The following is a 114,609-nucleotide window of genomic DNA, read 5'->3' on the forward strand; positions in this document are numbered from 1 at the left end:
TAAAAACTACGGTAATTTATACATTCCTCTAGATTATATAGTTGACCAAATTAATCAGATTATTTCCTCAGAGCAACGTGCTTCCTACTCAGCTTCTGGCTCTGAAAAATTTGCTAAATTCTTCCCCATTCTGCCTAAGACTATACAAACATGGGAAGAAAAGCAAGATGAACTCATTAGGGAACTTTTTGCTGGATTAAAGAAACACCCAGAAGATAGCTTACTTCAGGTAAACTCTTTTATTTTAAGTTATAAAAATATTGAAAAGCTTGTCTTAGACGATGAATTTATTCTGGATTGTATAGAAATCGAAAAAAGACTGACTGAATTAGGAAAAAAACCAGTTTCAAGAGGAATATGCCCTCTAGTGGCTTGTGCAGAATGGTGTCGGCGAAGATTTTCTAAACAGGATAACAAATTGAGGAGACTTGCTAAGACTATTAAAAATTGGCAACAGGAAGTTCTAAGATATCGAGAAGATGCAAACCTCTCTACAATCCAAGAATCTGTTAAAAAAGCTGATTTAAAATTTCAAGAACTGATTACGACAGAAAATCTGCGACTTCAAGTTGAGATTGAACCAGAGGTTGATAATGATAATGGTACAGGACAAGCCTCTGGTGCCTTACTTTTGAGTATGAATCTTTGGCTTGAAAGTCAGGATTTACCACTTGGTCGGTTTGCAGAAAAGATACGGTTAGAACCTTGCGACAGTGGAAAAAGTGTCTCTGAGCAAGAGAGTGAGAGTTTATACACTAATCTTGAAAAGATTTTGCCCAACTTAATTCGTAAGGCTCGTTATAGTTTACCGGAACGAGTTAATTTAACAATTGAGTATTTTCTTCCTTTCGACTATTTCAAAACAAAATTGGAGAAGATTAGGTTTAAGCGAGGGAGAAACCTAACACCCCTCGGTGAAGAGTACCCAATTTTTATCAACTCCTATGAACGATATTTTGATCCAGATTTTCTTGAGATTCGTGATGAGATTGAAGTCAAGAAGCAAGGGTTATGGAATGATGTAAATAATTCTGTGACTGAACCGAGTGTCCCTGGGGAATTTGAAGGGGATGATATCTATTATATGGGTACAGACCCATCAGATTCCGATCTAGAAAGAATTGAGGAAGCTTTACCCATTGCGGTCTGGAGTCGGGACGTGAACCAACCTCTGATTGAAGGAGAGCATCTAAACCTCTCAGAATGGCAAGATTGGCCTAACAAAATACGTGATTTACGAAAAAAGAAAAAGGGTTTGGAGGTAACCCTTCTCTGGGATGATTTATATCCGAAGCCTTCCCAACGCTGTAGACCCTTGAATACCAACGTGGTGGACTAAAATGCCAAAGAACCCAACATCTGACCAGCCGGATCGTCGCATCTACCGGGGCTTAACCCTCACTAGAGGAAGTTTACCAACCCCAGAAGACCAACAACAGCATCTGAGTCGTATGCCACCGCCACCCCCTTGGCGCACCTTTGGTCTGTCAGTTGAGCAATGGCGTGAAAAAGCAAAATCACAAAATACTCAAGACATCGTAAGAAAGATTAATCCAAAGGCATTGGGGTTTGTTCCGAGCCCGCAAGCTGTAGAATTGGTCAATGCTGCATTGTGTTTACGTCGCCCTTTACTGATGGAAGGAAATCCCGGTAGCGGCAAAACATCCTTAGCCTATGCAGTAGCAGCTGAATTGGGACTACCGGGGCCTTACCGCTGGTCAATTGTTTCTCGCACTACTTTGAAAGATGGTCTCTATGCCTACGATGCCATTGGGCGATTACAAGAAGTGTCTTTACTGAGGCAACAAGTTGGTAATACAGAGAGAATAAAAGAGCCTGACATTGGTAACTATTTAAGATTAAGACCAATGGGTATGGCATTTCATCAATCTCAACCCGGTAGACCGGCAGTGCTGTTAATTGACGAAATTGATAAGAGTGATATTGATATGCCCAATGATCTCTTACATATATTTGAGGAAGGATTTTTTGAGATTCCAGAACTGAGTCGCTTAAACAGGGACTTCCAAAAGGTACTTCCTTACCGCAGTCACAGCAATGATAGTGATGAAAAAATTTCGGTTGACAAAGGATTAATTCAATGTCAAGAGTTTCCCTTAGTCTTGATGACCAGTAATGAAGCACGGGAGTTTCCACCAGCCTTTCTACGCCGATGTTTACGGTTATCTCTTAAGCAACCTGATACAGAAGAGGGTTTTTATAAAATTTTAGAAAACCGCTTTGATGCCACCCATTTAAAGCAACTGGATGAGCCAGCTCGGAAATTAATCAAGGAATTTTTGGCACGGATTAAGGCAAGAGACACAAAGTTAGCAACGGATCAATTATTGAATGCCATTTATTTATTACTACAAGGAGATGACTTGACTGAAGAAACACGGAAAGAGGTATTGAATACTATCTTCAAATCACTGTGAGGTCAGGGGTAAATGGTGAGTGAAAAAAATCAATGGTGGCAAGATGATAGAGAAGTGGCAGAGCTGATCTGGTGCGCGGCTCACGTAGATCGTATTGTTGCTCCTCCATCCTCTCAAGACATCAAACCACCAGAGGATGTACACCATTGTGATCCAGAATCATCTACTGAAAATCTCTCAGACGATTATCCAAAGATTCCTCCTTCAGGAAGGGAAAAAGCAGAACAAAAGATACCCATTGCGGCTAATCTTAAACAGCCTGACCATGCCCCGACTTCCCCTCAAAAACCCGAATCATCCTCCAATAATTACAGCTCTCCTATTCGTGTTCCTGACCCCTTTCCCTTACCCAAACCTAGGGAAATCAGTAAGGCACTGTTGCCTTTATCTAAGCGTGTTTCTGGACTGCTAGCCAATGAACTGGATATTGATGCAACCGTTGAACAAACAGCCGAAGCCAATGGATTGCCAATGGTGGCATTTCGTTCTCCCCTAGAGCGATGGTTTGAGGTACATTTATTGATTGATTGCTCCCCTTCCATGGCATTTTGGGGAGATTTAGCGGAAGGAGTGGCAACGCTTTTTCGCTGGCAAGGGTTTTTCCGGGATGTCCGGATTTGGCACTTCGATACAACAGAACCTACGCCCCAATTGTTTTCAGGTGTTGACCGTATGGAACGGAATGTTCGTAGCCTGATTGCACCAGGAGGACATCGACTCTTTATTGCCTTAACAGATACTTTGGGAAAGGCTTGGTATTCCGGTCAAGCCTTTGAAGTTTTAGCACAATTAGGAGAACAGCATCCTGTTAGTATTGCCCATGTTTTTCCTCAAACCCTATGGCAGCGCACAGGTCTAGATCAGGCAATTCAACGACCATTAATTGCTCGCCAGGCAGAGTCCCCTAACTCCATGTTACAAGTAGGAGCTAGGCTTCGTACAACGGCTAGGTTATATAAATTTCCAATTTTCAATTTATCCGTTAACCACTTTAGCACTTGGGCGAATTTTATCACCGGGAGTGGCAGCAATTCGATTCAAGGGGTTTTAATTAGACAGGATAAGCCCGAAACAGAGACAACTAATTCCAAATCAGTGGCGGAAATTCCCGAAGGCGTTGCTGATTCTGGGTATGATTCCGCCCCCCTAGCCCCCCAATTCTGGGGGGAACAAAACTCTGAAAGTCCCCCAAAGTTGGGGGATTTAGGGGGCTTGACCAACCCCCTAGCCCCCCAGCGAGCAATCCCTCGCTGGGGGGAACAAAACTCTGAAAGTCCCCCAAAGTTGGGGGATTTAGGGGGCTTGACCAACCCCCTAGCCCCCCAGCGAGCAATCCCTCGCTGGGGGGAACAAAACTCTGAAAGTCCCCCAAAGTTGGGGGATTTAGGGGGCTTGACCAAAACCAGACGATCCCGCATTCATACTTCAATTCAGCAACGCCCTCCCGAACAGTTACTGAGAGAATTCTTGGCTAATGCTAGCCCCAAAGCCCGAAAACTTGCTGAAGTTCTGGCTGCTGTTCCCCTGATTCCTCCAGTGATGCGCTTGGCACAACAGTGGTTTTTACCCGATAGCGAACACTGGCATCTGGCAGAAGTTTTTTTTAGTGGTCTTATCCAAAAGTCTTCCTTGGGGCCAGACCAGGCAACTGTTGCCGAAACTTGGTATGAATTTCGTCCGGGAATTCGGGAGTTACTGCTAGGAAATAGTCCAGTTCAACGCACCACTGAGATTTGGCGGGAAATTGGAGATTTCATAGAGCACCGTTATGGTAGTCTGCGGGATTTTCCAGCACTGATTCCCAACCCAGCCGGTTCTGTTCCAGGTTTTGCTGCGGATCGAGACCTCTATTTTGCTGAAGTCAAAGCAGCAGTTCTGACCACTTGGGGAGGAGAATACGCCAATTTAGCACAAGAACTCAGGGCAAAAGTCGCAAAACGGAAACGGGAGAAACTTGAGCTCACTGACAACTTAGAACCTTTTGAATTTGAAGCAGAAGTTCCCACCATTGTTTTTGAAGAGGAGCTAGACCAGGATCAAGAGAAATTACAACAGTGGACATTTAAAACCCCGACTGTTAACCATCAGGGGGAAATTACCGAAACAACAACCTACACCGCCTCTTACTTCACCGAAACCCTAACCGGTAATGTCGAACTGGAAATGGTGGCTATCCCTGGAGGAACGTTTACAATGGGTTCCCCTGAAAGCGAAAAAAATAGCTATGACTATGAAAGACCTCAACATAATGTCACACTCCAAGCCTTCTTTATGGGGAAATACCCTGTAACCCAAGCCCAATGGAACGCGATCGCATTAATGACAGACTTGAAAGTCGAGAGAGACTTAGATCCAGACCCCTCAAGCTTTAAAGGGGATAACCGCCCCGTAGAAACAGTAAATTGGTATGAAGCAGTAGAGTTCTGTGACCGCCTTTCTCAGCTAACAGGAAGGGAGTATAGACTGCCTTCTGAAGCGGAATGGGAATATGCCTGTCGAGGTGTTAGAGAACCCCTAAAGCTTGATACTGGAAAATCCTATCCCCCATTCTACTTTGGAGAGACGATTACCGGAAAGTTAGCCAATTACGACGTCTCAAGACCTTATCGGGATGAACCACCAGGAGAAAGAAGCAAGGGAACCACCCCTGTGGGTGAATTTCCTCCGAATCCCTTTGGGTTATATGATATGCACGGGAATGTTTGGGAATGGTGTTTAGATGATTGGCATCATAACTACGAAGGTGCCCCCACAGATGGCAGTGCTTGGATTGATGATAATGAACCGGAAAATGTCAAGACTGAAAATCAGTCATATTCAGCTAAAAATGAGTATAAAAGCCCTTATTCCAGGCTGCGGGGCGGCTCCTGGATTGACTATCCTGATTACTGCCGTTCTGCGATTCGCGGCAACAACTTTAGGCGCGAGGACCGCAACGACGTTGTTGGTTTTCGTATAGTGTGCGTGTCCGGGAGAACTGGATGAAGTCAGAAGTTTGAAGTTTGAAGTCAGAAGTTTGAAGTTTGAAGAAATAATTTGAGTTATCAACAAGTTTCAATTCAGGACAGAACCAAAAAGTTTGCGGTTAGAATAGTCAAAGCTTGCATTTGGTTAGAAGAATCTAAAGTTCCTAGAATGTTAGGGAATCAGTTATTAAGATCAGGAACGTCTATCGGAGCGAATTGTAGTGAAGCTCAGTCAGCCCAATCCCGCAGAGACTTTATCAGTAAATATGAAATTGCTCTGAAGGAAGCAAGAGAAACAAAATACTGGCTAGATGTTTTAATAGAAGCCGAACTGGTATCATTAGAAAAGTTCAAAGGACTAATCCAAGAAACCGAAGAAATTATTAAAATCTTAGTCACCACCGTCAAAAAACTCAAAGAATAGACTTCTGACTTCAAGCTTCTGACTTCAAACTTCTGACTTCTGACTTCATTAAAGCTGTTTGACCTAGTGGTGCGTTACGGGGCGCACTCTCCTAACCCTGGCTACGAGGCAGAAAATGAGGGCACCCCTAACGCACCCTACGCAACTTCAAACTTCTGACTTCAAACTTCTGACTTCTGACTTCAAATCCCGATTTACTCCTGTTCATCATCATCCGGTAATTTTTCCATCTCCTGAGCAATTAGCGTCTGAAATTCTTCTCCACAATGAACATTTAGATGAATTGCAGCAGCCAGCAATTCTGCCAGAATCTCAGCTTGTTGTCTAGCACTGAGGTGAGGTGACTGAAGCTGATAGATTAATCCGGTAACGGTTTGGCATTCTGAGCCTAACTCTGTAATTAATGTTTTCAGAGTATTGCTAGTAATAGGAAGGGAGCGATCGCGAATCTGCATAATTATTTCCCCAATCGTTTTAGTGCTTGCTGAATGCCCTTATCAAAGGCACGAATCTCAGTTTCCCAATGTCTTATTAAACCTTGATCGGGAAAGTCCTTTTCATACTCTAATTTAATCTTTTCTTGGTGTTCAGCAATGCGCTGATTCAAGCTACGAATTGCATTTTTGTGGTTTTTCTTTCCCATAAAATAGATGCACCCACAGACTTGCACCAGTATCTTATGGGGCTGGTGTCCTCACCTTTATATTTTACCTACCCATACTTTTTATATTGTAGGGTGAATGAATAGGTAGATCTCATTTTTGCTGTTTGACCTAGTGGTGCGTTACGGGGCGCACTCTCCTAACCCTGACTACGAGGCAGAAAATGAGCCCGCCCCTAACGCACCCTACGCAACTGTTCTTTGTTCCCGATTTCCGATTCTCGATTCTAAATTCTAAATTATAAATTCTAAATTATAAATTCTGACTTCAAACTTCTGACTTCAAACTTCTAACTTCCAAACAAAAAAGCGCCCCCCAAACGGAGAGCGCTCTATTTGAATTTAACCAATTAAGTCAAATTTATATTAGCCGTTGATAACTGGAGCAGTTAAAGCAACAGGAGTAGCTTCACCAGCAGCTAAGTCTAGAGGGAAGTTGTGAGCGTTACGCTCGTGCATTACCTCGAAACCTAGGTTAGCGCGGTTTAGTACATCAGCCCAAGTGTTGATTACATGACCTTGAGAGTCAATAACACTCTGGTTGAAGTTGAAGCCATTGAGGTTGAACGCCATGGTGCTGATGCCCAAAGCGGTAAACCAGATGCCTACTACAGGCCAAGCACCCAAGAAGAAGTGCAAGGAACGGCTGTTGTTGAAGGACGCATATTGGAAGATCAAACGACCGAAGTAGCCGTGAGCTGCAACGATGTTGTAAGTTTCTTCCTCTTGTCCGAACTTGTAACCATAGTTCTGAGACTCGGTTTCGGTGGTCTCACGCACTAAGGAGGAGGTCACCAAAGAACCGTGCATAGCACTAAACAGTGAACCGCCGAATACGCCAGCTACACCCAGCATGTGGAAGGGGTGCATAAGAATGTTGTGCTCAGCTTGGAACACGAACATGAAGTTGAAGGTACCGCTGATTCCCAAAGGCATACCATCGGAGAAGGAACCTTGTCCAATGGGGTAGATTAGGAACACGGAGGTAGCAGCAGCCAAGGGAGCGCTGTAAGCAACGCAGATCCAAGGACGCATGCCTAGACGGTAGCTCAGCTCCCACTGACGACCCATGTAGGTGAAGATACCAACAAGGAAGTGGAAGATGATTAGCTGGTAAGGACCACCATTGTAGAGCCACTCATCTAAGGAAGCTGCTTCCCAGATTGGGTAGAAGTGTAAGCCAATGGCATTAGAAGAAGGAACAACAGCACCAGAGATGATGTTGTTGCCATAGATCAAGGAGCCAGCAACAGGCTCACGGATGCCATCGATGTCCACAGGGGGAGCAGCGATGAAGGCGATGATGAAGCAGATGGTAGCGGTTAGCAATGTGGGGATCATCAGTACACCGAACCAGCCTACATAAAGGCGGTTGTTGGTGGAAGTGATCCAATCGCAGAACCGATCCCACACGTTAGCGTTACGCTGGTTTAATGTGGTAGTCATGTTCGGATGATTGCGTTTATTTGATTATCTAGGTTCAGCAGGCTTGTTTCGCCTGTCTGTATTTATCCTAATACAATGCTGAAGATAAATACATTTTCGGGGTTTAATCGTAACTTTATTTAAAACTACTTAACTCTACTTAAGAAAAACTATGCGATCGCTTTCGTTAATGATTACTGAAAGCTGGCACCATTTTGCTTAATCCGAGGGATGAATCAAAGGGATTAATCCTATACTGGGCAAGACTTAGGCCAGTATATTGCCAGCTTGGTGAATCCGTTTGATCCAGTGCTATATTAGCTTAACATTGCTTAACAAAAATAGCAGTGATTGCTTTAGTCAATGATTGCTCAGAGCTGGGAAAATTTTGATTAATCCTAGGGATTAATCCTAGGGTGGGCACTGCCTACCAACGCTATGACAAGCTTCTGAATCTGTCTGATTGACTGCTATAACAACTTAACATTACTTAATAAAAAAGGTGCGATCGCTTTCGTGACCATATATTAGGTTTGTTAGACCTGTGGGCAGGAAACTGGCAAGATGCCCGTTCCACAACGGGCAAGATGCCCGTTCCACAACGGGCAAGATGCCCGTTCCACAACGGGCAAGATGCCCGTTCCACAACGGGCAAGATGCCCGTTCCACGCCTGATGCCGATTCCACAGGATTAATCTTGGGGTGGGCAGTGCCGACCAAGGCTCTTTGCAAGCTTGATTATCTGTCTGATCCACTGCCCACCCTACTACTGTCGGCAGAGAACAGGCAAGCAAGAAGAATCCTAGGGTGGGCAGTGCTTACCAAAGTGCTTTGCAAGCTTGATTATCTGTCTGATCCACTGCCCACCCTACTACTGTCGGCAGAGTATAGACGTAGTAGTATGAGTACAGGCTGAAAAACCGCAGGCTGAGCCGGGAGAGAGACCCGTAACTTATCGACCTGAAAGTAGTAATGCTCCCAGGGCAGGGAAAATCCTCCTTAAAAACCCAATCATTGGCCGTAGGCCACGCTACGCGAACGACTACCAATCGGTGTGTGAACCCAGGAAAATCACAACTTGAGAGGCGCCCGGGCCCCACACTTCCGATCTTTTTTACAAATATGAGATGCACCCCGGTCCCTTCACCCGGCTGCCCTTGATTGCAAACAAATGCAACGAATTTGAGAAATCTGTAGCTTGCTCATTGTAGCTACAGGAGTTCGCCTATAACAATGACTGTATCAGTAAGCCAGAACGAGTTACTCAATTCAGCCATCTCTGTATAGAGTTCTTGGGTAATTCGCATGCGTTATGGGTATTGAAGGAGATTCAACATGTATAGCTTAGAGTCCCAGATTAACCAGCAAGTCAAAGGTTTCGATCGCGTAGCGTGGCCTTCCGCCAATCGCTTAGCGTGGCCTTCCGCCAATCCCGTAGCTTGGCCTTCCGCCAATCGCGTAGCGTGGCCTTCCGCCAATCAGCTCAGTCATTCAGAAAATAAGTATCAGGTTACTAGTTTACAATCGAAGAACCCTCAATTTCTTCTAGAAGAAATTCTTGAAGGGTTTGTTGACGGTGTCTTGATTCTGACGTCTCAAGGAAAGTGGGTTCATGCTAATGAACGTGGGCGTCGCATTTGTCGTCAACTCTGTCAATATCAGTCACAGATGAGTTCTATCCCTGAGTCAATTTGGCGAGTGTGCGAAGCGTTAATTGATAGTTGCGATTGGTTTTCTGGGCAAAAAATGATTCTTGAGTCGGAAATCCAAACGGATAATTCCTTAAAGTTTCGAGTTAGGGTCAGATGGTTAGTCTTGGATAATCAAGCACAGCATTATCTGTTAGTCACTCTAGAGAATCGCCATAGTTCTGGCTATAATGCTGCTATTACTGATGCTAAAAAATATGGATTGACTAACCGGGAAGCTGAAGTTTGGTTGCTTAAGAAAGCTAAACTGTCTTACAAAGAAATTGCGGCTCGGCTTTATATTACTACCAATACTGTTAAGAAGCATATGAAAAATATTTATGCTAAACAACAGGCATTAGTTAGTAGCTAATAGGGAGTAGGGAGTAGGGAGTAGGGAGTAGGGAGTAGGGAGTAGGGAGTAGGGAGTAGGGAATAGGGAACAGGGAACAGGGAACAGGGAACAGGGAACATTGATATAGCACTACGCATTAAGATGTTTGACATTCCTAAACTCCGAAACTTAGTCATAGCTTACTTTTGACTTCTGACTTCTGACTTCTAACTTGCGCGGGTGTTTTTTCCTATGAACGTTTCTGATTGCCAATCTGATTCCCAAATCATTACCTACAGCCCTGCCTACACTTTGGTTCCCACTTATGAATGCTTTAATCGCTGTAGCTACTGCAATTTTCGTGCTGAACCGGGTAGCAGTCCTTGGTTGACTCTGGAGGATGCTGAAAATCAGTTAAGGTTGCTTCAGTCTCAGGGTGTTTGTGAAATTCTGATTCTCAGTGGTGAGGTTCATCCTAGGTCTTCACGGCGCAAAGCTTGGTTTCAACGAATTTATGATTTGTGTGACCTGGCTTTGTCTCTGGGATTTTTGCCCCATACTAATGTTGGACCCTTGAGTTGGGAGGAGATGGCGGCACTCAAGCAGGTGAATGTGTCTATGGGGTTGATGTTGGAACAATTGACACCGGAGTTGCTCAAAACCGTTCATTGCTATGCTCCCAGTAAGATACCAGAAGTTAGACTACAACAGTTGCAATGGGCGGGAGAATTGGGGATTCCCTTTACGACCGGTTTGTTGTTGGGGATTGGTGAGAGTGAGGAGGATTGGTGGGAAAGTTTAAATGCGATCGCACAAATTCATCGTGAGTATGGTCATATCCAAGAGGTGATCCTGCAACCTTATAGTCAGGGCACTACAGAAATGTTTCATAGTCAGTCTTTCGGGATTAATCAGCTGCCAAAGGTGATTCGGAAGGCGCGTCAGATTTTGCCCTTGGATATTACTATCCAAATTCCTCCCAATTTAGTTGATACTGTTGGGGAATTGCCTCAACGGTCTTCTGCTCTATTAGCGTGTTTGGAGGCTGGCGCACGGGATTTAGGAGGAATTAGTCCCAAGGATGAGGTGAATCCCGATTATCCTCATCCCCATAGTTATCGATTGCGGGAAGTGATTGAACCAGCTGGGTGGAAGTTAGTAGCGCGTTTGCCTGTTTATCCTAAGTATGACAGTTGGTTACCTGCGCGATTGCGACAAGTGGTTAAGAGATGGCGGATTGGTGATAGGTAATTGGTTATGGGTAATTGGTAATTGGTAGACGTGTTGAACACGGAAATGTCGGAACTGTGAGCAGATGGGAAGATGGGGAGTTAAATTGGCAACTGGTGTGGTTTCCAAGGGAGCAATTAGGTTGGCATGCCAGGCATATGCCTAGACTTTATTTTATTTAACCTTGTCGATAGATGATATATTAGAATGTATAACGATTTGGCAGTGACCATAAAACTCAAGTTCAGTTTTGAGCAATCAGAGCTAAGTTTTGATAAGTTTACCATATATTAGAACGCAAAATAGTCTAAAATATGGCAACAATCAATAACGTCTATCCCCAAAAGTAAATTACAGATTGTAGTTATCGGAGACTTGAATTTAAATGCAGGTTACTGTACAAATAACAAAAGTAAAAGATTTTGCTGAAATCCGCGAGTGTCCCACAACTGGGAGCAAATCCCTACATGCCACCGCCGAGTTTATGCCCGGACAGTTCATCCATAATTTTGGGCCTAAAGAAGTCCTCGATCGCCCCAACTATTTAAGCGTCCAAATTAGCGATCACCAACATATTATGCTCGACCCCGAGTTTTTGCAATACATAAATCATAGTTGCGATCCCAATGTTTGCTTCGATACTAAAAATATGGTGGTTAGGGCACTCCGAAAAATAGAAATAGGAGAAGAATTCACATTCTTTTATCCATCAACGGAATGGTCTATGGATCGGGGATTTGATTGTATGTGTGGAAGTGAAAATTGCCTGGAATACATTCAAGGTGCTGCCCACTTACCCCTAGAGGTTTTGAAAAACTATCAACTTTCGGAGTACATAGAGCAAAAGCTAGCAATTTCGCCTAGGCATATATAGCAATTCTATTTCCCATGAGGTACAAAGGGATCCCCCTAAATCCCCCTTAAAAAGGGGGACTTTGAGGTTGATAATTTTACCTCATAAATCCAATAATCGCTATAAGCCATAAATCCTTAGTGTTAAGGGCGATTGAGCCTTCAACAGAAAAAAATGCTAAAGCTCTTGGTGCAGATGCTACCAAGGCGATAGTCACTCATCTGTTATCCATTCCGATTCAAGATGGCCACTAAAAATTTATCTCTGAGTCAGTTAAGTGGAGGAAAAACCTATACCGAAATCGTTTTTAACCAAGTTTGGGGTAAGGTTGAAGCCTATCGAGCAAGCCATCCACAACAACAACTATTTATGATGGCTTTTGGTGACACTACTCAGCCTTTGCCACCTACAGTGGTGCGGGCTTTAGTAGAGGCAGCAAATCGCTTGGGCGATCGCCAAACTTATACGGGTTATGAAGATATTACCGGAAATCCAGCCCTGAGATCGGCAGTTTGTGCCGACTATTACCAGAAAAAAATGGACATCGATCCGTCCGAAGTTTTTATCAGCGATGGCGCTCAATCGGTTTCGGTCAATATTCAAGAACTGTTTGCTCCAGATAATACAGTAGCAGTACAAAACCCCACTTACCCCTCTTTTGTGGAAGGAACCTTAGTGGCAGGTCGTCCATTGGTAAACTTGCCCTGTCGCGAGGACAATAATTTTGTGCCCAAGCTTCCGGATGAAAAAGTAGATCTGATTTATCTGTGCTTTCCCAATAACCCCACGGGAGCGGTTGCTACTCCCGAACAGCTCCAAGCTTTTGTGGACTATGCCAGAAGTCACCAAGCTGTAATTATTTTCGATGCTGTTTACAGCCCATTTATTACGACCCCAAACATACCCCAGAGTATTTATGAAATCGAAGGGGCCAAAGAATGCGCCATTGAAATTGGCAGTTTTTCCAAATGGGCAAATTTCACCGGTTTGAGGGTGGGGTGGTGCGTTATTCCTCAAGGGCTAACCATTAAAAATACAGTGCCAGGAGAATTAAATGATTTGTGGCGGCTCCGCCATGCTGTTAAGTTTTGGGGTACGGCTAATGTTGCCCAGCACGGAGCGATCGCTGCTTTATCCCCAGCAGGGCAACAGGAATGTCAAGAAGTGGTACAGTATTACCTGAAAAATGCTCGCTTGCTCCGACAGGGTTTGGCAGCAACGGGGCTAACGTGCTTTGGTGGCATTGATAGTCCTTTTGTTTGGGTCAAGGCACCCCAAGGCTTGTCATCCTGGCAGTTTTTTCAAAAAATGTTGCAATCGACCGGGATTGTGGGCGTCCCTGGTTCCGTGTTTGGGGATTGTGGAGAAGGATACTTGCGTTTGGTGGCATTAGGACCGAGAGAGGAGATTGAAGCGGCTGTCAAAAATTTGTGATGGATCAGCAACCGCGCCTTTTCGATCTGGAAAATAACAAAAATAAGGAGTTGAATTATGACTGTTATTGAACTCGAGCGATATCCGATAATTGATGAATTGGATGGAACAGAAGCAAATCTCATCGATAAAGTAAGAGATTACTTGAATAAGTTTGGTTTTTTTTATGTTAAGGATGCCATTGAAGCCAGAGTCAAAATAGATCAAGATCTAGAAAATATCCAAGATTCAGTTGATGTCTATTACGGAGAAGATGCCTACACCGGTGAAGGCTCTGTTTTTCATGGGACTTATAGCCGATTTGAAGTGGGAGAAAGTACAACGACAGAGCAATACTTTGATTTTTTTAACCAGCTACTGGACATCATCTCTCGTGCTTTGGGATACCCGGAAGAATTTTTAAAAGAATTTTCGCAACAAGAAAACTATGGGTTGTATATTTACGATCGAGAAGAAGAGTATATGAAATACATCAAAAAGGTCGATTCCGAAGAGATTTCGATTGCACCTCATAAGGATAGATCCTTAATTACGATTATAATTTCGATTGCAGGGTTTGAAGGCTACAAACAAGAGTATGGCTGGTTTTCTATTCCAGATCGGGAAGGTTACCTGATGGTTCAGGCAGGCACGCTTTTGCAGGATTTAACTAAGGAAGCAATTAAAGCAAACATTCATCGGGTTCGAGGATATGATTCCTCGAAAGCATTATTTTGGAGTAATTTAATCCCGGTCTAGTCAAAACAGCGATCAGCATGTAGGGTGGGCAAAAACATTTTGTTTTTTTTTGTTTTATAGATAAAAGAACTTTGCCCACCCTGCTTTAATTGGTATTTTGTTTACGGAATTCCCTAATGCTGCGAGGTATGTTGAGATCAAATCTGTAGCCCAAGGGTATCTTAGAGGAAGATAGGGACAAAAACTAGAAACCTCATGGCATCTATTCCTAATCCAACTCTGGCAGCTGGTCTAGAAGCTCTCAAACAGGGCAATTACCAGGATGCGATCGCACACTTAGAAGGTGTCTGTGAGATGGAGTTGGATGACTCCATTGTGACGGAAGCCTCTCAATCCCTAGTGCAGGCATATCCTAAGCATGGTCAACCGGAAAAAGCGATCGCACTTTGCCAACACCTGAGGGAACACCCTGACCCCCAGATACAGGAATGGGCAGCTAAAATCGAGGCTGAGCTGAATTGAACAAAATGTCTCGCGCAGTGCGTTCAAGATTGTAGGGTGGGCAAAAACATTTTGGTTATTTTGACTATTCCCCATCAGCGACGGCATTAGAAAAGTACCAAAGATGGGCATTCCAATTAGTATCGAAATCGTTGGGTAATCGCTCCTGAAGACTAGAAGATTGTAGGTGAAGTAGCTCTGGTTTTTTGAGGGGAATTGGGATTACAGTCCAATTTTTCCTGTTCTTGAACTGGCTATGGAGTTTCTCAGTATATGGTAGCACTGCCGCACTATACTTTTGACTACTTACCACCTCTGTGACTGCATCAAGCTGCCCTAGGACAGAAATCACAATACGATCCAATCGTGGCGCACCTTTTACATAGTTGGGAAAGGCATTCAGTACAATTTCTTTGCCTGAGTCAAATGTCTCAACCTGGAAAGGTCCACTGCCAATGGGCTTCAGCTGAAAGCTTTTTTGATTGTAAGCGTGGCGCGGTACTATACCGATAGTCATCACAGAGGCAATGTAGCGTGGTAGTTGAGACTCAACAATGTCAATGGGGCGGGGGCGTGATTGGTCAACGATTTCGATAGACTCAATCTGATCAGACTCAATCTGATCAATGTTCTGCCTAGACTGAATCTGATCCCGGTCAATGGGCGTAATGGTATCATCCTTATCAATATCAACTTGATCAGAATTATCGTCTTTGCGTTCCTCTTCTTTGAGAAAAGGCCACAGTACTTCAAAGCTGATTATCCGATCATTAACGACATTGATACCTCTGATTATGTTTATTACCCGCGTATTTGGGCTTGAGTTAAGTTTTTTAATATATACCTGATAGGTAAACTCCACATCAGCTGTAGTAAGCTGTTTTCCGTCATGGAAACTCACATTTTCAGACAGCTGGAAAGAAATTAGTCGAGTATTCTTGTCCCTATTTTCACTCCACCACCAACGAGTGGCAATATCCGGCACGAAAGCCCCTCTTTTTGGATCAAGACGACCCAAACCACGGAAGACTAGGCTCAACACATCCCCTGGACCGTAGTTTATATCCGCTGAAGGGTAGTTGATGTTCACTAATGGGTCAAGGGTATTGATCTCACGAAAATCAGCAATGGTTAGTTGGTTTAGACCTTTAACCTCAATCTGTCTGGTAAAGGTGCTGTTAGCTCGGTTGAGGTCTAAATGCTTGTGGTTGGGATCAGCAGTGAAGCGGATGGTGTGGGAACCAGCTTCGAGTCTGAGCTGGCGACGGATACTGCTGTCTTGCGATCGCTGATTGGGCTGCAAGGGACCATGGGATTGGATTGGCTGCGGCTTGTTATCCACTGTCCACTGTACCTCGAAGGCATCAGAAGAACTATTCCCTTGATTGATTAGATCAGCTTCAATGGTAATCAGCTCTCCTGCTGATGGTTGATCTGGTATGATAGTAATATTGCGCACTCGTAAATCAACGCTGATTGCTTCCCAAGACAGCAGATTAGTGGTTTGACCATCGATAACCACAAACAAGACACCAGAGCCAGTTACTTCGGGCATGGTAACTATTAAACGGGACTTGCTCCACTCCAGAATCTGTGCTGGTTGACCTTGGAACAAAACTGCGGCATTAGGGTCGCGATCGCCAAAATTATCTCCCTCAATCACAACCTGACTTCCCGGTAGTCCTTTTGCTGGCTTGACCTCACTCAAGAACGGTAGCTGTCGCCATATCCGAATCCGTGAATCAGCAATTCCAGTTTTGCGGCTGAGTTCAGCTACCATTGCTGCTGTTTGGGTGTAGCCTTCAAGGTCATTAACTGAGTAAATCCCAATCCCATTTAATTGTTTTATCTCAGCCTCGGTAATACCAGGTAGGGTAGCCAGGGGCCTAGTGCTGATGGGTTGATCAAGTTGCTTACGCACTCCTTGTAACTGGCTTTCTAGGACTTGGGCAAAATCCAGTTTGATAATAGTAGCGCTATTTTCTCCAGGGTCTGTAGTCCGAAATAATATTTTCCCGTCAGAGGTACGGCGCAGCTTAACTTCTATATCCAGTTTAAGCTGTTTAATCGCCATCGACTTGCCACGGGCATAAGATTTCAAAGAAAGGGTATCTTCAGCACGGTCAATTTCAGCAGCGATCGCATCAACCATCTCCGCTAGCTGCCATTCCGTGTTTTCGTCTTTATTGCTGTTTGTATTGTTTTTTGTATTACTTTTTGTATTATCGTTGCTGGCTGTTAATGATTCCTCATTAGTCATAGTAGTTTACAAGCAAAAATGTTGAACTTCGGATGGGGTAGTCTTATCTAGCGGTTTTTAAGCTAGTAAGGTACAAGTTTTTGGGTTTATAGGGAGAGGGAACAGGGAGCAGGGAGCAGGGAGGAGGGAGCAGGGAGCAGGGAGCAGGGAGCAGGGAGCAGGGAGCAGGGAGCAGGGAGCAGGGAGCAGTAAAGTCATAATAAAGAAAAGGTAAACAATCATGTGTACCTCATTAGGCTAAAAACCGCTAGAGTTATTTTTCAGGAGCGATAGTCATGCGGATCCGACCTAGTTTACCGACAGGGGGAGTTTCTAGGGTTGAAGGTAAACTAATCATTACTCGTGATGTGGTTTCCTCTTGATTTAAAAATTGCCCATCGGTTTGTAGGTATAAATGGGCTGGAATATCAAAATAAACATCCGTAACCTGTAAATTCGTTTCTGTAGTGCTGTCAGAATTTGTCTGGTCGAGGGTGTCAGATACTTCTTGAAGGAGCAGGGCAATTAAGTTGCCTAGTGTGATGTCAGCCATAGGTAATGATAGATAGGGGATGATTGAGGTTACTTAATAAGGGAGCAGGGAATCGGGAGTCGGGAATCGGGAATCGGGAATTAGGAATCGGGAATCGGGAATCGGGAATCGGGAATCGGGAATTGGAACAAAATCTTGTGTACCTTATTACTATTAGAACAGTAATGTGAGCACTGCTAGATATAATTTACGGATAATTACCCTTAATAAAAATCCTAAGCACTCAGCCGTCAGCTGTCAGCCGTCAGCCTTTGGCTGATAGGACTTAAAGTGGCGTTGCTTAATAATGGAATGATTTTAAGAGTGAGGTGGAATGGGCATCTTGCCGTGGAATGGGCATCAGGCGTGGAACTGGCATCTTGCCAGTTTCATGCTTATTTTCGGGCGGGCATCCTGCCCACTCTACGAATATTAATTCTTGTGGAGCGGGCATCCTGCCCACTCTACGAATATTCATTCTTGTGGGGCGGGCAGGATGCCCACTCTAGGAATATTCATTCGAAGATTCAGCAACGCCCTTAAAGTAGCGTGCCCGTAGCGTATTAGCTGATAGCTGATCGCTGATCGCTGATTGCTGAATGCTTACAGATGATCAAGTTATCCGTTCGATTCTACTATTGGGAAGGTCTCGGTGCGGAAGCGAATTTTAACCTGACCAATGATTTCAGTACTCATGGTGACGTTATCAAATGAACTTTCATTGGTTGCTTTGACTTTTAGTTTGTTGAAGTTCGCTCCAACAGAAGCGCGACCCCATCCCCACCTAGCACTGGCTCGGAGATAAGCGCCAGCTTGTAAACGGTCGTACTCGCTTTTTCGTCTAGTTTCTGTTTCGGTAGCAGTAACGTTAAAGGTAAGTTTAGAAAAGATTTCACCATCGGTGATCACAATCCGTGCCATACCCTGCCTTGCCATCTCCCGGAGATGATCAATCAAGCTTTGTGCCAGTGACTCAGAGAGTTTCCGACGAATTAGTTGGACTTGAGCAACTGTGAAAGAATTCTTCTGCTCTGGTGTGATAGTGAGTTTAAGGGGTTGTTCCAGGTTGGCCGTTTCTGCTTCTAATGCTCTTGCTACCTCCTTTAATTTAGTAACACCAGCCTTGCCAGGATTGCCGGTGTTTTGGTCTGTAGGTGTGTTTGGAAATATATAGTTCGCCCGTACAACAGTGCCGCCATTTCCATCCGGGTAGTTTTCATTAAGGTGTGCGTTAATCTCCGCATCAGAGACATTCTCAGCCTCGAACTGCTTGAGGGTTTTAGCTAGGTTAGCAACCAGCTCAGCATAGGCTTCGATCTGTCTGATTGTCGCAGCGATAATAGCATCGAAAGTGCCGTTAATTAAGCCAGCAGTAAACTCCACAAAGCCTAGGTCTTGTACTTGCTTGGCGGCATTAATACCGGTATTAACAGCATCACCGATAGCCATGCCTCCAACCATGGATATCTGAGACTGCTGCTGATTCAGTTTTTCTTCAACTAACTCCTGGAGTGTGTTACCGAGGATATCAGCAATACCATGGCGCACTAGTTGCCGCTCTTGCTGGTCGCTAATCCGTGCTAGCGCTGAATCAACAATCTCGGTGACGATACGGTTAACACCTTCTTGCACTAGTGCTTCACTAGACGGATTTTTATCCGTGGACTGAATTTCTGGGTTTGGCATATCACCTAACTGTGGCGGGATTGGATTTTCTGAAGTCATGGCATGATGTCCTTAAAATTAAATGGGATCAATCGGGGTAACTTATCTAGCCCTTGGATTAGGAATGTAACGTTATGCATTCGCTTCATCACAACTTTCAAATGAGTAGATCACACTGAATTGGAGCAATTAAGGTAACTTATTTACCCCTTGACTTACGAATGAATAACGTTGTTGTCCCAACCTAACAACTTGAAAATGAGTTGTCCACCCTGAATAAACCGTTGGTTACAGCAACAGCTCATTCTCAGGCGTTGCTTAATGATGGTATAATTAAGCTCTTCTAGAACCCCACGTTTTTTTGGAAAAAAACTATCAAAGTTCCCCAGAATTGGGGAAGCACCGGGGTGAATGTAGAGGCTGATGTAGAGGCTGATGTAGAGGCTGATGTAGAGGCTGATGCTTTCAATCATTAATCCCTGATTTCAGCAGCACCAATTCTTAGGATACACCCTAATCAATGGGGCTATTAGGGTTTTTAAATGAGATGTAAACAAAAGATGATGGCTCAAGGAAACTTCGGATCAAGGACCAGCTAAGACTAGGAAAGAGATTCGAGGATTTTTTGATGTAAGCTAAATGAGCCTAAGTTTTTATGACCTATTTATAAACCCTATATTATTTATTACTGAATTCTGGCTCGTGCCTCCTCCTCAACACCCGTGAATTCATTACATCGAACTGAGGCGAGATCAAATCCGTAGCCCAAGGGTATCTTAGAGGAAGATAGGGACAAACTACTAGAAACCTCATGGCATCTATTCCTAATCCAACTCTGGCAGCTGGTCTAGAAGCTCTGAAACAGGGCAATTACCAGGATGCGATCGCACACTTAGAAGGTGTCTGTGAGATGGAGTTGGATGACTCCATTGTGACGGAAGCCTCTCAATCCCTAGTGCAGGCTTATCCTAAGCATGGTCAGCCAGAAAAAGCGATCGCACTTTGCCAACACCTGAGGGAACACCCTGACCCCCAGATACAGGAATGGGCAGCTAAAACTGAGACTGAGTTAATTACCAAGTATCCTATTGCTGCTAAATCCCCTGCTGATGCCACAGGGTTTACTCCCCTAGAGGATAAGGCTTCTAGCCCAGTGAATAGCCCACTGAAACTGAGCCGTAAACCAAACCATACTGCTTCATCCTCTTCCCTATTACCAGTTCCCTACTCTCCCCCGGATATTCCCACCCTCTACACTCCTCGTCCTCGATGGCGCAACTGTGGACGAGCACAGCATTGGCATTCCCTGAAATCTCCGAAGATGGAACGGTTGTGGTTAGTAGCAATCACGGTTGCGATCGCATTTTTCTGGCTACTGCGGGTTCTAGTGGAATTCGCCATGGAAACCATCAATTCCATCTTGGTAGAGTTACCGTGGTTCCAACCCTTCCAATTGTTATACCGTGACCCAACTTTAGCCCTAGGAATTACCATAGCCATCCTATTTATCCTATCGCCCTGGTTAATGGATGGATTGCTAAAACAGTTTCATGGTCTTGAACCCCTATCCCTAACTCAACTAGCTTCCCGCCATCCAGAATCCGCTAAAGTCATCCAAAAGGTTTGCCGCAAACGACGTCTGCCCTTACCGAGCTTAAAAATATTACCCACAGACGCCACCGTAGCCCTGACCTATGGTAACTTACCTCGCACTGCTCGCATTGTAGTTAGTCAGGGATTATTAGACCAGCTCAAAGATGATGAAATTGCCAACATCTACGCTGGTCAGCTAGGACATATTATCAATCGGGATTTCATGTTGATGTCCCTAGGGGTACTAATTATTCAAATCCCTTACACTATCTATTGGCAAATCCCTCAGTGGGCAGAGAAGCTAAAGGAATTACTGCTGGTTAAATTACCTGGTGCTAGCGGATGGTTAAGCGCAATCGTTTTAGGAATCACCGGTACCCTTGCTTCCCTCAGTTACAGCATTTACTGGGTATTGAGCTTACCCCTGCTATGGTTATCTAGAGCTAGAGTTTACTATAGCGATCGCATCGCCATCTCAATCACTGGTAATCCCAATGGCTTGACCCGCGCTTTACTAAAAATTGCCCTAGGGATAAGCGAAGACATCCAAATTTCCGGCCAAACCAGTGGGCTATTAGAAAGTTTTGATGTCTTACTCCCCGTCGGTTATCAGCAAGCCATGGTTATCGGCAGTTTTTCCCCCACCACCCCCTTTGAAGACATCTTAAAATGGGACTGTACTAATCCCTACCGCTACTGGTTAATCATTAACTCTGCCCATCCCCTACTGGGAGAACGCTTACATTTACCTAAGCGCTACGCCCACTTTCTCAAGCTTCATGCCGAACTAGATTTACCCGCTTTAATTCCTGCTAGTCGCAATCGAGCTGAATTTTTCTCTAAACTCAGCAACAGTTACAAAGCCTTGCCCCTGCTACAAAGTACCCTAATTTTTGGTGTAATAATGGGGGCAGCCCTAAGAGGGATACTTTGGATAATTGGTAAACTATCTGACCTGCTCGACATTTGGCAGCTAATTTGGCTACATAATGCCAATTCCTTTATCGATGCTTGTATCTTAATTGCCTTTAGTATCAGTGTCTTTCTCTGGATTAATAATTATTTTCCCGACCTTAAACCTACCAATATCGGTACTGACCCAGACTTAGGAGATTATTTCGCCACTAACGCTACTCTACCTCCCGATAGTCGTCCTGTTCTCTTAAGCGGAAAACTATTAGGACGTTCGGGATTACGCAATTGGCTCGGACAAGATTTAATATTACAAACCCCGACAGGTTTAGTCAGACTAAATTACTGTTCCTATCTCGGACCACTAGGTAATATCCTACCTCAACCCACCCGTGTTAGTAATTTAGTTAACCAGACCGTGATTGTCACCGGTTGGTTTCGCCGGGGTGTTAATCCCTGGATTGATATTGAAACCATCAGTATTGAAGGAGATAAAGTAATTCGCAGCTACTATCCCATTTGGATTACCATCCTCGCCACAGTAGCAGCCCTATCCGGCGCTTATCTGATTTCCCAAGTGGGAGCCTGAAATTATTGGGAGGGAATTGGGAATCGGGAATCGGGAATCGGGAATCGGGAATCGGGAATCGGGAATCGGGAATCGGGAATCGGGAAGTTGAGATCAGCTCCCTGTTCCCTGTTCCCTGTTCCCTGTTCCCTTTTTAGTTCAATTCTATATTCACAACCCAAATCCAAACACTATAGTATGAAAAAACTGTTTCTGATTTTACCATTAGCTATTTTAACTTTTGGATGTATAGTTGTTAACAGCAAAGAAACCTCCTCACCCAATAGTTACACTCAATCTGTTGCCAGTGAAGTGTTAGGTAGTGGTTATCCGACTCAAGAAAAAAAGGAAATTATTGAACTTATTCGCCATACCATCAAACCCAGAACAAAACTGCCTCATCATACTCATACCGGCATGCAAATTGCACTAGTAGAGGCTGGCACGTTAACGTTTACTGTTGTGAAAGGAGAGGCTAAAGTAAGGAAAGCTAATGGCACAGAATTAATTATGCAAGCAGGGCAGACTACACAACTAACGGTTGGAGATTCTCTAGTTGAATCTAGCGGAATGGTTCATTATGGTGAAAACAAAACAAACAAACCAGTTATTCTTCTGTCCGCTTCTCTATTTGATGTTGACCAACCAAAAACTATTTTACTCGATCCAGAAAAATGAAGAATAAAGTGTAAGCGGTCAGCTGTCAGTGGTCAGCGGTCAGCCGTTGGCCTTGCTCGGAAGCTCCCGACTCCCGACTCCCGACTCCCGACTCCCGACTCCCGACTCCCGACTCCCGACTCCCGACTCCCGACTCCCCACTCCCGACTCCCGACTCCCGACCCCCGACTCCCTGCTCCCTACTCCCGACTCCCGACTCCCGACTAACGACACACGACTGCACCACCGACTCACCCCAAACCACNTGTCAGATTTTAATGACTAAATTGGCGGATTTTTCGGGAAATTTTAGTTGATTTCCCTATCCCCCTATCCCCCTATCCCCCTATCTCCAATAATCGTTAACTTATTAAAGTTTGAAACAGCCCTGCCTTATTAAGGGGGGTTAGGAGGGATCCCTTTTCTGACTTCCCGACTCCCGACTCCCGACTCCCGACTCCCATTAACCCTGCAACTGTCTACCTGACCGATTTGAGAAATGCTAGATCATACCGGTGGTCGGCACACTACTCCCAGACAAAACCCATGCCAATCATCTAGTCCAATGGCATGAGCTGCTTCTTGATTGACCTTTGTAGGTTTCTGCTGAACACTTAACTTTCTAAACTTGATATAAGCCAACAATTAACAGCCGACAACCAAAGAGAGGTCTTCTGTCTGATGGAGTTATACAAACCTGGGCTTGTCCCTGACGATCCCTTGACAAAAAGAAAACGGTTTAACCAAGCCTCCCTAGGTTTAGTCTCTACTCTAAGTTTTCCAGTAATTGTTAGTACTGCTGACGCCATGCTCAAGTCAGCAGAAGTTACCCTTGTGGGTTATGAAAAAACTGGTAGTGGTCACTGCACTGCCATTGTGCGGGGAGCGATCGCTGAGGTCAGAATTGCTGTCGAATCGGGTAAGGATTATGCTCAACGAGAGGGTGAGTTGCTGTCCTCGACCATCATTGCGCGACCACTTCCCAACCTGGAAGTGATATTTCCCATCGGTGTTCACCTACTCGATCAAGTTAACCAAAATCATCGTAGCCGGGTCAGTAATCATGCCCTAGGTCTTTTAGAGACGAGGGGATTGCCAGCAATGGTTGGGGCCTCGGATGCCATGCTCAAAGCTGCCAATGTACAGCTTACTGCCTACGAAACCATTGGGGCGGGTTTATGTACTGCCATTATTCGGGGTCGTGTGGCAGATGTAGCAGTTGCTTTACAAGTTGGAATGGCTGAAGCCCAGCGTATTGGTGAACTAACCGCTGTGACAGTGATTCCTAGACCTCTTGAAGATTTAGAGAAAAGCTTGCCAGTAGCGAGTTGCCTGATCGAGGAGCAACCACAACCGTTGAGAATACCAGTTAAGGTAAAGGAAGCAGAAAAAGAGCTAGTAGAACTACCAGATTTAAGAAACTTACCCATACGTACCAAAGATTCATAATAGCTACCATGGAAAAAAGTCCACCATGAACACCATGAAATTCCCTTTTCCCCATTTCCCACTCCCTACTCCTGACTTTCAAGACTGTCAAAGACTAAGATCTATATCCTCATAGGAGTAATATCATTGAAGCAAGCCACATTGCATCAGTTAAGGGTCTTTGAAGCAGTCGCTCGGCACCACAGCTTTACACGAGCTGCAGAAGAACTGTTTCTCACCCAACCCACTGTCTCTATGCAGGTGAAGCAGCTAACCAAAGTTGTTGGTATGCCTCTGTTTGACCAGGTAGGTAAGCGAATCTACCTGACCCAGGTTGGTGAGGCACTAGTTAAAACCTGCCGCGATATCTTTGAGAATTTAGACCAGTTTGAGATGAAAGTGGCAGATCTCAAAGGTTTAAAACAGGGGCGTCTGCGCTTAGCAGTGATTACAACTGCGAAATATTTTATTCCTCGTTTACTAGGTCCGTTTTGCCAGCGTTATCCAGGCATTGATATTTCTCTCCAAGTCACCAACCACGAATACATCCTTGGTCGTCTCAGTGAGAATCTAGATGACTTATACATTATGAGTCAGCTTCCGGAAAACCAGGAGACCTGCTATAAACCAGTGCAAGAAAACCCCCTGGTTGTGATCGCACGGGTCGATCATCCTCTAGCTCAGGAAAAAAATATCCCCCTTAAACGTCTAGCTCAAGAAACCTTTATTATGAGGGAGCCTGGTTCGGGAACACGCAAAGCTGTACAAAAACTGTTCGATCACCACCAGATTTCCCCAAAGGTGCGGCTGGATTTGGGGAGTAATGAGGCAATTAAGCAAGCGATCGCAGGGGGTTTAGGAATTTCTGTATTATCTCGTCATACCTTAGTTATGGAAGGGGTTAACTCTGAGCTGGTGGTTTTGGATGTAGAACACTTTCCGATCGAGCGTTACTGGTATGCTGTCTATCCGCGTAGCAAACAACTATCGATTGTTGCTGGTACTTTTCTAGATTATCTATTGACTTCAGAGCCACTGATTTGCCAAAAATAAGATTGGTCAATAGCTCAAGCAAACCAGCTGTATCCTCCTTTTGACGGAACAGCTGGCTATTGTGCTTTTGTGCAAAGCTACTATTGCTCAATTCGTTGACGCGCGATTTATTAAGATTTATTCAAATAATTTTGAGCTTGCTTGATAGCGATCGCACCAATATTGTAAGCTACCCAGCCTAGTGCTAGGAGTAAAGGCAATAAGACTATTAATAGACGTAAATCCATGGTTCTAGTATCCTCCCTATAATGCTTGAAGTATTTTTACCCTCCCACCCCTAGAAGAAGTGGGGTTATTGGTTGAACAAGTTGCCGTGACTCAGTAATCAAATAACTCTTACCAAGCTAGATGGGTAACCTCCCTCAGCTTGATATGCCTTGTACCGGACGGTACTTAGTTGTTTATATATATAGTCGCACCTAATGGGTCAATTTTTTTTAGTTAATTTTTCAGTAAGCTGATCACCCATTTGTTCAAGACGTTGCACGCTTCTTGGGAAAAACTTAATCAAAGTCAATCAAAGTTACCCACAGTTTACTAATTGGGAAGGAATCGGTAAAACGCGATGCAGCGCTGTTCTGATGGTGTTTTTCTCAATTATTGTCCACTGTTCCCTGATCGGAAGTTCCCTGTTCCGGGTTCCGGGCAACGGCAGCGAAGTATTATGTTAGACTAAACCCTAAATCTGTGCCTTTACCTGCATGAACTAGAGCCAACTTTTCATAGTGCCGTGCATGTTCAATCAGTTCAGCGGCTTGAGCCTCCGAAACATCCCGTAATTTTTTGGCAGGGACACCGACTACCAGGGACAGGGGAGGAACGTCTTTACTAACCACAGCTCCAGCGCCCACGATACTACCATGACCGACACGAACCCCATCGAGTACCACTGCTCCAATACCAATCAAGCTACCCTGTTCAATATATGCTGAATGAATGACAGCGCGATGACCAACAGTGACATGGTCTTCTAAAACTGTTGGCTTGCCGGGATCTCCGTGTAAAATTGCGCCATCTTGAATATTAGTGCGATCGCCAATCTCGATGCGCTCCACATCACCTCTGACTACAGCACCATACCAAATGCTAACTCCTGCAGCTACGGACACCTGACCCATAACTACAGCATTAGGGGCGACAAAGGCAGCAAGAGAAAGATCTGGGGGAGGCCAAAAAGATGTCAGTATTGGGGTTTGAGGTAAGGGATAATCCACAATTAATCACAATAGGGAGATAATGGTAATTAATACCTTAGGTTTTACATAGGTTTTACAGTGGGGTCACTGAGACCAACACCACTAAATACCCAGTTATAATGATGGAGCCATTAGGTAATAGCATATACCTCTAAGGCACTCCCTAGCATTTAATGATTGATTCTAGCTTGCAGTACCCGATATTCGGTTCAGAAATTAAATGTCCTCACTGCCGTCAGATAATTCCGGCATTGACGTTGACTGACACTTACTTGTGTCCACGTCATGGTGCGTTTGAAGCCAACCCAAAAACTGGGGAACTGATTCATTTACAATCTGGGCGTCACTGGCGTCTATGGCAAGATAAATGGTACCGACAGCACACTCATCCTGATGGAATTCGCTTTGAGATTCACGAAGCCCTAGACAAGCTATACACTGAAGGATATCGGGCAACACGGGTGATTATTGCCAGTCGTTATCGGGATTTAGTGAGTGCCTACCTAGAGCGCAGTACCCCCTGGCGAGGGAACTCAGAGTCAGGCAAACCCAGGTTGTATGGCTTGCCGGTAGAATTTAGCCCAGAACCTGAGGAAGAACCTTGTTGGGCAGTGATCAATTTTGATTTGGAAAAAGAACCTGGAGTACCTGTGCGCTACCCTTATTTCCGATTGTTTTAGTTATTGGTGATTGGTGATTAGTGATTGGTGATTGGTGATTGGTGATTTCACTACACCTGTTGTTGGTTAGAAAGGAAAAAGGGTAAAGGAAAAAGGCCAAAGGACAAAACCCATGCATCATGCTTCGATTCGCACAGCCAATATTCATCGCGCGATCGCATTTTATGAGAAGTTGGGATTCACGGTATCTGAACGCTTCACTACTGGCATGACTCTAGCGTGTTGGATGAAGGGACTGGGTGGACGCTTGGAACTAATCCAAATTCCTGAACCATTACCAGCACCGGATGCCTTTGGGGATGAGCATTATGTGGGGTATTACCACGTGTCTTTTGACCTAACTGATAGCGCTACTGATTTGCCCAGTTGGTTAGAGTCCTTGAAAGAAAGTTTTAAAGAGGCTTCTGAGCAGAACCCAGAGCAGTTTCAACCGTTGAAGGTTCTATTGGAACCTACCCAACAGATGATCGGTAATCGTGTTTATGAGGTAGCGTTTATCGCTGATACTGATGGTTTACCGTTGGAGTTTTTGTATCTCCTAAAAACCTAGACATAGCTAGACACCGGTTTTAGGGAGTCGGGAGCGGTGCGACCCGAAGGTGCGACCCAAGGGCGCGAGCAATCCCTCGCGCCCTTGGAGGCGCGCACCTTGAGCGAATTTAATTACGGGTCAAGCGCACCGAGGGAGTCGGAATGCCCTGAAAAAAAAATTACTGGTCTGTATAGCGGTTTTTCCCCTAATGAGGTAGACAGAATTTTTGCCCTGTTCCCTGTTCCCTGTTCCCTGTTCCCTGTTCCCTGTTCCCTGTTCCCTGTTCCCTGTTCCCTGTTCCCTGTTCCCTGTTCCCTGTTCCCTAAAACCAGAAACTCTGTATCTCACCAAATTGAAAACCGCTATATTGCTCACTTTTACCTTTTAGCTTTTACCTTGTGCCTTCTTTGCCGTCGTTCTGCTATATACTGGCGGCGACTTTGTATAGACACAACTTTCGCCTCACTACTCTCTCGTGCCACCCGAATCAACAACCCAGCGGAACACAAACTGGAAATCATCGAACTTCCCCCATAACTAAAGAATGGGAAGGGTAAACCAGTAGTGGGAAGAGCCCCAGAAGCAACACCAATATTTAACAGAGACTGTCCGACAATAAACAGCATTGCCCCAATCGCGATTAACTGATAGACTCGGTTTCTGGCCTTAATAGCTACAATCACCGCTAGGGTCATGTATGTCATCAACAATAACATTAGCGCTATACTACCAGCAAAGCCAAATTCCTCAGCAAAGACAGAAAAGATAAAATCAGTGTGTTGAATGGGTAAATAGAATAACTTTTGTTGGGATAACCCAAAGCCAGAGCCCCAAGTCCCACCCGAACCAATAGCCAGAAGACTTTGAACCAATTGGTATCCATCTCGCATCGGATCAGCCCAAGGATTTAGGAATGACATCACCCGACGCCGTTGGTAATCCTTGATGCTGATACTGAGTACTGCCAGCAGGACACCACCAAATGCTGTACCTCCCAAGTAAGAAAACGGTAACCCTGCTGCTAGAGCAACTAGCCACAAGGTCATCCCACAAAGTGCTGTTGTACTCAGATTAGGCTGTAACAAAATTCCCACCAACACCACCATAAAAATCCCCAGCCACGTGAAACGGGTCCGCCACCTAAGCCGGTCCCACTGCCCAAATACCCGAGCTGCTTGTAACACTAGAAACGGCTTCATTAACTCTGAAGGTTGCAGGGGAACCGAACCGAAAGATAACCAGCGAGTTGCCCCATTAACCGTTGTTCCCACACCAGGAATTAACGTCAATAAGAGCAGCACCAAGAGCACCAAGACCAACCAATGGCTGATTTTTAGCAAATAACGCAACGGTGATCGCACCAATAGGTTAAATCCCACTAAACCCAAGACTACCCACATCAGCTGTCGCTTGACGTAGTATGTTCCATCCCCTAACTCGACATCTGCGATCGCATAAGAAGCTGAGAACAGAATTACTATTCCGATCAACAGCCATAGAAACGTTAACCACTTCAGTAACCGAGCAGTTACTGCCCAGTCTGTAGTGGAGGGATTAAATAATAGAATCAGGTTACGTAGAGCCACGTTTCATCAGGTTGGTTAAAGGTTATGTGGTTGAACGCGATCCCGTGGCCAAACGCGCCCCGCGTGGCCAATAGGCCAAGGCCAAGGTTATGTGGTTGAAGGTTATGTGGTTGAAGGTTATGTGGTTGAAGGTTATGTGGTTGAAGGTTATGTGGTTGAAGGTTATGTGGTTGAAGGTTATGTGGTTGAAGGTTATGTGGTTGAAGGTTATGTGGTTGAAAGTTATGTGGTTGAAGGTTATGTGGTTGAACGCGATGGACGAAGTCCCGCTTTCAGCGATCGCGTGGCCTTTTGGCCAAGGTTATTTGGTTATGTAGTTGTTGGCCCTCTCTTGCTTCTGTTTCCATCCCCCCATTTTGAACCAAAAATCACAAAGGGGTCCTAGTAGACCCCCTGAAATTTTTTTTTTGATAAACAGCTATTATCGAAAAATCCTTACAAACCGGTGTTTGTACCTTGCTTACCAGTTGCCAGCTTAACTTTAATAATTTTGCCACCCATTTTCTGGATGCGCTGCTGCTCACGGAACCAGTTGTCGTAGGAAACGAGCTTGGTAAAAAAAGTATTCTGTAACTCCCGTTGTGTCCTAATTCTGCTTTGGCTTGGCACACAAGCAGTTATTTCAAACGTCCGCATGAGCTTATTTCTCCTAGTAAAATTCAAGAAAATTTTAATTCTGGTTTGATTCCAAGATGGCTAAAAAACTGCCTATCGCCTAAAGCGAGGGAATAAATTGGTTAATCAAATATCTCAAGTATTCCAAAGTCTGGGAGTTAATTGTCAATACTAGACTGTCAAAACTCCTCTGCTTGACTTACGTGAGCCAGATTCGCCTTTAACAAGCTAGCACTCACAATCAACTTCCCAGACCTTAATTACACAGACAACTACAGGCTGGCGAATTCCATCAACACTAGCTAACTTAGCTTAAGCCAGAGCAGATGTAGTCAAAGTATACACCCATTTCCTTACCAGCATCAGGACCAACTAAGCTAGCGGTAACTTCCTTCATGCCTTGGATGGAATTGGTGGTATTGCCAATGGGAACACCAAGGGAGTTGTAGGTTTCCTTCAAGCCATTGAGTACGCGCTCATCAAGGATAGATGGGTCACCGGCCAACATCGCATAGGTAGCATAACGCAAGAAGTAATCCATGTCACGGATACAAGCTGCGTAGCGGCGAGTGGTGTACATATTGCCACCAGGACGAGTGCTGTCGGAATACAACAGGGTTTTAGCAACTGCTTCCTTAACGATGGTAGCAGCATTAGCACTAATGGCAGTTGCTGCACGTACCCGCAGCTCACCAGTTTGGAAATAGCCCTTGAGCTTTTCCATAGCGGAGTCGTCTAGATATTTACCTTGGACGTCCGCAGAGTTGATAACAGCAGTAATTGCGTCTTGCATGATTCTATTTCCTTATTTAAGTCAAGTTGTGATTATCGGTTCTACAGACAGACTTGCCTCAGAACACTAGGCCAAGGGGTATTTATTGCCCTACAACAATCCACCAATCACATAGTCGAAGTAAGAGCCAGCTTCAGCAGCATCGTCTCCAGACATCATGCCAGTAGCGATACCCTTCATGCAACGGACGCTTTCGGCAACAGCATCAATGGAGGTACCTAAAGACTTGTACATTTCCTTAGCACCTACTAGACCAATTTCTTCAATTGGTGTGGTATCACCAGCCACAATACCGTAGGTAATCAAGCGTAGGTAGTAATCCATGTCCCGCAGGCAAGTAGCGGTCATTTCCGGACCGTAGGCGTTACCACCAGGAGAGACAACATCTGGACGCTTTTGGAATAGTTGGTCTCCAGCTTGCTTAACAATTGTCTCACGGGAGCCTGTTAAGGTTTGAGCGATACGTAAGCGCTGCTCACCAGAAGTAACAAAGCTTTTGATACCGTCTAATTCACTAGGGCTCAGATAGCGAGCCTCAGCATCTGCATTCACGATGGATTTCGTGACAATACTCATAGATGGATTCCTCCAGAAAAAAATATCACCAGGTTTGTGTAAACCGGCATTTCCAAAAATGAACGCTCTCTAACTAACCTTGCGGTGTAATTAGAGCTTCTGTCCCATTGCAGTTACTCGCAATGTGCCGGGTAAATCGCCGTTCTCGATACGCCGTCAGCACAGAGCGCCGACGCACGTCCCAGCAAAACTTGGTTTGGCTAACCCTGCCTAAATTAAAGGCCTAAATCAAAGCCTAAATCAAAGCAGGTTAATCATAAACCTAGCTTCCGGGAATATTTTGCTACAGATTGTTGACATTTTTCCCAGCTTCGCAACACATCGTAACATTTTCCCTAATCAAGTATGAAGTATTAAGTATTAAGTATGAAGGGTGAGTTACAGGTTAGTGGCCTTAGTTAAGGGAGTAGGGAGTAGGGAGTAGGGAGTAGGGAGTAGGGGTTGCGAAAATTGACTGTACCTCAGTGATGGCAAAGTAATTTTAGTTTGGGGTTGCTATTCCGGCTTGATCAGGTTTGGGGGTTGAAAGTTGAACCTTTAAGGCTAGTCCAACCTACGGACAGCCTTTAAACCTCCAAACCTCCAAACCTTTAATTTTAAACCTTCAACCTTCAACCTTCAACCTTCAACCTTTAATTTTAAACCTTCAACCTTCAACCTTCAACCTTCAACCTTCAACCTCCCAACCTTGGCCAATAGGCCACGCGATCGCGTTCAACTTCCAACCTTCATAATTCAGACTTTTTGCTAACTAACCCGCTGATAGGGGACTAAGTCTTCACCAAAGAAGCGGGAGTATTCTGAACTATCAACCATAGCGGTTACTGCAGCTTCTAGACCCTGTCCCGCCAACAGCTGCTGGTAGGTTTGAACCTCACCGTGAGTGTTAGGGGTACGTCCGAGTAAGTGCCGGAACAATAACTCAACTACTTTCGCAGGGGGATAAGCCTGGTAAAACCGCTGACTATAGGTGTTACTACTCGCCAAGGCTTTAACAAACTGCCGCACGGAAATTTCCCCATTGCGCAGTTGACTGTCTAGATGCTGTTGCCGGTATTTTGGTGGTACTGGTTCACCGAATAAATCCAGGACCTGGTCATAAATGGAATCAATCACCACTGCGCTTTCGACCTGAGAAATGTTTGGGGTGATGCGGAAAATCCGTGTTGGCTTAGCAGATTTAGGATTCAAGGTTGGTTGGTTCCGATTAGAGGAACGACCTACCTTGGCCAGCTCGGAGGGGTTGGTAGCCATCTCCCACTTTTGGGCAGCCATATCTGCGATCGCTTTTCCGGTCAGAGGTAGCTTAGACGAATCCATGCGAGGCTCGACTGGATCAAAGCTTGGTACCACCACATCACTATTCTGCTTGGTCTGCTGATTATACAGCTTCTCGGTGTTCGGGAAATTAGCAGCTGGTAAGGTGGGGAAGCGGCGGTAAGGGACAGTATCTTCTCCAAATGCCTGAGCATATTCCATGCCATTGACCATTGCGCCAATAAAGCTCCGAATCCCTTCAGAGGCTAGAATTGCGTTGTAGGTCTGGATTTCCTTTTGAGTTAAGGGGGCACGTCCTAGGAAGTGCTTGGTACCCAGCTCAATCACCTTGGTGTTGGGGTAGGGGGTGTAGAACTCTTTGATGTAGAGATCAGAACAACCTAAGGCTTCAATAAACTCCTTGAGATTAATTTCGCCATTACTCAGTCGGCTTTCCAGGGAGGTGAATGCTGCTCTGATCACATAGGGTTCAAGATCCCGCTCAAATATCTGCCGATAAGCTGCTCCAATTAGGACTTTCAAGGCTGGCTTATCATTAAGGTCAATCAGCTTAAAGATCTTGGTTTGTTCACGCTGTACACTGACCCCCTGATTAATCCGGAATTCAACTTCCGGTTCGGTGAGCATGTCTTTGCCCATACCCAGCTCAACAAAGCGAGGTACTTTCTCCTCACCCATGATTGCCATTGCTGATGTCACGCTACCAGACACTCCGGTGCGCATTTTTAAACCAGCTGCCGTCACATAGCGCTCATAGGGAACCGTATCTTCCCCAAATGCCTCAGAGTACTCTTTTGTGTTGACAATTGCCTCTACTACACCGTAGAAACCTTTTTTATAGGCAACATCATAGTAACTGTTCATCTCGGAGCGCCCATAGCTAGGACGACCGAGCAAACGTCGGTGGATATATTCTATTGCCTTGACGACATACAATGGTGTCCAGTAACGTTTGCGGAAACCATCAGACTTCGCCAGCATTAGGATAAACTCGCGGACGGTAATTTCACCGTTTTCCAGCCGAGCTTCTGCTGAAGTCAGCCGTTCACCTTCATAGGGCATAAAGCCAAACACTTGAAGGTAACAGGCACGAATTACCCTTTGAGTAGAGCTTTCGGCAAATTTGATACTCTTGTCTTGTGTACTAGGGATCTGGTCAAGGCGGATCACCTTAGAGCCAAGGGAACCGGGGGACATACCCCTTGCCCCTGGATTACTATTTTGGTTATTGATCCCTGGGCCTTGGTGGATCAGCAGGCGTTTAGTATCTTTGCCAAAGAGAGCGGGGGTGGTAGTAGGATTCCGGGTTTCTTTCGGGAAAATTGCCCCAAACTGAATTTCCAAGGAGTCATTACCAGAACCATAGACATGTTGGTCAGGTAGGGGTTGCTCGTATTTGGCAAAGGTATTGAGAAACTGGGCATCCTTACGGAAGGGAGCACTATAGCGCAATAAATCTTGCTGCATCCCCCAGTTGCGGCATTCTTGAGCCTCTTGACCATAACCCCTCAGATAGGGAACCGTTTCTTCGGCAAAGTAATCCGAGTATTCCTCAGAATCCACCAGGGCATCTACTAGAGCGGGTAGACCACCATCGGAAACAATGGAGAAGTAGCTTTGCACTTCTTCCCTTGAAGATGGACCCCTACCTAGGAAATGGCGGAAAGCCAGTTCTAAGGCCCGACTATTGATAAAAGGTTCAAAGAATTGCTTCCGGTATAGTTCAGATTTGCCCAAACGGCGAACAAACTCCTTCATGGAAATGTTCCCGTTTTTCACTAGAGATTCTAGATAAGAAATCGACAAACCGTAGGCGCGGGTAATGTCACGCTCAAATATTTGCCGGTAGGCAGCTTTAACTACCTCAGTTTTTTCTGAGGATGACAGACCGGGCTTCATCACAAACTTAGGACGCCGCTCGGCTGCATTAAAGTAACTTTGGGGCAATTGCAGCCCTTGTTGGTCTATCGAAGGGCGTTGCCGCAGTTTATCGGAGGGTGTAGCAGCTTTAAATTCGTTCAGGGTAATGTCAAAGTACTGGGCAACAATCTCCTGTGCCGACTGATCACCTTTGAAATAATCTAGTGAAGCCGCCCGCATTCCCTGGATTGCCACGATTGTGGCATCAGCTGAACAAGCATTTTCAATGACTTCCCGCAAACCTCGAACATTAACCACTAGGATGTTGGGATCACCAGCAACAATGGCGTAAGTGATATAGCGCAACGTCCAAGATAGGTCCCGCAAGGACTTTTGCATATTCCTCGGGCCATAGCGGTTGATGTCGATGGGACGGAAACTCGCTGGGGTTGGTCCAGTCGGAGAACTAAACAGAGCGCGGAAGCCCGAAAATAATCCACCTCCACTCTCGACAAAGGTACTAGTTCCCAAGGTTTTGGTGTCGGGAACCCCTGCAGCCCCAGCCCCTACTAGGGCAGGTTCTTCCTTAGGCTTTTCCAGGAAAGCCATTGGGGAACCACCCACAAAAATCCGGTTAGCCGCCTTGGATACGATTAGGTCTGAGTTTTTGGTGATCAGATCAGCAATTGCTAAACGCTTTTCTCCAGAACGGAAGTAATCCAGTAGCTCGTTGATCTCTCCATTTCCTAAGAAGCGGTCTTGCTGTTCTGCTTGGATAATGGTTGCAGATGGGACAGTTTGATAGAGTTGCACAGGGGCAACTGAGCTTCCACCACTTGCCTTGACACTCATTGGTTTGTTAAAGCTCCTAAATTTTTATGCTGTCATTGCGGACTTATGCCGCAGTTAATAAACACGTTTTAGACACCCATTTGGTGGGTAGGCATTTGATGTTAGTCCTATCCAATCTCACGAAGAAAGACGGGAGTAGAACAAGCCCCACGTCTAATGACCGGGGAGGAAAAACGACACGAGCGGTTTTAACCGTCGTCAAACCACCCTTTTCAGGGTGAGGGATTAAAAAATCCCTCAAAACTCCCATTTCTGGGGTTAAGTTTGCCTCGCCAATGTTATCGATCGGTACTCTCCAGATGGCACTGTCTTACCCCTCGTACAACTGTTTAACCATCCGGTTCTAGAGCTTGAGACTGGCACGCATCCCAAGGTAGGAACTTTAACTCTTATCGATAACGTAGTCCTCGTAAGACTTAGGCTGGTCAGCTATCTAAATAAAGAGGCTCGTTCGTGTAAGCGTGTGCTTCGCACAAAGCCCCGTCTTTTCAGAGCGGGGTGCTGACTGCTAAACTCGACTAGCTTTTAGATTAAAACTTTTCTGATCTCTACGGTTTATTTATTAAGAATTGTATAGAATTTAGGGGATCCAGTTCAGGATTGATGGCCATTGATCCCAGTAAACCCTCGAAATTATACTTTATTTTCGTAAAAAATTTCTCCGAATAATTAACTTTTGTAAAGTTTTGTGATGAAAACCTCTCAAGAAACCGCTGCTGCCGTTGAGCGCCTCTACGATACCTACCCTTTTCCCCCAGAACCCTTACTCGATGAGCCACCTCCTGGATACAACTGGCGCTGGAATTGGCGAGCTGCTTATAGTTTTTGTACTGGGCAAACACCCCAAAGAGAGGAGATTCGGATTCTAGATGCTGGTTGTGGAACAGGGGTAGGCACAGAGTATCTGGTTCACCTCAATCCCCAAGCCTCAGTAGTGGGGATTGATATTAGTGCTGGGGCCTTGAAGGTAGCCCAGGAACGCTGTCGCCGCTCAGGTGCTGATCGGGTCGAGTTTCATCACTTGAGCTTGTATGATGTTGACCAAATCGAGGGTCAGTTCGATCTAATTAACTGTGTAGGAGTGTTACATCACTTGCCAGACCCGATCCGTGGGATTCAATCGATAGCTAAGAAACTAGCACCGGGAGGCTTATTTCATATCTTTGTCTATGCTGAATTAGGACGCTGGGAAATCCAGTTGATGCAGCAAGCGATCGCACTTTTGCAGGGTCAAAACCAGGGAGACTACCAGGATGGGGTCAAGGTAGGTCGTCAATTATTTGAAGCATTACCAGAAAAGAACCGAATTGTCAAGCGAGACCGGGAACGCTGGGCTTTGGAAAACCATCAGGATGAATGCTTCGCGGATATGTACGTTCATCCCCAAGAGATTGACTATAACATTGAAACCCTATTTGAACTAATCGATGCTGCTGGCTTAGAGTTTCTTGGGTTTTCCAATCCCCGCTACTGGCAGAAAGAGCGCTTATTTGGCAAGAATCCAGAGTTAATGGCACGCTCAGAAGGTCTGAGTGAACGGGAGCTATATCGGTTAATTGAATTATTAGATCCCGAACTGACTCATTATGAGTTTTTCCTGACCCGTCCTCCCTTAGAGCGGGTAGATTGGTCAGAAGATAACGACATGTTAGCAGCAATTCCAGAACGGCACCCTTGTATGACTGGTTGGCCAAGTAAGTCCCTATTTGACTATGATTACCAGCTGGTTAAGCTATCAGACGAAGAATTTAAGTTTCTCGAAGCCTGTGACCAGAATGGTAACTCAGCCGACAACTCATCCCAATCCCAAACTGTAGCAGAAATTATCAAGCATGTTAACTTCGATTTAGATGGAGTGCGATCGCTACTTCAACGCCAGTTGATTATGCTCAACATTGATAATTGATAATTCAAGCAGTCAGCTATCAGCAGTCAGCAGTCAGCGGTCAGCGGTCAGCGGTCAGCGGTCAGCGGTCAGCGGTCAGCGGTCAGCGGTCAGCCTTGGCCAAAGGCCACCCTAAGCGAACAGCTTTGTGGCACAGGCTTCAAGCCTGTGACTTCACTCAGATTAAACCAATGCTTACCTGTTTTATTCAAAAGCTGATAGCTGATAACTGATAGCTGATACCTCTATCCCGATTCCCGATTCCCGATTCCCGATTCCCAATTCCCGATTCCCGATTCCCGATTCCCGATTCCCGATTCCCTGTTCAACACTTCTGCCATTAGCCATTACCCGATGACAAATGACAAATGTTTGCCCAAGGTTTCAGTAGTTGTACCAATCTACAACGGTGAAGCAGATTTACCAGACTTAGTCCGTTGTTTACAGGCACAGACCTATCCCACTGACCAAGTAGAGTATCTGTTAGTGGATAATAATAGCCGCGATCGCACAGCCTCACTCATCGAAACTGCTGTTACTGAGGGAGCATCTGAGGGCATAACCTTCCACTACATCCTAGAAGACCAGATTCAAAGCTCCTATGCCGCCCGTAACAAAGGAATTCGAGCTGCTAAGGGGGAAATAATTGCTTTTACTGATGCAGACTGTCGTCCCCAACCCCATTGGTTAGCAGACCTGGTCTCACCCTTTGCTAAGGTTAGTATTGGTATTGTTGCTGGTCAAATCATCGGGTTGCCCGGTAAAACCTGGCTAGAAAAACACGCTGAGTACCATAATGTTCTATCTCAGGAACATACCTTAAACCATTCCTATTGTCCCTACGGTCAAACCGCTAACCTAGCAATCCGACGGCAAGCATTAGAGGAAGTGGGATTGTTCCGTCCTTACCTGACCACTGGTGGTGATGCTGATATCTGCTGGCGTATTCAAAAGCAAAGCAAGTGGCAATTACACCTTGCCCCAACTGCCATAGTTGAGCACCGACACCGTTCCACCTTTCGGGAGTATCACAGTCAATGGCATCGCTATGGTCGCTCTAACCGTTACTTACATCAGCTCCATGGTGTGCCCTTGATGCGGGATATTCCACCAAGGGAATATCTGTATCGGATCAGTCGTTGGTTGCTGAAAGAACTACCGCGCAATAGTATTAAGGCGATCGCAGGCAAAACCGATCCGATTGAGTTAATCAGCACACCGATTGGTCTATTTGGAACTTGGGCAAGGGCAAAGGGACAACAGGAAGCCCGGCTGCCAGACAAAGCCGATCAGATAGAGTGGTTTTCCCATGGAAGCTGATAGCTGCATCCCGATTCTCGATTCCCGATTCCCGATTCCCGATTCCCGATTCCCGATTCCCGATTAATCACAAATCACTTATTAGGTTCATGTAGGGTGGGCAGTGCACCAGACAGATAATGAAGCTTGCAAAGCCCGTTGGTAGGCACTGCCCACCCTACGATTAATGACAATGGTGCAAGATCTCAGTCTAAATTGCGCTACACTAAGGCTAGTAGGGGTTAAGGAATTATCATGTCAGCAAAACTCTTATTGGTAGACGACGAACCAGGAGTAAGGGAAGCAGTCAAAGAGTATTTGGCAGAATTTGGTTTTACCGTAGATGTTGCCAGCAATGCTAATGATGCTTGGCAGATGTTACAGCAGAGCACACCCGAACTAGTAATTTCTGACATCATGATGCCTAAAGTGGATGGGTATCAATTCCTACAGCAGCTTCGAGATGACCCCCGTTTTAAAGCACTGCCAGTGGTGTTTCTGACCGCCCGTGGCATGACCTCAGATCGAATTCAGGGTTATCAGGCCGGTTGTGATGCGTACCTACCGAAGCCCTTTGATCCAGATGAATTAGTCGCTATTGTTCAAAACCTCTTGGAGCGTCGCGCTGCTAACTCGGAAGATAGTGTAGGGAGTACAGAGCTTGAAAAGATAGCCAAGCAAGTGGCTGAAATTCGCGCAATGTTAGACCAAAAGAATGGAATTGTCCAAACTCCACCACCCTTGCGCATTGATTTTACAGCTAGAGAGCAGAGTGTTTTAGATTTGGTTGCCCAAGGGCTAATGAATAAAGAAATTGCCAGACGTTTAGAGACTAGTGTTCGTAATGTTGAAAAATACGTTAGTCGTTTGTTTAGCAAAACGGGAACCAATAGTCGTACCGAGTTAGTTCGCTATGCTTTGGAACATGGTTTAACGAAATAGAGGATAAAGCATTTATAGCAATTCTCATAATCATGAGGTACAAAGTTCTGGCTTTTAGGGAGCAGGGAGCAGGGAGCAGGGAAGAGGGAAGTCGGAAGTCGGAAGTGGAGAAACAATGTGTACCTAACAGTTATGCAAACCGCCGTAAGCAACGCCATTAGCAATGCCGAAAATTTAGATGTACCTGACTAGACTAGGAAACGCTATCCTATCCGTCAGGTTTTGTAAATTTATGTTACAAAAAACCGCTCCCTGCATAAAAAGTACCAATCACTCAGAGTAATAATTAAACCCACAAATATTTAGCCAATATCGCAGGAAACGATGGTTAATAGGATTTATGCCTTGCTAGTGGGGATCGATCACTACCCACCGGATTCAGTTCTTAAAGTGGATCCATTACAAGGCTCTGCTAACGACATTACAGCAATATAAGAGTATCTTAACGAACGCGATGAGTTATTGCATAAACTAACCTACTGAAGTTGGTTGACAAAATTTAGGTGCAGCGATCGCAATTTTGATGTGATATTTCCCAGAGTAACTGGATAACACTCGGTAGCTAAACTTGGACTGTAATTAATTGGATATATAACCTATGGACAGAACTGCTAAAATTGCCTATATTCTTGAAAAGCGCCAACCTTTGGCTAATAGAATTGAAGAGGTCGGAGTAAATTTAAACTCTCTTTATTCTAAACTTAGCTACCTCGACAATTATCGCCAACAGCTACTGGAAAAGGTTGATGAACCAAGCATAAATGGACGCTTGAAGGAAATCGATTTTTCCAAGATTCAGCAGGATATTGTATCTGAGTTACAAGCACTGGCTAAACTCAAAACTCGTTTCTCGCGAGATACTCTTAACATCGGTGTGATTGGACGAGCAAGACAGGGTAAGAGTCGTTTATTACAAAGTTTAACTGGATTGACCGCAGCAGAAATTCCTGATGGCAGCGGTCAACACTGCACCGGGGTTCGCAGCAAGATTCACCATAACCCAAATGTTGAAACATATGGTGAGGTCTTGTTCTATACAGACCGTACTTTTATGGATGAGGTTATTGCTCCTTACTATGAGCAGTTAAAATTGGGAACTAAACCAATTGATATCGATGATTTTGCCAGAAAAGACTTGCCTTCGCTACCGAAGGACCTTCAGGGTGCAGAGGTTAATGCCAAATATGAACATCTACGCCAATATCATGAGAATGTAGATAAATATCGTCTCCTGTTGCAAGCCCCTTCCCCACGCCAGATCAAGAAAGAAGAGATTCGAGAATATGTAGCCCAAGACAACCTCCAAGGGGAGCGTATTTATTTCAACTATCTGGCAGTTCGAGAGGTCAGAATTATTTGCAACTTTCCCAAGGATGATCTTGGAAAGATTGCTTTAGTTGATATGCCGGGATTAGGAGATACAGGAATTGGTGATGAAAAGAGGATGGTAAAAACCATTGGTGAGGATATTGATGCGGTGCTATTTGTCCGGATGCCAAAGAGTACAGGGGACTTTTGGGGGGACGTTGATGTGCAACTGTACGACACAGCCTATAGAGCTTTGAATGATCTGCCCCTCCCACTATGGTCTTTTATGGTTCTCAACAAACTGAGTGATGAGAGTAACTTACAACTCTGCCAACAACTGAAAACCGACATTACCAACAAACACATCAATGTTGCAGACTGTGTCATAGCTAACTGCGCTGAAGCTCAAGAGGCTAACGATCAGGTTTTAGATCCCATTCTTAACTACTTAGCTAAAACAATTACTGACCTAGATCAGCAATATGCCTCTGCTTGTCAGGATCGAATCAAGCAAATCCAAACATCAGTGGTGGCTGAGTTAGATAAAGCCCGTCAAGCATTAGGACAAGGAAAAATTTCAGGAGAGATGGTTGAATTCATCCCATTGTTTAATGGGCTTTGGGACGATTTGACCAGCGGTCTTGAAAAACTCCTTAAACAACTTAGTAACCAAATTAATGAGCAAGACCGAGACTTTAAACAATCTGTAGAAGAAGCTATCCAAAATTGCTATAACGATACCAAAATTCCCTCATCTTTGGAAGAAATTGAAAGAAGGCGTGATAGTAAAGGGGGTTACCCAAGTGCCTATAGCGATTACCTCAATGAAATTCGCGCTCACCTATCACAACATTTTCTATCTCTAGATACTGGTTTAAAAAAATCTTTGGATAGGGTAAAATATCTAGTAGTAGAGGTATTAATTGGAAAGGCACATTTAGGAGGAATCACAGAAGCACAAGGGTCTGATTTTCTTGGAGAGCTCGCTAACCTACTGCCTGATCAAATTTTAGACGGGCAACCCAGTAGACTAAAATTTGGATTCCAAATGCTCTCTGAATTTCAGCTTTCTTATCGAGGTACTATCCAACACCGAATTCGCCAGTGTCTTAATGGATTAACTCCTGATAGGACTGATCTGCATCTGTCTGGGAAGTCTCCCAATGCAGAGCAAATCAAGAGCAATCTCGAATCACTTCATGCAGCAGCTGTTTTTCAATGCGAAACAGCCTTAGAAGATTTTCTTTGTGAACCTTCCCAAGCTGCTTTTGCCATAGTAGAAGAATTTCTTGACCGTGTACTCCGTGCTGAAGCAGTCAAGGATGAATGGCAAATTTTTCTTTACCAGGAACGCGCTTCTATCTGGCCTAAGGAATTTGAGTTATTGGGTGAACGCTCGAGGGTACGCCAAGAGTGGCTAGAGGCAGTAGAACAGGCAACAAACCTAAATCAGCAAGAGTTGATGTCATTATTCAAGTAACACAACAAGGAGAATCAAATGCCCAAAGAACTTAAAGTCACAATGCTAGGACATAGAGGTGTAGGCAAGACAAGTGTTTTAACTGCCATGTATGAGCAGTTCTCTGATACGTTTAAGGAAGCCGATTTGCAACTGACTCCCGATCCTGAAAGTTCCGCACTTCTCCAACAGCGTTTAGGAGAGCTAAAAGGTCTGCTGGATGATTTTGAAGCGACGGGAGGATTGGAAGGAGATCAGAATCCCCAATCTTTTAAGTTTGGTCTAGGGAAGATTGGTGACAAACCATCTTTACAACTGACTTTTCAAGATTTTCCCGGTGGCTACCTGGATGATAAGGATGGGGAATTTGTCAAAAAGATAATGCATGAATGTGTTGCAGTTCTGATTGCTATTGACGCTCCTGCACTCATGGAAGCCAACGGCAAATGGCATCATTTGATGAACAGACCCAAGCAGATTTGCGATATTTTTAGCAGAAGCTATGGAGATTTAAAAGAACCTAGGCTCGTTATCCTTGTTCCTGTTCGTTGTGAAAAATATTTGCAAAATGAAGAAGATGCCACAAAGTTACTACACTGCATCAAAGATAAATATGCTGAATTATTGAGGTTATTCAAGAGCGAAAATTTGCTGACTAAGATTGCGTGCGTAATTACACCTATTCAAACTGTAGGAACTGTGATATTCAATAATATTAGAGTAGTGAATCAAAGACCGCGTTTTTACTTTCGCAAAATTAGTCATGATGCTGGATATAGTCCCAAAGATAGCGATCAGCCGTTACGGTATCTTTTGAGTTTCCTACTCAAACTTCATTACGATACGAAATGGGGCTGGTTTAATCCTATTCGTCATTGGCTAGGTTGGGATAAATTTCTTTTAAAAGCTGCGAAAAAGTCTGCTGATAAATGTAAATCAGCTCATGGTTTTGCTATTATACAAGGTAAAGATAAATTTTATATTAATAAATAGGAGTTAGCCATGAAACTTTATGTTCAAAGTGCTGGTTTGTCTCAAGATCAGGATTACTTTTGGCAAGAAATTACAAAGCATGAACAAAAGCCAATAGATGAACCAGATTTGGTTAAAAAATATAAACTATTGCTTGAAACCCAAGCGTATTCGATTTTTATAGGGCGTGAGAGTGGTAACTTAATTTTGCTTGTCACAGGCATGAAAGCAAGCAAACGCAAAGATTATCGAGGTCGCACTATACGCAACTCTATAGCGTTGATTGCTCAAGATAATGAACAGAATGAGCAACAAATACGAGGAATCGCTGTGCTTGCATTAGAGGGAAAATTACAAAATGACATTGACAGTGCTATTAAGGAAGGAGGGGAATACGGATTTGAAGTTTCTTATGAACAAATCGAGCATGCCATCAAAGCATCGCTTCAAACCAAGAACTCCACTGGAACGAAGCATCTGATGATAGGGAAAAACTCAGACGATAATAGAAAAATTATTGCTGATGAACTTAAAGAATACCGTCTACCTCAGAAAAGCAATGCTTCGGATTCAGAAGCATTAGTAGTTGTCACTGGAATTAAGAAACAAGACGATATCAAAAAAGCAGGAGTTTGGCGGGGATTATCGAATCTTGGAGATAACGAAGACCTTTCTCCCTATGAGCCACCGAATTCAGATCAAAATTTTTTTCCAAGCTTTAACGAAACTACAAAATCAAATCAGCAATTGGGAATTAGATTGATAATCTCCCTTGGCGTGATTGGGCTAATTGCTCTATGGTTTTTGGGGTTTTTTGGGCATCCTCCTATAGGACAAAAGCCAACCACTGTTGTTTTAGCTGATATTAGCCGAGGTGGTGAGTATTTTGTAACTGCTGATCCTCATGGTAAAGTGCTAGTGCAGGATACCCAAGACAAAACTAATAATACCATTAAAAATAAGGCTGCGGTCAAATCAGTTGCCCTTAGCTCTGATGGAAGTTATGTCGTTACTGGCGATGAGACTGGAAAGGTGCAATTGTGGGATGTAACTAACAAAAAAAACATTGAGCTAAGACGTAATGCCAATTTAAAACATGAAAAAGCAGTTTTGTCACTGGCGATCAATTCTAATTCTTCTAGGGATAAAGTAAAAATAGTTAGTGGTGGTGCTGATGGGCAAGTGCTGTTGTGGAACGTAAATGTTAATGTTAACCAAGGTAAGGGCGAAGCTAACATCGAACGTTATATTCCATGATTAAGTAATCAGGTTGGGTCCCACCGTCACAAATGGGCAAGATGCCCATTCCACAGGTGCGACCCAAGGGCGGAACGGGCAAGATGCCCATTCCACAGGTGCGACCCAAGGGCGGAACGGGCAAGATGCCCATTCCACAGGTGCGACCCAAGGGCGGAACGGGCAAGATGCCCATTCCACAAAACTTTTAAAATCATTCCATTATTAGGCAACGCCCATTACTAAGGCCGAAACATAAATGTCGATATTGTGAATTGATGTCTATGCCAGGTCAGGCCATATGGGCAGGTCGTGCATACCAAAATATCTAGGGGTCGTATGGGGTAAAAATCCTAGGTACGGTATGACACCAGAGGTGCCCCAGATAATACTCGGTATCGACTCTAACTCTATTAAATCATGTTCCCTTAGGCTAAAGAGCAAGCTAGATCACACTTTAGTCAGTATTAACTTATGTAAAGTTACGTTAAGATACGTTGCAGTTTCTTATCAAGCTTGTCAAAAGTTTGTTATCGTTCATTATCGGCATACATAAATTTAACAAAGAAAAAGAGATATGAAGACTTCTCAAACTCCCAACCATTTGGGTCAATCAGTGGCTCTAGGTCTGGTTTTAGTGGTAGCCAGTGTTGGTATTTTCATCCTGATGATGGTCCAAAGTGGTGCTTTGCAATCCTAGTTATCGTTGTGAATATGGATCAGGTTTGCTATACCTGGTTCAACTTTTCGTGAAACTCAAGAAGCCCACCTATAGCGCTATAGGTGGGTCTTGACACTCCCCGGTCTAAAGACGCGGGGATTCTTCGCTCAACGACTCGGCTTGCTGATCCTGGCCGGAACCAAGAACAGTAGAGGCCAAATCTCCCGAAGCGTTTGGATCGAGGATCCAGGTTCCGGTGTGCCCCACCGTACCCAAGGCTCGTTTTAGGATGTTGATTGCAGCGTTGTGATCACGATCTAATTTACAGCCACATTTACAGACGTGAGTCCTAGTGGATAGTGACTTCTTGACCACTTCACCGCATTCAGAACAGTTTTGGCTTGTATAGGCAGGATTAACCGCAATTGTGACCCGACCAAACTTAGTGCCAAAATGCTCCAACCATTTCCTGAATTGATACCAACCTGCATCATTAATAGACTTAGCCAGACAGTGATTTTTAACTAAATTTTTTACTCTTAAATCTTCATAGGCGACCAGGTCGTTAGACCGGATTACGCAGCGCGCCAGTCTCTTGGCGTGCTCTTCACGTTGCCTACTTATTTTAAGGTGCTGTCTACCTAATCTATTGATCGCTTTCTTGCGGTTAGCAGAGCCTTTCTTTCTCCGGGAAACCCGGCGTTGATAAAACTTTAATCGCTTTTCCCCAACTCTATAAAACCTGGGGTTGGGTTCAGACTTACCATCAGAATCAGTGTAGAACTCTTTTAGTCCTACATCTAGTCCAACAGTGTTTTTAGATGGTTCTAATTCTTCAGTCACATCAACTGAGACGCAGAATTGAACGTAGTAACCATCTGCTCTTTTGACTATACGGACTCGTTTTATCTGCTTCTTATCAAAGCGCCACAAGTCCCAGGTTCCCTTGAGCTTTAGCTTTCCGATTCCTTTTTTATCACTGAATGTGATTGACTTCTTATCAGGGGACAACTTCCATCCCGACTGTTTGTACTCAACCGATCTACAGTGCTTTTGAAAGCGTGGGAAACCTTTCTTTCCAGGTACTTTTTTCTTGCAGTTGTCAAAGAACCGAATAATTGATGACCAGGCTCTTTCAGCGCTAGACTGACGAGCGGTAGAGTTTAATTCACTAGCGAAAGGGAACTTTTTAGCCAGCACTGCACTATACTTGTTGAGGTCAAACTTGTTAACCCCTTTATTGTCCATCCAATACCTAAGACAGCTATTCCGGATGAATTTAACCGTCCGAATGGCTTCATCAATAGCCGAGTACTGGTTCTTTTTTCCTTTAACTTTAAACTCTAAAACAATCATCACTTTCGACCCTCTCTGTGACTATTTTAGTCTAGCATCTCCAGACTAAAATAGTAAACTCTAACCTGTTTTTTTTGTAGGCGGCTTTAGCCGCTATTCGCTTTCATCCCCGCTCTAAAGAGACGGGGTTTTCAGCGTTTCGATCTTTATAAATAAAGACATCTAAAAGACATCTACTACATACATCTAAAAGAGGATTGTTAAGTTATATAAATTTAACCTTCACATCCTCCAACAACACTAACCCTTCCGGTCTAGGCCGGAAGGGTTATTATCATAAGTTGACCCCAAACAATCCTGTAGCTTAACAAAACTTAACCAAAATTTATCCCGGCTAACCCTTCCCGATTAGCGGGTGTTCATGGTAAAACTCATCAGTAAGTGAACCTCCCAAAGTACACGAGCCTGATGACTATGAAAACATTGACCTTGCTACAGCAAACTTTGTTCCTCCTTGTTAGCTTATTTTTTTCCGTAGTGGCAACCCCCCTGCCAGAAATTGCTGAAGCAATGCCAACTCTGGTATCTAGCCGACAGCAGTATAATCAACAGCTCAATGACCTTCTCCATCAAGCACGAGAGTTGGTAGATGCGGGGGACTATGAGGGAGCTGTTGCGGTTTATAAAGAAGCAGCTAAGCTGGAGCAGAGAAACCCTAAGATTTTTTCGGGCATTGGCTATTTAAAGGCAAGTTTGGGCAAATTCCAAGACGCTGCCGCCGCTTACAAAAAAGCGATCGCACTAGAGCCAGAAAATGCTAATTTCCATTACGCACTGGGTTACAGTCTCGCCAATGCTGGGGACAATGCTGGTGCTGCTACGGCCTATCGTCGTGCCACTAGACTGAACCGAGAGAATATTAACGCCTATTTTGGTTTGGCCATTACCCTGCTACGTCAAAAGGACTATCAAGGGGCAATAGAAACCTATGAAAAAATCCTGGAAATTGAGCCAGACAACCTAACAGTATACCAGTTAATCGGTGCAGCCTGGTTAGAGCAGGAAAATTCCGAAGAAGCCATTAAAGTGTTCCAAAAAGCAGCGGAAATTGCTCCGAACGAAACCCGTATCCAACTAAGTTTGGGCACAGCTTGGTTGATACATGGAGATGAGATGGCTGGACTGGCGGCTTTTGAAAAAGCGGTGAAATTAGCCCCTCGTAATCCTGAAATTCACCTCCAAATCGGTCAAATTCTGGAATCGAGAGGGAATTTATCCAGGGCCCTCAAAGCATTTCGGCGAGCAGCTTCTGCCCAACCTGATTTAGTAGAAGCACAGGAGTACATCGGGAAAATTCTTCTCACCCAAGAACAATATGTACCAGCAGTAGTGACCTATAGACGTTTGATTGAACTGGCTCCAGAAAATGCCCAAGCTCACTATAACCTAGGAGTAGCCTTAAAAAAACGTTCTCGCGTCACCGAAGCCCTCACTGCTGTGGAAAAAGCCCTAGAACTTTACCAGACTCAACGGGATAACGAAGGGATTGAGCAGACCGAGTCTCTGCTTAAGCAACTGCAAGAGTTTCTTTAAGGATCAGCACAGATCCAAATCTTTTGGATCTATCCCTTTAGCTTTTAATTGCGACCGCAATGCTTTCATACGACTTCTTTCTTGGGCCAAGGTTTTTTGAGCTTGGTTTAAAGCTTCCTGTGCTTCTTCTAAAGCTTCCTCTGCTTGCTCTGCCCGTTGACGTTCTTGTTCTGCCTGTTGTTGAGCCCTATCTTTGAGCTCACTAATTTCCAAATAGCTAGCAAACCGCTGTCCATTTGGAGAATAAAGCACTAATTCCGACTCTACTAACTCAAAGGTAATTGCTAAACGGGGACTAACCCAACCTACCATCTGAGGGATGGGTTCTAAGGTTTCTCCTGAACGCAACCAGCCTTTTAGTTTTATCCGATTTGGGTCAAAAAGATAGTACTCTTCTACTTCATGGCTCTGATAAAACTTGAGTTTATCCTCTTCTAATTCTTTGATAGTGTTAGTTTCTGATGCAATTTCAAACACCACCTGGGGATTAAGATTATCTTCAACCCAGGTCTTGTAGGAACGCCGATGCCCTTTGGGTCTACCGACAACCACCATCACATCCGGTGCTTGGTTAATTTTTGGTTTTCCTTGTACTGGATACCACAACAAATCTCCAGCGACGAACACATTGGGGTCATCCTTGAATAGGACTTCTAGGCCATACTTAATGGTGGTAATTAGTTCAAATTGAAGGGTATTGTCCACCAAAGGTTTGCCGTCACTTTCCGGATATAAGATGTCATCGGTGGTCGGCTCGAGCTGCTGAACCATTGGAAAAACTGTTACCTGAGCTGATAAGCCTATTTTATCTTATCTAGGGTTTGTATATGGGTTGTAAACACAGGAATTGCCATAAAAGGCAAAAGGCAAAAGGCAAAAAGCAAGAGGGGCAAGAGCTCCGGAGTTTTCTTGGATAATAAAAAAAAACCTGATAAGTTTACATCTCATTTATAATGCCTATACCAACGGTTTCAGATATCAAAAACCGAAACTATCAATCCGTACCACTTGGGGAAATTTTTGTTAAAGATAACCTAAAAATTCCGTAAACTGCCTGGCTTTCCCAGGAAAATAATAATAATATATAGGTCAAGTTACTTGACTGCTATCGGTACTCCAGACAACTAGCTAGTTGTGCAGTGGCAAAACATGACTAATCGGCAAAGTAAGTCCTCAACCAGAGGGCTAGGGATATTGCCCTTAACTGAGGGAGCCATAACCCTAATCGGATGGGTGGTTATTGCTTTTTCTGGGAACTATGCCCTAGCCCAGATTACCCCTGATCAAACCTTGGGTAATGAATCTTCAGTGGTAACACCAAATCTAACTATCACCGGAGAGCCCGGGGACTTGATTGAAGGGGGAGCAGCGCGAGGTAGTAACCTGTTCCACAGCTTTCAAGATTTTAATGTTGGTCAGCTACAGCGGGTTTACTTTGCCAATCCAGTCGGAATCGATAACATTCTCTCTCGGGTGACCGGGAGTAATATCTCCAACATTCTAGGAACTCTTGGTGTCGATGGTGGAGCGAATCTGTTTTTACTCAATCCCAATGGCATCGTGTTTGGCCAGAATGCCAGGTTAGATGTGGCAGGTTCCTTTGTCGCCAGTACAGCCAATAGTTTAGTGTTCAACAACGGTACAGAATTCAGTGCCACCAATCCACAAGCCCCCCCTTTATTGAGTATTAATATTACTCCCGGATTGCAGTATGGCTTGAATCACCCCAAACCCAGCCAAATCACGAACGCTGGTTATTTAGTAGTCGGGCAAGACCTCACCCTAGCTGCTGGTCAGCTTGACTTACAAGGTCAACTAATTGCTGGGGGAGATGTGACACTCCATGGAGAAGATACAGTTCAAATACGCGATAGTATCGGGCGACCATTTATTGCCGCTGCTGGCGGTAAGTTATTGATTCAGGGCAATCAAGGGGTGGATATATTTGCCTTGAACCATCCAGACAGTGGTCTGTTTTCCGGTGGGGATCTGGTTTTGCGATCGCAAAATACTGTCGCAGGTGATGCCCACTATTGGACTGGTGGCAGTTTCCGGATTGAACAGCTCGATGGCAGTCTCGGAGATTTATTTAGTCCCGATGACCCGATTATTCGCTCAGTTGGGGATGTTAGTTTCAACAGCTATCTAGGCACCTCCCTACATATTGTGGCAGGGGGAGCGGTAGAGATCGGCTCTGTGATCATTACAGGCTCAGAAACAGGTACAGAAGGAATAGACTTTATTTCCGAAGCCATTACCTTATCTAATGGCACAGTAGTGAATATTAACGGTCAGACTGAACCGACTCTTGATATTCGTGCTGGAGTAGATCCGAATCAAGTTGATCCCCGTGGACTTACAGGCAAGCAATTCCGTGACATTTTCAATGGGAATATCTTTTTTGGCAGACCCACTATTACAGATAGTGCTACGAGTGCAGATATTAAAATCGGCACTATCGCTTTTACTAATCTCAATGATCTGTTGGCAGGAACCGTTTTACTAACCAATCAGTACAAGCCTAATCCCTTACTAGCAGGAGATATTGAAGTTTCAGCTACTCTAGATTTTTTAGCGCCAAATCTAGCCATTCAGAACGGCGAAGTATCCAAGGGAGGATCAGTTACTATCGATTCTCGCGGTAGCATTACTCTCAACGGTATAGTAAATACCATTGCTATTCCAAATAATGATGCGTCTAACCCTTTCTCTGGCAATGGCGGTGATGTTACGTTTTTGGCCAATGAGAACATCACCCTTAATCCAGGTTCTTTCATTGCTTCTGCTGGAATAGAGGGAGGTAAGATCACCCTCAACAGCGGTAGCAACTTTTTGCTGGATGACGCTGGTGTTGTTACTGTTACAACTGGGGCAGGTGTAGGAGGAAATTTAATTGTCAATGCCCCTGAGTCAGTGACATTAATTAATAGAGAAGGGTCAGGCTTCAAAAATTTAGGGAATTTGGTCAACGAGTTTACCAATTCAGACTTGGTAGAACAGCTCCTAGGTTTCGAGGGGTCTGGCTTGGCAACGGTTACAATTGGACCAGGGAATTCTGGGGACTTAACTATTGACACCAGAACTTTGAGTATCCAAAACCAAGCATCACAGAATCAAGAATCACCTAGTTATGCTGGAGCTACTACTATCGCTTTAGGTGGTAGTCGTGGCAAGAGTGGAAATTTAACTGTTAACGCTGAGTCGGTAGAAATTGTTGGCAACGAAACGGGTCCATTTACCCCTACTCCTAACGAACGGTTAGCCTTGGCTATCAGAGATATTCCCACGGGGTTGACGACTGCTACTGTAGGTAGTGGTCAGGGAGGGGACTTAACCATTAATACCCAACGTTTAACAATTCAGAATGGAGCTGGAGTAACCACAGGAACTGTTGCCAGAAGCCTAGAAAACCCAGGGGATGGGGGAAATTTAACCATAAATGCTACTGAGTCAGTGACATTGTCTGGTAAGGCGGCTTTGGCTACCGGTACCTTGAACTCATCTCAGGCAGGTAAGTTGGAGGTCAAAACACCCACATTGACTCTCGGGGATGGAGCGGTGATTGCTTCTGATACCATTGGTTCAGGGAATGCTGGGGACTTAACGATTAACACCGAGCAACTGTTAGTACGTGATGGCTCCAGAATTGGCGCAGCAACAGGAAATAGTGGTACGGGAGCCAATATAACCATTGCTTCGGACTTAGTCGAGTTAGTTGGTACTGCTGTCGATGATCAGAATACTGTAGTTCCTAGTGGTATATTCGCTAACTCTCAATTCATTGACATTGAAAATTTTACAAATGAACTTGGCGATGCTGGGAATATTAACATTGATACAGAAAATTTGATTGTTGGGGATGGGGCAGTTGTATTGAGTTCTACCGAAGGTCAAGGCATCGGTGGAACGATAACTATTGATGTTAATACTCTCGAAATTACTACTGGTGGACAACTTCGCACCACTGCCTTTGGGGAAGGTGGGGCTGGTGACATTACCCTGAATATCGATAACAGGGTGCTGATCGCAAATCTCAATAGCGGACTGTTAGCAGAGACTGAAGGCGCTGGGGCTGGTGGAACGATCACGATTAATACTCCAGAGCTGACACTCCAGGATCAAGGACAGATTTCTGCATTTACCTCTGGTACAGGAACTTCTGGAAGCATTGTTGTTGAGAATGCTGACTCTGTCGAGCTTGCCGACAACAGCTCAATTTCAACGGAGGTAAGGGCTGGTGCAAAGGTAAACCCTAGCCCAGGGGAGGAAGTGGGTAAGATTGATATTAAAACGCGATCGCTTACTTTAAACAATGACTCTCAAATAACTGCCAGCACATCTGGGCTTGGGAATGCAGGTAGTATCTTTATAAAAGATGCTCAACAGGTTAACCTTGATCTCAATAGTTCGATATCCACAGCAGTAAACCCTGGTGCAGTTGGCAATGGTGGGGATGTCGATATTGAAACCAAGTCTCTATCTCTAGATAACACCTCGGAAATTGAAGCAAGTACTGCCGGTACCGGAGATGCAGGTAGTATCACAATCCCAGATGCCCAGGAGGTTAACCTTGATCGGAATAGTTCGATATCCACAGCAGTAAATACTGGTGCAGTTGCCCAAAAAGACAGCAATATTGCGATTAAAACGCGATCGCTTACTTTAAACAATGACTCTGACATAACTGCCAGCACCTCTGGGATAGGGAATGCCGGTAGTATCACCATACAAGAGGCTCAACAGGTTGACCTGAATCGGAATAGTTCCATATCGACAGCAGTAAACTTTGGTGCAGAGGGCAATGGTGGGAATGTCGAGATTGAAACCAAGTCTCTATCCCTGGACAATCAGTCGCAAATTGAAGCGAGTACTGCCGGTAACGGAAATGCCGGTAGTATCAAAATCCCAGACGCAGAGGAAGTTTCCCTTAATCGGAATAGTTCGATCTCTACAGAGGTGAAGAAAGGTGCAATTGTCCAAAAAGACAACAATATTGATATTGACAGCAATATTGATATTAAAACGCGATCGCTTACTTTAAACAATGACTCTGACATAACTGCCAGCACCTCTGGGATAGGGAATGCCGGTAGTATCACCATACAAGAGGCTCAACAGGTTGACCTGAATCGGAATAGTTCCATATCCACAGCAGTAAATACTGGAGCAGAGGGCAATGGTGGGAATGTCGAGATTGAAACCAAGTCTCTATCCCTGGACAATCAGTCGCAAATTGAAGCGAGTACTGCCGGTAACGGAAATGCAGGTAGTATCACCATCCCAGATGCCGAGGAGGTTAACCTTAATCGGAATAGTTCGATATCTACAGAGATTAAGGAAGGTGCAGTTGCCGAAAAAGCTAGCAATATTGATCTAAAAACGCGATCGCTTACTTTAACCAATGACTCTGACATAACTGCCAGCACCTCTGGGATAGGGAATGCCGGTAGTATCACCATACAAGAGGCTCAACAGGTTAACCTTGATCGGAACAGTTCCATATCCACAGCAGTCAATACTGGAGCAGTTGGCAATGGTGGGAATGTCGAGATTGAAACCAAGTCTTTATCCCTGGACAATCAGTCGCAAATTGAAGCGAGTACTGCCGGTACCGGAGATGCCGGTAGTATCACCATCCCAGACGCAGAGGAGGTTAACCTTAATCGGAAGAGTTCGATATCCACAGCAGTAAACCCTGGTGCAGTTGGCGATGGTGGGAATATTGATCTAAAAACGCGGACGCTAAAATTAAATCAATCTCAAATAACTGCTGCTAGTACTGATGCTCAGGGCGATGCCGGTCAAGTCCAAGTGCGGGATGCTCAACAGGTTGACCTTAATCGGAATAGTTCGATATCTACAGAGATTAAGGAAGGTGCAGTTGCCGAAAAAGCTAGCAATATTGATCTAAAAACGCGATCGCTTACCTTAAACAATGACTCTAACATAACTGCCAGCACCTCTGGGATAGGGGATGCCGGTAGTATCACAATACAAGAGGCTGAACAGGTTAACCTTGATCGGAAGAGTTCGATATCCACAGCAGTAAACCCTGGTGCAGTTGGTAATGGTGGGGATATTGATCTAAAAACGCGGACGCTAAAATTAAATCAATCTCAAATAACTGCTAGTACTGATGCTCAGGGCGATGCTGGTAGTATCTTCATACAAGAGGCTCAACAGGTTAACCTTAATCGGAATAGTTCCATATCCACAGCAGTAAACTCTGGAGCAGATGCTGAAAAAGCCGGTAATATTGATCTAAAAACGCGATCGCTTACCTTAACTAATGACTCTCAAATAACTGCCAGCACTTCTGGGAAAGGGGATGCCGGTCAAATCAAAATACAAGAGGCTCAACAGGTTGACCTTAATCGGAATAGTTCCATATCCACAGCAGTAAACCCTGGTGCAGTTGGTAATGGTGGGGATATTGATCTAAAAACGCGATCGCTTACCTTAACCAATGAATCTGAAATAACTTCCAGCACTGCTGGTGATGGAGATGCCGGTAACATCACCCTTCAGGCTAAGCAAGTGACCATCCAGGGAGACTCACAGGTGTCAGCCACTACAACTTCTGGTGGTAAGGGTGGCAACATTGAAATAATTGAGGCCAATCGGTTTGAGGCTACCGACGGTGGCAACGTCAGAACCACCACCGAAGGTACTAACCAGGCTGGTGATATTACTCTGGAAGTACGAGATGATATTACTTTAGCTGGAACTGGAAGTGGGCTGTTTGCCAACACCACGTCCGGTTCTAGCGGCGATGGTGGCAATATTTTCGTTGACCCCAGAACTGTCACCATTCGGGATGGAGCCAAGATAGCTGTAGATAGCCAAGGCACCGGAAAAGGGGGCAATATTGAGCTTCAGGCAGGCACACTCACCCTTAATAATCAAGCAGAGCTATCCGCAGAAACGGCTAGCAACCAAGGGGGCAATATTACCTTAACCATTGACGAGTTGTTGTTCTTGCGACGGGAGAGTAAAATATCCACTACCGCAGGTACTGCTCAAGCTGGTGGAAACGGCGGCAATATTACGATTAATGCTCCCTTTATCATAGGCATTCGTCAAGAAAATAGCGACATTACTGCTAATGCTTTTGAAGGCAATGGCGGCAATATCAACATCACCACCCAAGGTATCATTGGGCTAGAGTTCCGAGAAAACCTCACTCCCCTCAGTGACATTACCGCTAGCTCTGAGTTTGGTGTAGATGGTACCGTCAACATCAATGCACCTCAAATTGACCCCAGCCGAGGGTTGTCGGAATTGCCAAGCGATGTCATTGATGTCTCTCAACTAATTGAAAAAAACCTCTGTGCTGCCGGTGAGGGCAGTGAATTTATTGCCACAGGTCGTGGTGGCTTACCGATTTCTCCTAACGAAACCCTGAACCCCAATGCTACATGGGACGATTGGCGTATCACTGAGCAACCTCAAACTAGGATCAGAAAACGTCGGTCAAGGTCAAGGCAGCATCAACTACAGATTAATCAACCACAGACCAATAACCCTAAACCTAAACAAATTGTAGAAGCCCAAGGCTGGGTTATCGGTGCCAACGGGGAGGTAATTCTCACCGCCCATCCAGTCATAGTGACTCCGAAGGGTACGTGGTTACATCAAGTAGATTGTCCGATGCTTCACCAAACCTTTAAGTAGCTGCGGTGAGTTTTCTGGGGAAGCCAGAGGATAGATCCTCCTCCCGTCCCCCTTAACAAGGGGGAAGCCAGAGGATAGATCCTCCTCCCGTCCCTCTTAACAAGATAGATCCCCCTCCCGTCCCCCTTAACAAGGGGGAAGCCAGAGGATAGATCCTCCTCCCGTCCCTCTTAACAAGATAGATCCCCCTCCCGTCCCCCTTAACAAGATAGATCCCCCTCCCGTCCCCCTTAACAAGGGGGAAGCTGTGCGATCGCTTTTCCCTGCTCCCTGCTCCCTGCTCCCTGCTCCCTGTTCCCTGTTCCCTGTTCCCTGTTCCCTAAAAACCCGGGACTGTGTACCTAACCGAATTGAGAACTGCCATAAATGAAGCGCCTAATTCAGTTTATTTTAATGACCTTGTTGGGGCTAATCTTAAGCCGTGGTGTACACGCACTACCCTTCTATGCTGCCCATCAGCACTCAGTCATCAGCACTCAGCCATCAGCAGTCAGCCATCAGCACTCAACTATCAGCACTGACCTATTAGCACTCAATAACAGTGAGCAGAACGCAACAGTAAGCAAGACACAACAGCAAGCAGGAAGCACGAAGCACTACCTGCTGCTGGAAAAAGGCAAACAATATTACGATGCTGGACAATATTCTGATGCTGCACGAGTATTGCAGCAGGCGGCACAAGCTTATCAAGCCACAGGAGATATCCTCAACCAAGCCCAAGCCCTGTGTTTGCTGTCCTTAGTCACTCAGCAACTTGGGGAATGGGATAAAGCCCAAGCAGCCATTGACTCCAGTTTGTCGTTGCTAGAAACTGTATCCAGGGGCGGTGAGGGAGTATTGGCTAAAGTGTTGAACACTCAAGGGCGTTTGCAATTGGTACAGGGAAATGCTGAAGCTGCCCTGAACACCTGGCAAAATGCTGAAGCACTGTATGCTAAAGCCAATGATCGGGTTGGTGTGCTTGGTAGCCAGATTAATCAAGCCCAAGCGATGCAGTCTTTGGGACTTTACCGTCGAGCCAAGAAGCTATTGACTCAGGTAAGACAAACCCTGCTGGCACAACCGGATTCTCCTCTAAAAGCTATTGGCTTACACAATCTTGGTAATGTGTTTCGACAAGCAGGGGATTTAAAGCAATCTAAACAGACCTTAACCAAAAGTTGGACAGTCGCACAACGAATAAAATCTCCAGAATCCCAGAGTCAAGTGTTACTGAGTTTAGGTAATACTGAGCGAGCCTTAGCCACAAGAGCAAAAGACTTGAATAATAACAAAGCATTCCAGCAGCATATCCAAGAGGCGATAACTCACTATCAACAAGCAGCAGCAACCACCACCTCACCTATCACCCAAATTCAAGCACAATTGAATCAGCTAAGTTTACTCATCGAAACAGACCAGGAGAAATCTGTTCAAGCGTTGTTGCCACAAATCCAGACATTGCTAACTAAATTACCATCCAGTAGAGCATCAGTTTACGCCCACGTAAATTTCGCTCAAAGTCTGATCAAGATCAGAAATCGAAAATTGCGTACGCAAATTACCAAACCAATTCCCACACCAATTCCCAATTCCCAAGACATTGCTCAACTACTCAACACAGCCATTGAGCAAGCTAAAACCCTAGAAGACAAACGAGCAGAATCCTATGCCCTGGGCACCCTTGGTAACTGGTTTGAACAAACTAAAGATTCGTCAAATGCCATAACCTTTACCAAGTCAGCGCTTCTGATTGCCCAAGGGATTAATGCACCAGATATTGCTTATCAGTGGCAGTGGCAAATGGGACGTATACTTAAGGCTGAAGCCGAACAAGCCACTAAAACCAGAAATGGTGATAGTGAAACAGTAAGCGACCTGATCCAGAATGCGATCGCTTATTATACCCAAGCCTCTAATACCTTAACGAATTTACGGAGTGATTTAGTTACTCTCAATCCTGACATCCAGTTTTCCTTCCGAGAACAAGTAGAACCGGTTTATCGACAGTTAGTTGATTTACTATTGCGTTCTCCTCAACCAAGTAACGATAATCTCAAACAAGCCCGTGATGCTATTGAAGCACTCCAGCTTGCTGAAATCGACAACTTCTTTCGAGACGCCTGCGCCAAGCCAGAAAAGGTCAACATTGATAATTTAGACCCTACAGCAGCGGTCATTTACCCGATTATCTTAAAAGACGGCTTAGCGGTAATCCTCAAATTGCCTGAACCAGATAACTTGCGTTACTATATCCATCATAACATATCAGAAGCTCAAGTAGACGAAGCGGTCAAAAAGTTCAGGAATTTCCTAAGAAGACGTAGCACTAGTATTAGCAAAGTCAAAAAAGAATCCCAACAAATTTATGACTGGCTAATCAGACCCTTTGAAGAAGAACTAGAGAGTAACCCTGAGGCAGACCAAAGCCCAATAAAAACCCTAGTATTTGTTCTAGATGGGTCATTACGAAATGTTCCTGTAGCAGCCCTTTATGATGGCAAACAGTATTTAATAGAACGGTATGCTGTAGCTGTGACCCCTGGCTTACAGTTAGTGGACCCCAAACCATTGCCACGGCAACAGCTAACAGCCCTAATTGCTGGAGCTACTAACGCTCCCAGCTTTAAAAAAGAAGCAGGGTAATCGCATTGAATTTGGTATAAATTGTACTTGACAAAAGAAATAAAGAGGATAATCAAACTCGGCCTTGGCAACAATCGAAGCAGTTTTGGAGGATCTTATCAAGTTATCATCAGAGAAATNAGCAATTCTAGACTTAACGGTTCCGAGAGAAGCGCCAGTAATTTCGGCAATTTCTTCATAAGCCATACCTTCGATTTCCCTAAGGATGATGGTAGTACGAAACACTTCTGGCAACTCTGATATTGCCTTGTGCAGTTGCTCATAAAACTCTCTGGTCGTCATATCTTCTTCTGGACCAGGCTCTGCTGAAGCAATTTCCCAATCCATATCGCCATCATCCATATGACGTGGTGCATCCAGAGACAGGGGGTGGGCTACCCGCTTGCGTTTGCGGAGCTCATCATAGAAAAGATTGGTGGCAATACGGCTTAACCAACCTTTGAACTTGACTGGTTCATTAAGTCGTTTAATATTACGGTAAACCCTAATCCAGACCTCTTGGGCTAAATCGGAGCGATCTTGCCAGTCTGGTGCTAAGTGATACAAAATCTTATCCACGTGGGACTGATACCGACGTAGTAGCTCAGCAAAGGCTGTGCGGTCAGGATTCATACCTTCCTGACAGCGTAAAACCAAATCATAGTTAGAGAGTTTCTCAGGTTGCACCGGCACTTGAGGAAGTGTTACCTCTGTTGACCAGGATAGAGAAATTGGTTGACTCATGATTGGAATAGCTTCTAAAACTTTCTTCCTCTCATTGACTCCCAACTTCTGCGATTGGTTCCCGCTCATCGAGCACTAGTCTATCTTACATTTTCACGCTTGTAGTGGACTGAGCCAGCAAACAGCCAATTAACTATTAAATTAACTAGTCATTTCCAATTAATTAACTATTAAATAAATTAATTATGGCCATAAGCAACTCAATTAACACTAGCTTAATGATATTTTGCTTTGGGTCAGCAGGATTGTTAATCTCAGCTACACTACCACAGCTTAAGCTGAAGCAACTTACACCTGAGATTAGCCAGGTCTTGCCAGCAACCTCTCGGTTGACCATAGCACGACTCGGTACACTAGAGACGTTGACAAAAACTTCTTCAGTATACCCGGAACTGGCACCGTTGTCATCCGAAAAGACAGCCTCAGATCTGGTAAAACCTCAGGTAACGCCAAAGAGACTGAAATCAAAAATTCCCAAGGTTTTACCAGCCACCTCTTATTTTACTGACGCAATTGCTGCTATTACTTACCAGGTAGTTGTGGATTTGAGTGATACTACGGTCTACTTGTACTGGGGAGAACAATTGCTCCAGAGCCACCCAGTTGCCATTGGTAAACCCGGTTGGGATACACCCACTGGCAGTTTCAAAATTATTCGCAAACAACCCAACCCTATTTGGAAAGAACCGATTACTGGTGAACTCATACCTCCTGGACCTGATAATCCTTTAGGAGAAAGGTGGATTGGTTTTTGGTCTGACGGGCACCATCAAATCGGGCTTCATGGCACTGATGAAGAAGAGCTAATCGGCACAGCGGTTTCCCACGGCTGCTTACGGATGCTCAACCAGGATATTAAACAGTTGTATGAGCAGGTAAGTCTAGGAACACCAGTCATTGTGAGAGATTAAACATCTCAACCGAAAAATTGCCATTGAAAAGGGATTTTTAACCATCACCTGTTAACACTGACTCAACGTAATCCATTTGAGCCCTGAGGCTTTGGCTCAAAGTGTGGTGCAAACTCCTCTAACATATTACTAATCTGTTCCATCAGATCGCTGTTTTTTTTGCCGATTGCTTGGCGATCAGCGCCAAAATCAGGTCGCTCTAGATATTTGGCTATGGCATCCTTGACTTGATGGTTAATTAAATCCATTAGGTCTTGCTTTGCTCTTTTACGCTGGTATTGAGCACCTTTTTCGGTAGTGGCATAGAGAGGGGGCAGTCTATTGAGGGCATAGGCAGCAATATCTCCTAGCTCCAGAAAGTGATCGCTCTTGTCTTCTATCTTGGTAAATTGATCAATTGCTTCGCTTAATACCAACTCTTCCATGACATTGATAAACTGCTTGCGAGCAGCTGTAACCACCTCACCACATAGAAGCGCCCCCATCAGTCTGTCTAATGCCATATATTCTTCAATGGAGAGTTCCGAAGCTGTGTCACAAAGGCGACCGACCTCACTCTCCATCAGGGGAGTTAAGTAGCCATCTTTCAACGCTTTTTCTACAATTTGCTCAATTCTCATGAGTAGATTTAATAGCTATTGATTTAATGGTCAAAATAATTAATAGTATAATCTAGGAATTTAGCTTCGTCTTTATCTGATTAAGCTGATCCCGATGGGTGAATCTGGGGGATTTCGTGAAGCGGAGTCAGTGGTTAGTGGGATTTCCTAGTAAAATCAAAAAAAGAGTAGGAGTAAGTTAGCCATAGGGCTTTAGCCTATGACTAGCTACAAACACGAGGAATTTATGGAGTAGTGGTCAATAACCACTAAATCCTAAGGGAAGGACAAGTTAACAGCTAACCAATAGGGAAAGGGCAAGAGTAAAGAAAATTTTTCCCTCTTGCCGGTTACGTTTACCGATACTTTTTAGCTACCAAAATCTACTTTGCCGATTTTAGCCCACTAATGCAAGCTGCTTAAGCAGCCAGGGGGTATCTCCCAAGGCCAAGATAGGTTTTGTTCCGCTCAAGGCGCATAAATCTGTGTTTAATAGAAAACGCAACCACTATCATGGTTTGCTTTGGTTTTCGGCTTCAATTCAAGGAACCAGAATGTTTTCAATGACACTATAAAACTAATCAAAGTCTAACATATTTTTGGAGATACTGCAAGATATTTGGAGAAAATCGTCAACAGTGGCTAGCCCTTTACCCTTGATGTTTAGATTTATCTATGATAGCAAATGTGCTGGCTTAGTTATAGTATAGGTGATCCAGGTGACATACTCCCGACGCTGACAAGCGCGGTACAGCGTGGGCTTCTTACCAACACCATCCAACGATATCGGCTTTCGCCGACGCTGCGCGAACGGTTACACGGGTTACTTTATTAACGACACGGTCAGAAGTTACCGTAAGGATAGGGTCGCCTTTATGGTTGTCGGCTATGGGTAAAAAGGTTAAATCTTATTGATTAAGGCGACCCTATCTATCGGTTTCGTCTCCGGGATGCCCCTCCGCGCCGGAACAATACAACTCGTTCTATGTTTAGCTAGTAGGTGGCGGTTAGCTCTTAATTTGTTTCCCCTACTGTCCCTAGTATAGCCCATTGGCATTTCGACGTTCCGACCCTTGCCCCGCGCTTCCCATACGACACTTACCCAATGAAGGTAAAGTGCGGGGCTTCTCGCGGTTTAGCTAAGTGATGGGCTAGGGTCAGGTCAATTGATACCTTCCCATCTCCAGGGTACTGGGTCAACCGACTTACCGTGAACATAGAGACCCCAATGTAGATGAGGACCAGTGGAAGCACCTGTAGAACCAATGGTACCAATGACCTGGCCAGCTTGAACAAAATCCCCCTCTTTAACTTTAATTTCGCTCAAGTGCAGCATGATACTGAGTACCCCTTGACCATGGTTAATCCCTACGGTGTTCCCATGAACCCGGAAACCTTCAGACTCTCGTCCCACTAGTGCTATCCTTCCTGCTGCTGGTGCTACTACTGGTGAACCGAAGCGACCGGCATAGTCAACACCACGATGGTAGTAGTTTTTAGCATAGACACCGTTGTAGTAGCGACGAACACCGAAAACACTGGAGACACGAGCATTGTTGGGTCTATAGAATTTACCATTCCAGAATTTTTCTGGGGTCAATAATTTTTTAAACTGGGCAACCCGATTTAATTCAAATTGGGTTGCTGGGGCAGAGGCTTTGCCAGACAGCCAGATGCGTTGGACAGGGAAAGACCGATTCTGAAGTGGTACAGCTATGTTGTTAACTTTACCATCACCAGCCACTCGTAAAACCAATTTTCCTGGTTTATCTAATGGGGTAGTGGGTACTAAAGCGCGATAACGATTTGTCCCTGTCGCAAAGGTAGGATAGGTCTTTTGACCCATAGAAACGGTTGGTGGTGAACCAACTGTTTCGGTTTGAATTACCACTGACAAAGTATCGCCTAACTGGGGATTTTCTGGTTGAACTTGTACCTGTAAAGCTTGCACTGGTTGGCACAGGGCTACAAAACCCGATGCCAGGGCTATTGCTGTCGTTGTAATCAGGCGTTTGGCAAGGTGCTTTGCACTCAGAAGTGGGGTGGGACTAGAAGGAGAATAGTGCTCTAGCCCTGATAGTGAGCCATGAGAGGATAGTGATTTCACTGACTTATACAAAGCGCGACTATAGATTTTTATTCTTTAGCTACTGGGGCATAGACTATCATTTAGCCCAGTGTGTTTCCAATTCCATCTAGTTTGCAGATGAACGGGACCAAAGAAGATTGAGTCAGGTGCCATCATAAAAGGACATCTAACTAAGGTGGATAGTCTATCACACTAACGGTTAGGCTAACTCGGTGGATGGATTCTCTATATCAATCAATCCCAAACTATGAAATAGTTTTTTTTAAGGGTAACTCACGATTGCCAAACTAAGTCGAGGTTTAAATTAATGGACAGTTGGATCATCAAGCTCCATGACTTCATTGGTGAAATCCCATTCCTGGTGATTTCTTTAATTACAGCCGTAACATTTTGCTTTTGGTTAATTCCCTACACCACTGACTTGATGGTCAGCTGTGCAGCGGGTCTTGCTGGTGACTATTTAGGGCGCGAGCAACGCACCTTGGTGATTAACTCAAGTACCAACAATCCTGAGTTACTTTTAATGCTTGTCTCACTGGGATTAGGTAGGCTAGGAGGGATAGCTACCCCACTAGGCTCAAATTTTGCAAACATTTATATTATGTTTTTTGTTGCTCCATTATTTGTTTTAGTTAAGTGGTTTTTTAAGAGGGATTTCAATAAGATATTAAATCTCATGACTCTAATCAATCGTGAAAAAAAGTTGGTAATTTGGCATTCAATTATGTCCTTAAGTATGTTTGGATTTGCCAGTATAGCCTATTGGTGCCTAACCGGAGGCTTTCAGTTTAATTATTTATCAGAAGACATCCCATTAAGAACATGGCACTGGTTATTAATCGGAGTGTTGATCTGTATAATTGGGATTGGGATATTTGTGTATTTTGAAAATAACTTGAAAAAGAAGCGCCCAGGATTATTTGAAGATATCACTGAGGAAGATTTTGAGTCAAACTGGTGGAAGTTTTTTTTAGGGACTATATCCCTGACGGTATTATGTTATGTTTTAAATGCCTTATTCTTGGCCTATACTGAACTATATAGTTCAGTATTAAGTCAGTGGTTGGGCTCAGCAGTTTTTGTGGGATTACATTATTTTATCGGTAGTCTGATATCTTCTTTACCAGAAGCGAATGTGGCAATAAAAAACTATGAACGTCTAACTTCACCGGATCTAAATACAGCCCTAGCATCAGCAAGTCAATCAAATATGACTAATCTTGCCCTGGGATGCTTGGGCTGTATTATCGCAACTATCTTGTTACTGACTGGACTAAGCTATAAGTTGTAAATCAAAAATGAAGAATTCAGAATGAAGAATTCAGAATGCAGAATTCAGAATGCAGAATGCATTCAAAGAACAGTCTTGAGCCTTGAGCCTTAAAGCTTTAGCCTTGAGCTGCTTGTGGCTTTAGATAAGCGATCGCATGATGAGGGATCATGATGGTCTGCTGATCTTGAGTGATCAGACACAGGCAGTTTTGATCTTGCCAGCACAACTTCCCCCTGAAGGAATCCCCGGTAAGAAGTTTTAGCTCTAGGAGTTGTTGGTCTTTGATATAGCCTTGAATTTGACTAATACTGGGCAAGCCGGTATCGAATTGGGCCATAATCACAAAAAATCGTGGAATGCGTGGGAACCCTACCAATCATAACCAATCATACTTGGCCAGGAGGGTTTTTGGCGTTTTGGGCAGCATAATCAGAAAAAGTATTTTAATCAGTCGGTAGCTAAATCGAGGAAAATTCGCGAAACTTAAACAAAAGGCTGCAAAAGAATTACCATAGCACCAGAGCCGATTAATAGGGAGTTTACTATGGAGTTTACAAAGTACCATGGACTTGGGAATGACTTTATTCTGATTGATAATCGGGATGACCTGGAACCCAGAATAACCTCAGAGCAAGCACTGCAGCTATGCGATCGCAATTTTGGAATCGGTGCAGATGGTGTTATTTTTGCCCTGCCAGGACAAGACGGTACTGACTATACGATGCGGATTTTCAACTCTGATGGTTCTGAACCAGAGATGTGTGGTAATGGGATTCGCTGTTTAGGAAAGTTTCTGGCTGATTTAGAGGGGGATAATCACAAAACCCACTATCGGATCCATACCCTGGCTGGGGTGATCATTCCTGAACTCAAGGGCGATGGTAAAGTCAGGGTGGATATGGGGATGCCCCAGCTTAGTGCAGCTCAAATTCCCACTGTTTTGGCAGAGGCTGACCAAAAGGTGATCAATACCCCCATGGAAATAGCAGACAAATTATGGGAGGTTACCTGTGTCAGTATGGGGAATCCTCACTGTATTACCTTTGTGGAGGATGCCGATGCCATACCTCTGGAAACCATTGGTCCACTGTTTGAGCATCACTCAGTTTTCCCCCAACGAACCAATACAGAATTTATCCAAGTGGTGCGTCCCGATTATCTCAAGATGCGGGTTTGGGAGCGGGGTGCTGGGGCAACTCTCGCCTGTGGCACGGGGGCTTGTGCGTCTGTGGTGGCTGGTGTGTTAACTGAGAAAAGCGATCGCATTTGTACCGTGGAGCTTCCTGGTGGTTGTCTCGACATTGAATGGTCCGAAACCGATCAGCGAGTTTACATGACTGGGCCAGCTGAGCAAGTTTTCACGGGTAAACTATCACAAATCTGGGGATAAGCCCAGATTTGTTGGCTTGAGATCAATCTTCCTTGGAAAATCCGGCTTTAAACTGCTTGACTACTTGATCGAGACCCACGGAATGGGAGGCTTTAAACAATAGACGATCCCCAGGTTGGACAAACCCCAGTAGATGTTCCACTAGAGGATTAGAGTCACAGAAACACTCAACTGGCACCGAAGTAACACCGGTTGCGATCGCTTCCGCTTCTGGCTCACTTTCATCCACCAAAATCCGCAAGCCATCTAGATTGAGTTGCTCAACCTTTTGACCCACTTGCTGATGAAGTTCACCGGATTTGGTTCCCAATTCCTTCATCGCCCCAAGTACTGCTATATGGCGTTTGCCAGGAGTCTGAGCCAGCATTTCTAGGGCAGCTACCATAGATTCAACTCCAGCATTGTAGGTTTCATCAAGAATCACTACATCGTTAGGTAACTCATAACGCTGGGATCGCCCTGCCGGTAGCTCAACCTCTAAACCATTCCTGAGGGTTTCCCAATCCACCCCCAATAATTTCCCAATGGCTAGGGCCCCTACATAGTTCAGGGCATTGTGGCGACCTGGGAGGGGGATAGGAAACTCCATGCCCTCTACTTTCAGGATTTCCGGTGCAATCAACTCTCCTTGGACATCACCACCCTCTAAACCATAGGTTATGGTTTGCCCTTGCCAAACCTCAGCTGCGGTATCAATTAGGCGTTGATTGTCGTGATTGAGAACCGCTACACCCTTGTTGGACATATGTGCTAATAACTCACACTTGGCTTTTGCGATCGCTTCAGTAGAACCCAACAGACCAATATGAGCTGTACCCACATTAGTAATCACCCCCGCCGTGGGGTTGGCTATCTCGGTCAATTCAGCAATCTGTCCTGAACCACGCATTGCCATCTCGATTACAGCATAGTCATGGTCTGGTGCCAACTCCAGCAAGGTTTTGGGTACACCAATTTCATTGTTGTAATTGGCCTGGGTTTTGAGTACAGTTCCTTTAGTAGACAAAACTGCTGCGATTAGCTCCTTAGTGGTAGTTTTGCCTACAGAACCAGTGACAGCAATCACCGGAATCTCAAACTGGTCACGCCACCACCGAGCAATTTGCTGGTAGGCTTTGAGAGTATTTTCTACCTGAATCAGCGGCAAACCTTCGAGTTGGGTAACTTTAGTCGCCTCAGCAATGACCGTTAATGCCCCCTTCTCTACAGCCAGAGCTGCATAATCATGACCATCAAACTTTTCACCCCGCAGCGCTAAAAATAGTTGACCCGGCTCAAGGTGACGGGTATCAGTGGTAATGCCAGTGAATGACTTTTCCAGGATTTTTTCTGGAATGTCTACGGTCTTGGCGGCGAGAATGTCAACTAATTTTCCTACAAGAAGCCGACACACCATAAATTTCTTGTTCCCCCAGTGTCCTAATTGTGCTGTTTTCTCTAAACGCTCTATTTTCCTGGTCAGCCAATAACTTTCACATGGTTTTTACTTAATTTTCACAATTTCCACTCATTGGCACAATTAGGTAAAGAGTAAATGAAGATATACTAATACTAGAAGAGGTCACCTAAAGTTTAGGTGATCATTAGAATATATCTACCACCGTAGATATATTGTGATACACCGAACTCTCTTTGTGTTAGCTAAGCCGCTCAAAGTTGAATTTTCATCTTCTGAAGCCAACCACCATTGATGAGCCCTAGCTTTAGCACCTAGGAGAGCTACCTAAAGTGACCACCTGGAGAGACTCTAAAGAAGATGAAGATATACTAATACTAGAAGAGGTCACCTAAAGTTTAGGTGATCATTAGAATATATCTACCACCGTAGATATATTGTGATACACCGAACTCTCTTTGTGTTAGCTAAGCCACTCAAAGTTGAATTTTCATCTTCTCAAGCCAACCACCATTGATGAGCCCTAGCTTTAGCACCTAGGAGAGCTACCTAAAGTGACCACCTGGAGAGACTCTAAAGAATCGGAAATTCGACATATTAGCTTGCCAGAGCAGCAAGTCTACAATCACTTACTCCAGTGGGTAAGGGTAGAATCACCAAAGCAATCAATTGAACGCTTCCAAAGGCTCTTCCTGGATGGAGTGGGATACGAAGATTTTGAAATCTGGTTGGCCTTGGAAAAGATAGTAATGGATAAGCGGGCTCCGACAGAGTTCCGATTTGTGGTCAATCGCTGCTGCCATATTCTGATCAATCACTGGCATCTGAAACCAAACACCAGAAGAGCAGTCCAAGAATTGGTAGCTCTGTTTGATCATGTGCCGTCTCCTTTGAGGGTTCACTCTCGGGCTCCTAGACGCCTGCGGCAACTAATGCAGATGTTCAAAAGAACAGAGCAATATCTAACCTTGCAACGTCTGTCTATAGTAATGAATGATACACCTCAATACTCTAATGGTTCTAAGCCAGTGGCAAACTTGATTCAGCGGTACCCCTACTTATATGAACATTGCTTACTCAGTGAAGACAGCTCTCAGGAATATCAGCAAACTGTCCGGCAAGTTCAAGCTATGGTTCAACGGCGCTTTGATTGTGATTTATCTAAGTACGTAACCTATCAGGTGCGATGCGCCAATCTCAGGCGAAATCGGGCTATCACGAGTCCAAGACGAATTATTCAACCAGTGTCAAATCCCACATTGCTGACCGAACGAGAGTTGGCGAGTGCTCTCAAGCAGTTTTTTGGCAAAGTGCAAGGGTCTTACACTTACCAAGATGTTGCTCGTAGCTTCCATACCCACAGTCAGCACACAGCCTGTTTCAAAGACTTCAAGGAAGATTTATATGAATATTTGATTGCCTCGATTGACCCAGCCTATGGGAAGCAACAGTTTAACAAGCGATTGTATACTCATTTGCAAAACACCTTGCCTGAATGGGATTACCAAACGCCCAATGAATTTATGGTGGTGCGCACCTGTACTCAATTGTTAAACTTTTTGGTGGTGGAAAGCCCTAAACGCCCCAATCACTATACATTTGTTGATTTGATTACCAATCTAGGAACCACCATTACCACTGGACTATTGATCAAGATAGTATTGATCTGCCGTAAAGTCAAGCCCTATTTAGAAAAGCGATTTTCGATTTTGTTTAACCACTACGAGTCCGAAACCAGAAACAGCGTACCCTGGTTAGTCCCGTCTCTGGAAAACTTGAATATTGCCTTGAGTGTACACTTTGGCTCAGCTGATATCTCCTGCCTTAATCAGATTATGTGAGTTATTGCGTAGCGCTATAACTAGAGCTTGTAACTATAGCGTTTATCATACCTATGAGGTACACAGGATTTTTTTCCACTTCCGACTTCCCTACTCCCTACTCCCTACTCCCTACTCCCTACTCCCTGTTCCCTTTGCTATAGTTGCTAGATTCCGATTATTGTAGAGACTCATTGCTTTTTCCACACCTTGCTTAAGAGACAGTTCAACCGCCTCAACTGCTAGTTGGACTACCTCAGACATTAACTGGGCTTCCTGGGGTGAAAATTTTCCTAGGACGTGGGAGATCGTGTCTGGCTTCTGACTGGATTTGCCGATGCCAATCCGCAGGCGAGGGAAGTTTTGCGTACCGAGATGGGCAATTGCGGATTTCATGCCATTGTGTCCTCCCGCTGAACCGGAAAGGCGTAGACGCAAACGCCCTACTGGTAAGTCCATATCATCATAAATGATCAGGACTGACTCAGGTTTTAGCTTGTACCAATCAGTCACCGCCCGAATTGCTTGTCCAGAGCGATTCATGTATGTAAGAGGCTTAAGCAAGCTGAGCTTATTTCCTTTTAGTCCAATTCCTTGACCAAACCATCCCTGAAAGCGGCGATGTTCGTTTCCTACAATCTGTAATCGACGTGCGATCGCATCGACCACTTCAAAACCGATATTGTGCCGGGTGTTATCGTACTTGGGTTCGGGATTACCTAAACCCACAATCAGTTTAGGAATTATACTCTGTCCGGTTGTTTCGATAGTGCTCATACTCAAAAATCGTTTTGGTCATGGGTAATGGGTAATGGGTAACCCATTACCTACGGTTTATGATCTAGATGTTTCCGGACATGATAACAGGGGAGTGGGGAATAGGGCGAAGGCGTGCAGGTATGGGTGCTGAACTTGACACGTCATACTTTACACGTTATATTTCACACGTTATATTTCACACGTTATACCTTTCCCCATCCCGGATTAACTACGCAGGATATTGAAATAACGATTCCAGATAGACACGAGCACAAGCCCGATAACTCTGGGATGTTTCTGGGGTCTTACCAATACCATTTTGGAGCAAAAACAGAGAAAGTGCTGCTGCGAAGACCCGGTCTTGGTCCCAGCTAGGATGGGTTTCTAGGTAGCGCTTGAGAGACTCGTGCAGGTCTTCGGGGATTTCTGCCAGGATACTTACAGTTGCGTTCATATTCACCTCTTCATATAAAGGTATTTTTGGAAAAAGCCACCTGATTTCAAGAACTTCAGATAACTGCCTTGGCCAAAAGAAAGCCAAGACAAGCTAGCACCGAAGCACTGAATTTTGATGCCACCCTTGCTTTAGTTCAGAACTATCCCCAAATAGGGTAGGGTAGTCCGTGCTAACCCCTGCTAGTGGGCGTAGGTTAGCTTAGAGCAAATTTTTTTATAGGTTGGTCGCACCATTTTCATCTGAAATGGGGTGGGTTTGTCAATGCTGCGAAATATTACAACTCTTGTTTAAATTCCGAAAGGTATACGAACTAATGAGGGTTTGAGGCGCTTTTTGGTTACATAACTTTACATAAACTGCGGTCTTAACTGCTGCGGAATACTAAGTCGGGAAAATCCCCAGTAAAACTGGAATACCTAATGCCACCGTTGAGGCTTGTGGAAAACTATGGGAAAACTGTGGAAAAGGTTGAAGCTCTGTGTGGAAACAGTGGGGAATCTGTGGGGGAAAGTTGGGACAAACGATAAGAATTCTTACAGTTTCGCGCTTCGGTGGAAAACTGGTGACAACAGATGGGGCAACTGTGGATTGTGACCCCTGATATATTAGTTAACTAAAACTAGTTAACTAAATTTAGCTAACTATTTAATTGACTCCTTAAGGAAGAAAGAGCAATGAAAAAAAATATAACCACTGACTAATTGCTTATAACATAATTATGTGGTATGTTCGGGTATATTGTCGCTACGCCACCTTAGAACCTCTTCACGAATTTGTTGTATGTCTTGATCAGAGATTCTGTCGATGTGAGACAAGACTAAACTCATGCGGCCTTGAGCCTTGAGTTGGTCACGGTGGCGGCAGAGAAAATCCCAGTACAAAAAATTAAAGGGACAGGCTCCCTCCCCAGTACGTTTCCGAGGATTGTAAGCACAACTGCTGCAGTAGTCGCTCATTTTATTGATGTAATTAGCTGATGCAGCGTAAGGTTTGGATGCTAGGATGCCGCCATCGGCAAATTGACCCATGCCAATGACATTGGTTTGCATCACCCAATCATAGGCATCAATAAAGGCTCCATGAAACCATTCTTCTATTGATTGAGGGGAAACTCCAACAATTAGAGCAAAATTGCTCAACACCATCAGTCGCTGAATGTGATGGGCGTAACCGGTTCGTTCAACCTGACTCAAAATTTGGAGTAAACAGTTCATGTCTGTTTTCTCGGCATGCCAGTAAAAGTCAGGTAGGGGCTGGGTGTGGTTGAACCAATTGCTTTGGGAGTAGTCAGGGTTCATATAGATATAAATGCCGTGCATATATTCCCGCCAACCCAGGACTTGACGAATAAATCCTTCTGTGCTGCTTAAGTCGAGTTGGTTTTGGTGATAAGCGTTCTCTACTGCTTTAATTACTTCTTCAGGTTGGAGTAAGCCGATATTGAGGTAAGGGGAAATTAGGGAGTGCCACATGGTATCTTCGTTGGTGACCATGGCATCTTGATAGGGACCAAAATTGGGTAGGCGATGGTGAATGAAAAAGTCTAATACTTGAAGAGCTTGATGGCGATTGACTGCCCAACGGAATGGTTCGGTTTTTCCGTAGGTGGGAAAGTTTTGAGCGTTAACGGAGTTGATCACTTCTTGGGTGATTGGGTCGGGTTCAAACCAAAGGGCGTCTGGTGGATTTAGATTACGTTTTGGGGGTTTACGATTTTGTTTATCGAAATTCCATTTCCCACCAATTGGCTTATTTCCTGCCATCAAACTATTAAATCGCTTGCGCCCGACCCGATAGAAGTTTTCCATAATCAGACGTTTTTGAGATTTCGCCCAGGTTTGAAAATCAGACTCGCTCCACAGAAAATGATTGTTGGGATTGACATCCTCCCGCCGCTAAATCATAGATTATAGCGGGGGATTCCTAAGACTCACGACTTAGGTTTCTGTTTCCTTCTCCCCTTTGGGGAGTTTTTCGCACCAGCCTTTCGAGATTTACTCTCTTTCGCCGTAGGCGACGCTACGCGAACGGGTCTTACGGTCGCTCCGCAGACTGAAACGGCAAGCCCTGCCGCCAAAATATTAGTTGATGCGTTAATATCACGATGCTCCGTAGGAGCCGCTACGCGAACGTGATGAGCGTTACAGAATGGGCAATCCCATTCCCGAATATTTAAAGGCAAAGAATCAACACGATTTAGACATACAGAACACAGCTTGCTACTAGGGAACCATCTGTCAATGGAAATAGCTTCACGATTATACCAGTCTGATTTGTATTTAATCTGACGAATTATTTCCGCCCAATTGGCATCATTGATAACTTGAGATAATTTGTGATTCTTAACCATGTTTTTAACAGCTAAATCCTCAAACACAATCAATTGGTTTTCTCGGACTAGTTGAGTAGTTAGCTTGTGAGTAAAATCTTTTCTAGTATTCTTAATTTTTGCGTGTATCCTGGCAACTTTTAACTTTGCCTTGTAACGATTGTTAGATCCTTTTTGTTTTCGCGACAAAGCTTTTTGGTACTTAGCTAATCTTTTCCTAAGTTTCTTAAAGTGTTTGGGATTAGCGATTTTGTCTCCGTCACTAGTTGTAATTAAACTAGAAATTCCTAGGTCAAAGCCAACTTGTTTATCCGTTGGTGGTAGACTCAAATCTCTGTAGTCATTAAACCTTATAGAGATATGCCAACGGCCAGATGGATCCAAAGTAACCGTAACAGTACTTGGGTTGCAGTTTTCAGGTAATTGACGACTCCAACGAATAGGTAAAGGTTCTTTACATTTGGCAAGATAGATTTTACCATCTTTCCATTTGAAAGCTGACTTAGTGAACTCTGCACTACCACCATTACGCTTTTTCTTGAAGTTAGGATACTTAGCACGACCTGCAAAGAAATTAGTGAAAGCAGTTTGGAGGTGTCTTAACCCTTGTTGAAGGGGCACAGAACTGACATCGCCCAAAAAAAACAAGTCATCTTGTTTTTTCCATCCTGTCAACATCAAAGAAGTTTCCTTGTAGCTTACACGTCGGGAGCGTTCATACCAACCTTTTGTCCTAGCATCTAAAGCTTTATTGTAAACAAGTCTTACACAGCCTAGAGTTCTCCTCAACAGAGTTTCCTGTTCAGGGGTTGGGTAAAAACGGTAACGGTAAGCTTTTTCGACCATATTTACTCCTTGAAGTACACTTACATTTTAAACTCTTATATGTAAGATGTCAAGTGGACGCAATTCATGAGGGGCTGTGTGCGGAACCTGCGTCCGCACTTTATACGCCCCGTCTCCCGCTAACCCTACGGGTATAACGTGAGTCTTCTTGCTCTTTTAGATAAAGGTAATTTGGCAAGTTAGTTTTAGGTTGCCAATTATTTCGGCCTGAAGGAGTGACAAACAGGCTTAAAAGCCTTACTGGGTGTGGGGTGTAGGGTGAGGGCGAACGGGGAATATCAGGAGCTGGTTACGTTGCGACGGGACGGTTTAATCAGGTTTCGGACCCAAGAAAATCCCTGGGCTCACTCCAAATTCCCTTCTATTTTCCCCACACCCCACACCCCACACCCCACACCCTGTCTAGTTTAATGCCTTGTTGTCACCCCCTCAGATTTCTGCAAAGGGTCGGTCATTGGGCGTCATTACCCGTAGTTCGGTAATCGTATTTTTGGTGACCCAGGCTTGGAGAGGCGTTTCAAAGTCGTCCGCTGTTTCATAGCTGACTAGCCAACCTTGCTGGCGTAATTCCTCAGCAAAGTGGCGCATGGCTGACCAAATGAATACCAGTTTTTGGCGGTGGTAGCGTCTTTGTTGGACGTAGCTTAGGGATTCAATCAGAATTACTGGCGTATTTTGATGGTTTTTTTGACAACTGTTTAGGGCTGATTGTTCATTCCAAAGTTGATCCCCTAGTACCCAAATCCCGATAGTCATTCTGGCTAATGCTTTTTACTGTATTGAGATCATACAATAACTTCAGGGATTTTTGTGTTGAGTTTTAGGAATTAGGGAATAGGGAGTAGGGATTAGGGAGTAGGGAGTAGGGAATAGGGAACAGGGAACAGGGAACAGGGAACATAAAAAAAAGGATTAATTATATTAATAATTAACTATTATTAAAGTATATTTATGTGGACATTGATCAGATATTAATAAAATTTACAGGCTCTAATTTTAGAGCCTAATTTAGCATAAATAATAATTGTTTTTTATAGGTTTTTTTAAAATTAATCAAATAATAGTTATAGCAATTATGTTTCCCATGAGGTAAAGGGCTCCCCCTAAATACCCCTTAAAAAGGGGGACTTTGAGGTTGTTCACTGTACCTCATACATGCAATAAACGCTATATATAGAGCAGCTATAAATTGGTTTATAACTACTCTATATAACTATTGTTTAGTTTTTGTAACCTAATGAGGTACACAGTTTTTTTCCCTATTCCCTGTTCCCTATTCCCTACTCCCTACTCCCTACTCCCTAATCCCTACTCCCTACTCCCTCACATCCAGAACGAAAGTACCTCACCAAATTACAAACCGCTATAAAAACTGCTAAATACTACATATCTCAAGGCGAGAGAAGAGAGATACGCCACCCATAAAAAAGGCGAAGTATGCCCAACCGGAAAAGAATCCGACATAGCTGACTGGTAGATGCCCCTGGGGAGCATTGAGGGTGAAGGGCAGGTCAACGTAATCTAGCCACTTTTCGTTGGTGTGCCATCCGAGTTGATCGCCAAAGCGACAGTAAGTTTCATAGTCATAATCGGCACCAGGAGTTACCTGCACACTCTCGGTCACTAAGCTCTGCCAGATTTGTTTCTGTACACTAAAGCCAAAGCGCCCATTGCTGTACTTTACCCAGAGGGTGTTGAGAGTATAGAGGTCTTTACAAGGAAACTTGTTGATATCTGGGATGTCAAGCCAGCCTTCTTCTTCTCGTCCTGCTGCTTTGAGCATAAGAGCGAGAGTTTCTTGATCTGCCTCTTGCCACTTTCTATGGATTAGTAAATCCTGTAATGGGCGGTAATCTACTCCTACATCAGAACTAAGGTCATCAACTTCACTCAAACAGATGAAATAATCGTCTTCAGTCAAGGGCTGTAACCATTCCTGCACTGACTGAGGACGGTCTTTTGGCTCTAAGGCCATGGCTTGAAGAATTACTTGATTTAAGCGATCGCTAATACTAGGAACCAGTTGGTTTGGTGGCACCAGGTCTTCACCGTCATACTTGCGGTAAATTGACTCGGTAGGATTTAGCCCAGTTACGGCATGGTAAAGTGAAGCGGCTAGAGAGTAGACATCCACCGTGGCGTGACGACTGCCTTGGTAGTATAGCTCGTAGGGTCGAAATGGTTTATTGTCAATATGGCTGGACACATTACTATCTCGGAGTATATCCCCAGGAATGCCAAAGTCAATCAATACCGGTTTGCCACTGTTCCTGACCACGATATTATGAGGGCTGATATCTAAATGCACTAGCCCTACTCCATGAATTAGATTCAAGGCTGACCCAATTTGAGTGATGTACTCTACTGCATCAGTTTCAGGTAATGGTCCTGTGCGTTGTACCAAATTCCACAAACTTTCCCCGGAAATAAAATCCATCACGAGGCAGTAGGTATCTCCTTCTTGAAACAAGTCTCTAACCGGCACCAGGGAATCCAGGTCAGCAGACAGTTGAGCCAGCAGTTGTCCTTGCTTGATAAATTCTTCGCCATAGTTGGGGTAGTCTGGAGCCAATCTCAGGCTTTCGTGTGGTGTTTTAATTACAACATCTTGATTAAGTAACTGATGGACTGCTTTGTAGGTAATTCCAAAAGCTCCACGTCCAAGAATTTTCTCGATCTTGTATTTACCACCATGTAACAGCTGTTGCTCTGACCAGACCATATAGATTAGTTGTTATTTATTTATAAGTCGTGTTTAGGTTTAGTAGATTTCCTCTGGCTCCTAGGGATATTATCAACTAGTTTAAGACACCCTCAATTCAAATAATATTGATAATACAATTACTTCTATAGCATTATTGAGTGAGTATTCAGCGAACAGCGATTAGCGCTACGCGCACGCTACTTGAGGTGCTATCAGCTTTTGAATAAAACAGGTAACCATTGGTTTAATCTGAGTTACGTTAGCTGAAGGCTGTTCGCGTAGCGTTAGCTAAAAGCTCACGGCTGAATGCTGACGGCTGAAGGCTTACATTATTTACATGCTATTAAATCTGATAATTAATTTTTTGAGGATTAATTTTCAGTACTCATATACTTTAGTATAATTTCTTCAGGTTTGCCATTTGCTACGCCATCAGGTGTTAGTCGTTAATTACTCTGTTAAGAGAAAAAAACCAGATATAGGAAGTAGGGAGTAGGGAGTAGGGAGTAGGGAGTAGGGAGTAGGGAACAGGCAAGAGGCAAGAGGCAAGAGGCAATAGGCAATAGGCAAGAGGCAATAGGCAATAGGCCATAGGCAATAGGCAATAGGCAATAGGCAATAGGCAAGAGGCAAGAGGCAATAGGCAATAGGCAATAGGCAATAGGCAAGAGGGAAAAAATCCTGTGTACCTGATTAGGGTAGAAAGCGCTATACCGCACCTGTAGAATGGGCATCTTGGTGGAACTGGCATCTTGGTGGAACTGGCATCTTGGTGGAACTGGCATCTTGGTGGAACTGGCATCTTGGTGGAACTGGCATCTTGCCAGTTATCAATATTTTCGAGCGGGCAGGATGCCCACTCTACTCCTATTAATTAGTTAATTCAGGAACGCCAAAGCTACTGACAAATGTGTTCGCGTAGCTTAACCTACGGTCAATCGCGTTTAGCTCAAGTCCGCAGAATTTTCCCCATTTACCGCTTTTCCCAACTCCCGATTGCCGACTCCCGACTCCCGACTCCCGACTCCCGATTCCCGAATCCCGACTCCTGATTCCCGACTCCCGAGCCATCTGTCTAGCCCTTCGCCATTAAGATAGGATTATCCAGACTAAAGATAACCACTTACATTAGCTATGGCGGAAGAAACCCAACCCTTACCTAACCCTGAGGAAGCCAATACTCCTTCTGATACATCAGCAGAGAAACCGGCGGCTAAGGCCCCTGCGGCCAAAAAGCCTGCTGAAAAATCAGAAGAGAAACCAGCGGCTAAGGCTCCTGCGGCCAAAAAGCCTGCGGCTACAGAGGCAAAAGCTAAAAAAGCCAAACCACCAGCAATTGAAAAGAAACCCTTTACTGAATTTGTGGAACAACATTATGTACCAGCCCTTAAGACTGCTTTTGCCAAACAAGGTATTGATGATGTAGATGTGACTTTTGCTAAACAGAAAATCCCGATTCCGAGTTTGAGTCAAATGGATGACTGTTGGCAAGTAATGGGTAGTTGGCAAAATGGTCAACGTAAATTTAACGTTTATTTCCTAGACGAAGATATTAAAAAACAAAAGGCTTTTTCGGCCTCAGCTAATGGTGTTCAACCTAGTACGATCGAATCTTTTATGATTGATGAACGGAGAGTTACTCTTGATCTAATGGTTCATTACACTATACAACGGCTAAATGCTCAGAAGTGGCTAATGTGGAATTAGTAAGTCTTGGCTAATGTTTAGGTAGATTTTAAGCTATCAGCTATCAGCTATCAGCTATCAGCTATCAACTATCAGCTATCAGCTGATCCGGGTAGCGTGGCCAACAGCCAAGGGATTTTCTCCAGACTTTCAAGTCTGTAAAATATGAAACTATTAAATTCGGCTTTGCTTAACAATGGAATGATTTGAAGAGTTTTGTGGAACGGGCATCTTGCCCGTTACAATTCCCGGGCAGGCAAGATGCCCACCCCACTCATATTCATTCCTTGATTCAGCAATGCCATTTTTTAGTAGTGCTGACTTAAGTGATGCCAACCTGAAGGGTGCAGACCTCACTGATGCCAACCTGAGTCGTGCTATTGTGGACAATACCCAATTCGGAGATAACTCAGGCATTGATGAATCCATCAAGCTTGACCTAATTGAACGAGGGGCAATGTTTGAGGATGTGCCAGGGGATAGCTCGGAAAGTGTTACCCCTAGTGAAATCCCGCAAACAAATGGGATCAATTGAAAGAATGCGATAGCATCAACCAAAAAACGCGATCGCTTAAAGCAAATAATGCGATCGCATTTTTTTTGTTTATGCGATCGCTTAAACCAGAAAATGGGCATTGCTAAATCTTGGGATCAATATCAGTGGGGTGGGCATCCTGCCTGCCTGGGAATATTGATCACCGGCAAGATGCCGGTTCCACGGTGAAATATTGATCACCGGCAAGATGCCGGTTCCACCAAGATGCCGGTTCCACAAAACTCTTCAAATCATTCCATTATTAAGCAATGCCAACGAATTAGTGTAGAGCGATCGCATAATCCAGCTATAGCAGTTCTCAATTAGGTGAGGTACACAAGTTGTGGATTTTAGGGAACAGGGAAAAAATCCTGTTCCCTATACTAGCGCTATAGTTTTATTTACCTTGAGACTTAGGTAGTGACAGTCCCAGATAGCCTCCAAGACCTATTTTTGCCATATCCATAAACGTGGGGCGGTATTGTTCATCAATTACCGCTAGGGTAAGTGACCCCCCAAGTAATATGGAGATAATAGTAGCTTGAACCATCTCTTTGATTGTCAGAGTTTTATGAGCCATAGGTTTTTGTTGTAACTGGTACGCTTGACTGCTACTTTTAATGGTTACCCACAAAAACCGAACCCTTGACTGTCCAATGGATTAGTTGCTAACATGTTTTGGGTTTTGTTTGATTGTTTTGTGACTGAGTTGTGATTGCGCTAAAGGTTATGGCGCTGGCAGCAGGGAATAGGAAACTTTGGCTCAGGGAATTATTGAGTTTGGTCATTTAGGGCTGCATCGCTTACTATCTTGAATTTTTAAACACTATTCAAGCTATTACTATAGTTATAAAAAATTCGCCAGACTATGAAAGAAGCTAGCCAAGTAAAAAAAAAACTAACTATTACTGCCTCGTCAAAAGGTATAGAGAAAGCTGAAAAAGCTTTAATCAGGCTAGAATTTGAGTCTAAAAGTAACTTAGCAAAATCACAACTTATAGGTCGCAGTACAGTAACAAAGTTTTTTCAATCTAAACCAATTCAGCTGGATTCCTTTAAACGGATATGCCAGGCTCTGAAACTAGACTGGAGAGAAATCGCGGGAATAGCGGAAGAAAAGCGATCAGAACCCCTAACCATCAGAAATGATGGTAGTAGCTCAGAGCTGGTGGAGGGGGTGGAGCAAGGGCAAGCACCTAGGCGCAAAGTGACTGTAATCGATAGACAAAGTGAAACCATTAAAGCTTCTATTGTCTTAGAAGGGGATATCGATTCAGTTGAAAATTTAAAATTTATTCAATCTATTTTACGAGACTATTCAGGATACAGTATAAACATTATTGATATTAAACCAGGCAGCATCCGATTAATTATAGAGGGTTCTCCAGAGGATATCGAACGGCTTAGATCTCGGATAGAATCAGGAGAAATCAACGAATTAAGCGGTTTTCCTGTTCAAGATATTGAAATTTTGAGGGAAAGGTCAGAGGATGATCAAAAATGGCGTCTAGTGGAAGAGATTGTTAGCCGTGGAGCTGTGGGTCGAGACTTAAACGGTGTTGACCTGAGTGATGCTGACCTCAGTTATGCCAACCTGATTGGTGCCGACCTCAGTGAAGCTGACCTCAGTAGTGCTGACTTGATTCGTGCTAATCTAAAGGATGACAACCTGATTTTTGCCGACCTGAGTGAAGCGGATCTCAGTGAAGCGGATCTCAGTGAAGCCTACCTGAGTGGTGCCTACCTCAGTAGTGCCAACCTAAGTAATGCCTACCTGAGGGGTACTTACCTGATTTATGCCGACCTCAGTGAAGCTGACCTCAGTAGTGCTGACCTTAGTGATGCCAAGCTTAGTCATGCTATCGTGAACAATGCCCGATTTGGAGATAACTCAGGAATTGATGAATCGATGAAACGTGACCTAATTGAACGAGGCGCAATTTTTGAGGATTTGCCAGGGGATAGCTCTGAAATTTTAACCCCTAGCAAAAGATAGGAATGACTGAAATTAGGGAGTGCTGATAATTTTTGGGAATCCCGTAAGCTTCAATCAAAAAATGCGATCAAAGGAAAGAATGCGATTGACCTATGGTCACGCTACGCGATCGCTTACAAATACTCAATACCCCCAACCATTTCTTCTAGAGTAGATAGCCTTTATAATAGTAAGGATGTAAACAATATTTTTTACCGATTCCCGATTCCCGATTCCCGATTACCTAAGCATTTAGCTATTAGCCAATAGCTAAATGCTTACCTAAAAAAAAGGGGGAGTCGCAACGGTTCCCCCTTGACAATCCCGATTTTTAGGTCAAAACTATAAAGATGATAACGAAAAAGGTAATAACTTGATTGTTAAATAACTTTATTAAATAATTCTTTTAGTTAAGTTATGTAACAGCTTTCACCGTTCAGGTTTGCTTAAGCTTTCAGGTTTGCTTAAGGATTCAGGTTTAAGCTACGGCAGGGGCAAAATGTAATAAAACTTTAAATTACGTTGTAACTCTTAACCTAAACAGGCGTTTGAGATCACCAATACCCTGGTAAACTCAGAAAGCAATATATAGCAGCAATATATAGCAATCGTTATTGATTGGTGAAACTGACCCTGGGGCAAGGTGTTTCCTTGTGTTCCCTGTGTGGGGAATCTTTCTGGTTTCACGAGCTGATCCCGATTGCTAGATCATTGTCATTGGTTTGGGCTTGGGTTGAGTGACCCGGATCTGTCCACACCAGGCCACCGAGAATGGTAAGCAACTATAACAAGCAAGCAAGAGCTTAAGATGGTAGATTCCCTTAAAAAACCTGATTTTGATGAAATCCGACCCGGTATAAAGGTACCGGCGAAGGACACGATCCTAACTCCCCGGTTCTACACTACTGACTTTGAAGCAATGGCGAAGATGGACCTCTCGCCTAATCAGGATGAACTGGAAGCCATCCTGGAAGAGTTTCGAGCTGATTACAATCGTCACCATTTTGTCCGGGATGAGGAGTTTAATCAATCCTGGGATCACATTGATGGGGAAAAACGCCGGTTATTTGTTGAATTTCTGGAACGTTCCTGTACAGCGGAATTCTCTGGTTTCTTGCTCTATAAGGAATTGGGACGGCGCTTAAAGCATAAAAATCCTGTGCTGGCAGAGTGCTTTACCCTGATGTCTCGTGATGAAGCACGTCATTCGGGATTCCTGAACAAGGCTATGTCAGATTTCAATCTACAGCTGGATTTGGGATTCCTGACTAAGAGCAAGAAGTACACCTTCTTTCAGCCGAAGTTTATTTTCTACGCTACCTATCTGTCTGAGAAGATTGGCTATTGGCGCTACATTACTATCTATCGCCATTTAGAAGCCCATCCTGAAGACCGAATCTATCCAATTTTCCGGTTCTTTGAAAACTGGTGTCAGGATGAAAACCGTCATGGGGATTTCTTTGATGCGATCATGAGAGCCCAGCCGAATACGCTGAATGATTGGCAGGCTAAGCTTTGGTCGAGATTCTTCTTGCTGTCGGTGTTTGCCACTATGTATCTGAATGATGTTCAGCGGTATGGATTTTATGCCTCCATTGGTTTAGATGCTCGTGAATATGATAAGCATGTGATTGAGAAGACTAACGACACCTCAGGACGGGTCTTCCCAGTTATTCTGGATGTAGACCATCCGGAATTTTATGAGCGTCTGGAGATTTGTGTCCGGAATAATGATAAGCTAAGAGCGATCGCTAATTCAAATACGCCTAAGTTCTTGCAAATATTCCAGAAGTTGCCACTCTACATGTCTAATGCCTGGCAGCTCCTAAAATTGTACCTGATTAAGCCGATTGATATGACGGCTAAACATGGTTCTATGATCTAAAGTTTGCTCCGCTAACTGTTAGCTTCGTTTTTGTGGTGATTCTACATTAGGTAGGATCACTTTTTTTTGATTTACCCTGGGAGTCGGGAATCGGGAATCGGGAATCGGGAATCGGGAATCGGGTTGTAAGTGCTGTAAGTTTGGGGAGATAGGGAGATGGGGAGATAGGGAGATGGGGAGATGGGGAGATGGGGGAGATTTTTAGTAAGGGTAATTATAGCGTTTCTAATACTTAACCTGTTGTGCATTTAAATTGAATATTATTCCGTTATAAAACAAACCGTAAAACCCTCTCCCCCTACTCCCTATTCCCTATTCCCTATTCCCTACTCCCTACTCCCTACTCCCTATTCCCTACTCCCTTAGATCCGGAAATGATACAAGAATGACAGAAGTTTTATCGGTATAGGTGCGTCAGTTCTGTTAGTGTATTTTTTATTGTTGAGTGTTAAAAAATTTGGGACTTAAGTATCTAAAAACGGGATTACTGGGACTAACGTTTACCTTCACAGTTGCTTACCGAGCTGGGAGTCAAACTGTGCCAGTACCGGACTCGACTACAGGCAACCCAGAGGAAACCCAGGGGAATCCGCCTCAGCCTACTCCAGAGAAATTACCAGAGTCCCCCCAGTCTGATCCTCCTGGTAATTCAGCAGCCCAGGAGTTGGATTTAAGTCCAGAGATAATCGAAGGCAGTCCAGTGCTACAGCGTTGGCTAGAGGAGGTGCCGGATGTTTGGCAGGATATTCGCAATCAACCCAGTTTTCGCACTCGCTTGCGGTTGGGTTACTCCCAGTTTCCCTCTAATGGACAAGCCGCAGGGGTGAATGTGGGAGTGGAAGATGTGTTTATTGGTAATTCTGGCTTGACGGTGAGTGGGGATTATCAGGCTTCGTTTAATGGTGAGCGAGAAACCTTTGGGGTAGATTTGCGGTATTATGTACTGCCCTTAGGGAGTTATTTTAATGTTGCCCCGATGGTGGGTTATCGCAATTTGGAAACTGATGGTTACTCTACCGATGGGGTAAATGTGGGAGCGCGGTTGCTATTGGTTTTGTCTCGGACTGGTGCCGCTGATATTTCCTTCACTCAAAGTTTTGTTTCTATTGGCAGTAGTGATGAGGTCGGGATAAGCAAGCTTTCCTTTGGTTATGCCCTTACTCCCAATTTGCGGCTTGCTACGGATATTGAGAAACAGAATTCTATCGAAAATAAGGATAGTCGGGTGGGGATTGGCTTGGAATGGATGCCCTGAGATGTTGAGAGGGTTAGGAGTAGAGTGGGCATCCTGCCCGCGCGAAAATAAGGAGGAAACGGGCAAGATGCCCATTCCACGGAGCTCACAGGGGTAGGTTTTTTATATTTGGTTCGGGAATCGGGAATCGGGAATTGGGAGTCGGCAGTCGGGAGTCGGGAGTCGGGAGTCGGGAGTCGGGAGTCGGGAATCGGGAATCGGGAATCGGGAATCGGGAGTCGGGAATCGGGAATCGGAAGTCTAGAGCGTTCGCGTAGCGTGGCCATTCCCGTAGCGTGGCCGTAGGCCAATCACATTTATCGAGCCCATCAAGCTAAGCCATTTAGGGATTTGATCTCAGCCATTTCGCTATAGGATTTACCTATAACATATCCAAATTGATCATGAAACCCAATGCTAATTTGTCATAACACCAAACAATCCTCGGATCTCTTTCCTACTATTCCCGATTCCCGATTCCCGATTCCCGATTCCCGATTCCCGATTCCCGATTCCCGATTCCCGATTCCCGATTCCCTCTGTTTCCCCACACTAAAGTAAAACTCTACCGATGAAAACCAGTAATGTAGTCAAGTCTGAGCTTCCCTCCTCAGCACAGCACCACAGACTTCCCAAGATTAATCTATTTACCATGTTCCGGCTTGGTCTATTCCAGATGGGATTAGGGATCTTGGCAGTGCTGACCCTAGGAGTGCTCAACCGAGTGATGATCGACGAGCTAGGTATTCCAGCCTCAATTACCGGGAGCCTTCTAGCCATTTCGCTGTTTATTGCCCCAGCCAGGGTATGGTTTGGTCAGCTCTCGGATACTAAACCCGTCTTTGGATATCACCGTACTGGTTACGTCTGGATGGGAAGCGGGTTATTTATGATTATCCTATCCTTAGCGGTACAAATCACCTGGCAATTGGGCAATCTCGTCGAAGGGGCTGGAAGTTGGACATGGTCAATTCCAGCCTATAGTTGGGTCGCTCTTGGGGCTCTAATTTTTGCTCTCTACGGTATGGCTGTGAGTATGAGTTCCACTACCTTTTTTACCTTATTAGTGGATATTTCTGATGAAGACAACCGTGGCAAATTAATCGGTATTATCTGGTCAATGATGACTGTAGGTATTGCCATTGGCGGCATCAGTAGCACAATTTTGCTGAAGGGATTAGATAATATTGATACATCCCTGGAAGTATTGCGGTCATCAATTACTGGGCTGTTTTTCTTCGTACCCTTAATGGTGTTCGGGCTAGCGGTATTAGCCACCTTTGGAATCGAGAAAAAATACTCGCGCTATTCTTCCCGTTCTATCCTAGCGAATCGCGAAGACCAGATTACCTTGGGCCAATCCCTAAAACTATTAACGGCTAGTCCCCAAACTGGCCTGTTTTTCACCTTTTTGGTGATCATGACCATCAGCCTATTTCTCCAGGAAGCAGTGCTAGAACCCTATGGGGGAGAGGTCTTTAATATGTCAATTCCTCAAACCTCTCTACTGAATAGCTACTGGGGGATTGGGATGTTGATGAGCTTGAGCGCAACTGGCTTTTTCCTAATTCCCAATTTAGGTAAGCGCAAAACCACTCAATTAGGCTGTTTAGCGGTATCTATCTGCTTTATCTTGATTATTATGTCAGGATTTACCGGAAATGCTCAGCTATTCCAGGGAACCTTACTCTTATTTGGTTTATCTACTGGTATCGCTACCACAGGGGCTCTCAGTTTGATGTTAGATCTAACCGCAGCAGAAGCAGCTGGCACCTTTGTGGGAGCATGGGGATTAGGGCAAGCTATGGCACGAGGCATAGCAGTAGCCAGCGGTGGTGTGATTCTTGATGTAGGTAGAGCAATTTTTACTACCCCAGTCTTGGCTTATGGTGTCGTGTTTGCTCTCCAATCCGCAGGGATGATAGTGGCAATTTGGTTCCTGGGTAAAGTGAATTTTAAGGAATTCCAGGATAATGCTCAACATGCGATCGCTGCTGTGATGGAAGGAGATTTGGATGGTTGAAGGTTAGGAGGTTAGGAGGTTGAAGGTTAGTAGGTTGAAGGTTATTAGGTCTATTGAATGCGATCGCTTTTAATAGCAGGCGTAGGGTGCGTTAGGGGTGGGCTGGCCATCATATTAAACCTCGTAGCAAGTGTTGGGAAAGCCCGCCCCGTAACGCACCAGAAGGTTATTCGCGTAGCGTGGCCAAAAGGCCAAGGTTATTAGGTCTGTTGAATGCGATCGCTTTTAATAGACCTGGCAGCGTTAGAAGTTTTATGCTGTTGTACTACCGCCAATTCTTATCACCTGTTGCTTGAGCTGAAGTTGGTGACTTGTAGAAGAGGTGTAGGATAGGTCAATAAAAAAAGTAAATTTTGCTGTGGCTACCGATATAGAGATGTAGGGTTACAGCAAAAGATACGATGAGTGATCAAAAAAAAGCAAATAGTAGCTTGGATTAGTAGCCTTGTCCCTTTATCTCCTCAAACGGAAGACCCCAGCACATCTTTAGGTGTTCCAAAACTTCTATCACCAGCAGATAAAAGTGTTTTCAATCACTACCCCCGGAGATGATATTAGTTAGAAATCAGAGAGTTTTGGTATTTCCCCGTTTGGGATAAGCCATTTAATGTGTTGCTTACCCACAGCGGAAACACTTTTTTTCTTGTCTTGGTTGCTACCTTTAGTCAACATATCTGGGTTGGCTCTCAGAAGCCCTGCTTGGAAAAACATCTCGTCTTCATTGATGCGTGTCAGGAGGCATATTTCCCCAATTGCTTCAGGAGGTATCATCCACGTTTTCCCAATTGTTGCTTTTGAATCAAATTCAATGTCAATCAAGTATAAATCTAATTTGGTTCCTCTTTCCCATCTAAACTCATGGCGCAGATAAGCTTCTACTTTTATTCCGAAAATCGTTTTCTCCGCTTTCTCTACTTCTGCAAGTCGAGTGCGCCCCATTCGTTCACCATCAATAACGTAATCCATCGCATCTCGAATTACTTTGCCATAGCGGGATTCAAAGTTTTTGATAGTATTAAGGGTGCTGAAGAGCTTTTCGAGTTTGGCGTCCAAATTGTTTAACCTTGATAAAGCTCATACAAGTGTAACGTGTAGTGTAAATTTAGGGTTAGTCCTTCACGGATGCGATTGACCGTAGGTCACGCTACGCGAACGCTCTTACCTGAACCCAATATCTGAACAATAACTGGAGGCAAAGGTGACACAACAGTTAACTGCTATTGAAATTTGTGCGGGTGCTGGGGGAATGGCATTGGGCTTAGAACAGGCTGGCTTTAAGCACCTGGTCGTGTTTGATAATGACAAGTATGCCCATGCAACGCTTCTGAAGAATCGTTCTGGCTGGAACCCCCAATTGTGTGATGTCCGCACCTTAGACTGCTCTTCCTATGAAAATGTAGACCTTTTTGCAGCAGGGGTTCCGTGCCCTCCCTTCTCGATTGCGGGGCAGCAAAAGGGGGGGAATGATGAGCGTGATTTATTTCCGGATGCCCTACGGTTAATTCATCAGGTACAACCCAAAGCTGTACTGTTGGAAAATGTGCGAGGCTTTTCCAGTAAGAAGTTTGCTGACTACCGAACGGCATTAAATTCTGAGTTTCGGAAGATGGGTATGATCATGCAGTGGCGGGTACTGAATGCATCGGATTATAGTGTGCCCCAACTCCGTCCTCGGTTTATTTTGGTTGCCCTCAGAAAAGAGTATGTCCCTTTTTTTGAATGGCCTGAACCTATTCCTGAACCTCCAACTGTCGCTAACACGATTGGAGATTTGATGGGTTCTGACGGTTGGCCTGGGGCAGAGGCATGGATGAGTAAAGCACAAGCGATCGCTCCCACATTAGTTGGTGGCTCCAAGAAGCATGGCGGGGCTGACCTTGGCCCGACACGAGCCAAGAAAAAGTGGGCAGAACTGGGAGTCGATGGTAAAGGCATTGCCAATTCTCCGCCCAGTTCCCAAACCCCGATTGATGCATTGCCCCGATTAACCCTGCGCATGGCGGCTCGGCTACAAAACTTTCCCGATGACTGGGAGTTTGTAGGAGGAAAAACTGCCCAGTATCGTCAAATTGGGAATGCACTTCCTCCAGCAGTCTCTCGCCATGTTGGACGGTCTATTGTGTGTGCTCTCAACAAAGTGGAAGTCAGTGCTACCAAACCCAAGCAATTGGAACTTTTCAGTGCCGATGTGGCTTGAATTTAGGTGTTGCTGGCTTGGTCAAAAGCAGACCGGAAAGAAGAATGTTAACAGAAAATCCTTAGGCTGGTTGATGGCTAGCACGGTTTTGCCTGAGATGCTGGCTGCTCTGGTTGAGGTGGAAGCCCGGATACTCAAAAATCATTAATCGTAGGGTGGGCAGTGGCTAGTAAAGCGATTCACCGTAGGTCACGCTACGCGAACGCAAACAAATGAATTGGTGTGATCCACTGCCCACCGACATGAACTAGTCAGTTGGTGGGCAGTAGGTAGTCAGGCGATGGCAAGCAACTGAATCGGTGTGATGCACTGCCCACCCTACATCTGTATGCACTATATGCTACAGTTCCGCTTAGGAAAGCTCGGGTTACCTGGCACCACTACCCCTCCTACGAGGAGTAGGACCATAATCATGACCATACCCAGGAGAATAAAAGACACCCTTCTCCGGAGGGTTTTCGCTAAATCGGCTGATTGGTTGCCCACAAGCATTATTCACGCCCACCAAAATACCTTCAGGTATAGTCCATTTGTTGTTGTTGTGGCACTCAATGACTACATAAGCTCCCCTAGCTATAAATAGTAAGTCACCAGGATAAAGCTTTTCACCTATCGATACAGCAATGAAAACGCTTTCAGAGAAGCGGAGGATCGTACCAAATCCCTGAGCTTTATCCACAGTTCCTACAGGTGATTCATTAGCAAGAACTTGATTCGTAAAACCTTGTGCAACGGTAATACCAACGATTGTCAAAGCAGCTACTATGTGTTTCATTTTTTATTGGGCAACTGTTTAGTTAAGCCAGTTTCTAAGCGCTGTCTAGCTTGGTCAATCCATTTGTCTTCATCTATATTATAACGGGAGGAATATCCAAGGCAATATCTCCAATTATTCATAATTATTGCAGTGTTATTGTCACCTGCTTCTTCTAATACCTGCGCTAGCAAACAGTAAGCTGGTGCCTTTTTATTATCTAAATTAATAGCGTCCTGGAGATGACGTTTTGCCTCAGCGTAGCGATTTTGTTTTAGCCGAGCCCACCCCAGGTTTTTCAGCAAATAGTATCTCACTTCATCATTCTCATTTAGGATTAGACCTGTTAGTAACAAAGAACTAGCTTGATAATATTTTTTGTTTAGAATATACATTCTACCTAAGTTATTATAAGCAGAATCAAAGTCATCTTGGACAGCAATTTTATATTGAGCGATAGCTTTTTCATTGTCTTGTATTTTTTCGTAAACTACTCCTAATTTATAATGAGGTTCAACGTAGTCAGGATTAAGGAGGAGTGCTCGTTTGTAGCTTGATATGGCGACAGATAATTGCGGAGTATCATTATCAAACGTGTATCGATCACCAAGATTTTTGTAAAAAATTGCAATCTCAGGTAACGACAAACGAAAGGTAACAGAAACTAGTAAAAGACTGAAGGCAATGCCACAACTTACTTCTTCCCACAAATATTTAGGAATATTCAAACGGGTAAGAGCACGTTTGATTGAATCCTGTCCAGCTTTTGTGAGAGCGCTTCTACCAGCCAATAGTGTCAGGACGCTCTGAGTAGCAGTAACAAAAGCCCCTAAGGTATCTGGTCCACCACTGAGAAAGCGTGAGGAAATGTCTACGGTTAAACTCAACGACGATGTTAGAAATACAACGGTCAGTATTTTCCATAGCCAGTCCAGATAATCCCATCGATGCTTTGGAGGTTTGAAGAACCACCACCAAGCTTCTACTTTAGGGTTCAAAATAGAATGCCATTCAGTTAGATCTACTACTGTGGTAATCTTATTAGTCTCTTTCTTTAATCGGTTATCTAGATCGTTAAGCTTAATCAAGCTTCCTATAGGAATATTTGATTGATTGCTTAATTCTGCTTGAACTGTATCACGAGCAGTCAAAACTTCTAGAACTGTTTCTTTTGATGGCGAGCGGGAGCATCCCACTTTGGAAGAAACATACCGCATTAAGCTGTATGATTGTGATTCTACCGCCCACATAAAAAGATATATTTGCCAAAATGGGATGCTCCCTGGCCAGCTAGTATCTTCAAGTTTAGTCAGTGCATCAGTGTAACCTTGAATAGCAGACTCTAACTTTGATATAGCAGAGTTAGTCTTAGGAGTTTCTCCTGGCATAAGCTGACTTGACATTTAATTGCCTCACATTACAACAACCTTTTCTAAAATTAAGCCATTGTCTGAGTGATGGGAATGTTTTCAACACAGCCAGGTATAAGCGCGATCGCACCAACAATCACATCAGTCTCTGATCTACCAGTTTGCTCAACCTAGTAGCTATTGAGTTATGGAAAAGGGTTGGAGGAATCCTAATGGCGATTTGAGGTTTAGTAATAGCATCAATCTAAAGTAGCTTTAAAATACCACTTGTATGACTAAGTGTTGCTATTGCTGTATTAATTCTTAACATTAGGGCAAATCTGCTCTGGAGGTATTTCTGCTCACCGACATCAGCTAGTGCTTTACAGAAAGCCCAGCAACGGTTGCGAAACCTTAGGCCAGAAGACATTTCCCAATCCTATCACGACCAGATAAAGCAACAAAAAGCTAGAGGGGCGCTTGTCGCCCCTCTAGCAGGATGGGTAGTGCGTAGTAAGGCTGTTGCCAGCAAATAAATCGGTGAGATGGACTGCCCACCCTAGATATTAAGGTTCTTCAGTACCTGCTATGCTAAATTTTCAGTTCAGAAACTCATAAAGGTTACTCTACAAGGGTTATGAGGCTCTTTAACTAACAAAATGTTCTGAATACGGCCTCTTTCTTCTGCTCCGTTCGCGTAGCGTGGCCTACGGCCTCAGTCCCTGCTCCCTTTGGCACAGTGTTTATTTAGCATAACAAGTACGGAAGAGCCGATATTAATAAGCAGGTGCATAAAATTAATTACACATTTTCTAAAACTCAAACCCTTGCAATATATGGGTTACATAGATTGATAGTAGGCAATTAATTTTGTTTAGGTGCTTAACTATTTTTTTTTATTATGTAATTTTTATCATCAAAAAAAATCCGGAATAAATAGATATATACAGAATGAATTATATAAATTAAATTATTTTTATTTTTAATTTGATAAAAAATATAATGTTTAGCCAAATAAAAGTATTACTAATAATAGAGCAATGTAATCCTGAGTGGCCGTCTGTACCTTTATTAGCTTACAAATACTTTGAAAAAATTAGCCAAATTGTTGATGTAACTCTTGTTACCCACGAACGAAATAAAGAAGCTCTTGAAAAGTCAAGGGAAAATACTCATAAAATAGTTTATTTTAGCGAGAGTAAATTCAGCAAATTGTATTATAGCTTTTTGGGAAAAATTACTACAATAAGGGGTAGAATAAATTGGCCTTTATTACATACATTAAGCTACCCTATTTACGAAGAATTTAATCACCTGGTTTATAAAAAATTCCGAAAACAAATACTGAATGGAGATTATGATGTGGTGCATGCACTAACTCCGATAATGCCAAGATATCCTGTTAAGGCAATCAAAGCATGTAAGCAAACTCCTTTCCTTCTCGGTCCAGTTAACGGTGGTGTTCCCTTTCCAGAAGGATTTCAAAAAATAGCAAAAAAAGAATATGCTCATTTAAATTTCTTGAGAGCTATTGGTCGATACTTCATACCAGGCTATGTGGCTACTTACAAGAAAGCAGACAAAATTTTAGCAGGATCTACCTATACTTTAAATATGTTAAAAGACCTGTTTAAAATTCCAGATGATAAGATCGAGCTTTTCTATGAGAATGGGATATCCCAGGATTTTTTAACACAAGTGAGTACCCGCAGTAATGGTAACAAGCTTCATTTACTATTTGTTGGGAGATTAGTTCCCTATAAGTGTCCTGATATCGTCATAGAAGCAATTAGTAAATTGGACAAAAGCATCAAAAATAAAATTCAACTAACAATAGTTGGCGATGGTTCAGAGAAAGACAATCTTCTGAACAGAGTGCAAGAACTTGGTTTAGAAAAAGTAGTAAATTTGGTGGGTTGGGTTACCCAGCAGGAAACACTTGAGTATTACCGTAAGTCCGATATTTTTTGCTTCCCCTCTATCAGGGAGTTTGGTGGAGCAGTGGTTTTAGAGGCGATGGCTTGTGGGCTACCTTGTATTGTGGCAAATAATGGCGGTATTGGTGAATATGTAACTGAGGAAACGGGTTTTAAAATCGAACCTATTTCGAGAGAATATCTGACGAAAGAACTAACCAATAAAATCCAAGTACTGGCTACAGATGAAGAACTACGAAAAAAAATGTCAGCTAAATCTATCGAAAGAGTTCAAGAATTTGAATGGAGCAACAAAGCCAAACAAATTGTTAATGTTTACCATCAAATGATTAGCAAAAAATTATCTGATCGCTAAAAAAAGGGTAAGAATTACGGTAGGGGGTATTGACAAAAAGTCTGTTGGGTGGACTCATTTTTGTAAAAAAGAAGGGAAGTATGGAGCCTCACAAGTGTAGGTTTTTTACAAAGGGGAAAGTAAGGAGTCATCGATCAGGTATAGAGTAGATCAAGCAGCAACTGTGTATGAGTGTTGAGGGATGAACTACAATCGACATTTAAAATAATGGAAGGGTAGTGCTACACAACTAGTGATTTTACACATCAAGTTCGGGAGAGCCCGTTTTCTCAAATTCAGCCATTGTCTGAGTGATGGGAATGTTTTCAGCACAGCCAGGTATAAGCGCGATCGCATCAACAATGACATCAGTCTCTGATCTACCAGTTTGCTCAACTTAGCAGCTATTGAGTTCTGGGAGAAGAGTTGGAGGAATTTTAATGGCGATTTGAGGTTGACTCACAGGATAAATCTCAAATCGCCATATACCACTTGTATGACTAAGTGTTGCTATTGCTGTATTAATTCTTAACATTATGGTTAATCCCGTATGGAGGTGTTTCTGCTACACCTGATCCTGTAGCAATCTGTGTGGGAATTGTGAGAATTGTTGTTCCCTGTTCCCTGTTCCCTGTTCCCTGTTCCCTGTTCCCTGTTCCCTGTTCCCTGTTCCCTACTCCCTACTCCCTACTCCCTACTCCCTTTCCAAAAAAGACTTGACAAACCTACCTAGTAGTAGGTAGCCTAAAGTCATGAAACAGAAAACTGCTCAACAAATCCTAGACGTAGCTCAATCCATGGTGCGCAACCGAGGCTACAGCGCCTTTAGTTACGCGGACATTTCCAAAGAAATAGGTATCCGTAAGGCTAGTATCCATTACCATTTTCCATCTAAGGATGATTTGGTAAAGGAATTAGTTAAACGATACCAAAAAAACTTCACACGAAAATGTCTTGAGATTGAGCAACAGGAAAACACACCCCAAGCACAATTGAGAGAGTTTGTGAATCTCTATCGAGATGGTTTGCAAGACAATAAAATTTGTTTGTGTGGAATGTTGACAGCAGATTTGAGTGTTTTAAATTCCGAAATCCAAGCAGAGATCAGAAGTTTCTTTTCTGTCACTGAATCTTGGGTAGCCAGACTATTGCACCGTGGCTGTGAAACCCAGGCTTGGCAGTGTAGCCAATCGTTGGAAGTAGAAGCAAAAATGCTACTTTCCATGTTACAAGGAGCGCAATTATTAGCCCGGGTAGCGGAAGATAGTAGTGCTGCTTTTGATCAGATTACTGGTGCATGTCTGAAAGAGAAGCTATCAGCGGTCAGCGATTAGCTTAAGCGCTACGCGCACGCTACGCGAACAGCTATCAGCGGTCAGCGATCAGCTTAAGCGCTACGCGCACGCTACGCGAACAGCGGTCAGTGGTCAGCGGTCAGCTATCAGCTAATGGGCTATGGGTCACAGGCTAGAAGCCTGTTCCACACTACTTGAGGTGCTGATGCGAAAGTCACAGGCTAGAAGCCTGTTCCACACTACTTGAGAATAAAATAAGCTGACAGCTGACCGCTGACGGCTGACGGCTGACAGCTGATAAAGGAATAATTTTTTTTATTCAATTATCTACCTTCTAGTAGGTAATTGAATTCTAACTATCAATCAATTAAGGAGATAATCATGACACAAGAATTTGCGGGACAAAAAATCATTGTTGTTGGTGGCACAAGTGGTATGGGTAAAGCGGTTGCTCAATTAATTCTTCAGCAGGGTGGTGCTGCGGTTTTAATTGGCTCACGTCAGCCTAAACTGGAAGAAGCAGTAACGGAACTTAGTCAATATGGAACGGTAGTGGGTGAGTTAGCAAATATCTCCGATCCACAGATGAGGAATGCTTTAATTAATCGTTTAATACTAAGTTGCGGTCAAAGGTACAACTTTCTCTTCCGCCAATCTCCCAATCTCCCCATCTCCCCATCTCCCCATCTCCCCATCTCCCCATGAGTGGCGGCATAAATACAGTGAGATGCACCCCAAAAGTTTATCAAAAAATTGATAATTACTTTATAAAAAATAAAAGGTAAAAAAACGATAATATAGCGGCTATTTAAGAGCATATTTGAACATTAATTAACTCTACTAATAAGGTTTATAGCTTTATATTATTTCCAATAACACGCTACATTTATTATTCAAAATCTGATAGCTGATCGCTTACAAAAAAAATTTATAAAATCTCTTGACAAACAAAAATATAATAATTATGATTATAATCTACAAACCCATGGAATTTGTTAATCATGTTTACAGACTTTGTTCCGAATCCTGACAATAATCCAGAGTATCTAATTCCGGGGAATACTACTCAATTTGTTTTCGGGAATAAAGAACCGGTTGAGCACAGGTTAAAGGGCTCCCGTAAGGCAGTAATGAATACCATCTATTCCCTGTATACCCAGGGCTACGCACAACTTTATGAGTGGACTCCTCTTGAGCCGAGTGGCATTCCTGGAGAAGTGATTAGTACTTTGACGAGGTACCTAATTCTGGATTAAGATTTTAAGCAGCTGGGGGGTTTCCCCCCTAGCTAAAAGACCAGGTCTAATCACGTAAGATCATGATCAGACTGGTCATGGAACAAAGTCATATAACATAAGTAGTGAAATCAACTTACTGTGGATTTCAGCCAGCCGTGGAAATTATTTCTACGGCTATTTTTTTTATGGTTAGCAGAAGGTTAGGAGGTTGTTCGCGTAGCGTGGCCGAAAGGCCAAGGTTAGAAGGTTGAAGGTTAGCAGCTTTAAAGTTATCAAGTTGAAGGTTAGCAGGTTGAAGGTTAGCAGCTTTAAAGTTATCAAGTTGAAGGTTAGCAGCTTTAAAGTTATCAAGTTGTTCGTCTTTGGCGTTCGGTGAAGGGTAGGTTTACTGTTAAAGGTGATCAAGTTGAAGCGCCTTAGCGTGTAGGTTGGGTTGAGGTACGAAACCCAACATTTGCACTAGCTTGGTTGGGTTTAATTAATTACAAAGCGTCAGCGTGTAGGTTGGGTTGAGATACGAAACCCAACATTTGCATTAGCTTGGTTGGGTTTAATTAATTAAAAAGCGTTAGTAGTCAGGGGCGAAATTTTAAGAAGGTGGGTTACGGTGCGGATAAAAACTGATTGGTCATTGCTCAAAATCCTGGCCCCACCTAACCCACCCTACGAACTTAATAAACATCTCCCCATCTCCCCATCTCCCCATCTCCCCACCCTCCCCACACTCCTATTACTTCACTCCAGACTGTACCCGCCACAGCATGGCATAAATTCCCTGTTGCTCTAACAACTCTTCATGTCGTCCTTGTTCTACTAATTTGCCTTGCTCGATTACATAAATACAATCGGCATTGCGGACTGTGGACAACCGATGAGCGATCGCAATGGTTGTGCGATTTTGGGTAATCTTTTCTAGGGAGCGCTGAATGGCGGCTTCGGTTTCATTATCAACAGCGGAGGTGGCTTCATCTAGAATCAAGATTGGGGGGTCTTTCAATAGTGCTCGTGCGATCGCAATTCGTTGCTGTTGTCCTCCAGATAGTTTCTGACCCCGCTCTCCCACAATGGTGTCATAGCCTTGGGGCAGCTGCATGATAAATTCATGGGCTTCTGCGGTCTTAGCGGCAGCAACTATTTCCTCGGTGGTGGCATCAAAAGTGCCGTAGGTGATATTCTCTTCTACGGTGCCGTGGAATAAAAATACATCCTGGCTAACTAGACCAATAGCATGGCGTAAGTCTTTGAGCTTCAGCTGTCTGATGTCAATCCCATCAAGGGTTATCGAACCTGCTTGGATTTCGTATAGTCTTAATAACAGTTTCACTAAGGTACTTTTACCAGACCCTGTGGAACCTACTATCGCGATAGTCTTGGTGGCGGGAATGTGGAGGCAGAGATTTTCAACCACAGGGGGGCGATTACGGTAGGCAAATGTCACATTATTTAATACCAATTCACCTTTAACCTCAGACCTAGGCAATGGTGTATCCCCAGAGTGCATGGCAATCGGGGTATCCAGCAGATTCATTACCCTAGTGGTGGATGCCATGGCTCGTTGATACTGATCGAGGGTGTTACCCAGTCGAGTTAATGGCCACAGCAAGCGCTGAGTCATGAAAACTAAGACACTGTAGGTACCTACTGCTAGTTCCCCGGCGGCTGCGGACTTACCACCGTAGAGCAGAATTCCGGTAAACCCAAATAGGATTAACATCCGAATCAAAGGGACAAAGGCAGCAGAAAATGCGATCGCTTTCTGGTTACTGTGCTGATACCCTAGACTTTGTGCCTCTATCCGCTTTGCTTCATAGTCTTCCGCTGTAAAGCTTTTAATGGTAGTAATCCCAGTTAGATTATTTGCTAACTGTCCATTGAGTAACCCTACCTTTTCCCGCACCTCTGCATAACGGGGAGCAAGCAGACCTTGAAAGGTAATCGAACCCCAGAGGATAAAGGGGATAGGGATCAGAGTTATCCAAGCTACATTGGGAGCAACGATAAAGAAGCCCGCACTGATAGTAATAATGCTTGTGGCTATCTGGAGAATTTCGTTGGCACCAATATCGAGAAAGCGTTCTAGTTGGTTGATATCATCACTCAGGATAGACATCAATCCCCCTGTACTACTATCTTCAAAATACGCTAGTTCCAACAATTGCAGATGAGAGTAAGCATCTAGGCGCAATTCGTGTTGAATGGTTTGAGCCAGATTCCGCCATAATCGTTGGTAAGTATATTGAAAGACCGATTCCAATCCCCAGACAATCAAGCTCAGGAATGCCAGCAATACCAGTTGGCTAAAGATATCCGTTACTCCTAGATGGGCTATCAAGGAATCTTGTTGTTTGACCACCACATCCACTGCCATCCCAATCAAGACCGGAGGGGCTAAGTCAAAGATTTTGTTGAGGATTGAGCATGCGATCGCTTTCCCGATTAGGGAACGATGGGGCTGAGCGTAACCAATCAGCCGCTGCAGGGGAGAGTTGGAATGCTTACGCTTATTTGGTTTTGACTTTAACCTTGAATTTCGTTTTGACTTTGACCTTGAATTCAACACAGTAATTAACCCTGACTGATCAGGCGGAATGGATTATTCTAGCAATTATTATACCCATGAGGTACAAATCTCTGGGTTTTAGGGAGCAGGGAGCAGGGAGCAGGGAGCAGTTAATAGTTAAGAGGTAAGAGGTAAGATGGAAAAAATAATGTGTACCTCATAGCTATGAGAAACGCTATAAGTCCAGAGAGCAAATCAATGGTTGATTATTATACCGTATAGCACTGCGTGTAATATAGCGCTACGCGCAAGTCAGAAGTCAGAAGTTAGAAGTCAGAAGTAAGCTATGACTAAGTTTGCTGAGTTTAGGAATGTCAAACATCTTAATGCGTAGTGCTATATAGTGTTTGTATTGTAGTTTTGAACATATTCTCTACTCCCTACTCCCTGCTCCCTACTCCCTAAAAACCAGTACCAAAGTACCTCACCGATTGTATTATTTCTATATAATATCGCTCAACCAAATTCATCAATAAACTAACCCTTGAATACTCCTAGCCACGCCATTATTAACCTTGCTGTTTTGAATCACCAGACTCAACTTCAGGCAGCTTTACCCATTACAATTGGTGCTATCTTACCCGATTTACCAATTTTTATCCTTTATATCTGGGCAAAATTGATTCGTCGTCAATCAGAGTACCAGATTTGGTCACAAACCTACGAATTGCCCTTTTGGCAAAACCTTGTTGCTACCTTTCATTCCCTTCCCCTAGCCCTGTGTGGAGTGATTATCAGCCATTACTGGGGATGGCAACTTTGGGAAATTCTATGTTGGAGTATGATACTGCACTCTTTACTAGATTTACCAGTTCACAACGATGATGCTCACCGGCACTTTTTTCCTGTTAGTAACTATCGTTTTATTAGTCCTTTCTCTTATTGGGATCCCAAGCATCATGGTTATACCGTATCCACAGTGGAAAAATTGTTGGTGTTAGTAGCAACAATTGTTACTTTCGGTATGATTGAATCTTGGATAGGTAAAAGCTTACTAATTGTTGTGAATGTGTTATATTTTACTACGTTTCTCTACTTTAGAGTGATTCGACCAAAATTATCAATTGGGCATGAATGAAGGAATTTGATTGTTTAGGTTACTTGGTCGATTTGTGGGATAATCGTTATTGTTCCTTGGCCTAGAGTGACACAAGAGGGTTAACTTTATATTATACAATATAACTGCATAGCAGCTTACCAGATTTGGCTTGACTTCTATATATGTAATGAGTCGATCAGCCAAGCTCCAACAAACAGCCACTGGCTTTTTGGAAGACTGGAAGCCACCGCAGATGCCCGCAAAAATAACTTTGGCAAGAGGTTTATTGTCTACCTAAAAGTTGAATCAAGTGAAATTATATAGTGTTGAAGTACCTTTGGATATCCTAACCAAAGAGCATAGAAAGAAGATAACCGGAGATTTGGGACGCTATAATGCAGTTGCCGATATCTTAGAAAAGACAACAGAGCAAAAGAAAGCTTTCCTAGAAAGATGTAGGGGTTTATTCTTTCAGAATCTGCATGACGAGCAACTTAGAAAAGATGTCAGACTAGGGAACATAACTCTTGATATTGCTTGGTTGGTAGTTATGTGCTTTTCTGAGCAAAACAATAATGGAAAACCTGGTTTCCCCCTCTATGAATTCACAAAAGTATCTGTTGCGAATAATACAGACAATTTCAAATTATCTTCAATTGCAGGTATGTTTTCAACATATATGCATGATTACGATAGAAGTAATATAGAGCATGCCGGAAATGATCAACAAGATAAGTATAGTCTATCTTTAGATATGTGGAAGATTCTCTTTGAACCACATCAAATCAATGACGGTCTCCCTTTGTTTGATAATTTACCGGTTTTTGTTTTCCCGAGAAGCCTATCAACAAACTCAGAAACAACTGTTTATATGAATAAACTTGGTTTTCAGGAAAAAAATTATACTATAAATGGAGAAGAGATTCGCTGCTTTTATGAAGATGGTAATAATCCTCTAGAAAATCCTCTTCTTAAATCAGCTATTTTATCAACAGGTTTAGTTCTAGTTGAGATCACAAGGTCTGATTTATACAAAGGATCTAAATATATCGGAGAATTTAATCGTCAAAAATTTTCAAAAGAGGTAAAATTCCAACAGGAAATAACAGTGTTAAAATGGCTTCATTCAAACAAAAGTTTAGAAGTTAATAGCATTAATTGACACCTTTTAGCGACTGATTATTTGCTTACTTCCACTAAAGTTTAACCCGAAGTATGGTAGAGTGCAGAAGTGTTGAAGGTTTAAAATCTTCAACACTTCTGGGGTTTACCCTGCCTTTTGAGAACCCTTGCCTAACCTAGCGAGATAAATTCCAGCAATAACGCCAAGGAAGGAAACCATATTGAGTGGCGTCAATTTTTCAGCGAAGATAATCCAAGCGAATAAAGCTGTAATCAGTGGATCGAGTAAGAGGCATACACTGACAAAGCTAGAGGAAAAATGCTTAAAGCTGTATGTTAAAAGGCCATGTCCAAAAACCTGTACAACAATGCCTAAAGCAACCACAGAAAACCATGCTGATTGTGTCAAGGGGAAGAGGTGTCTTCCATGATTAAAGTAAATCCCAAAGCTAAGATCGCTCTTAAGAAGCAGCTCCATAGCAAGATTGTGCTGACTGAGTATTTATTGCACAAGGATTCACGAGCTAAAAATGCACCAGCACAAAAAACAGAAGAGAGTAGTGCCAGCATATCTCCAGTAAAGTTGCTAGGGGCAATAAACCAGTCCTCAAACTCAATACAACTAGAAGCGAATAGTGCAATGCCTAGACCAACTAGAAAGCGGTTGTCAAATTGCTGCTTCAGAAGCAACCAAGCACCGAGGGTTGAAAAGATAGGAGTCATGTTATGCAACAAATTGGCATTGGCTACACTAGTCTGAGTTAGTGAAATAGCCCACAGAGATACGCATATAAAAGTCATTAAATTCTATCCCGAACAAGATTACATCGTTAATAGTAAGGTGCCCTGATGATTTACACTCTTGTTCAGGTTTCCCAGGGAATACAAGCTTTTGGCTTTCCCATAAGCTAAAGGTAACTGCAGCAATCCAATATCGGTTAAATATAGTTGCGCCAGGTCCAAGATCAAACTCAGCCAATTTTGTTAGAATCGCAGCAAATGAAAGGAGAAAAGTTGCCATTAGCAATGCCAATAAAGGCATAAATGAAGCTTTTTTGGCAAGGGGAAAAATTTGGTGGTTAATTAATTGATGCATTTATATACCATTTTCCAATAGATCATCAAAATCAATGCCGCATTGCTGCTTTATCATAACACCAAAAATCGGATATATTGACTACTGTTGCGAAGTTACTTTGTTCTATAAATCCTATGTTTACATATCAAATAAAAAGGCTATATCTCTTTTACTTTATTGATAGTATTATTGAGCATTATTCATTAGTCAGCAAGTTGATTTGAATAGGATTTTGACTATAATCTACATGATATAGCCTTGAGATTCCTAAAGATAATTAGGCTGAGTAATAGTCCAGTTTATGTAGGGTGGCCAGTGCTTTAGACAGATAATATCAGCAAGTCAATCCTGTTGCTAGGCACTGCCCACCATTGTGATTAATGCACAGGATTAATCACAATGGTGACAGATAATAGTCAAGTTTATGTAGGGTGGCCAGTGCTTTAAACAGATAATATCAGCAAGTCAATCCTGTTGCTAGGCACTGCCCACCATTGTGATTAATGCTGTTTTTTTGATAAAAATCAGCTCAAATCCGCTCGAATTAACGATTAACTCCCAAAGTAGAAAAATTATTGGTGCTAGTAGCAACAATTGTTACTTTCTCTATGATTGACTCTTGGATAGGTAAAAGCTTACTAATTGTTGTGAATGTGTTGTACCTGATAGCATTTTTATATTTAGTGAAGTCCAAAGTTCTAGGTTTTAGGGAGCAGGGAGTAGGGAGTAGGGAGTAGGGAGTAGGGAGTAGGAATGTCTTATCCTCAATTAATCTATACCAGTTGTGTTGATCATCACATCGTAAAAAATGGAACTATCCATCAATTAGTAGTTAATCTACCAAAAAAATATATCCCACATTCCTCACGAAGTGAAGAATGTGGGTTCAGATTCAAACGGTAAGCAATAGCCTACCCTAGGAAATCAAAATTCCACTAATGCCTAGTGCCTAATGCCTAGTGCTTAGTAACCGATGTACAACTTGCCAGTCTTCTTGTCGATTACAAGAGTTTCTAAATCTGCACCAGCAGGAGCAGTAGAAGCATCAGGAAGCTCAGTGATATGAATGGTAATTGGATTATTTGAAGTAGAGTGGATTTTCAGAGGGCGATTCTTAGTATCGATATTATTGATATTGTCGTATGCTCCTACAATCATGTACCTTGCAGTATCTCCATGTACACCAAAGTCAACACGTGGTCCTGTACCTGTAGCTCCAGACTCAGAGAATCCTGCATAAGCATTGGCTGGGGATGCAGCACCAACCAAGGTAAAACATACCAACAATAACGAAATCACAAGATATGCAAACTTTTTCATGATGATTTTATCAATTTTTAATTTTTTTTATGGGGTACCTAACAGTAATTATTACCAATTCGGCTTAGCCGAAAACTATATTTTGGGATATATCCAGAAATAGTTTTCGGAGTATTTCGATGCCAACACTGGTTAGATAATTAACCGCCAAAAGCATAGTAAACCATCAAAGCCTAGAGAGTATGTCAAGTTAACATAAATTAACTATTGGTTCATTAAACTTGAAAATTTAGTTGATGTAGGGTGGGCAGTGCTAGAAACAGATAACATAACCAAGTCAATCCCGTTGCTAGGCACTGCCCACCAACGGGTTTATATTTATTGAAGATGTAGGGTGGGCAGTGCTAGAAACAGATAACATAACCAAGTCAATCCCGTTGCTAGGCACTGCCCACCAACGGGATGAATGATGTTTTGTTGATAAAAATTAGCTCAATTCCGCTCGAATCGTTTCCACCCGTTTCCGATTAACTCCCAAATCGGATTTTCCTAAACGGGAGGCGGAGCGAACATGGATTACCTTAGCACTGTCATCGAGCAAAAACTCTACATCATCCACAAATCCCATTAAACCGCTAGTGAATTGTGCGTAGAGATAGTTGTCTGTTTCTTCAATAATTTGTGTTCGTTCTAGGTTTTGGATCACAGTTTTAAGCTTAGCAATTGCTTCGGTAGGGGTTGAGTTGTAAGCTAAAGGCTCAATACCATGCTCGGCATCTTGGCTATAGCTGCTGACACAGTTAGGGGTATTTGGGCAAGGTGCTAATTGCCCTGAAGACTGAATCCCAATATTGGTAGGTTGTTTTCCTGGAAATTTCATCAACGATTCTCCTGAAAGGGCAAAGGTAGCTCCTATGGCAACAATAGCGACTAATACTAAAGATATCAATACTATTAGTATTAGTCTCAACGGTGATAGTTTTTGGGTTTGTACAGTCATAAAGCGTTTGTATCTGGGTTGTAAACACAATTGCTAAAAAAGGCAATAGGCAAAAGGCAATAGGCAAAAGGCAATATCGGAAAGAGATCTGGAGTTTTATTGGACAATAAAAAAAGACCTCCTAGGTTTACATCTCAAATACAAACACTATAGTGTATTAGTCTGTCTGTATTATTAATATCATATTTGGTTGAGTAATTATCAAAAAATTGGGGTTAGCATCTCATTTTTGCCGTTTGGGTGGTGCGTTACGGGACGGATTGTCCTAACACTGGCTACCAAGAAGATCAGGGCTTTCCCGTCCCTAACGCACCCTACGAACATTTACAAAAGAGATGCACCCAACGGAAGTTCAAGACGTCTCCATCGTTTCTGGGTCGAATTCCCCTTGCAACATCGCAATCAGACATCGTCCAATGTGGTAAGCTAAATTGACAGGGACGGCATTACCGATTTGTCTGTACTGTGATGATAGAGAACCGGTAAATTCCCAATCATCAGGGAAGCTCTGAATACGTGCATATTCCCTAACTGTCAAGGGTCGTGTTTGTTCAGGATGACAGCGCTCGGTCTGTTTTTGAGCTGGGTTACAGGTGAGAGTAAGGGAAGGTTCTTCCCAAGAAAGCCGCCTAGCCATACCGGTTTTGCCGCCACCGAGATAGAAACTCTTTTTCATATACTCTTTTTGAAGCTCTATTGGTAAGTTCCGCCAATAACCTCCTGGTGGTATTAATTCCATAATTTCTCTCTTGCGGGGAGGGTATTTTGCTCCTATAGATTTCGGGCAATCTTTGAGCACCTCCCTCAGGGAAATAGTGTAGTCCTTCTCCTTAGGAAATATTGCTTTTAGGTCTAAGTCTCTTCTAACCGCAATGATAATTATCCTCTCCCGCTTTTGGGCGACATCTAGAAACTGCGCTCTGAGCAAGTTATAGGTAGGGTTGTAGCCTAAATCCTCTAAGGTTCGCAGCATGGTGGATAAGGTTCTGCCTTGGTCATGGTGGATCAGACCTCTAACGTTTTCAACCAGTGCTATTTTAGGCTGTACTTCTTTGACACACCGTGCAAACTCAAAAAAGAGCGTCCCTCTAGTATCGTCAAAACCTTTACCCAGACCGGCATAGCTGAAAGCTTGGCAGGGCACCCCACCAGCCACAATCTCTACGTTGTCCTTGTATTTGTCTTTGTATTTCCCAAAGTAGTAGTTTTCTGGACGTTGCTGAATTGAAGTATGAATGGGCGATCGTCTGGTTTTGGTCAAGCCCCCTAAATCCCCCAACTTTGGGGGACTTTGAAAGTTTTGTCCCCCCCAGAATTGGGGGGCTAGGGGGGCGGAATCATACCCAGAATCAGCAACGCCGTTTTCTGATACTACTTCCGTCAATTCTTGTCCACTGTTCCCTGTTCCCTGTTCCCTGTTCCCTACTTCTGAAAGAAGTCTAGTAAAATCAACATTGGCTATATCCTCAAGTATGATTTTCCAGGAAGGTCTATTCAGCTTCAGAGTGTTTACGCAGTCTTTATCAATCTCCACCAACAGCTTGGTGGTTAAGCCAGCATTCTCAAAACCCAGTGCCATACCTCCACACCCAGCAAATAACTCAATAACTCTGAAGCTAGTGGGTTTGCTCTTGAGAACACGAAATTCAACCCCAGTAGCTAGCCCTAGATACTTCCTTTGAATTCGTTTTAACTCTTCTATGTCAAAAAAACGGTAGTTTTGTTCAGACCGCTTTGCCCTCAGCAGCTTTTTCTTTTCCCACCGGCGTATGGTGTCGGAGGAAACACCTAAAATTTCAGCAGCTTCCTGAACTGTGACTAGGTCTTGACCAGTGCCCGATTTAGTGTTTGCCATTTTGATTTGAAGGGAGTAGGGAGTAGGGAGTAGGGAGTAGGGAATCGGGAATCGGGAATCGGGAGTCGGGAATCGGGAGTCGGGAATAGAGGGAGTAGGGAGTAGGGAGTAGGGAGTAGAGAAAGTGTGGGAAGTGTGGGAAGTGTGGGGAGAGGGAATCTGTCAGGAAATTATAAAATTGCTATTAGATATTGCCCCAGTACAACACTACTTTATAATAGGGAATATTTAACGGTTAAATTCGGATCTTAAATAATAAAGTGAATTATTTTTAGTTATTTGTTTGCTTCAAATACACTTTAATTTTTGTTTATTACAATCTAAATTATAACTCATTATTCCTGACTCGAAGCTCGTCAATTTTAGGATAGTTGGTTATGTCAAAATCAGGTTAGGTAAGTCCTGTTAGATTCAATTAATTACAGCGGTTTTCATATTAATGGAGTACACACACGGATTTTTGGCCTGCTCCCTGCTCCCTACTCCCTACTCCCTACTCCCTGTTCCCAGATCCGCTGTTCCCTATTCCCTCTGCTATAGCATCAAACAAAAACCATTTGAGGAGCCAGCAATACTCCAGAGGTTGAGGAAATAACCTTACCAATACCCAAAAAACTGCCATCTTCGTGGTACACTTGCACAGGACTTGTGGAGGTTTCAAGGGTAGAGACTTTAACTAGAGTATCATCCCCAGAGATACGCTGTCCTAAACACCAGCGACGGGCTTGATCAGCGGACAAGGTGACAGAGGGTAAGTGCCCCAAAGCTACACTAGGGGACACTGGCTGGAATAGGCTTTGTTCGAGCTGTTGGGTCAATTCTTCTAATGTCAGACTATCGGCTAAATCAAAACCACTGCTGCGAGTACGAGTCAGAGCGGCCAGCACACCACCGGTTTCGAGAGCATCTCCTAAATCCCGGGCAATGGAGCGAATATAGGTACCGGGACCACATGCGATCGCTAAATCAATTTCCGGAAATTCCCCCCCACGCCAATCCAAAACCTCGATCGTCTCAACCTCTACAGTTCGTTCTGGTACCTCTACCACTTCACCAGCTCTGGCTAAATCATACAGCCGTTTACCCTTGATCTGAATAGCGCTATACATTGGTGGCACTTGCTGAATCTTGCCCTCGAACTGTTTCAAGAAACCCTTGACCAACTCCAGAGTCAACCCGGCTGCAGACTGAGTAGCAATTACCTCTCCTTCCAAATCATCAGTAGTTGTCCTCACTCCCAGTCTCACCGTAGCCTTGTAGGCTTTATCCTGCTGCATATACTGCAACAGTCGGGTTGCCTTACCCAGAGCTATCGGTAAAACCCCCGTAGCAGCTGGGTCAAGGGTTCCTCCATGTCCTACTCGTTTCAGCCGTAGCAGACGCCGCACTTTAGCAACGCAATCGTGGGATGTCCAACCTGCTGGTTTGTTTAAGTTTAGAAATCCTTGCACAATACTCAGATTTTGCACCAAGTTGAAAATTTATGTGTAAAGGTAGGGAATCGGGAATCGGGAATCGGGAATCGGGAATCGGGAATCGGGAATCGGGAATCGGGAATCGGGAATCGGGAATCGGGAATCGGGAATCGGGAATCGGGAATCGGGAATCGGGAATCGGGAATCGGGAATAGTAATAAGATTTGATTCTCTGTTGATGCACTAGCTCATGGGAAGCAGGGCTGTTTCATTCTCGTAAAACATAGATAGGGCTAATTTTACCCATCTCCCCATCTCCCCATCTCCCCATCTCCCCATCTCCCCATCTCCCCATCTCCCCATCTCCCCATCTCCCCACACCTCCCACACTTCCCACGCTTCCCTCTCTTTCCCTACTCCCTACTCCCTACTCCCTACTCCCTACTCCCTTCAAACCTAATCACTCAACCACATGTAACCGTCGAGTAATCATAATCATCCCATCCCCCCGAATTAATATCGCTGAAATCCAGCGGTCTTCTGGTAACAGTGGGGCTCGGCCAACCTTAAAAATTCCCCCGGCAGCCAAAGATTCCAGGTCAATCTCCGTGGGATTAGTATAGCGCTTTGAGCTGACCGATTCTTCTATAGCTACTCCCAGCAGCAAATCATCTCCGAGGGGTTCGGTGACAATGGCATCAAAATTAAATCGCTGACCAATACGCACTTGTTCTGGTAACTTCACCGTTAGCTTGGGAGGATTGGCTCCTGATGTGATTTGGGAACGCTCTGCCAAAATGGTTGAATTGACAATTTTTTGGTTTTCAAAGCGCTGACGCGATCGCAAAGTCGATTCAAATTTGGTCTTACTAGCATCCTGTTCGTTACTAGTAATATAAGTCACTGTTTCCGCCACAATCGCGTTACCCTCTTGCTGCCAATCCGTCAGTTCCGTGCGGTAATTCAACAAAGGGTAGCGCTGCCACAATTGAGTCAACGCTTCTGCCATCAACTGCCGACTTAAGCCATCGGAGTTAGTAAAATTAGCGCTATAGAATCCCAGCAACCCTTCAACATCCTTGCCATTAGCGAAGCGATCAATTTGGCTGAGGGTATCTTTAAGCTGAGGCGGTGCGGTTTCCGGACTATCTGCTTGGGCTTTCAGAGGAGAGCCGAGGGTCAACCCTGCCGTTAATAGTACAAATACTGACCAGTCCAAAGAAATAGACTTGACTTTAGTAGTAAAAGACTGGGATAGTCGTTGCAGTAAGGTTGCTGGATTGGTCATTGGTAATCGTTAACTGGTAACTGGTAACTGGTAACTGGTAACTGTTAATTAGTAACTAGTAACTGGTAATTAGTAATTGATCATCGATGATTGGAGAAAGGGTAATCCCTTGCACCAATCATACCAAATCTAGTTTGATAACCTATGTCTAGTCCAGACAGTCGTGATCTCGAGATTTTCATCGGTGGGCGTTCACCCTTAGCTTTGAAAAAGCGCGGGGTCGCACCACTGCTAGGGTTTTAGGAAGGATTTGTTCCCGATTCCCGATTCCCGATTCCCGATTCCCTATTGATGTAATGAGGTAGAAAGGATTTGTTCCGACTTCCCGATTCCCGACTCCCGACTCCCGACTCCCGATTCCCGATTCCCGATTCCCTACTCCCGATTCCCTACTCCCATTAACCCAAGTCAAACGTCCCTCACCCAATTGATCAAGGAGACCAATAGCCGTGTCTAAGTCACCCATTCGATTGCTGATTGCCGCTAGTGGTACGGGGGGACACATATTTCCCGCCCTCGCAGTAGCCCAACACTTACCCAATTACACTATTGAGTGGCTTGGTGTTCCTGACCGCATTGAAAATGAGTTGCTACCACCAGACTACCCCCTGCACACCATTGCCGTAGAAGGCTTTCAACAACGCTTCGGTCTCGGTACTCTAAGCATTGTTACCCGCCTGGTCAGTTCAATTTGGCAAGTGCGGCAACTGCTGAGAGAGGGTAAATTTGATGGTGTCTTCACCACTGGGGGTTACATCGCTGGACCTGCAATTATGGCAGCACGGTGGCAGGGTCTACCTACCATTATACATGAATCTAACGCTATTCCCGGAAAAGTAACCCGCTGGCTAAGTCCCTTTTGCAATACCGTAGCCCTAGGGTTTGAAGCCGCTTCCAAGTACTTACCCCGGATTAAAACTGTAACCGTTGGTACACCAGTGCGCGATAGTTTTCAACTGACTCAGGCCCTGGAACTCCCGATTCCACCAGAGGTACCCTTGATTGTGGTGGTTGGGGGTTCCCAAGGAGCAGTGGCAGTGAATAAACTAGTGCGCCAATGTGCTCCTGTCTGGTTTGAAGCTGGTGCTTGGATTGTTCATTTAACTGGAGAAAAAGACCCAGAGGCTAACACTCTTAGCCATCCTCAGTACCTGTCTATGCCCTTTTATGACCAGATGGCACCATTACTGCAACGGGCAAACTTAGCGATTAGCCGTGCTGGTGCCGGAACCTTAACGGAGCTAGCCATAACTGAAACACCAGCCATTCTGATTCCCTACCCTTATGCAGCGGAAGACCATCAAGCTTTCAATGCAGCTAGCTTTAAGGATTCTGGTGCTGCTTTCGTATTTCGTCAAGACCAGTTGACTCACGAAACGTTAGAACAGGAGGTGCTGGCTTTACTCAAGTCACCAACTAGGTTAGAAGATATGAAACAAAAAGCAGCTAGTCTTGCGATTAGGGATAGTGGAAAGCGTTTAGCTTCTCTAGTTCGTGAGTTAGTTGAACAATGAAATATTAAATGGGAAAGGGAGTAGGGAGCAGGGAGCAGGGAGCAGAGAAGAGGAAAGAGAAAAATTATGTGTATCTCATTAGGTTAAAAAGTGCTTTATTTTATTTTATATAATAAAAATTGCTCAACCCGAGTAATATAAAGAAAATAATTGCAAAAAAAACCAAAATTTACTGTAGGCTATATTAGAGGTTTTGATTCGATAATGACTAGATTAATTTAATAAATTATTATCATTTTCCCATTCATTATATATATAGCGTTTTTCGTAGCTATGAGGTACACATTCTTTTTCACCTCTTCCCCTCCTGGGAGGGGTTAGGGGTGGGTTCCTATTCCCTGCTCCCTGCTCCCTGCTCCCTGCTCCCTGCTCCCTAAAAACCAGAAATTTGTACCTCAAAAGTCGTATAATTGCTATAATAATTGTTAATATTGAAACCAATTTACTGTAATGATTACTTTGTATAAGTCACCACCTTTATGGGGATTACCGAGCCTTAGTCCACCCTGTGTGAAATTGTAAACTTGGCTGCGTATAGCTAATATTGCTTACGATATCGAGATTCCTAAGGACTTTGCTAAAGCTCCCAAAGGCAAAGTTCCGTTTATAGACTATGAAGGAAAACTGATCGGAGACTCCACCCTAATTATCGAGATGCTTAAGGAAAAAGAGGGCATAGATCCTGACGGCGATTTGACCTCAACCGAAAAAGCAATATCCTTAGCTTTTCGGCGAATGCTGAAATAAAATACGTATTGGGGAGAGGTTTATATTCGTATGAACATTGAAGAAAACTGGCAAGTATACAAACAAGCATTAACGAATCTCTATTTTGATGGAAGCTCGACACCAGAATCGGAACAGTTTTTACAACAGGTGCGAAAGTCCATTTCTAATCAGATTTATGAACAGGGCATTGGTCGTCACTCCGAGAAGGAAATTTGTCAAATTATTAATGCTGATTTTCAAGCCCTGTCTGATTATTTAGCAGATAAACCATTTTTTATGGGGGATAAAGCGACCACTTTAGATGCAACGGCTTATGGTTATATTGGAAACATGATTTTACCTCCTTTCAAGAGTATGATTATTGATCGCGTATCTCAATTTAAAAATATCTGTCAATATTGTGAACGGATGAAACAGGAGTTTTTTCATGATTATTTGCCTTCTTAATCGAGAGTCACTTAATTTGTGTTTGAATCTATAATTCTATTGTATTATTGTTGTCACCTCCTCAAGTGGCCAAGTCGTGTAATCTAGCAGAAATTCAGAATCAATATGGAGACAATGGGAGGCATTTGCGATGACAGAAGTGAAACGGTATTGGATGATCGTTCATTACGAAACTGAATTTGAAGCGGAAAACGAAGACGAAGCCTATCACGATATTCGACTCGGTAATACAATAATCGAAAACGCAACAGTAGTGGCCAAAGAGCTTCCTGAGTCTTTAGAAGGGGGTCACCTCAAAGAAATTATTAACGAAGCTAAACTCGAAGCCCGACGAGAAGCAGCGGTGTCTATCCTGCTGGCACAACTCGCCTGGAAAACCGAAGACTATGCTCTGAGGTGGGAAGGACTCTCTAAGCTGGCACCTCAGAGACAGGAGCAAATTGAAGCACTATCTTTGGAACAAATTGAATCTCTGAGTATAGATGCGATCGCGTTTTCTAGTATGGCCGACTTGGAGGGTTGGCTTGATCGTTTTTATGGTTGAGAAGGGTTTGTGTATTAGGTGGGTGGGATCTAAGCTGAAGACTACTCACGCTGCCTTTGCTGCGGTCAAAGCTTACGGTAAAAGCTTAATCAACCATAAAGTTTTCAGACTTCTATCACCTTCTAGACTAAGGCAGTGGGAGAATATAGTTATCACCTGGCAAACCATTCAAAACCCTTAAAAACCCAACTATGGCCAAAACCGTTGCTGAAGTCATGACCCGCGAGCCGATCGTAGTGCAGCCCCAAACACCGATCAAGGAAGTCATCAAAATTATTGCTGAACAAAGCATCAGTGGCTTGCCAGTGGTTAACGAAGCAGGCAAATTGGTAGGAGTGATTTCAGAAGCTGACTTGCTGTGGCAGGAGACAGGAGTAGAACCGCCAGTCTATATCATGTTTCTCGACAGCGTCATTTACTTAGAAAATCCTGCCCGTTATGACCAAGAACTCCATAAAGCACTTGGACAAACCGCTGGAGAAGTAATGACTGGTCATCCCATGAGCATCAAACCGGATAAACCCTTACGGAAAGCGGCTAAGTTGATGCAGGAAAAATCAATCCACCATTTACCAGTAACAGATGAGGCAGAGCAAGTGATTGGAATTCTGACATCTGGGGATATTGTCCGGGCCATGGCAGCTGAATTAGCGAATTAAGGAAACTGTTCTATCTCAAACAGTGTTCACGGTGAACAAGTAACATGGTAAGTTGAGTTTTGGCTACATATAGATCAAATACCCATGAGCGTTACTCGTGAATCTGTCCAAGAGCTGCTGAATTCATCGGATTTTGGCCACCGCATTAGAGGATTAAACCAACTACGCCAGCTGGAACCATCGGTGGGGTTTGAGCTAATTCAACCCTTGGTTAAAGATAACAATGTTCGGATTCGATATGGGGCAGTCAGCCAGCTCGATACCTTGGGTGATCAGGATTTAACCGTATCTTTGACCCTATTACGCGATCGCCTTTTGAATGATCCAGAACCAGATGTTCAGGCAGCAGCAGCGGATTCCTTGAGTGCCTTGAAGCTCACCGAAGCCTATGATGATTTAGAGCAAACCTATCACCAAACCACTGAGTGGATCGTTAAATTTAGTATTATTGCTGCCTTAGGGGAACTAGGTGAACCCCGTTCATTTCAAATTTTAGAAGACGCTCTCAAATCCGATACCAGTTTAATCCAAACAGCCGCCATTAGTTCCTTAGGAGAATTGGGAGACCCCCGGGCTGTGCCTCTGCTGATTCCCTTTGCCACTAATTCCGACTGGCAAATTCGTTACCGGTTAGTACAGGCACTGGTTAATCTGGGAGGAGAAGAGGCTAAGGCAGTCCTAGAAACATTAGCTAATGACAGTGTTGAGCAGGTGGCTAGTGTAGCGCAAGATGCCTTAAAAGCATAAGGCTTGAACCGGGAATAGGGAGAAGACTGTGGGGAGAGGGGCTCACAGGGGTAGGTTTTTTACATTTGGGTCGGGAGTCGGGAGTCGGGAGTCGGGAGTCGGGAGTCGTCAGAAGCGGGAAATGGGCAGAATTACCCCGGAAATGATTGTGTATTTTGATACATATTTTAATACATATATTGAGGAGTTTCTAGCTAATGAAAGTACGTACTCAAAACCTACCCTTGTAAGATCTCCCCATCTCCCCATCTCCCCATCTCCCTATCTCCCTATCTCCCCATCTCCCCAGACTTCCCGCGCCCAGGGCTATAACATGCCAACTTACAAAAACCCTTCCATCTCAATCATTTCAATCATCTGAAGTCCACGGGGGTCTCCCACTTTCAAGAGGGCAGCTTTCGCGTCTTCTTTTACCCCTAGGTCTTCATCATCAGCAATTGCTTCAATTAAGGCATCAATAGCACCAGCGTAAACGGCATTGGAGGGCAATTCCCGACACAGTTGCCCGATAGACCAAGCACAATTACTGCGCACTGCTGCTACTGGGTCTTTCCTTAAAGCAGTAATCAAGGGCGGAATCGATGCGATTACTTCTTCATAATCTAACTCTGCCATTTGCGCCAGAGCACTAGCTGCCCACAAACGCACTGCAGGAATATCCGTTTTTAGGGAATCAATTAGAGAAGCTAAAGCACGGCGATCGCGACAGTTCCCCAATGCCCAAACAACCCCTTTACGGACATAACCGTTCCAATCAACGGTTAGCTGGTCAATCAAGGGCTTTACTGCCGTGGGACTGGGATTGTGCCCGAGACCATAGGCAGCACTTACCCGTACCAAAGGACAAACATCATTTAACAGGTTAATCAGATGGGGAATTGCCCGCTCATCTTGCAACTCACAAAAGGCACGAGCTGCTAGCATCCGTTGTTGGCTTTCCGGTGCCGTTAACAGAGCCAGCATTTCCTCTGGATCAGGTTTGGAAGCTTCTAACTCATCTTCAATCGGCTCTATGTCATCTAAAGGGCTTTCTAGTAAAGCCGTATTATCCAGTAAACTCAGATCATCATCTTCATACATGCCTGATAACCTACCTTATCTTGCCTGATTCTACCAGAGTCTTCATTAGTATTTCCTTGCCAATGGTTTAACCATCCACAGAGATTGGGTGCGGAAACCCAGTCCGTGGTAAAGGTTCAAAGCGACTTGATTCGATTGAAACACCTGTAGTCCAATTTGGCGATCGCCTCTTGCCCTTGCCCTAGCTTCAGCCTGCTGCATCAGTGCTGAACCAATGCCTTGACGGCGGTGTGCTGGCATGACGTACAGTAAAAAGATATAGCCATAGCGATCGCCATTTACCTGATCAACCCCATTGCCCATCCACAGACACCCCACGGGCAAGGGATGAGTTGCAGTATAACCTTTCCTAGAAACGTTCCCATCCGCTGCTGTAACCCACCACAGGGGGGTTTCTCTGGAAAAGTACTGTTTAACAGTCTTTGCCAGGTGAGAAAAATCATTTTGTTCCGGGAAAAGCTCTTGGTAAGTTAATTCCATGAACTTCACCAAAATTGCCCGTTCTCGTGCCGTTCCCAGGCGTAGCTGGTAGCCTGCTAACAATGGCTTACTCACCAATTTTCGCGAAATTTTGGTTAACAACCAGCTGAGCGAATACTGGTGCTTGAATGCTGGCAGCGTCAACTTCTTCAATCGGTGCAGGGGCTAGCATATCGTTCGGTAAAAAGATCCGAGAACTGACTGCCAACAGGGCAATTAAGAAGCCTAGTAGTGCCAGTAGGGGAGCAATGTACTGACGAAAAATAGCCATGAATTTAATGGTTCGTTGATTTTAACAATTCTTTACTTTTCCTATATTACTACAATGGCACAGCTTTTAGTGGTTGGAGGTTGGAGGTTGGAGGTTGGAGGTTGGAGGTTGGAGGTTGGAGGTTGGAGGTTGCAGGTTGGAGGTTGGAGGTTGGAGGTTGCAGGTTGGAGGTTGGAGGTTGGAGGTTGGAGGTTGGAGGTTGTTCGCGTAGCGTGGCCAAAGGCCAAGGTTGGAGGTTGGAGGTTGAAGGTTGGAGGTTGGAGGTTGAACGCAGGAGCACACGTCTGAGCGCCAGTGACTGCGTCAGCCGGAGGTCGTCTTTCTCCCCCACTCCCCATCTCCCTACTCCCCATCTCCCCATCTCCCCATCTCCCTACTCCCTACTCCCCATCTCCCCATCTCCCCATCTCCCTACTCCCTCCTCCCCATCTCCCCATCTCCCCATCTCCCCATCTCCCCATCTCCCTATCTCCCTACTCCCTACTCCCTACTCCCTACTCCCTACTCCCTACTCCCTACTTCGGTACGGACCAAGAACGCACGTGACCTAAGGTAACTGGCACCAGATCAATCACATCAATGGTGAAGCGATAGATTTTCTTGGCTCTGCGACCATTTTCTGGGTCAAAGAACTTCAGTTTTACATCCCAACAGTTGCTATCATAACGACAGAAGGGACTCTTCTCTACTTCAATACTATGGAGTTCCATGCCTATAGCTACCGCTTCGGAAATACTTTCGGCGGCTTGGAAGGCATTAATTGCGGCATAGTTGATAGCGCGATCGCGGTCAGCTTGTCCTAAGTTCCGTAGGTCATAATAGACCCGATGTAGAAATGCCGTCAAAGACTTCCGGATTGCCGCTTCATCAGCATTCTGCTGTTCCTGACGAACGGCTTCGATGGCATTATCCACTAAGGTGTTGATTGTCCAGCCGTACATGCCCCGGGGACTATAAAGCTTCAACACCGGCAGCTCTTGTCCAGAAAACAGTTTGACAGTTTTCCGGCTCAACCGTCCCGCCATACTCACCCGTTCTATATACTCGTCATCGTTTTCTGGCAATGCCTCACTGGCCAGCATATCCTGCAAGGTGGCGTAGGTATCATCGGCAAATGCCCCCACCGGTTCCAGGGCATAAATGGGGGTCAGTTCTAGGTTCAACGTCCAAATTAAAGACTTCGCTTCATAGAGATTCTGACCCAGATAATCTCCCATTTGCCTGGCATCGTAGGGGTTGGGGGGAACCATTACCCCGTTGACCTCTACCGGTGGCATTAACTGCTTAAAAGAATCCCGCCTTGCTTCTGTTCCGAAATCATACCCCACCGTTCCCATCACATAGACCAGGTTTGACCCAGCACTCGGCACAATATTATTGGCTGCTGTAGTATTAGCAGTGATATTATCAGCAGTGATATTATTAGCGGTGATATTATTATCGCTAACCCCATCAGAAGATAAGGTTAATTGATTTTCTCTTCCTGTTTCCGTTAATTCTTCTCCACTATTCCCTATTCCCTGTTCCCTGTTCCCTTTATTCCCGATTCCCGATTCCCGATTCCCGATTCCCGATTCCCGATTCCC

Annotated in this window: 120 protein-coding genes and 3 pseudogenes (1 of these 123 only partly in view); 64 read left to right on the forward strand and 59 right to left on the reverse strand. The window is 44.1% G+C overall.

What is annotated here, in order from left to right; all coding sequences use genetic code 11:
- The 4 genes from F6K51_RS08410 to F6K51_RS08425 all read left to right on the forward strand — a co-directional run.
- Positions 1-1,339 (forward strand): hypothetical protein (locus F6K51_RS08410; protein ID WP_293019521.1); only part of this gene is annotated, 1,339 nt, incomplete at its 5' end.
- A gap of 1 nt (position 1,340) precedes the next feature.
- Positions 1,341-2,438: a MoxR family ATPase gene (locus F6K51_RS08415; RefSeq protein WP_293019523.1), complete on the forward strand. Its 1,098-nt coding sequence runs from the start codon at positions 1,341-1,343 to the stop codon at positions 2,436-2,438.
- A 12-nt stretch (positions 2,439-2,450) separates the two neighbouring features.
- Positions 2,451-5,423 (forward strand): SAV_2336 N-terminal domain-related protein, encoded by a 2,973-nt coding sequence (locus F6K51_RS08420; RefSeq protein ID WP_293019525.1) that lies wholly within the window; start codon positions 2,451-2,453, stop codon positions 5,421-5,423.
- A gap of 51 nt (positions 5,424-5,474) precedes the next feature.
- On the forward strand, positions 5,475-5,828 hold the full coding sequence (locus tag F6K51_RS08425; RefSeq protein ID WP_293019527.1) for a four helix bundle protein: 354 nt from the start codon (positions 5,475-5,477) through the stop codon (positions 5,826-5,828).
- 194 nt (positions 5,829-6,022) lie between these two features.
- Here F6K51_RS08425 and F6K51_RS08430 read toward each other — a convergent pair whose 3' ends face one another.
- The 4 genes from F6K51_RS08430 to F6K51_RS08445 form a co-directional block, all read right to left on the reverse strand.
- Complete coding sequence (locus tag F6K51_RS08430; RefSeq protein ID WP_293019528.1) at positions 6,023-6,283, reverse strand: hypothetical protein; 261 nt, start codon at positions 6,281-6,283, stop codon at positions 6,023-6,025.
- Between the two features lie 2 nt (positions 6,284-6,285).
- Positions 6,286-6,471: a hypothetical protein gene (locus F6K51_RS08435; protein WP_293019529.1), complete on the reverse strand. Its 186-nt coding sequence runs from the start codon at positions 6,469-6,471 to the stop codon at positions 6,286-6,288.
- 384 nt (positions 6,472-6,855) lie between these two features.
- A complete protein-coding gene (psbA, locus tag F6K51_RS08440) occupies positions 6,856-7,935 on the reverse strand; it encodes a photosystem II q(b) protein (protein WP_293019530.1) in 1,080 nt (359 codons plus the stop codon).
- A gap of 465 nt (positions 7,936-8,400) precedes the next feature.
- Positions 8,401-8,646: a hypothetical protein gene (locus F6K51_RS08445; protein ID WP_293019531.1), complete on the reverse strand. Its 246-nt coding sequence runs from the start codon at positions 8,644-8,646 to the stop codon at positions 8,401-8,403.
- A gap of 603 nt (positions 8,647-9,249) precedes the next feature.
- On the opposite strand from F6K51_RS08445, the gene F6K51_RS08450 reads away from it, so the two are divergent.
- Complete coding sequence (locus F6K51_RS08450) at positions 9,250-9,975, forward strand: helix-turn-helix transcriptional regulator (RefSeq protein ID WP_293019532.1); 726 nt, start codon at positions 9,250-9,252, stop codon at positions 9,973-9,975.
- On the opposite strand, the gene F6K51_RS08455 is transcribed toward F6K51_RS08450, so the two are convergent.
- Positions 9,972-10,109, reverse strand: a complete 138-nt coding sequence (locus tag F6K51_RS08455) for a hypothetical protein (protein ID WP_293019533.1) — start codon at positions 10,107-10,109, stop codon at positions 9,972-9,974. The genes F6K51_RS08450 and F6K51_RS08455 overlap by 4 nt on opposite strands.
- 79 nt (positions 10,110-10,188) lie before the next feature.
- Between F6K51_RS08455 and cofG the strand changes: the two genes are divergently transcribed.
- The 5 genes from cofG (at position 10,189) to F6K51_RS08480 (ending at position 14,653) form a co-directional block, all read left to right on the forward strand.
- Positions 10,189-11,187, forward strand: coding sequence for a 7,8-didemethyl-8-hydroxy-5-deazariboflavin synthase subunit CofG (gene cofG, locus F6K51_RS08460; protein WP_293019535.1), 999 nt, complete (start codon positions 10,189-10,191; stop codon positions 11,185-11,187).
- A 364-nt stretch (positions 11,188-11,551) separates the two neighbouring features.
- On the forward strand, positions 11,552-12,040 hold the full coding sequence (locus F6K51_RS08465; protein WP_293019536.1) for an SET domain-containing methyltransferase: 489 nt from the start codon (positions 11,552-11,554) through the stop codon (positions 12,038-12,040).
- A 222-nt stretch (positions 12,041-12,262) separates the two neighbouring features.
- Complete coding sequence (locus tag F6K51_RS08470; protein ID WP_293019537.1) at positions 12,263-13,453, forward strand: LL-diaminopimelate aminotransferase; 1,191 nt, start codon at positions 12,263-12,265, stop codon at positions 13,451-13,453.
- A gap of 57 nt (positions 13,454-13,510) precedes the next feature.
- The gene (locus tag F6K51_RS08475; RefSeq protein WP_293019538.1) at positions 13,511-14,191 is read left to right on the forward strand and encodes a 2OG-Fe(II) oxygenase family protein; all 681 of its coding nucleotides are present in this window, start codon (positions 13,511-13,513) and stop codon (positions 14,189-14,191) included.
- Between the two features lie 195 nt (positions 14,192-14,386).
- Positions 14,387-14,653, forward strand: coding sequence for a tetratricopeptide repeat protein (locus F6K51_RS08480; RefSeq protein WP_293019540.1), 267 nt, complete (start codon positions 14,387-14,389; stop codon positions 14,651-14,653).
- Positions 14,654-14,717: 64 nt separating this feature from the next.
- Here the strand turns inward: F6K51_RS08480 and F6K51_RS08485 are convergent, their stop codons facing one another.
- From F6K51_RS08485 to F6K51_RS08495, 3 genes are read right to left on the reverse strand one after another with little or no spacing between them, the layout of a single operon-like run.
- Complete coding sequence (locus tag F6K51_RS08485; protein ID WP_293019542.1) at positions 14,718-16,892, reverse strand: ABC transporter substrate-binding protein; 2,175 nt, start codon at positions 16,890-16,892, stop codon at positions 14,718-14,720.
- A 57-nt stretch (positions 16,893-16,949) separates the two neighbouring features.
- Entirely contained in the window at positions 16,950-17,114 is a 165-nt protein-coding gene (locus F6K51_RS08490; RefSeq protein WP_293019544.1) for a hypothetical protein, read from the reverse strand.
- 31 nt (positions 17,115-17,145) lie between these two features.
- Positions 17,146-17,424: a hypothetical protein gene (locus tag F6K51_RS08495; RefSeq protein WP_293019545.1), complete on the reverse strand. Its 279-nt coding sequence runs from the start codon at positions 17,422-17,424 to the stop codon at positions 17,146-17,148.
- Between the two features lie 23 nt (positions 17,425-17,447).
- Between F6K51_RS08495 and F6K51_RS08500 the strand changes: the two genes are divergently transcribed.
- Positions 17,448-17,594 (forward strand): hypothetical protein, encoded by a 147-nt coding sequence (locus tag F6K51_RS08500; RefSeq protein WP_293019546.1) that lies wholly within the window; start codon positions 17,448-17,450, stop codon positions 17,592-17,594.
- Between the two features lie 121 nt (positions 17,595-17,715).
- Positions 17,716-17,946 carry a hypothetical protein gene (locus F6K51_RS08505; protein WP_293019547.1) on the forward strand — a complete coding sequence of 77 codons (231 nt, stop codon included), beginning with the start codon at positions 17,716-17,718 and terminating at the stop codon, positions 17,944-17,946.
- A 75-nt stretch (positions 17,947-18,021) separates the two neighbouring features.
- Here F6K51_RS08505 and F6K51_RS08510 read toward each other — a convergent pair whose 3' ends face one another.
- On the reverse strand, positions 18,022-19,128 hold the full coding sequence (locus F6K51_RS08510; protein WP_293019548.1) for a hypothetical protein: 1,107 nt from the start codon (positions 19,126-19,128) through the stop codon (positions 18,022-18,024).
- A 155-nt stretch (positions 19,129-19,283) separates the two neighbouring features.
- Positions 19,284-19,541 carry a hypothetical protein gene (locus tag F6K51_RS08515; protein ID WP_293019549.1) on the reverse strand — a complete coding sequence of 86 codons (258 nt, stop codon included), beginning with the start codon at positions 19,539-19,541 and terminating at the stop codon, positions 19,284-19,286.
- 338 nt (positions 19,542-19,879) lie between these two features.
- On the opposite strand from F6K51_RS08515, the gene F6K51_RS08520 reads away from it, so the two are divergent.
- Complete coding sequence (locus F6K51_RS08520) at positions 19,880-22,162, forward strand: zinc metalloprotease HtpX (protein WP_293019550.1); 2,283 nt, start codon at positions 19,880-19,882, stop codon at positions 22,160-22,162.
- A 2-nt stretch (positions 22,163-22,164) separates the two neighbouring features.
- Here F6K51_RS08520 and F6K51_RS08525 read toward each other — a convergent pair whose 3' ends face one another.
- The gene (locus tag F6K51_RS08525; protein ID WP_293019552.1) at positions 22,165-22,323 is read right to left on the reverse strand and encodes a hypothetical protein; all 159 of its coding nucleotides are present in this window, start codon (positions 22,321-22,323) and stop codon (positions 22,165-22,167) included.
- Positions 22,324-22,339: 16 nt separating this feature from the next.
- Here F6K51_RS08525 and F6K51_RS08530 point away from each other — a divergent pair, with 16 nt between their 5' ends.
- The 3 genes from F6K51_RS08530 to F6K51_RS08540 all read left to right on the forward strand — a co-directional run bounded on the left by F6K51_RS08530 (position 22,340) and on the right by F6K51_RS08540 (position 25,279).
- Entirely contained in the window at positions 22,340-22,819 is a 480-nt protein-coding gene (locus F6K51_RS08530) for a cupin domain-containing protein (RefSeq protein ID WP_293019553.1), read from the forward strand.
- 660 nt (positions 22,820-23,479) lie between these two features.
- Positions 23,480-24,247: a BMC domain-containing protein gene (locus tag F6K51_RS08535; RefSeq protein ID WP_075896843.1), complete on the forward strand. Its 768-nt coding sequence runs from the start codon at positions 23,480-23,482 to the stop codon at positions 24,245-24,247.
- 126 nt (positions 24,248-24,373) lie between these two features.
- On the forward strand, positions 24,374-25,279 hold the full coding sequence (locus F6K51_RS08540) for a LysR family transcriptional regulator (RefSeq protein ID WP_293019554.1): 906 nt from the start codon (positions 24,374-24,376) through the stop codon (positions 25,277-25,279).
- 110 nt (positions 25,280-25,389) lie between these two features.
- On the opposite strand, the gene F6K51_RS08545 is transcribed toward F6K51_RS08540, so the two are convergent.
- Positions 25,390-25,506 (reverse strand): photosystem II protein Y, encoded by a 117-nt coding sequence (locus tag F6K51_RS08545; RefSeq protein ID WP_293019555.1) that lies wholly within the window; start codon positions 25,504-25,506, stop codon positions 25,390-25,392.
- 435 nt (positions 25,507-25,941) lie between these two features.
- Complete coding sequence (locus F6K51_RS08550; RefSeq protein WP_293019556.1) at positions 25,942-26,493, reverse strand: gamma carbonic anhydrase family protein; 552 nt, start codon at positions 26,491-26,493, stop codon at positions 25,942-25,944.
- A 155-nt stretch (positions 26,494-26,648) separates the two neighbouring features.
- Here F6K51_RS08550 and F6K51_RS08555 point away from each other — a divergent pair, with 155 nt between their 5' ends.
- The 3 genes from F6K51_RS08555 (at position 26,649) to F6K51_RS08565 (ending at position 28,075) form a co-directional block, all read left to right on the forward strand.
- Entirely contained in the window at positions 26,649-27,155 is a 507-nt protein-coding gene (locus F6K51_RS08555; RefSeq protein WP_071106008.1) for a TIGR02652 family protein, read from the forward strand.
- 112 nt (positions 27,156-27,267) lie between these two features.
- A complete protein-coding gene (locus tag F6K51_RS08560) occupies positions 27,268-27,705 on the forward strand; it encodes a VOC family protein (RefSeq protein WP_293019560.1) in 438 nt (145 codons plus the stop codon).
- A 208-nt stretch (positions 27,706-27,913) separates the two neighbouring features.
- Entirely contained in the window at positions 27,914-28,075 is a 162-nt protein-coding gene (locus tag F6K51_RS08565) for a hypothetical protein (RefSeq protein ID WP_293019562.1), read from the forward strand.
- Here F6K51_RS08565 and F6K51_RS08570 read toward each other — a convergent pair.
- The 7 genes and pseudogenes from F6K51_RS08570 to F6K51_RS08595 form a co-directional block, all read right to left on the reverse strand.
- Positions 28,065-29,273 carry an FtsW/RodA/SpoVE family cell cycle protein gene (locus F6K51_RS08570; protein WP_293019564.1) on the reverse strand — a complete coding sequence of 403 codons (1,209 nt, stop codon included), beginning with the start codon at positions 29,271-29,273 and terminating at the stop codon, positions 28,065-28,067. The two genes, F6K51_RS08565 and F6K51_RS08570, sit on opposite strands and share 11 nt — an antisense overlap.
- Before the next feature lie 22 nt (positions 29,274-29,295).
- Entirely contained in the window at positions 29,296-29,553 is a 258-nt protein-coding gene (locus F6K51_RS38345; RefSeq protein WP_365939927.1) for a pentapeptide repeat-containing protein, read from the reverse strand.
- A gap of 155 nt (positions 29,554-29,708) precedes the next feature.
- The gene (locus F6K51_RS08580) at positions 29,709-29,909 is read right to left on the reverse strand and encodes a phycobilisome linker polypeptide (RefSeq protein ID WP_008180106.1); all 201 of its coding nucleotides are present in this window, start codon (positions 29,907-29,909) and stop codon (positions 29,709-29,711) included.
- A gap of 286 nt (positions 29,910-30,195) precedes the next feature.
- Entirely contained in the window at positions 30,196-30,681 is a 486-nt protein-coding gene (gene apcB, locus F6K51_RS08585; protein WP_070394727.1) for an allophycocyanin subunit beta, read from the reverse strand.
- A gap of 90 nt (positions 30,682-30,771) precedes the next feature.
- Positions 30,772-31,257: an allophycocyanin subunit alpha gene (locus F6K51_RS08590; protein ID WP_008180111.1), complete on the reverse strand. Its 486-nt coding sequence runs from the start codon at positions 31,255-31,257 to the stop codon at positions 30,772-30,774.
- A 747-nt stretch (positions 31,258-32,004) separates the two neighbouring features.
- The gene (locus F6K51_RS38350) at positions 32,005-32,577 is read right to left on the reverse strand and encodes a phycobilisome rod-core linker polypeptide (protein WP_365939928.1); all 573 of its coding nucleotides are present in this window, start codon (positions 32,575-32,577) and stop codon (positions 32,005-32,007) included.
- 9 nt (positions 32,578-32,586) lie between these two features.
- A pseudogene (locus F6K51_RS08595) lies at positions 32,587-35,247 on the reverse strand (phycobilisome rod-core linker polypeptide); the annotation flags it as partial.
- Positions 35,248-35,938: 691 nt separating this feature from the next.
- Here F6K51_RS08595 and F6K51_RS08600 point away from each other — a divergent pair.
- From F6K51_RS08600 to F6K51_RS08635, 8 genes are all read left to right on the forward strand, one after another.
- A complete protein-coding gene (locus F6K51_RS08600) occupies positions 35,939-37,153 on the forward strand; it encodes a class I SAM-dependent methyltransferase (protein ID WP_293019571.1) in 1,215 nt (404 codons plus the stop codon).
- Positions 37,150-37,365 (forward strand): hypothetical protein, encoded by a 216-nt coding sequence (locus tag F6K51_RS08605; protein ID WP_293019573.1) that lies wholly within the window; start codon positions 37,150-37,152, stop codon positions 37,363-37,365. The genes F6K51_RS08600 and F6K51_RS08605 overlap by 4 nt, the downstream gene beginning before the upstream one ends.
- 121 nt (positions 37,366-37,486) lie before the next feature.
- On the forward strand, positions 37,487-38,452 hold the full coding sequence (locus F6K51_RS08610; RefSeq protein WP_293019575.1) for a glycosyltransferase: 966 nt from the start codon (positions 37,487-37,489) through the stop codon (positions 38,450-38,452).
- Between the two features lie 234 nt (positions 38,453-38,686).
- Entirely contained in the window at positions 38,687-39,373 is a 687-nt protein-coding gene (locus F6K51_RS08615) for a response regulator transcription factor (protein WP_293019577.1), read from the forward strand.
- A 32-nt stretch (positions 39,374-39,405) separates the two neighbouring features.
- Positions 39,406-39,534 carry a hypothetical protein gene (locus tag F6K51_RS08620; RefSeq protein WP_293019579.1) on the forward strand — a complete coding sequence of 43 codons (129 nt, stop codon included), beginning with the start codon at positions 39,406-39,408 and terminating at the stop codon, positions 39,532-39,534.
- Positions 39,535-39,971: 437 nt separating this feature from the next.
- Positions 39,972-42,161 carry a hypothetical protein gene (locus F6K51_RS08625; RefSeq protein WP_293019581.1) on the forward strand — a complete coding sequence of 730 codons (2,190 nt, stop codon included), beginning with the start codon at positions 39,972-39,974 and terminating at the stop codon, positions 42,159-42,161.
- An 18-nt stretch (positions 42,162-42,179) separates the two neighbouring features.
- Positions 42,180-43,133, forward strand: a complete 954-nt coding sequence (locus F6K51_RS08630) for a hypothetical protein (protein ID WP_293019583.1) — start codon at positions 42,180-42,182, stop codon at positions 43,131-43,133.
- A 9-nt stretch (positions 43,134-43,142) separates the two neighbouring features.
- Positions 43,143-44,369, forward strand: a complete 1,227-nt coding sequence (locus F6K51_RS08635; RefSeq protein WP_293019586.1) for a hypothetical protein — start codon at positions 43,143-43,145, stop codon at positions 44,367-44,369.
- Here the strand turns inward: F6K51_RS08635 and F6K51_RS08640 are convergent, their stop codons facing one another.
- Positions 44,370-44,549, reverse strand: coding sequence for a hypothetical protein (locus F6K51_RS08640; protein WP_293019588.1), 180 nt, complete (start codon positions 44,547-44,549; stop codon positions 44,370-44,372).
- 376 nt (positions 44,550-44,925) lie between these two features.
- Between F6K51_RS08640 and F6K51_RS08645 the strand changes: the two genes are divergently transcribed.
- Positions 44,926-45,048 (forward strand): hypothetical protein, encoded by a 123-nt coding sequence (locus F6K51_RS08645; RefSeq protein ID WP_008180130.1) that lies wholly within the window; start codon positions 44,926-44,928, stop codon positions 45,046-45,048.
- A 105-nt stretch (positions 45,049-45,153) separates the two neighbouring features.
- Here F6K51_RS08645 and F6K51_RS08650 read toward each other — a convergent pair whose 3' ends face one another.
- A complete protein-coding gene (locus F6K51_RS08650) occupies positions 45,154-46,365 on the reverse strand; it encodes an RNA-guided endonuclease TnpB family protein (RefSeq protein ID WP_293019591.1) in 1,212 nt (403 codons plus the stop codon).
- 408 nt (positions 46,366-46,773) lie between these two features.
- On the opposite strand from F6K51_RS08650, the gene F6K51_RS08655 reads away from it, so the two are divergent.
- The gene (locus F6K51_RS08655; protein ID WP_293019593.1) at positions 46,774-47,898 is read left to right on the forward strand and encodes a tetratricopeptide repeat protein; all 1,125 of its coding nucleotides are present in this window, start codon (positions 46,774-46,776) and stop codon (positions 47,896-47,898) included.
- Between the two features lie 3 nt (positions 47,899-47,901).
- Here the strand turns inward: F6K51_RS08655 and F6K51_RS08660 are convergent, their stop codons facing one another.
- The gene (locus tag F6K51_RS08660) at positions 47,902-48,669 is read right to left on the reverse strand and encodes a Uma2 family endonuclease (RefSeq protein WP_293019595.1); all 768 of its coding nucleotides are present in this window, start codon (positions 48,667-48,669) and stop codon (positions 47,902-47,904) included.
- Positions 48,670-49,047: 378 nt separating this feature from the next.
- On the opposite strand from F6K51_RS08660, the gene F6K51_RS08665 reads away from it, so the two are divergent.
- The 3 genes from F6K51_RS08665 to F6K51_RS08675 all read left to right on the forward strand — a co-directional run bounded on the left by F6K51_RS08665 (position 49,048) and on the right by F6K51_RS08675 (position 58,197).
- Positions 49,048-55,572: a filamentous hemagglutinin N-terminal domain-containing protein gene (locus F6K51_RS08665; RefSeq protein ID WP_293019597.1), complete on the forward strand. Its 6,525-nt coding sequence runs from the start codon at positions 49,048-49,050 to the stop codon at positions 55,570-55,572.
- A 247-nt stretch (positions 55,573-55,819) separates the two neighbouring features.
- Complete coding sequence (locus tag F6K51_RS08670) at positions 55,820-55,942, forward strand: hypothetical protein (protein WP_293019598.1); 123 nt, start codon at positions 55,820-55,822, stop codon at positions 55,940-55,942.
- Positions 55,939-58,197, forward strand: coding sequence for a CHAT domain-containing protein (locus F6K51_RS08675; RefSeq protein WP_293019600.1), 2,259 nt, complete (start codon positions 55,939-55,941; stop codon positions 58,195-58,197). The genes F6K51_RS08670 and F6K51_RS08675 overlap by 4 nt, the downstream gene beginning before the upstream one ends.
- A 120-nt stretch (positions 58,198-58,317) precedes the next feature.
- On the opposite strand, the pseudogene F6K51_RS08680 reads toward F6K51_RS08675, so the two are convergent.
- Positions 58,318-58,920, reverse strand: a pseudogene (locus tag F6K51_RS08680) (sigma-70 family RNA polymerase sigma factor); the annotation flags it as partial.
- Between the two features lie 185 nt (positions 58,921-59,105).
- Here F6K51_RS08680 and F6K51_RS08685 point away from each other — a divergent pair.
- Complete coding sequence (locus F6K51_RS08685) at positions 59,106-59,831, forward strand: L,D-transpeptidase (RefSeq protein ID WP_293019602.1); 726 nt, start codon at positions 59,106-59,108, stop codon at positions 59,829-59,831.
- A 62-nt stretch (positions 59,832-59,893) separates the two neighbouring features.
- Here F6K51_RS08685 and F6K51_RS08690 read toward each other — a convergent pair whose 3' ends face one another.
- Positions 59,894-60,451 carry a late competence development ComFB family protein gene (locus F6K51_RS08690; protein ID WP_293019604.1) on the reverse strand — a complete coding sequence of 186 codons (558 nt, stop codon included), beginning with the start codon at positions 60,449-60,451 and terminating at the stop codon, positions 59,894-59,896.
- Between the two features lie 734 nt (positions 60,452-61,185).
- Here F6K51_RS08690 and F6K51_RS08695 point away from each other — a divergent pair.
- Positions 61,186-61,326: a hypothetical protein gene (locus F6K51_RS08695; RefSeq protein WP_293019606.1), complete on the forward strand. Its 141-nt coding sequence runs from the start codon at positions 61,186-61,188 to the stop codon at positions 61,324-61,326.
- 266 nt (positions 61,327-61,592) lie between these two features.
- Here F6K51_RS08695 and F6K51_RS08700 read toward each other — a convergent pair whose 3' ends face one another.
- Positions 61,593-62,537, reverse strand: coding sequence for a M23 family metallopeptidase (locus F6K51_RS08700; RefSeq protein WP_293019608.1), 945 nt, complete (start codon positions 62,535-62,537; stop codon positions 61,593-61,595).
- 406 nt (positions 62,538-62,943) lie between these two features.
- Between F6K51_RS08700 and F6K51_RS08705 the strand changes: the two genes are divergently transcribed.
- Positions 62,944-63,810 carry a hypothetical protein gene (locus tag F6K51_RS08705; protein ID WP_293019610.1) on the forward strand — a complete coding sequence of 289 codons (867 nt, stop codon included), beginning with the start codon at positions 62,944-62,946 and terminating at the stop codon, positions 63,808-63,810.
- 97 nt (positions 63,811-63,907) lie between these two features.
- Here the strand turns inward: F6K51_RS08705 and F6K51_RS08710 are convergent, their stop codons facing one another.
- Complete coding sequence (locus tag F6K51_RS08710) at positions 63,908-64,129, reverse strand: RNA-binding protein hfq (protein WP_293019611.1); 222 nt, start codon at positions 64,127-64,129, stop codon at positions 63,908-63,910.
- Positions 64,130-64,336: 207 nt separating this feature from the next.
- Between F6K51_RS08710 and dapF the strand changes: the two genes are divergently transcribed.
- Positions 64,337-65,182: a diaminopimelate epimerase gene (gene dapF, locus F6K51_RS08715; protein WP_293019612.1), complete on the forward strand. Its 846-nt coding sequence runs from the start codon at positions 64,337-64,339 to the stop codon at positions 65,180-65,182.
- A 22-nt stretch (positions 65,183-65,204) separates the two neighbouring features.
- On the opposite strand, the gene murF is transcribed toward dapF, so the two are convergent.
- Positions 65,205-66,578 carry a UDP-N-acetylmuramoyl-tripeptide--D-alanyl-D-alanine ligase gene (murF, locus tag F6K51_RS08720; RefSeq protein ID WP_293019614.1) on the reverse strand — a complete coding sequence of 458 codons (1,374 nt, stop codon included), beginning with the start codon at positions 66,576-66,578 and terminating at the stop codon, positions 65,205-65,207.
- Positions 66,579-67,132: 554 nt separating this feature from the next.
- On the opposite strand from murF, the gene F6K51_RS08725 reads away from it, so the two are divergent.
- Positions 67,133-68,419: a hypothetical protein gene (locus F6K51_RS08725; protein WP_293019616.1), complete on the forward strand. Its 1,287-nt coding sequence runs from the start codon at positions 67,133-67,135 to the stop codon at positions 68,417-68,419.
- A 111-nt stretch (positions 68,420-68,530) separates the two neighbouring features.
- Here the strand turns inward: F6K51_RS08725 and pth are convergent, their stop codons facing one another.
- The 5 genes and pseudogenes from pth to F6K51_RS08750 form a co-directional block, all read right to left on the reverse strand.
- On the reverse strand, positions 68,531-69,175 hold the full coding sequence (pth, locus tag F6K51_RS08730) for an aminoacyl-tRNA hydrolase (RefSeq protein ID WP_293019618.1): 645 nt from the start codon (positions 69,173-69,175) through the stop codon (positions 68,531-68,533).
- Positions 69,176-69,386: 211 nt separating this feature from the next.
- Positions 69,387-69,611: a DUF2811 domain-containing protein gene (locus F6K51_RS08735; RefSeq protein ID WP_070391159.1), complete on the reverse strand. Its 225-nt coding sequence runs from the start codon at positions 69,609-69,611 to the stop codon at positions 69,387-69,389.
- Positions 69,612-70,330: 719 nt separating this feature from the next.
- Positions 70,331-71,482: pseudogene (locus tag F6K51_RS08740) on the reverse strand (cryptochrome/photolyase family protein); the annotation flags it as partial.
- A gap of 62 nt (positions 71,483-71,544) precedes the next feature.
- Entirely contained in the window at positions 71,545-72,789 is a 1,245-nt protein-coding gene (locus F6K51_RS08745) for a transposase (protein ID WP_293019621.1), read from the reverse strand.
- A gap of 429 nt (positions 72,790-73,218) precedes the next feature.
- Positions 73,219-73,545: a cryptochrome/photolyase family protein gene (locus F6K51_RS08750; protein ID WP_293019622.1), complete on the reverse strand. Its 327-nt coding sequence runs from the start codon at positions 73,543-73,545 to the stop codon at positions 73,219-73,221.
- Positions 73,546-74,026: 481 nt separating this feature from the next.
- Between F6K51_RS08750 and F6K51_RS08755 the strand changes: the two genes are divergently transcribed.
- On the forward strand, positions 74,027-74,158 hold the full coding sequence (locus F6K51_RS08755; protein WP_293019624.1) for a hypothetical protein: 132 nt from the start codon (positions 74,027-74,029) through the stop codon (positions 74,156-74,158).
- A 6-nt stretch (positions 74,159-74,164) separates the two neighbouring features.
- Here the strand turns inward: F6K51_RS08755 and F6K51_RS08760 are convergent, their stop codons facing one another.
- Complete coding sequence (locus F6K51_RS08760) at positions 74,165-75,511, reverse strand: serine/threonine-protein kinase (RefSeq protein WP_293019626.1); 1,347 nt, start codon at positions 75,509-75,511, stop codon at positions 74,165-74,167.
- Between the two features lie 440 nt (positions 75,512-75,951).
- On the reverse strand, positions 75,952-76,227 hold the full coding sequence (locus tag F6K51_RS08765; RefSeq protein WP_293019628.1) for a hypothetical protein: 276 nt from the start codon (positions 76,225-76,227) through the stop codon (positions 75,952-75,954).
- Between the two features lie 4 nt (positions 76,228-76,231).
- On the opposite strand from F6K51_RS08765, the gene F6K51_RS08770 reads away from it, so the two are divergent.
- The 4 genes from F6K51_RS08770 to F6K51_RS08785 all read left to right on the forward strand — a co-directional run bounded on the left by F6K51_RS08770 (position 76,232) and on the right by F6K51_RS08785 (position 77,714).
- Positions 76,232-76,375: a hypothetical protein gene (locus tag F6K51_RS08770; RefSeq protein ID WP_293019630.1), complete on the forward strand. Its 144-nt coding sequence runs from the start codon at positions 76,232-76,234 to the stop codon at positions 76,373-76,375.
- Between the two features lie 26 nt (positions 76,376-76,401).
- Positions 76,402-76,545, forward strand: coding sequence for a hypothetical protein (locus F6K51_RS08775; RefSeq protein WP_293019632.1), 144 nt, complete (start codon positions 76,402-76,404; stop codon positions 76,543-76,545).
- Between the two features lie 82 nt (positions 76,546-76,627).
- Entirely contained in the window at positions 76,628-77,200 is a 573-nt protein-coding gene (locus tag F6K51_RS08780) for a DUF2996 domain-containing protein (RefSeq protein ID WP_293019634.1), read from the forward strand.
- Positions 77,201-77,477: 277 nt separating this feature from the next.
- A complete protein-coding gene (locus tag F6K51_RS08785) occupies positions 77,478-77,714 on the forward strand; it encodes a pentapeptide repeat-containing protein (protein WP_293019636.1) in 237 nt (78 codons plus the stop codon).
- Positions 77,715-78,111: 397 nt separating this feature from the next.
- On the opposite strand, the gene F6K51_RS08790 is transcribed toward F6K51_RS08785, so the two are convergent.
- Positions 78,112-78,294 carry a hypothetical protein gene (locus F6K51_RS08790; RefSeq protein WP_293019638.1) on the reverse strand — a complete coding sequence of 61 codons (183 nt, stop codon included), beginning with the start codon at positions 78,292-78,294 and terminating at the stop codon, positions 78,112-78,114.
- A 288-nt stretch (positions 78,295-78,582) separates the two neighbouring features.
- On the opposite strand from F6K51_RS08790, the gene F6K51_RS08795 reads away from it, so the two are divergent.
- Together F6K51_RS08795 and acsF are read left to right on the forward strand one after the other, a co-directional pair.
- Complete coding sequence (locus F6K51_RS08795; RefSeq protein WP_293019640.1) at positions 78,583-79,710, forward strand: pentapeptide repeat-containing protein; 1,128 nt, start codon at positions 78,583-78,585, stop codon at positions 79,708-79,710.
- Between the two features lie 787 nt (positions 79,711-80,497).
- On the forward strand, positions 80,498-81,574 hold the full coding sequence (acsF, locus tag F6K51_RS08800; RefSeq protein WP_293019642.1) for a magnesium-protoporphyrin IX monomethyl ester (oxidative) cyclase: 1,077 nt from the start codon (positions 80,498-80,500) through the stop codon (positions 81,572-81,574).
- A 71-nt stretch (positions 81,575-81,645) separates the two neighbouring features.
- On the opposite strand, the gene F6K51_RS08805 is transcribed toward acsF, so the two are convergent.
- Complete coding sequence (locus F6K51_RS08805) at positions 81,646-81,822, reverse strand: hypothetical protein (RefSeq protein WP_158069405.1); 177 nt, start codon at positions 81,820-81,822, stop codon at positions 81,646-81,648.
- Positions 81,823-82,019: 197 nt separating this feature from the next.
- Here F6K51_RS08805 and F6K51_RS08810 point away from each other — a divergent pair, with 197 nt between their 5' ends.
- Positions 82,020-82,829, forward strand: coding sequence for a hypothetical protein (locus F6K51_RS08810; RefSeq protein WP_293019647.1), 810 nt, complete (start codon positions 82,020-82,022; stop codon positions 82,827-82,829).
- Here F6K51_RS08810 and F6K51_RS08815 read toward each other — a convergent pair.
- Complete coding sequence (locus F6K51_RS08815) at positions 82,724-83,119, reverse strand: hypothetical protein (RefSeq protein ID WP_293019649.1); 396 nt, start codon at positions 83,117-83,119, stop codon at positions 82,724-82,726. The genes F6K51_RS08810 and F6K51_RS08815 overlap by 106 nt on opposite strands.
- A 103-nt stretch (positions 83,120-83,222) precedes the next feature.
- On the opposite strand from F6K51_RS08815, the gene F6K51_RS08820 reads away from it, so the two are divergent.
- Positions 83,223-83,369: a hypothetical protein gene (locus tag F6K51_RS08820; protein WP_293019651.1), complete on the forward strand. Its 147-nt coding sequence runs from the start codon at positions 83,223-83,225 to the stop codon at positions 83,367-83,369.
- A 10-nt stretch (positions 83,370-83,379) separates the two neighbouring features.
- Positions 83,380-84,831, forward strand: coding sequence for a BCD family MFS transporter (locus tag F6K51_RS08825; RefSeq protein ID WP_293019653.1), 1,452 nt, complete (start codon positions 83,380-83,382; stop codon positions 84,829-84,831).
- A 558-nt stretch (positions 84,832-85,389) separates the two neighbouring features.
- Here F6K51_RS08825 and F6K51_RS08830 read toward each other — a convergent pair.
- Complete coding sequence (locus F6K51_RS08830; RefSeq protein WP_293019655.1) at positions 85,390-85,884, reverse strand: NaeI family type II restriction endonuclease; 495 nt, start codon at positions 85,882-85,884, stop codon at positions 85,390-85,392.
- A 145-nt stretch (positions 85,885-86,029) separates the two neighbouring features.
- On the opposite strand from F6K51_RS08830, the gene F6K51_RS08835 reads away from it, so the two are divergent.
- The gene (locus F6K51_RS08835) at positions 86,030-87,028 is read left to right on the forward strand and encodes a DNA cytosine methyltransferase (RefSeq protein WP_293019657.1); all 999 of its coding nucleotides are present in this window, start codon (positions 86,030-86,032) and stop codon (positions 87,026-87,028) included.
- The gene (locus F6K51_RS08840) at positions 87,012-87,176 is read left to right on the forward strand and encodes a hypothetical protein (RefSeq protein ID WP_293019659.1); all 165 of its coding nucleotides are present in this window, start codon (positions 87,012-87,014) and stop codon (positions 87,174-87,176) included. The genes F6K51_RS08835 and F6K51_RS08840 overlap by 17 nt, the downstream gene beginning before the upstream one ends.
- Positions 87,177-87,395: 219 nt before the next feature.
- On the opposite strand, the gene F6K51_RS08845 is transcribed toward F6K51_RS08840, so the two are convergent.
- Together F6K51_RS08845 and F6K51_RS08850 are read right to left on the reverse strand one after the other, a co-directional pair.
- Complete coding sequence (locus tag F6K51_RS08845; RefSeq protein WP_293019661.1) at positions 87,396-87,803, reverse strand: hypothetical protein; 408 nt, start codon at positions 87,801-87,803, stop codon at positions 87,396-87,398.
- Complete coding sequence (locus tag F6K51_RS08850; protein ID WP_293019663.1) at positions 87,800-89,170, reverse strand: tetratricopeptide repeat protein; 1,371 nt, start codon at positions 89,168-89,170, stop codon at positions 87,800-87,802. Before F6K51_RS08850 ends, F6K51_RS08845 begins: the two co-directional genes overlap by 4 nt.
- Before the next feature lie 963 nt (positions 89,171-90,133).
- Here F6K51_RS08850 and F6K51_RS08855 point away from each other — a divergent pair.
- The 4 genes from F6K51_RS08855 to F6K51_RS08870 all read left to right on the forward strand — a co-directional run bounded on the left by F6K51_RS08855 (position 90,134) and on the right by F6K51_RS08870 (position 93,953).
- On the forward strand, positions 90,134-91,423 hold the full coding sequence (locus F6K51_RS08855; RefSeq protein ID WP_365939924.1) for a glycosyltransferase family 4 protein: 1,290 nt from the start codon (positions 90,134-90,136) through the stop codon (positions 91,421-91,423).
- A 731-nt stretch (positions 91,424-92,154) separates the two neighbouring features.
- A complete protein-coding gene (locus F6K51_RS08860) occupies positions 92,155-92,736 on the forward strand; it encodes a TetR/AcrR family transcriptional regulator (protein WP_293019665.1) in 582 nt (193 codons plus the stop codon).
- Between the two features lie 342 nt (positions 92,737-93,078).
- Positions 93,079-93,402, forward strand: a complete 324-nt coding sequence (locus tag F6K51_RS08865) for an SDR family NAD(P)-dependent oxidoreductase (RefSeq protein WP_293019666.1) — start codon at positions 93,079-93,081, stop codon at positions 93,400-93,402.
- Positions 93,403-93,698: 296 nt separating this feature from the next.
- Positions 93,699-93,953, forward strand: a complete 255-nt coding sequence (locus F6K51_RS08870) for a hypothetical protein (protein ID WP_293019667.1) — start codon at positions 93,699-93,701, stop codon at positions 93,951-93,953.
- Positions 93,954-94,124: 171 nt separating this feature from the next.
- Here F6K51_RS08870 and F6K51_RS08875 read toward each other — a convergent pair whose 3' ends face one another.
- On the reverse strand, positions 94,125-94,286 hold the full coding sequence (locus F6K51_RS08875; protein ID WP_293019668.1) for a hypothetical protein: 162 nt from the start codon (positions 94,284-94,286) through the stop codon (positions 94,125-94,127).
- A 379-nt stretch (positions 94,287-94,665) separates the two neighbouring features.
- Complete coding sequence (locus F6K51_RS08880; RefSeq protein WP_293019766.1) at positions 94,666-96,414, reverse strand: ABC transporter ATP-binding protein; 1,749 nt, start codon at positions 96,412-96,414, stop codon at positions 94,666-94,668.
- 428 nt (positions 96,415-96,842) lie between these two features.
- Here F6K51_RS08880 and F6K51_RS08885 point away from each other — a divergent pair, with 428 nt between their 5' ends.
- From F6K51_RS08885 to F6K51_RS08895, 3 genes are all read left to right on the forward strand, one after another.
- Entirely contained in the window at positions 96,843-96,971 is a 129-nt protein-coding gene (locus F6K51_RS08885) for a hypothetical protein (protein WP_293019670.1), read from the forward strand.
- Positions 96,972-96,979: 8 nt separating this feature from the next.
- Complete coding sequence (locus tag F6K51_RS08890; RefSeq protein ID WP_293019671.1) at positions 96,980-97,573, forward strand: hypothetical protein; 594 nt, start codon at positions 96,980-96,982, stop codon at positions 97,571-97,573.
- 262 nt (positions 97,574-97,835) lie between these two features.
- Positions 97,836-98,696 carry a hypothetical protein gene (locus F6K51_RS08895; protein ID WP_293019672.1) on the forward strand — a complete coding sequence of 287 codons (861 nt, stop codon included), beginning with the start codon at positions 97,836-97,838 and terminating at the stop codon, positions 98,694-98,696.
- A gap of 105 nt (positions 98,697-98,801) precedes the next feature.
- Here F6K51_RS08895 and F6K51_RS08900 read toward each other — a convergent pair whose 3' ends face one another.
- The 6 genes from F6K51_RS08900 to dcm form a co-directional block, all read right to left on the reverse strand.
- Complete coding sequence (locus F6K51_RS08900) at positions 98,802-99,065, reverse strand: DMT family transporter (protein WP_293019673.1); 264 nt, start codon at positions 99,063-99,065, stop codon at positions 98,802-98,804.
- Complete coding sequence (locus tag F6K51_RS08905) at positions 99,062-99,457, reverse strand: EamA family transporter (RefSeq protein WP_293019675.1); 396 nt, start codon at positions 99,455-99,457, stop codon at positions 99,062-99,064. Before F6K51_RS08905 ends, F6K51_RS08900 begins: the two co-directional genes overlap by 4 nt.
- Positions 99,408-99,752: a hypothetical protein gene (locus F6K51_RS08910; protein WP_293019676.1), complete on the reverse strand. Its 345-nt coding sequence runs from the start codon at positions 99,750-99,752 to the stop codon at positions 99,408-99,410. The genes F6K51_RS08905 and F6K51_RS08910 overlap by 50 nt, the downstream gene beginning before the upstream one ends.
- A gap of 945 nt (positions 99,753-100,697) precedes the next feature.
- Entirely contained in the window at positions 100,698-101,033 is a 336-nt protein-coding gene (locus tag F6K51_RS08915) for a hypothetical protein (RefSeq protein WP_293019678.1), read from the reverse strand.
- Positions 101,034-101,481: 448 nt separating this feature from the next.
- The gene (locus F6K51_RS08920) at positions 101,482-101,943 is read right to left on the reverse strand and encodes a DUF1499 domain-containing protein (protein ID WP_364304082.1); all 462 of its coding nucleotides are present in this window, start codon (positions 101,941-101,943) and stop codon (positions 101,482-101,484) included.
- Between the two features lie 403 nt (positions 101,944-102,346).
- A complete protein-coding gene (gene dcm, locus F6K51_RS08925) occupies positions 102,347-103,849 on the reverse strand; it encodes a DNA (cytosine-5-)-methyltransferase (protein ID WP_293019682.1) in 1,503 nt (500 codons plus the stop codon).
- 439 nt (positions 103,850-104,288) lie between these two features.
- Between dcm and F6K51_RS08930 the strand changes: the two genes are divergently transcribed.
- Entirely contained in the window at positions 104,289-104,444 is a 156-nt protein-coding gene (locus F6K51_RS08930; RefSeq protein ID WP_293019683.1) for a hypothetical protein, read from the forward strand.
- On the opposite strand, the gene truB is transcribed toward F6K51_RS08930, so the two are convergent.
- The 4 genes from truB to F6K51_RS08950 form a co-directional block, all read right to left on the reverse strand.
- Positions 104,392-105,300 (reverse strand): tRNA pseudouridine(55) synthase TruB, encoded by a 909-nt coding sequence (gene truB / locus F6K51_RS08935; RefSeq protein ID WP_293019685.1) that lies wholly within the window; start codon positions 105,298-105,300, stop codon positions 104,392-104,394. The genes F6K51_RS08930 and truB overlap by 53 nt on opposite strands.
- A complete protein-coding gene (locus tag F6K51_RS08940; RefSeq protein WP_293019687.1) occupies positions 105,239-105,508 on the reverse strand; it encodes a hypothetical protein in 270 nt (89 codons plus the stop codon). Before F6K51_RS08940 ends, truB begins: the two co-directional genes overlap by 62 nt.
- A gap of 24 nt (positions 105,509-105,532) precedes the next feature.
- A complete protein-coding gene (locus F6K51_RS08945) occupies positions 105,533-105,661 on the reverse strand; it encodes a hypothetical protein (RefSeq protein WP_293019689.1) in 129 nt (42 codons plus the stop codon).
- A 63-nt stretch (positions 105,662-105,724) separates the two neighbouring features.
- Positions 105,725-106,552, reverse strand: coding sequence for a nuclear transport factor 2 family protein (locus F6K51_RS08950; RefSeq protein WP_293019691.1), 828 nt, complete (start codon positions 106,550-106,552; stop codon positions 105,725-105,727).
- A 449-nt stretch (positions 106,553-107,001) separates the two neighbouring features.
- On the opposite strand from F6K51_RS08950, the gene murG reads away from it, so the two are divergent.
- The 6 genes from murG (at position 107,002) to nblB (ending at position 111,192) form a co-directional block, all read left to right on the forward strand.
- Complete coding sequence (murG, locus tag F6K51_RS08955) at positions 107,002-108,066, forward strand: undecaprenyldiphospho-muramoylpentapeptide beta-N-acetylglucosaminyltransferase (protein ID WP_293019693.1); 1,065 nt, start codon at positions 107,002-107,004, stop codon at positions 108,064-108,066.
- Positions 108,067-108,600: 534 nt separating this feature from the next.
- Complete coding sequence (locus F6K51_RS38355; RefSeq protein ID WP_365939929.1) at positions 108,601-108,813, forward strand: Tom37 metaxin N-terminal-like domain-containing protein; 213 nt, start codon at positions 108,601-108,603, stop codon at positions 108,811-108,813.
- Positions 108,814-108,843: 30 nt separating this feature from the next.
- Complete coding sequence (locus F6K51_RS08960) at positions 108,844-109,242, forward strand: glutathione S-transferase C-terminal domain-containing protein (RefSeq protein ID WP_293019695.1); 399 nt, start codon at positions 108,844-108,846, stop codon at positions 109,240-109,242.
- A 130-nt stretch (positions 109,243-109,372) separates the two neighbouring features.
- Complete coding sequence (locus F6K51_RS08965) at positions 109,373-109,786, forward strand: DUF4351 domain-containing protein (protein WP_075896758.1); 414 nt, start codon at positions 109,373-109,375, stop codon at positions 109,784-109,786.
- 191 nt (positions 109,787-109,977) lie between these two features.
- A complete protein-coding gene (locus tag F6K51_RS08970) occupies positions 109,978-110,445 on the forward strand; it encodes a CBS domain-containing protein (protein WP_293019698.1) in 468 nt (155 codons plus the stop codon).
- Between the two features lie 84 nt (positions 110,446-110,529).
- A complete protein-coding gene (gene nblB / locus F6K51_RS08975) occupies positions 110,530-111,192 on the forward strand; it encodes a phycobilisome degradation protein NblB (RefSeq protein WP_293019700.1) in 663 nt (220 codons plus the stop codon).
- A gap of 108 nt (positions 111,193-111,300) precedes the next feature.
- Here nblB and F6K51_RS08980 read toward each other — a convergent pair whose 3' ends face one another.
- The 5 genes from F6K51_RS08980 to F6K51_RS09000 all read right to left on the reverse strand — a co-directional run bounded on the left by F6K51_RS08980 (position 111,301) and on the right by F6K51_RS09000 (position 113,303).
- A complete protein-coding gene (locus F6K51_RS08980; RefSeq protein WP_293019702.1) occupies positions 111,301-111,441 on the reverse strand; it encodes a hypothetical protein in 141 nt (46 codons plus the stop codon).
- Positions 111,442-111,513: 72 nt separating this feature from the next.
- A complete protein-coding gene (locus F6K51_RS08985) occupies positions 111,514-112,272 on the reverse strand; it encodes a HEAT repeat domain-containing protein (RefSeq protein WP_293019704.1) in 759 nt (252 codons plus the stop codon).
- A 45-nt stretch (positions 112,273-112,317) separates the two neighbouring features.
- On the reverse strand, positions 112,318-112,827 hold the full coding sequence (locus F6K51_RS08990) for an N-acetyltransferase (RefSeq protein ID WP_293019767.1): 510 nt from the start codon (positions 112,825-112,827) through the stop codon (positions 112,318-112,320).
- Positions 112,820-113,023 carry a hypothetical protein gene (locus F6K51_RS08995; RefSeq protein ID WP_293019706.1) on the reverse strand — a complete coding sequence of 68 codons (204 nt, stop codon included), beginning with the start codon at positions 113,021-113,023 and terminating at the stop codon, positions 112,820-112,822. Before F6K51_RS08995 ends, F6K51_RS08990 begins: the two co-directional genes overlap by 8 nt.
- A 49-nt stretch (positions 113,024-113,072) precedes the next feature.
- The gene (locus F6K51_RS09000; RefSeq protein WP_293019708.1) at positions 113,073-113,303 is read right to left on the reverse strand and encodes a restriction endonuclease; all 231 of its coding nucleotides are present in this window, start codon (positions 113,301-113,303) and stop codon (positions 113,073-113,075) included.
- Between the two features lie 14 nt (positions 113,304-113,317).
- Between F6K51_RS09000 and F6K51_RS09005 the strand changes: the two genes are divergently transcribed.
- Complete coding sequence (locus F6K51_RS09005; RefSeq protein ID WP_293019709.1) at positions 113,318-113,569, forward strand: hypothetical protein; 252 nt, start codon at positions 113,318-113,320, stop codon at positions 113,567-113,569.
- Here F6K51_RS09005 and F6K51_RS09010 read toward each other — a convergent pair.
- Positions 113,539-114,609, reverse strand: the 3' end of a protein-coding gene (locus tag F6K51_RS09010) for a PatA/PatG family cyanobactin maturation protease (protein WP_293019711.1). 1,098 nt of this gene lie beyond the right edge of the window; 1,071 of the gene's 2,169 nt are visible here — the last part of the coding sequence; its start codon lies beyond the right edge, outside the window; it ends in the stop codon at positions 113,539-113,541. The genes F6K51_RS09005 and F6K51_RS09010 overlap by 31 nt on opposite strands.

The sequence above is a fragment of the Moorena sp. SIO3I8 genome (assembly GCF_010692325.1).
In the GTDB taxonomy this organism is placed as follows: domain Bacteria; phylum Cyanobacteriota; class Cyanobacteriia; order Cyanobacteriales; family Coleofasciculaceae; genus Moorena.

What these genes read in the sequence shown, in the direction of transcription:
- F6K51_RS08450 (WP_293019532.1), top strand. Translation starts at nt 9,250, where the DNA reads ATGTATAGCTTAGAGTCCCAGATTAACCAGCAAGTCAAAGGTTTCGAT.
- F6K51_RS08520 (WP_293019550.1), top strand. Translation starts at nt 19,880, where the DNA reads ATGGCATCTATTCCTAATCCAACTCTGGCAGCTGGTCTAGAAGCTCTG.
- cofG (WP_293019535.1), top strand. Translation starts at nt 10,189, where the DNA reads ATGAACGTTTCTGATTGCCAATCTGATTCCCAAATCATTACCTACAGC.
- F6K51_RS08485 (WP_293019542.1), bottom strand. Translation starts at nt 16,892, where the DNA reads ATGACTAATGAGGAATCATTAACAGCCAGCAACGATAATACAAAAAGT.
- F6K51_RS08415 (WP_293019523.1), top strand. Translation starts at nt 1,341, where the DNA reads ATGCCAAAGAACCCAACATCTGACCAGCCGGATCGTCGCATCTACCGG.
- F6K51_RS08765 (WP_293019628.1), bottom strand. Translation starts at nt 76,227, where the DNA reads ATGCCCATTCTACAGGTGCGGTATAGCGCTTTCTACCCTAATCAGGTA.
- F6K51_RS08775 (WP_293019632.1), top strand. Translation starts at nt 76,402, where the DNA reads ATGTGTTCGCGTAGCTTAACCTACGGTCAATCGCGTTTAGCTCAAGTC.
- F6K51_RS08580 (WP_008180106.1), bottom strand. Translation starts at nt 29,909, where the DNA reads ATGCGGACGTTTGAAATAACTGCTTGTGTGCCAAGCCAAAGCAGAATT.
- F6K51_RS08615 (WP_293019577.1), top strand. Translation starts at nt 38,687, where the DNA reads ATGTCAGCAAAACTCTTATTGGTAGACGACGAACCAGGAGTAAGGGAA.
- F6K51_RS08535 (WP_075896843.1), top strand. Translation starts at nt 23,480, where the DNA reads ATGGAGTTATACAAACCTGGGCTTGTCCCTGACGATCCCTTGACAAAA.
- F6K51_RS08870 (WP_293019667.1), top strand. Translation starts at nt 93,699, where the DNA reads ATGTTTACAGACTTTGTTCCGAATCCTGACAATAATCCAGAGTATCTA.
- F6K51_RS08735 (WP_070391159.1), bottom strand. Translation starts at nt 69,611, where the DNA reads ATGAACGCAACTGTAAGTATCCTGGCAGAAATCCCCGAAGACCTGCAC.
- F6K51_RS08755 (WP_293019624.1), top strand. Translation starts at nt 74,027, where the DNA reads ATGAGGTACACAGTTTTTTTCCCTATTCCCTGTTCCCTATTCCCTACT.
- F6K51_RS08655 (WP_293019593.1), top strand. Translation starts at nt 46,774, where the DNA reads ATGACTATGAAAACATTGACCTTGCTACAGCAAACTTTGTTCCTCCTT.
- F6K51_RS08930 (WP_293019683.1), top strand. Translation starts at nt 104,289, where the DNA reads ATGGAGTACACACACGGATTTTTGGCCTGCTCCCTGCTCCCTACTCCC.
- F6K51_RS08960 (WP_293019695.1), top strand. Translation starts at nt 108,844, where the DNA reads ATGAACATTGAAGAAAACTGGCAAGTATACAAACAAGCATTAACGAAT.
- F6K51_RS08480 (WP_293019540.1), top strand. Translation starts at nt 14,387, where the DNA reads ATGGCATCTATTCCTAATCCAACTCTGGCAGCTGGTCTAGAAGCTCTC.
- murF (WP_293019614.1), bottom strand. Translation starts at nt 66,578, where the DNA reads ATGGTGTGTCGGCTTCTTGTAGGAAAATTAGTTGACATTCTCGCCGCC.
- F6K51_RS08845 (WP_293019661.1), bottom strand. Translation starts at nt 87,803, where the DNA reads ATGAAACACATAGTAGCTGCTTTGACAATCGTTGGTATTACCGTTGCA.
- F6K51_RS08545 (WP_293019555.1), bottom strand. Translation starts at nt 25,506, where the DNA reads ATGGATTTACGTCTATTAATAGTCTTATTGCCTTTACTCCTAGCACTA.
- F6K51_RS08950 (WP_293019691.1), bottom strand. Translation starts at nt 106,552, where the DNA reads ATGACCAATCCAGCAACCTTACTGCAACGACTATCCCAGTCTTTTACT.
- F6K51_RS08965 (WP_075896758.1), top strand. Translation starts at nt 109,373, where the DNA reads ATGACAGAAGTGAAACGGTATTGGATGATCGTTCATTACGAAACTGAA.
- F6K51_RS08750 (WP_293019622.1), bottom strand. Translation starts at nt 73,545, where the DNA reads ATGACTATCGGGATTTGGGTACTAGGGGATCAACTTTGGAATGAACAA.
- F6K51_RS08675 (WP_293019600.1), top strand. Translation starts at nt 55,939, where the DNA reads ATGAAGCGCCTAATTCAGTTTATTTTAATGACCTTGTTGGGGCTAATC.
- F6K51_RS08795 (WP_293019640.1), top strand. Translation starts at nt 78,583, where the DNA reads ATGAAAGAAGCTAGCCAAGTAAAAAAAAAACTAACTATTACTGCCTCG.
- F6K51_RS08495 (WP_293019545.1), bottom strand. Translation starts at nt 17,424, where the DNA reads ATGGCTGACATCACACTAGGCAACTTAATTGCCCTGCTCCTTCAAGAA.
- F6K51_RS08590 (WP_008180111.1), bottom strand. Translation starts at nt 31,257, where the DNA reads ATGAGTATTGTCACGAAATCCATCGTGAATGCAGATGCTGAGGCTCGC.
- F6K51_RS08635 (WP_293019586.1), top strand. Translation starts at nt 43,143, where the DNA reads ATGAAACTTTATGTTCAAAGTGCTGGTTTGTCTCAAGATCAGGATTAC.
- F6K51_RS08780 (WP_293019634.1), top strand. Translation starts at nt 76,628, where the DNA reads ATGGCGGAAGAAACCCAACCCTTACCTAACCCTGAGGAAGCCAATACT.
- F6K51_RS08745 (WP_293019621.1), bottom strand. Translation starts at nt 72,789, where the DNA reads ATGGTCGAAAAAGCTTACCGTTACCGTTTTTACCCAACCCCTGAACAG.
- F6K51_RS08905 (WP_293019675.1), bottom strand. Translation starts at nt 99,457, where the DNA reads ATGACTTTTATATGCGTATCTCTGTGGGCTATTTCACTAACTCAGACT.
- F6K51_RS08665 (WP_293019597.1), top strand. Translation starts at nt 49,048, where the DNA reads ATGACTAATCGGCAAAGTAAGTCCTCAACCAGAGGGCTAGGGATATTG.
- psbA (WP_293019530.1), bottom strand. Translation starts at nt 7,935, where the DNA reads ATGACTACCACATTAAACCAGCGTAACGCTAACGTGTGGGATCGGTTC.
- F6K51_RS08510 (WP_293019548.1), bottom strand. Translation starts at nt 19,128, where the DNA reads ATGACTTCAGAAAATCCAATCCCGCCACAGTTAGGTGATATGCCAAAC.
- F6K51_RS08645 (WP_008180130.1), top strand. Translation starts at nt 44,926, where the DNA reads ATGAAGACTTCTCAAACTCCCAACCATTTGGGTCAATCAGTGGCTCTA.
- pth (WP_293019618.1), bottom strand. Translation starts at nt 69,175, where the DNA reads ATGAGCACTATCGAAACAACCGGACAGAGTATAATTCCTAAACTGATT.
- F6K51_RS38350 (WP_365939928.1), bottom strand. Translation starts at nt 32,577, where the DNA reads ATGGATTCGTCTAAGCTACCTCTGACCGGAAAAGCGATCGCAGATATG.
- dcm (WP_293019682.1), bottom strand. Translation starts at nt 103,849, where the DNA reads ATGGCAAACACTAAATCGGGCACTGGTCAAGACCTAGTCACAGTTCAG.
- F6K51_RS08530 (WP_293019553.1), top strand. Translation starts at nt 22,340, where the DNA reads ATGAAAAAACTGTTTCTGATTTTACCATTAGCTATTTTAACTTTTGGA.
- F6K51_RS08505 (WP_293019547.1), top strand. Translation starts at nt 17,716, where the DNA reads ATGATTTTAAGAGTGAGGTGGAATGGGCATCTTGCCGTGGAATGGGCA.
- F6K51_RS08760 (WP_293019626.1), bottom strand. Translation starts at nt 75,511, where the DNA reads ATGGTCTGGTCAGAGCAACAGCTGTTACATGGTGGTAAATACAAGATC.
- F6K51_RS08820 (WP_293019651.1), top strand. Translation starts at nt 83,223, where the DNA reads ATGCTAATTTGTCATAACACCAAACAATCCTCGGATCTCTTTCCTACT.
- F6K51_RS08620 (WP_293019579.1), top strand. Translation starts at nt 39,406, where the DNA reads ATGAGGTACAAAGTTCTGGCTTTTAGGGAGCAGGGAGCAGGGAGCAGG.
- F6K51_RS08980 (WP_293019702.1), bottom strand. Translation starts at nt 111,441, where the DNA reads ATGGGGAGATGGGGAGATCTTACAAGGGTAGGTTTTGAGTACGTACTT.
- acsF (WP_293019642.1), top strand. Translation starts at nt 80,498, where the DNA reads ATGGTAGATTCCCTTAAAAAACCTGATTTTGATGAAATCCGACCCGGT.
- F6K51_RS08515 (WP_293019549.1), bottom strand. Translation starts at nt 19,541, where the DNA reads ATGATTGAAAGCATCAGCCTCTACATCAGCCTCTACATCAGCCTCTAC.
- F6K51_RS08430 (WP_293019528.1), bottom strand. Translation starts at nt 6,283, where the DNA reads ATGCAGATTCGCGATCGCTCCCTTCCTATTACTAGCAATACTCTGAAA.
- F6K51_RS08995 (WP_293019706.1), bottom strand. Translation starts at nt 113,023, where the DNA reads ATGGCTATTTTTCGTCAGTACATTGCTCCCCTACTGGCACTACTAGGC.
- F6K51_RS08690 (WP_293019604.1), bottom strand. Translation starts at nt 60,451, where the DNA reads ATGAGAATTGAGCAAATTGTAGAAAAAGCGTTGAAAGATGGCTACTTA.
- F6K51_RS08475 (WP_293019538.1), top strand. Translation starts at nt 13,511, where the DNA reads ATGACTGTTATTGAACTCGAGCGATATCCGATAATTGATGAATTGGAT.
- F6K51_RS08785 (WP_293019636.1), top strand. Translation starts at nt 77,478, where the DNA reads ATGCCATTTTTTAGTAGTGCTGACTTAAGTGATGCCAACCTGAAGGGT.
- F6K51_RS08705 (WP_293019610.1), top strand. Translation starts at nt 62,944, where the DNA reads ATGGTCAGCTGTGCAGCGGGTCTTGCTGGTGACTATTTAGGGCGCGAG.
- F6K51_RS08825 (WP_293019653.1), top strand. Translation starts at nt 83,380, where the DNA reads ATGAAAACCAGTAATGTAGTCAAGTCTGAGCTTCCCTCCTCAGCACAG.
- F6K51_RS08865 (WP_293019666.1), top strand. Translation starts at nt 93,079, where the DNA reads ATGACACAAGAATTTGCGGGACAAAAAATCATTGTTGTTGGTGGCACA.
- F6K51_RS08470 (WP_293019537.1), top strand. Translation starts at nt 12,263, where the DNA reads ATGGCCACTAAAAATTTATCTCTGAGTCAGTTAAGTGGAGGAAAAACC.
- nblB (WP_293019700.1), top strand. Translation starts at nt 110,530, where the DNA reads ATGAGCGTTACTCGTGAATCTGTCCAAGAGCTGCTGAATTCATCGGAT.
- F6K51_RS08860 (WP_293019665.1), top strand. Translation starts at nt 92,155, where the DNA reads ATGAAACAGAAAACTGCTCAACAAATCCTAGACGTAGCTCAATCCATG.
- F6K51_RS08850 (WP_293019663.1), bottom strand. Translation starts at nt 89,170, where the DNA reads ATGCCAGGAGAAACTCCTAAGACTAACTCTGCTATATCAAAGTTAGAG.
- F6K51_RS08610 (WP_293019575.1), top strand. Translation starts at nt 37,487, where the DNA reads ATGACAAATGACAAATGTTTGCCCAAGGTTTCAGTAGTTGTACCAATC.
- F6K51_RS08650 (WP_293019591.1), bottom strand. Translation starts at nt 46,365, where the DNA reads ATGATTGTTTTAGAGTTTAAAGTTAAAGGAAAAAAGAACCAGTACTCG.
- F6K51_RS08970 (WP_293019698.1), top strand. Translation starts at nt 109,978, where the DNA reads ATGGCCAAAACCGTTGCTGAAGTCATGACCCGCGAGCCGATCGTAGTG.
- F6K51_RS08455 (WP_293019533.1), bottom strand. Translation starts at nt 10,109, where the DNA reads ATGTCAAACATCTTAATGCGTAGTGCTATATCAATGTTCCCTGTTCCC.
- F6K51_RS08685 (WP_293019602.1), top strand. Translation starts at nt 59,106, where the DNA reads ATGGCCATAAGCAACTCAATTAACACTAGCTTAATGATATTTTGCTTT.
- F6K51_RS08910 (WP_293019676.1), bottom strand. Translation starts at nt 99,752, where the DNA reads ATGCATCAATTAATTAACCACCAAATTTTTCCCCTTGCCAAAAAAGCT.
- F6K51_RS08420 (WP_293019525.1), top strand. Translation starts at nt 2,451, where the DNA reads ATGGTGAGTGAAAAAAATCAATGGTGGCAAGATGATAGAGAAGTGGCA.
- F6K51_RS08855 (WP_365939924.1), top strand. Translation starts at nt 90,134, where the DNA reads ATGTTTAGCCAAATAAAAGTATTACTAATAATAGAGCAATGTAATCCT.
- F6K51_RS08435 (WP_293019529.1), bottom strand. Translation starts at nt 6,471, where the DNA reads ATGGGAAAGAAAAACCACAAAAATGCAATTCGTAGCTTGAATCAGCGC.
- F6K51_RS08710 (WP_293019611.1), bottom strand. Translation starts at nt 64,129, where the DNA reads ATGGCCCAATTCGATACCGGCTTGCCCAGTATTAGTCAAATTCAAGGC.
- F6K51_RS08555 (WP_071106008.1), top strand. Translation starts at nt 26,649, where the DNA reads ATGATTGATTCTAGCTTGCAGTACCCGATATTCGGTTCAGAAATTAAA.
- F6K51_RS08805 (WP_158069405.1), bottom strand. Translation starts at nt 81,822, where the DNA reads ATGCACAACAGGTTAAGTATTAGAAACGCTATAATTACCCTTACTAAA.
- F6K51_RS08490 (WP_293019544.1), bottom strand. Translation starts at nt 17,114, where the DNA reads ATGATTGTTTACCTTTTCTTTATTATGACTTTACTGCTCCCTGCTCCC.
- F6K51_RS08600 (WP_293019571.1), top strand. Translation starts at nt 35,939, where the DNA reads ATGAAAACCTCTCAAGAAACCGCTGCTGCCGTTGAGCGCCTCTACGAT.
- F6K51_RS08560 (WP_293019560.1), top strand. Translation starts at nt 27,268, where the DNA reads ATGCATCATGCTTCGATTCGCACAGCCAATATTCATCGCGCGATCGCA.
- F6K51_RS08625 (WP_293019581.1), top strand. Translation starts at nt 39,972, where the DNA reads ATGGACAGAACTGCTAAAATTGCCTATATTCTTGAAAAGCGCCAACCT.
- apcB (WP_070394727.1), bottom strand. Translation starts at nt 30,681, where the DNA reads ATGCAAGACGCAATTACTGCTGTTATCAACTCTGCGGACGTCCAAGGT.
- F6K51_RS08660 (WP_293019595.1), bottom strand. Translation starts at nt 48,669, where the DNA reads ATGGTTCAGCAGCTCGAGCCGACCACCGATGACATCTTATATCCGGAA.
- F6K51_RS08465 (WP_293019536.1), top strand. Translation starts at nt 11,552, where the DNA reads ATGCAGGTTACTGTACAAATAACAAAAGTAAAAGATTTTGCTGAAATC.
- F6K51_RS08790 (WP_293019638.1), bottom strand. Translation starts at nt 78,294, where the DNA reads ATGGCTCATAAAACTCTGACAATCAAAGAGATGGTTCAAGCTACTATT.
- F6K51_RS08985 (WP_293019704.1), bottom strand. Translation starts at nt 112,272, where the DNA reads ATGTATGAAGATGATGATCTGAGTTTACTGGATAATACGGCTTTACTA.
- F6K51_RS08630 (WP_293019583.1), top strand. Translation starts at nt 42,180, where the DNA reads ATGCCCAAAGAACTTAAAGTCACAATGCTAGGACATAGAGGTGTAGGC.
- dapF (WP_293019612.1), top strand. Translation starts at nt 64,337, where the DNA reads ATGGAGTTTACAAAGTACCATGGACTTGGGAATGACTTTATTCTGATT.